Below are 115,343 nucleotides of genomic sequence, written 5' to 3'. Positions count from 1 at the left end.
CTGATCTTCAGGTGCCCGGCCAGTGCCTCAGCGGTCAATTCCTGGAGCAACGATGCATAGGCGTTGATCTGGGTCGGCTGCGCCGCGTTGAGTTGGGCAACGAGCTCAGGCATCGGCGTCGGCGCCGGGAACCATTTCACCTCTGCACCCGGATCGACGGTTATTGAAAACAAGAAGGGGCTGCCATGGACGATTTCGCCTGCCTCGATCACGGCGAGCAGGCGGCGCCCGGTCAACGTCGCCGGCGGCTCATCGCGAAGCTGATAGCGGAACGTCGCGCAGGCGATCTCGATGAACTCGTTCCAGCCCCAGGGGAAGACGCCGCGGACGCCCGACGAGCCGCCGGTGGCGATCACCAGATACTCGTCAAGATAGTAATAATCCTCGCACGTGCCGTTGAGCTTGGCGGCGATGTTGGCGTTGCAATCGGCAAGTGTGAGGCGCCGATCCGTGACGATCGCGTCCCAATTGGCCATCACGTCGGTCTTGGTCATCACCGGCAGGGTTTGCAGGCCGGCTTCGGTGAACGAATCTGGGCCGATGCCGCTGAGCCTATTCATGTGCCAGGGTGAATTCGCCTTGGCAAAAGCTAGCGTCTCGCGCAGCGCACGTTGGCGCTCGGCCGCGATCTGCTCCGCCGTCCAGGAGAGGCGCTCAAGATGCGCCGGCATCCGTTGTGCCACCGCGGCCAATTGCTCTCGTCTCCGTGGACTGTCGATGATCATCGTCTTGTGGTCCCTGGCATCCGTTCCGGCGGTGCAGAATAAAGCCTCGTGGGCCGCGTGTGGCAAACCCCACATGCGACCAGCAGCGTCATTGTTAGCGTCTTTTCATCGAATGAGGCGCGCGTGAATTCGAGTGCGATGTTCACGCCAAATAGGAGGACACCGTTATGTTGAAAGTCACGATCTTTGCTCTGGCGCTGCTGCTCTCCGGCGCGGCGCTGGCTTGCCCCTTCGGTTATGTGCCTTGCGGCGAGACCGGCCAGCTTTGTTGCCCTTCGCAATAGTGCTTGGGTCTGAATGACGCAAAGCGCTCTGAAAGGAGGCGCACCATGGAGATACTCCAATCGAAAAATCCTAAAGTCCGCATGGCCATGCTCGGGGCTTTTCTTCTGTTGCCGTTCCTTGCATTTGCAGTCTGGCATTGGGCGTCAAGACAATCCGGCACGGGTGACGAGCTGACGCGTATCGTCGAGGAATACGGATATTCCGCGGTGACGCCTCCGTCCCGCCTGTTCGGGCCAGGCACCATCACGATGGTGGAGAGGCGGTCCGACGGTACGTTAAAGCTGCACACCGCCTGCAACATAGACGGCGATACTCTTGCAGCGATGTGGAGCAAGTCCCCGACGATCAACCGAAGCCTAGTGTCCGCCGTCAAACAGACGTTTGAATCTTCGGCCAGCACCCTCGACCTCGCGGAGTCGGATACCACCGGAAAGCGCGTCAAGGGAACCGATGTTGCGCTCCGGAACATCAATATTGTCACGATATCCTACGAGGATCTCAGCAGGTTGCGCAGCGAGTACGTGAAGGGCGGCTGTGAACAAAACGTCCTTCACAATCTTCGCGCCGGAGCTGCGGTGTGCCAGCCGGAAGAAGTGCTCGAAGCCGACGTCGTCTACAAACAGAATGTTCAGGACGGCCTTGGAGGCGGCGGGAAGATCAAGGTTACCGGTGCGGGTACCGGCTCCATCAATGTCGACCAACAGACGTCGGAAACGAGCGAGATGCAGGGCAACGACCTCTTCCTAGGGGCTAGGCTAAGCGAGGGCTATTGCTTCCGACTGGACGGCCAAGGCCTCGCCGGCAATTTTTGACCAATCGGCCTCTCCCCGGTGGGAGAGGTCGACTGCGTTCACGCCCTTGTTCAGTGTCGGCGTTCGGCTCGCGGCGAAATCCCCTTCCTCAGGAGGCGAGAGGGATCCGATGGGGCGCGGCGCCTTTCCCCATCCTACCCTTGCTCCCCAAAACGCTTCGCATTATGTTCCGGCGGCGCGGACGACGCGCCATAGCAGGTCATCGATGCGAACTTTTGGCGGAGAGAAGGATTTTCGAGCTGGCTTGGCTTTGCCGGCCGCCTCTTTCCGCACGCGCATCATCCTCGCCAAACTCCTCCTTAGACGCCCCTGAGCACCTTCGCTCTCGCCACTTGAAGCGAGGCTGGCGTTCAGGGGATGGCAAGAGAAACCCGCGATAATTCAGGCGGCTTGCCAGTCATGCTAGACTGCAAGCCAAGGAGTTGAGGACGAGAGAAATGAGCTCCAATCAGGACAGAACCCCCGCAGGGCGTGTGGTCATTTTCGACACCACCTTGCGCGACGGCGAGCAGTGCCCCGGCGCCACCATGACCTTCGAGGAGAAGCTCGAAGTTGCCGAGCTGCTCGACGAGATGGGCGTCGACATCATCGAGGCAGGCTTCCCCATCGCCAGCCAGGGCGATTTCGAGAGCGTCCAGGAGATCGCGCGGCGGTCGAAGAATTCGGTGATCTGCGGGCTTGCCCGTGCGCAGATGAAGGACATCGACATTTGCGCCGACGCGATCAAGCCGGCGCGGCAAGGCCGCATTCACACCTTCATCGGCACCTCGCCGCTCCATCGCAAATATCAGATGAGCATCGACGAGGCCGAGGTGCTTTCCCGCGTGACCGCCTCGGTCACCCGCGCCCGCTCCTACACCGACAATGTGGAGTGGTCGGCGATGGACGCGACCCGCACCGAGGTCGATTTCCTCTGTGCCTGCGTCGAGGCCGCGATCAAGGCCGGCGCCACCACCGTCAATATTCCGGATACCGTCGGCTACGCCACGCCGGATGAGTTTGCCGCGCTGATGCGCACGATCATCGAGCGCGTGCCGAACTCAGACAAGGCGGTGTTCTCCACCCATTGCCACAACGATCTCGGGCTGGCCGTCGCCAATTCACTGGCAGGGGTAGGGGCGGGGGCCCGCCAGGTGGAATGCGCCGTGAATGGCCTCGGCGAGCGCGCCGGCAACGCTGCGCTCGAGGAGATCGTCATGGCGATCCGCACCCGCGGCGACGTCATGCCGTTCTGGACCGGCATCGACACCACCATGCTGACCCGCGCTTCGCGGCTCGTCTCCCGCGTCACCGCCTTCCCGGTCCAGTACAACAAGGCGATCGTCGGGCGGAACGCCTTTGCGCATGAGAGCGGCATCCATCAGGACGGCGTGTTGAAGCATGCTGAGACCTTCGAGATCATGACGCCGGAGAGCGTTGGCCTGAAGGAATCCTCTCTCGTCATGGGCAAGCATTCCGGCCGCCATGCCTTTAGGGAGAAGCTGAAGGAGTTCGGCTACGAGCTCGGCGACAATGCCTTCGAAGACGCCTTCGTGCGCTTCAAGGCGCTCGCCGACCGCAAGAAGCACGTCTATGACGAGGACATCGAGGCTCTGGTCGATCAGGAGATCGCCTCCGCCCATGACCGCATCAAGGTGGTGGCGTTGACCGTGATCGCCGGCACCGGCGGTCCGCAAAAGGCGACCATCACGCTCGACATCGACGGCAAGCAGCATACCTACGAATCGACCGGCGACGGGCCGGTGGACGCAACCTTCAAGGCGATCAAGGCGATCGTGCCGCACGAGGCGCGGCTGCCGCTCTATCAGGTCAGTGCGGTCACCGAAGGCACCGACGCGCAGGCCGAGGTGATTGTGCGGCTCGAGGACGGCGACAAGACCGTGACGGGCAGGGGGTCAGACACCGACACGATGGTTGCTTCGGCGCGGGCCTATGTCAGTGCGTTGAGCAAGCTGCTTGCCCGCGGCGCGCGGCGCAAGCCGGAGACCATGCTCGCCTCTTAGCCGCTCATCAGAGCCAGAATCAAGAAAGCGGTTGGCCTTGCGCCAACCGCCTTTGTCTTGTTCGCGAAGCGAAGGCTAGTTGCGGCCCTGACACTCCGGCTTTTCGGGGTGCTTCTGGCATTTCTTGTCGCCGCCGCCACCGCCACCTTGATCGCCTTGGGCCTGTCCGCCGCCCTGGCTACCGCCCTGGTTGAATTGTTTGATGCCTCCGGGGCCTCCCGGACCACCGGGTTCGCCAAAGTCCTTCTGCTTGCGCTGGCTACCGCCGCCTTGGTCGGAATTATCGCGGTTGCCCTGCTTGAACTGGTTGGGTGCGCCCTGATCGCCGAAGTTCTTGTTCTTGTTTTTGTTCTTGGTCTGGTTGTTGTCGTTGTTGCCGCCCTCGTCGCGCCGTATCGTCGTCCGCTCGGTCTGAGTCTTGGCATCGGTCGTAGCCTGGCTACCGCTATCCTGGTCGCGGATGACCTTCTGAATCGGCGGCGGGGTCGTGGGCGGCGGCGGCGTTCTGGCGTCGTTATTCGCGTTGCCGTTGCCGCCATTCTTCCTGTTCTTGTTGTTGTCGCTTTTGTCGCCTTTGTCATTGTCGTCGCGGTTGCCCTGCTTGAACTGATTGACACCACCCTGATTGTCAAAGTTCTTGTTGTCTTTGCCGCGATTATAGCGGTCGAAGTCCTTGGAAGCCTGCCCTTTGTCGTTGTTGCGGTCGCTATCGCGATCGTTGTTTTTGCCGCGGTCGCCGAAATCACGCCCGTCGAAGTCGTGCTTCTTCTTGAAGGCGTCGGGATCCTCCTTGGCGATCGACTTCACGCCCTTCGCGCTCGGTCCCCACCCCTTGGGAACATCGCCCTTGAAGGTATCCTTGAGCTTCGCCTTCGGCCTGAACTCGTTGGGATTGTCGGCGAATTTCTTCGGCCCCCGATTTGGCCTGTTGTCCTTGGAGAAGTGGGGCGCGTAGATCTTGATGCCCTTGTTAGGGCCGTTATTATCGAAGCGTCCGCCCTTCCAGTTGTTGACCCTGTAGACCTTCTGCCCATAGATCGGCCGCCTCGTGATCTTCACCACAAGGTCGCGCGGCATGCCGTAATTGTAGACGATGCCGCCGCGGTATTGCGGCCGGTAGACACGGGTCGCGCCGAAGAAGGCGACGCTCAGGCCGCCGATCGGCAGGGCATAATGAGAGATCGCCCGCGAGGTCAGGTAGCGCGGCTGAACGAACACCCAGGACTCGGCGATCGGCGGATCGTAGTTGACCGGGACGCCATAGGCATAGCCGGGCCGGCCGGGACCGATCGGCGCCCAGCCGACATAATCGTCGCTGTAGCGCCATTGCACCCAGGCCGGCGCCCAGGTGTCGCCGGGGACCCAGAACCATCCATAGTCGGGATCGTAGCCCCACCGGCCGTAGTGATAGACGGCCCAGGCAAACGGCTCATAGGAATCCCAGTACCAGCCATATTCGTCGGTGTAGGTCCAACGCCCGACCGTGTAAGGCCGCCAATTGTCCGAGACGGTCTCAGGCAGCCACACATAGCCGAAGCGCGGATGCCACACCCACTGCCCGTAAGGCGCGAGCTCGTCATAGAACGTATCGATGTCGATGCTCTCTTGCGCGACGGCCTGACCACCGACGCCGAGCCGGTCGGCTCCGGGCAGCGGCAGGCCCGGTGCGGCAAGCAATGCGGCCCAAACGAGCGCGGCGAGAAGCAATCTCGGCCAATGTCTGTTTTTCATGGTGGCCCTCCCGGTCCCGGGCTCGGCTCTCGGGACGCGACAATCATCTTGTCTCAATTGAGGTCGTATGGGTTGTTTGCGGCCAAAGACTGGCGGAGCGACATTTTTGTTAATTGACGGGAATTTGCCGGGGAAAACCCAAGAGTCTGAATGCTGGCGCTTGCCCTTCAGAGAAGCCCCTGACGCTTGTCTCCGTTGCGGGCCTCACCATGTTTGCGGGGGAGCCGTGACAAGGCACCCCGGGGGGACCGCTTCCATAGACAGAGCGCGCGGGCGCTGGTAAGGGGGCAATCCCAATTGGCCGCCGTGATCGCCGGCCCAAGGGGCGCATAGCTCAGGTGGTAGAGCAGCTGACTCTTAATCAGCGGGTCGTAGGTTCGAGTCCTACTGCGCCCACCAACAATCAACCGACGCGGCTCCTAGCGGGCAGCGCGAACCTGATCGAGTTGGGCGCGGACCGCACGCGCTGATGCCGCGAAATATTTCGGATCGAGAACGGCAAATCGGTCGAAGAACGCGCCCAACTGCTCCAGCATCGGCCGCTGCGGACCACGCGAGTGGATGGCGCAAATCTGCCGGAAGCAGCGAACGTCAAACTCTGTCCCGGCGCGGTCTTGCACGGCGGCTATCTGGTCGTCCGCGACCGTGATCAGCACCCACAAACGCCCCTGCCTGTCGAGATATTTCGGAAAGGCTGTCGGGAAATTCAGATCGTCGATGATGGGGTTGGGGGGTGCTTGCGACAAGAGACCCTTGCGCAGGTAGTAGGAATTAAAGCTGTTGAACCAATAGACGGGGCCACTTTTGCTTGTGCTTGCCACAAGCAAAAGATCGTTTGGCTCAATATGCGAGCTGACATAGTGAAAGCCCCCTCTGAGGTCGACGGGGCTCGGCTTGGGGTTGGCTGCATAAGAGTCCAAAAGCGATCTCATCGAGAAGAGGCCAATCATCACCGCCAAAGCGGCGGTCGTGAGCGTACCGATGCGTTGCGAACCGGGCCACATACGAACAGCCATCGCCTCTATCTGAAACGCGATTGCGGTGAGGCCTGCGCCGACTGCGATGGCGTAGGGGGCCATCAGGGGCAGCGTGTAGCGTGGCGAGGAAGAAGCGCGAGCGTAGCCGCAGAACGCGTAGAGAAGTGCCGGGACTGCGAAGGCTCCAAGCAAGAAGAGCAGGGCACGCGGTGAGCGAAAGGCGGCCCACACAACACCGATCCCGGCGAGGCCGGCGATGACATAGCCGACCACGCCCTCGAAGCCCGGGTAGACAAGGACGATGGTCTTGAGCAAATCCAGACGAGCGGCGGTGGGGATGTCTGATTGAAACCGCGCCTCAGAGCCAACAAGCCGAGCAAGCATCGGGAGGGCCGGAATGAAGGCGATGCCGATGATCGCGAATGCCAAGGCGTTCGACCAAATGAGCGGTCCGCTCGGTTCGCCGTCTTTCAACTTCAGCAGTAGGCAACCGATGGCGAAGAGTCCCAGTCCGACGACAAAGAACATTGCGACGAAATGCGTGTAAAGACTGAGGATTGCGGCGCCGACGAAGAGAGCCCACCAGCCGGGCCTGTTCGTTCTCAATGCGGCTGCGAGCGACCATCCGCTCAGCGTCGTCAGGAAGACGAGGAGACTATAAGCGCGGTATTCTTGGCTGTAGATCACGAGCACGGGCATCACGCATGCCGCGAGCCCTGCGAAAAAGGCTGCTCTCCGGCCAAGAAGCTCCCGGGCGAGCAGGAAGACCAGCGCAACGGTTGCCACGCCAAAAATTGCGGAGGGCAGCCGCAATTGCCATTCGTTGCCGTCGAGGCCTGACCAGACAAAGGCATGGCCAAGAAGAAAGGAGACCGGCATGTCCTGTGCTGCCAGGACCAAATAGAACTCGCTTAGCGGGGTGGCGGACTCTCGGTACTGTATGGTCTCGTCAAGCCAGAGGCTCCAGCGATCAAGGCCATACAGCCGTAACGCCGCGGCGAGAACGATGAGTAGTCCGGCACAAGCTCCTCGACGAAGGACTTGAGAGACATGCACCGCGACTATTCCGAAGCCTTGTAGAGGACCCGTAGCTTCAACATCAAGAATTAAAACAGCCAGGCAGATCAGCGGGCTGAAGATTAGAGTGCTTCTGCGCCAGCCAATTTCTCAAGTATTTGGCAGCCTAGCATGACTACTACCATGCCGCCTCTGGTTTGCAGATGATGGCCATATTGACCGGATCGATTGATCGGGTGACATACACCCTTCTGCCGTTCCGGATCGTCGTCTTGTTGTAGTAGGGCGCTATATTCACGATCTTGCATTGATCGCTCGCCCCGCGACTATTGTAGTGGCGCTTGGCGGCGAGCGCCGGGACCGAAAGACAAAGCACCAGAACCCCAGCGAGAAGATATTGAGCCATGGCGGATCTTCCTTTGGTTTCGCTGTAGTGGCGTCTTGAGGCTAAGCGAAAGCCCGCGCCGATGCAGCAAAATTGCGAGCCAAACCGCCGGCAACCCAAGTGTCCTGCGCATCGAGCCGTGCAACGTCTTTTGCCTTCGGCTGTGTCGAAAATACCACCATCCGGGCTCCCAAACCGCATATAGTCTTCATCAGGATTCTTAACGGGGGACTAGCCATGCGCGTCTTAATTATTTGCGCCATCGTCATCACCGGCGCGGTCGGACTTAGCGGATGCTTTCATCATGAGAAGGCCGTAACGCAGGAACCGCTGAAGCTTGGATAATTGAACCGGCGATCTGACGCGCGGCATTCAATTTTTTCCTGCATTATCTTCTCGGCAAATGCCAGCCTCGGTCGAGCTTCCTCGACCGAGGCTTTTATTCGGTCGAGCGAACGCACCCGGTCTCTGCGCGGGTCCGGCTCCGTCCTGAGGGCCGGCGGCCATGACCCGATGCTGACATGATGGCATCGTAATCCGGCGCGACTTTGAGGGCCTTGGGCGACGAGGACGGCCTACGCGTCACCGCCCCTCAGTGACCAATCGCGAGGAGAGCCGTGAGACGCGCGGCGTTGACGCTCATTCTGATGCTGCTCGCGCAAGAATGCAGCGCTCAGACCGACCTCTACCTGATAGCCCTCATGGGCCAGTCCAATATGGAGGGACGCGGAGAGCTGTCCGAGCTTCCGCCTGGCTTTCCCGCAAATCCCACCGAGATTTGGAACTTCACCAACGCCTATCAATGGGAGCCCGCCAAGGAGCCCATTGATTCACCCGAAGGCCAGGTGGACGCCATTTCGATCGGCAGGCGCGGCGGCGTAGGGCCGTCATTGGCGCTTGCCGACGCCTTCGTGTCCGCTCATCCCTCGACGTCGGTTGGGCTGATTCCTTGCGCGAGGGGAGCAACCACGATCAGCGAGTGGCTGAAGGTTCAAACCGACGACCCGCGAAGCACCTTGTACGGCTCGTGCATGAACCGCATGAAGACGGTCTCTCCCGCCAACGGCACCGTCAGGGCGGTGATATTCTGGCAGGGGGGCAGCGACGCGAAAAGTCAGGAGGACGCTCTTTCCTGGAAGGACCGCTTCACGGCCTTGGTGGCCGACCTCCGCGCAGATCTCGGCAACCCCGACCTCCCCATCATCATGGTGATGCTCGGCGACCCCGATATTAAGGTCGCGAAGAAATATCCGTATTGGCAAGCCGTCAGGGCGCAGCAGCAGGCGGTGAACATTCCGGGCGTCACCAAGATCGAGGCAAATGGATACGAGCGCAAGGCGGACGGTATCCATTTCACCACCAACGGCCAGCTCGGTCTAGGAGCCGCACTTGCGCGATTGCTACCGGCCCCGTGAGGCAGGAAGGCCGCGCATCAGCGCATCAGCCTTTCGCCGGGATCACCTGCTCGAGACGCGTCCGCGCTTCCGCGAACACCTCGGACCAAGGACGGCGCTCCTTATAGAGAAAGATCATGTCGGGATACCAGGGCGACGGACCTGATCGCGGCCAGACCGCTGACGATAGATTGTCGTCGCGGACATGCACGGTGGGCACCCCCATCATCCCCGCCACATCGATCGCGGTGTTGCTGATCGACACGACCGCGTCAAGGGCGGCAATCTGTGCGGCATAGCCATCGAGATCGGCCCACTGATCGACTTCAGGGTCATGGATCACGCGGCCGCCGGTGAGCTCCTGCAGAAGCTCGACATCACGCTTGATGTCGCCATACTGCAGCGTGACGAAAGTCGCCGGTGCCCAGGCGAGCAGCGGCGCCCAATCCTTGAGATCGGGCAGAACTTTGTCCGTATTTTTGCTGGTCCATGAGAAGCCAATCAGCGGCCCGCGCGCGTCCGCGCTGTAGCGCCGGCGGAGTGTGCTGACCCGTGCCGGGTCGCCGCGCAACGACACGAAGGAGCGTTTCATGTCCTCCGCGGTCTTGACGGTGTGCAAGGCGACCGTCTCGTAATAGGCGGCGACGTCTGCCTCGGCAAAGGCAGCGGCGTCGTCGACGCCGCGCGGGCGCACATCGACCCCGTCGAAGCTGCGCTGCAAGAGGGGCACCAGGCGCCGTTCGGCAAGGACGATGCAGCGGCGAGCCTGCCGTGCCACAGGAGCAATGAACCGCGCCAACCGCAGCTCCTCTCCAATACGATCCCGCGGCGTGTAAGCGCGGACCAGAACAGTCTTGCCGGCGAGATTGCTGCCGTCCCATTCAGGAATTTGGCTCGGCTGCTCCGACTCGGCGGCGCGAATGCGAAGCTTCCAAGCTCGCTCGTAAAGATCGAGCCGAAGCAACTTGTAGGAGGTTCTGTGCAACTTCTCGGCATTGCCTTCGGCCTCGACGGTCGCGGCGATTTCGAGAGCATATTTGACGAAGTCTTCGCGGGTGGTCTTCGACTTTCGCGGAGCGGCGCGCTCGCCGCGGCGCTTTTCTTTGCCCTTCCCGCGCCACCAATTCACAAGGCGGCCGAATGGACCCCAGCGCGTCAGTTCTTGCAGCGAATTCGACATGAGCTTGCGGCTAACGATTGGGGGATCGCTCAGAGCGGCGAACATGCCGAAATGAGACGTTTATGACAACGCCAATCGCCTAGAGGGCAGTCCCCGTCAATAAGCTCGACGGCAACTTTAGCGGCATCGTTGCCCAACGGCCACATACCACTCCGCAGGCGAGTAGTCGAGTTTGCGGCAGAAACGCTCCGACTAGGCCTTCGATCAACCGGCTGGGATCCGGCGTTGCTGGCGCACGGCTTCGGCCGGCACGCCTTTCGACCTCACCGGCACAAGCGGCTCGACGCCGGCTCGCACAATCATCCGTTCCCCGTTCGGCTTTTCCCAGAGATCGTGCCCGTGCCGGGTCTTCCCGAGCTTGAGCCAGCCGCATTGGGACGCCCGCCACACGACTGCCGGCTTGAATATTTCGACCGGGCCAAATGGTCTTCGCTTCATGCTCAATCTACCAGCAAGGCGCGAGCACCTTGTTTCGGGTTGCAAGGCTGCGATTGCTGGATTGAATCAGAGAGGCGTTAGCCAAGCGTTAACCGAAACAGCCTTGGCCGCATTTTGCGGGCACGCGTTCGGAACGCTGCAATCGCCAAACCGAGTCGCTGACAAGCCGGCGCCGTCTGTATCGGTTGTCTTTCTAAGTTCACGGCCAGGTCGTAAATATTGCGGTGATGGCAAGTTCCCCCAACTTCCATCATCACCATGCAGGGAATTCGAGGAAGCCCCGTCGCCCCCCGTACGGGCTTCTTCTTGACTGTCATAAAAACGTGATCCTACCGACACGTGAACGCTTTACGGTGTGGATCATGCACTACCACCTTGGCTGGCGCGAACGCCGGTCACGGCGTTTGCCCTAACCCAGCAAAGTCTCCACCTAGCAAACCCCGCCCGCGTGCGGGGTTCTTCTTGGCCGCCGCACAAGATTGCTTGTCGCAGAGATTGTCGGGAGGGCACGCTATGCGGTAAAAGGGTAGCGGTAGCCACGTAATCAGTGAGGCGTGTCGTGACTTTAGGCGTAGAGCTCATCAACAACCGTGACATTGTTATATCTAGTCCCGAATCGGGCTTCTCGGTGACCTATCGAAAGGATGGCGACGCCCCTATGCTTGTCGCCATCGACGGCATCGGTCGCGTTGTCGACCGGGCGAAGGTGATGTTCTGGGCGCAAGCCTGGAAGGCAGCTCACGAAAAGGCGCGCGCGGTCGGCTGGCTAAGCTCCTAGCAAGGCGTCGCCGGAATTCTGTCATCCCCGATTGATTGTGACATTGTAGCGTCGTACGACAATCTACGTACGGGCGCAGAACGCATCCATCGCTGCCCCAGGTCATGCGGGGTTTGGCCTGGGCAGCCTTCGAAATTGCAGACGTGGAGTGCGTCTGACCATGGGCAAGAACAAGACCAAGACGGCAATCTATCACCCGCCGAAATCGGGGATGCCGTATCTGGTCGTGACTGTCTCGCCTGAGGGCGTGACGGCTACCGCCGTGGCCTCAAAAGACGAAGCTAGGATCCTTGCCTCGAAGAAGGCGTTAAAGGTCGAGGTTCAAGACGCGACGAACGGGACGTCCTGAACCCCTCTCTGAACGAGATCATTGCGCTTTTGCAGCGAGCGAGCCCGGTTCTCAGAGTCCAACTCCACCACCATTGCTGTCGAGGCGGCTCAAATCCTCCGCATCCGTGACAGGATCTCCGTCGAGAAGCGCGCGAAGGCTCTCGCTGCACGAAGCCATTCCTCGCCAGGTCTCAGCCAGACTTGCGAAAATATCGCGCTCTTCGGGAGTTACGGCGCTCTTCGAGAGGACGGCACAGACGCGGGCAATTTCGTGGAATTTTTTGGGATCTCTCGTCATTCCTCACCTCCAAGTCAGGCGTGAGTCTTGACGCTCGCAGTCACCGATGCCTGTCCGTTCCCTCACCGGTGATCATCAATTGTGCGGCCTGAGCCTGGGGCCGGCAATAACCCTTAAGGATAAGTCGAGCGGAACGGCCTCCAGGCACCGCTACTGCTTGCTGTCCTTTTTCGATTCCGACGTACATTCGGGAAATTTCTCGAGGGCCGCTTTCGCGTATTGCTCGCTGGCATAAGGCCCTTTGCCCACCATGATGAGATCATTGGGCACTTTCTTGGCCTCGACCTTGCAGTCGCCCGAGTTGGGCTTCCGCACGACATAGTAGTTTTTTCCGAGCTTCTTGGTGCTTTGGATGTTCTCGCCGGCATTGGCCGAACGAGGCCAGGCGAGCACGGCAAGGAGCAAGGCGAGGGAGAGTGCGAGGCTTTGCATCGAAGGCATTCCCTTGTTTTCCGATGACGAACTTGCCGCGAGATCGCCGGCAGCACCACCCTGCGAATGGCCGCAGTTGACCATGGTTCGCCGGCCCTGTCGTGACCTTCTGGTAACGGTTTAAGCCTAATCTTTGCGCCCAGGTTTAGGGGTACCGCTTGACGAAATTCGGGCGGGCTGGAGGGTCTCAATGGTCAAGGCCTTTAAGATGGCCGTTGCGGGTGCGGTCGTGGCGTTGGCGGCGCTGTCGCTCGCGGCTCCGGCACAGGCGGGGAACGGCTCCGCCGTCGGCGCCGGCCTCGCCGGATTTGGCATCGGGGCTATTCTCGGTGGCGCTCTCGCGCCGCGCGAAGTTTATGTCGTTCCGCCTCCTCCTCCGCCGCCGGTCTATTACGGGCCCGTGGCTTACGGACCGCCGCCATGGACGCCCGGCTGGTATGACTACTGCGCGCGGCGTTATCCAGGCTTCAACCCGCAAACCGGATATTTCGTGGGTCCTGACGGGGCGCCGTATTTCTGCCGCTAGAGGCCAGGCTATTTGATCCAGCGACAATGAGAACGCTCGGCCTCCTGGCGGAGGCCGTGACCGGTTTCAGTCGAGAAGCCGCTTTATTTCACGGTGAAACTGTTTTCGCTTTTGCGCCATCTTCTCCACGGCGGCCGCGCGCAGGGCTCTCCATTCTGAGCTGTCATCGAGCAGCATGGTGATCTTTTCGGACAACGAGTCTTCCAGATTCGCGTCCATGATATTGGCGGACCATTTTTCCAAGCCGCAATCCTTCAAAAAGCCCTCTACCTTCGGGTGACTGACGATGCCGACACAAGGCGTTCCCGCGCCCACGGAAACGATCGTCGAGTGTCCTCTCATGCCCACGACCAGATCAGCTTGGCGATACAGATCGAAAAAGCCCGATGCGTTTCTCGTGCCTCGGAGGACGCCTGAAACCTCCAAGCGAAATCCGCTAAAATGGCGCGGGGGTGGTATCTTGCGCGAAGCCAGGATGAAGTCCTGAGCGATCGCCAAATCACTATGAATATGAGGGGCAAGGATAAAATTGACGTCGTGTTTCGCGCTTATTTCGTTGCAGACATTTGCTATTGCTTCCCACACCGCATCAGCGCCCTCCGGCTCGGGCTGCTGACGCTTTTTCAGCGCACCGAACATTCCGCCTGAGCGTCCGCCCGAATCTTTCATGAGCCTGCTGGCCAGCCTGTCTCCCGCGAGTTGCAACACGATGTTCCGGCGGCCGCTACGGATCTGCGGATGAAGCATTGGTTCTACAGGAACGAAAAGACCGGGATCAGGAACCTCCCAGACCGAATTCATCACAGCGCTGCCGAGGTCCTTCTCGAGCCGCTCTTTGCTGCCGTCGTTGCGCACAGAGAACAACCCGCCAAGATCTCGTATCTGCGCGATCAGCGCGGAGAGTGCGTGGGCGTTGCGCAGCGTCTCTCCGTAAAACAGATTATATCCAACGGCGTAGACGACGATCGGTATCTTGAGCTGTTGAAGCAAGCTGATCTCGAATGGCAAAGCGAGGCCGGAGGTGTCCTTCTTTTGGCCCATGATGAAGCCGCCGCCGCCAATCATCAAAAGGTCCGCGTTGTTGTTGAGCCATTCAACGTAATGCTGATCGAAGCTTAGCTTGTCGAAGTGCAGAAAGTCAGTGAGGCAATGATCAATGAAGTGAATCTCGGATCCGATGTCTGCGGGTAACGTGGATTGGAGTCCCTTGATGAGAGCTCCGTCGCCAATATTTGTCGTATGCGTAGCAATATGGACGATCGTTTTCACATGAGTACTCTTGAATACCTGGAGTCCTCTAGATTGAGCGTTTAGCGGTGAGGCATTTTGCCGCCCGTAATTCGCCTCATTGGTCAGCGGGGCGTCGTTCTTTTCTCCCACGATAGCGACGCAAGAGGGGAATCACCAGTCCGAGGAGCCTCGGTAGTATCTCCGATCAGCGCCGCAACGTGGGGTGGAATGGGGCCATGCGGAAGATACCGCGAAGGACGTTGCGGCGAGCCAAGCGATTGCTTCTGCCGGGGATCCACCAGGGATCCAGCAAGACCGGCTTCGACCGTTATCCGGAAATCTTCTCCGGTGCTGCCGCGGCGTTGCCAGAGGCGCGACGCATCCTGTCGTTCGGCTGCTCCACCGGCGAGGAATGCGTCACCTTGCATAAATACTTTCCGCAGGCCGAGATCGTCGGGGCCGACATCAACCCGCTGAATGTATGGAGGGCGCGGCGGCACGCGAGCGACAAAGTTCGCTTCGTTTATGCAAGAGACCGAGCACTGTCGTCGCGCGGCTTGTTCGACGTCATCTTTTGCCTCACCGTGCTGCGCGACTCCCGGCTGGACGATGACTCTTCGATCCGGGAGAGCTATCCGTTCGAGCGATTCGACGAGCGTGTTCGCTTCCTGCACTCGCTTCTGCGGTCAGCTGGGCTGTTGGTTTTCTATGGGAACATGTACCGCTTTCGCGATAGTTCGGTAGCGCATGACTACGAGGTGATCCCGCTCAAACACACGCCGGTTGGAGAGAACATCACTTTTGCGCGTGATGGCAGCAACGACGGCGCGCAATATCTTGATGTGCTGTTTCGCAAGAAGGCCGCTCACACTGGGTCTTCGGCAGATGTGGCCACGGCAACGCCTTAGCCCTTGGCGTCTTCGGGCCCCAACTCTTCCTGCTGATCCTTCTTTGTCCAATTCGACGCGTGAGTTCGATATTCGTCGAGGGAAATATGACGTTCATGGGTGCCCCCATGCGTCGTGAACGCGTCTGCCAGGAAACTCCCGGCGGGTGGTAGCATTTCGCGGGGCAGCCCAGCAGCCCGAAAAAATTCTTGGAACCAGTGCACCATGGGCGAAGAGTCGACTGCCTGGTTCACGACGCTCGTGCTCTTTGGCTCGCCGAACTGCCAAACATTCTTGGTCCGAATTGGGTAAAACAGATCCCTGTCGCTGACCTCGATCGGATAGGCCTTGATCAGGTCGCTCATCAACAGGGGGCCGACCACCGTCCGGTGAGAGTTAAGTAAATTGTGCTGATAACTTCGGCAGTAGGCGGAAGCCTCAGCCAACAGGGGATGCCCTGCGGGAAATCGCATGATGGCGCCGCACAGCTTGCCTCGTCGAGTCTCGCCGACCACGACAGGTTGTGATGGCAGTGCTGGCGATCTGCAAAGAACATCCGTGTCGATCCACCAGCCGCCGCGCTGGTGCAGCAATTCGTAGCGAAAGAAATCGCTGAACTGTGAATACTGGTCCGGGGCCAGCGCAAAGAATTTGTCGCGCTCCTCTATCGAGATGATGCCGTCTGCTGATTCCAGCCGTACGCCCGGCGGCACGTCGAGACGGTCATATGAGAACAACACCGTTTCGTGTCCCTGATCGGCGAAGCTTTGTAGGCTGCACCTCTCCCAAACATTGAGCGGTGGGCCTCCGTGGAAGCTATACACAGTTGGCATTTGCCTATCTCTCGCTGCCAGCACGCGGAAGTTTTTTAGGGAAGCACAAACATGGGCCAGAGGCCATCCCCAGAGCAGCGAGCCGCACGAAACCGGAGCCAGAGCCGGTAAGACTTTGACCCTAAAACGTTGACACGCGACGAGTTGCCGTTCCGCGTCGAAGTCCAGTACAGTCGCGCCGCCTTTCCGGAGGGTTCAGCGTGGAGAAGCGCTACTGTACGTGGCTGATCGACAGCGACCGCTGGCGCGCCTTCCGGCCGCGCCCCGGCGACATCGTGGTTGCGACCTATCCCAAGAGCGGAACGACCTGGATGCAGCGCATCCTGAGCCTGCTGATCTTCCGCTCCGAGGAGCCGCTTGCGCTCGATCGGACCTTTCCCTGGTGGGAGGTCAACCGGCGCCCCCTCGAGGCGCTGGTCGAGGATTTCGAGGCGCAGCATCATCGGCGGTCGGTCAAGACGCATGTGCCATTCGACGGCGTCCCGCGTTTCGAAAATGTGAAGTACATCCACGTGGCGCGCGACGGCCGCGATGTCTGCATGTCGTACCACAATCACTGCACCGGCTTCCGGCCCGAGGCCCTTGCCAGGATGGACGCCATCGGCCTGGCGGAGCCGAGCTTGCGGCGTCCCTATCCGCGGGTCGATCCAGACCCGGCGATCCATTTCCACCACTGGCTGACTGCGGGCGCGATTGCCGGCGAAAATGATGGAACGCCTTACCTCTCGTATTTCGCCTATGAGAAGACCTTCTGGGAGGCGCGAAAGCGCGAGAACCTGCTCTTTGTCCACTATGACGACCTTCAGGCTGATCTCGTCGGAGAGATGCGGCGGATCGCGGACTTCCTCGACATCGACGTTTCTGATGCCGAGCTGAGCGGGATGGCAGGCTCGGCAAGTTTTGAGTCGATGCGCAAGGACGCTGCCGTGCTGATTCCGGAGATGGCGAAGAATTTCGAAGGCGGCGCCTTGCGCCTGCTGAACAAGGGCCAGTCTGGACGCTGGCGCGGCCTCTATGACGAGGCCGACGTCGAATTGTTCGACAAGAAGCTCCGCGAAGCTGTCCCCGACGCCTATGCCGACTGGCTCCTCGCCGGCCGGATCGCGGGAGGCGGCGTCGATCCTTCGGAGATGTGAGCTACCGCTTGGGCGGTGCCAAGCCTTGCTTGACAGTGTGAGAGATGAACTGCGCCGAGCTTGGGTCGACGCCATTCAGCTCGGCAAGGTGGAGCGAGGTGCAGTCGCCGATCATCGCCAGGTCCATCAGCACCGCGAAAGGCGTGTCGCCTTCGCCGCGCACGGAATGGACCGGAACCTTACCGCTCAAATACTGCGCCAGCCGATCCATGCGTTGGCTGACCCTGGCATCCTCAAATCCGTGCCGCAGCAGCACGGCAGCGTCGCGCTTGAGCGTCAGGTCGTTGCGGCAGTCCCAGGCGACCGCCTCGTTGTGGCTCGCGTTGGGCTGCTCCGAGGCGGAAGCAGCCTGCCGCGCATTCTGATTGATCTGTGCCTTCCATCGTTCGGCTGCCGCAGCACCGATCGGTGTGTCTCCTTGGCACAACACGTGCCGCCCGACCAGCAGTGTAGCAAGGCGCTCGGCGGCGTTGCCTTCCCAGCGAAGCTCTTCTCTACGCCGGCTGAGTTGAGCGACGGCGCCGTCAAGCCAAAGCCTCGCCTCGGGCAAGAAGCCGACGCTCTCGATCATGGTCAGGAGCGAGGCGATCACCACGCCAAAGGTGACCCGAGCGGGCTGGATGTTCGGCGGGATTTGCACCAACGGAGCGCCATGGTCTTGCGCGAAATCGGCAAGCCATCCTCCGGTGGTTATGACGGCGAGCCGTGCGCCGCGCATCGCCGAAGCCGCGGCTGCGTGATTGACCTCGTCGGTGTTTCCCGATCCTGAAACCGCAAAGACGAGCGAGCCCTTTCCCACGCAGGCGGGAATTTCGTAGGCGCTCTCCACCAGCATCGGCACCGGGATCGTGGTCGCGCCGACGGCGCGCATGACATGACCCGCGGTTTTGCCGGTTCCCATTCCGAAGATGACGATGTTCTCGACATCCTGCCGTTGCGGAAGCCCGCGAAGGCCGCTTGCTGCGCCGGCGCCGAGGAGCAGATGCTCGGGGAGCGCGAACGCAAAGTCGAAGAGGGGCGATATGCCGGTCGGTGCGGCGCTCACCGCTATTCAACCGTCGGCAACGCCGAGAGGCGTCCGCCGTCCTGGAGAATGGTTTGGCCGGTCACATAGGTGTTGGCGCCGGAGCTCAGGAAACCGATCAGCGCGGCGATCTCCTCGCCCGAGGCGAGCCTGCCCAAGGGGACGCTCTTCTCGTAACGCTTGACCTTCTCAGGGTCGTCCGGCCAGCCGGGATTGGAGAACTTGCCCGGCGCCACGGCATTGATCAGCACCTTGGACAGGGCCAGCTCCAGCGCCAGCAGGCGGGGAAGCGCGGCAATAGCCGCCTTGGTCACGGAGTAGGAGAGGGCGGCCGTCGGCGACGCCGACACGCCGGCGGTGGAGGAGACGAGGACAATGCGGCCGCCTCCGGCCCGCTTCATGCAAGGCAGAAAAGCCTGAATGGTGAACACCACCGATGTGAGGTTGACGTCGAGGATCTTTTGCCAGTGGTCGTGATCGAGATCGCCCAATCGGGCCGATTTCGACCCTGGGCCCTTGCCCGACAGCGCGTGGGCCAGCACGAGCGACGGCGGATTTTGCCACAGCGACGCGGGTAGCGACGCCACGGTGGCTTCTAGACCGTCCGGCGTGGCGAGGTCCGTTGTGATCACTGTCAGCTCCGCGCCGCGCGCGGCGAGGTCGGCGCGGGCGCTTTCCAGCCTCTCAGCATCTCGATCGACGAGAACGAGATTGGTCCCAGGCTTGGCCCACCAGCGCGCCACGCACCGTCCGAGATGACCGCCGCCGCCGGTGATGATGATCGTCTTGACCGCCTCCATCGCTCGAGCCCGCCGCCTCACACTTGCTCGAAGTGCGAGACCGAGGCGAGTTGGCCGAGAAGATCGAGGCAGCCCGGAAACGACACGCTGATCTTCTCCCAGCCGGACATCGTCGTCGGTTCCTCCAGCGAGCTTGCCAGCGTCATCGCGGCGAAGATAACGCGATGGTCGGGCGGCAACACCAACGATTTTGCGCTCGAGATCTCCGACGGCTCGATCACAAAGCCATCCTCGCGAGCCTCGATCTGCACCCCGAATGGGCTGAGCGTGACGACGGTGGTAGCGATGCGGTCGGTGTCCTTGTCCTTGAGCTCTTGCGCATCGCGGATGACGGTCCGGCCCTCGGCCCTGGCCGCCAATGCGGCAAGCATGGGAAGCTCGTCGATCATGCTCTGCACCAATGAAGGGCCACTGACGTCGACGCCGCGAAGCTGGCGCCCGGACTCGACGATGATCCTGCCGATCGGCTCGTTGCCTCGCACTTCCGTTGGCTCGATCTCGATGTTTGCGCCCATGGCCTGCAGCGTGCGGACGAAGCCGATGCGCGTCTCGTTGATGCCGACGTCCTCGATGGTGAGGCGGCGGGGAAGGGGGCTCGCCACGACACAGGCGATCGGCAGCGACGCGGTCGAGATGTCGCCGGGAAGGGTAAGGTCGAATGTCGGCAGCCGGTCAGGCGGCGTCATGCGAACGGTGGTCTCCGTCTCCTCAACTGCGACTCCCAGGTGACGCAACAGGCGTTCGGTATGATCCCGTGCCTTGGCGCGGCGGTTGATGACCGTTTCGCCGCTGCTTTGCAGTCCGGCGAAGAGCATCGCCGACACCGGTTGCGCGCTGAAGACGTCGACCTGATGGTTGATGGGGCCGAGCTGCGCGCCGCTGATGAGGGTCGGCAGTCGGCCTTGCGAGACTTCGTAGACGATGTTGGCCCCCGCCTGGCGCAGCGGCTCGACGATCCACGACATCGGGCGCCGGCGCAGCAGCTCGTTGCCGTCGATGCGAAATTCGCCGCCCGGGGTGCCCGCAAGGAGCCCCATGAGGATGCGCGCAGTCGTCGCCGAGTTGCCTGGGCTCAACGTGGATTTCTTCTCGGACAGCTTGAGGCCCCGCAAGCCCCGTCCTCCGATCACGTAAGACGTGTCCGCTGCTTCCCAGATGTCGACCCCGAGCTGCCGGAGAATGCCGAGATTGCCTTCGATATCGTCGGAGTGGGGAACGTTGTGGAGCGTGCTGGTCCCGTCCGAGAGAGCGGCGGCGAAGGCGGCGCGTTGAGCGATGGCCTTGTCTCCCGGCGGACGCCAGACGATCTCGCGGGCGCTTGCCAGGCTGAGCCCGACCGTGACCGGCGTTTTTTCGCGCCGGCCGGCAGCCTCCGGACGGCTCGGCATGATCCGCATGTGGTACGACATGCGGTCGATGACTTCGGTGTCCGACAACAGCGTTTCGGTTTCCTCGTATTCGACCGGCGGGGTGGGCACCCGGTTCGGCATCGCCTCGGCAAAGGAGGCGTAGCGGAAGCGCTTCCGCTGTAATCCGAGATTCTCCTCGGCGACGAAGGGGCGCGGCGTTACGGTCGCGAGGCCGAGTTGGACCGCGGCCTGGACGATCTTCTCGCCTTGCGCGGTGCGCGTCATCACGATGGATTGCCGAGGCGGCTTCGCTCCGCTCTGGCTGCTGGCATAGATGTTGGGGTCGCCGTCGGAAATCGAGACGTCGGCAAGACCGGACCACCAGTCTCCGCAGACGAGGCAGCGGTGCGTCTTATGACGTTTGAACTCATCGACCACTTCGAAGAACGGCAACGACTTCCGCTCTCCGCCGCGCGTCTTGACGGTGAACTGGCCTGGATATTCGCCTTCCCGGTAGCGCATTTCGGCCACGTCTTGGAGCGGGATGCCGAGTTTTTCCGTGATCAGAAATTCGGTGCCGGCAAGCCTAGTGCTCGAGGCGCAGGCAATTTCCACCGCCAGCACGATCTTCTCGGCGACTTCCGGCAGCGGATCGAGATTTTGCATCTTGCGAACGGCCTGGATCTCGCAGGGGACCCCGACCACCGCGATGCGCGAGAAGCGTGGGTCGCGCAGCAATTGAAGATTGGGCGTGAGGCAGTAGCTCGTCTGTCCGCAGCGGATCACCTCGTCTTCACTGTCGGTGATCAAGGCTGCAGGCACCCACGGGCGAGCAGCGTCTCGCCCCACGACGATCACGGCATCGGCCAACCCCGAGCGCAAGGCGGTGAGCATCAGCGTGGTGCCCGCGCCGCCGGCGGCTGCGCCGGCGAGCACGCGCGGGTTGGTCGACGTCAACACGAGGCTGCGGCGGAAGATTCCGGTCCAGCGCTCCGCCGGTGTGCGGCTCCGGCCAAAGAGTCTCGCCTCGGACGCAGGCGTTGCGGTGTCCTTTCCCGGGCAGACATCCAGGCACAGCGAACACTCCGCGCATGGCATGGCTTCAGGGTCGAGCGCGGGAACCGGCATGCGGTCGTCGCTGATGCTCAGCAAGGCTGGCGGACAAACCGCGACGCAGGCGCCGCAACGCGCGCACATATCCTGATCGAGAATCTCGCTCTTAAGATCCAGAAACGGCATGTCGCTCGTTATTCCGTCATGACATCGGGGGTCGGAGGCCTGCGGTCGGCCCGACCTTTCGAACAAAACTTCATGCTACCCCCAGAATGCGAGCCCTCAACATTTGAGCATAACAGGCTCGCCGATGCGACCTTTTCTCTTAGCCCGCTCAGCCGCCTATGCCAGCATTTCAGCGGTCTAGCCACTCTTGGCCCGGACTTATACGATTGATACGCCGCCTTTCGTCAATGCGCTCGACCTTCGCGGCGCACGTTTGCTATTAGGCGGTCAATTCTGTCGAACTGACAGGCTTCCAGGGTGATCCGGGATGTTGTGGGGGTAGGCCTTGAATTCTCTCACTTTGGCCGATGTTTTCATTGGAATGGCACGAAGGTGGCCTGATCGCAGAGCCATCATCTCGCCGCACCTCAATCTGTCCTATGCAGATCTCGTGGCGCGGGCCGCGCGATCGGCTCGCGAGCTCCGTTCAAGCGGCGTCGTCGCCGAGACGAATGTCGGTATCTGCCTACGCGACAATGCAGAGACCCTGGTTCTGATGATCGCCGTCTGGATGGTGGGAGCGACGGCCGTTCCCATGGATTTCAGGACCAACGCGGCGGAAAGAACTCTGCTCGCCAAAGAATTCGACCTCGCAGCCATTGTCGAGGACCGGCAAGTCGCTGCTGCCGGTTATGTGCCTGTCTTCGCCGGACCTTCATGGGCTGAAACCGTTGCCAAGCACGACGGGAGCGCCATCTGGCCAAGCAGCGAACGGCCGGCGGCGCCTGCGTTCATTTCGCTGACCTCGGGGACCACCGGGCGCCCAAAAGGCATCGTCATCGAACATGAGCGGATGCTGCTGCGATCGACCTTCGACGCGGAGCGGCTTGAAGGGCCTTTGCTGAACCCGCTGCCTCTGTCGTTCTCCGCCTCTCGCACGCACGTGTTCTCGGCGCTGCTTCAGGGCTCGGGAGTTTATCTCTTTCCGCTGCTGTTCTCTGCCCAACAGCTGGCCGATGCCCTGTCGGCCGGCGAGGCGACCTCGCTTTGTTGCGTCCCGACCATCGTTCGCAACCTGTTTGACCTATTCGGCGAGCGAGCGACCCCAGTGTTCCCCAAGCTTGAGGCGCTCTACTGCTTCGGAGCTCCAATGGCTCCGGCCGAGAAGGTCAAGGCCAAGACGGCGCTAAGCGCCAATTTCGTGCAAGTTTACGGCGCCAGCATTTGCGGCCGCATCAGCGCGCTGTCAGGCTCCGATCTCGAGGCGCGGCCCGACAGCCTTGGCCGTGTGTTGCCGCATGTGCTGCTGCAAATCGTCGATGACGATGACCAGGTCCTTCCGGCCGGAGAAGCCGGCGCCATCCGCGTGCGTTCGCCCGGCCTAGCGAGCAGCATCTATGGAGAGAGCGCGGCAGGGGCGGGCGACAGCTTCAAAGGAGGCTGGGCCTATCCGGGCGACATCGGTTCGTTCGACGAGGACGGCTTCCTGCATCTCTTGGGGCGCAGCTCGGATCTCATCATCCGCGGTGGAGCCAATGTGCATCCGGCGGAAGTTGAGCTCGTCATCGCGGAATGCGACGGCGTCGAGGACGTCGCCGTTGTCGGCTTCCCCAAATTGCCCGAGGGCGAGGAGATCGCCGCCTTTGTAGTCTCGTCGAGCAATTTGACCGAGGCCGCGCTCGATGCTCACTGCCGTACGCGCCTCGCCCCCGACAAAAGGCCGCGCAAATTCGTCTTCGTTCCCGACTTGCCCCGCAACGCCAATGGGAAAATCCTGCGGGTGGAGTTGCGCAAACAGCTTGAGCAACTCGGTTGATCGGGGGCTCAACGAGCGGGCCGGCAACACTTTTCCGCAGCGAATCCAGGTTCATGAGCAACCTGAACGGGCGGTCTTGAACTATGGAAACTGTGGTGCGACACTTTTGTCTCACCGGGGGACCGCTTCATGATTACACGCGACAGTTTGGCATTGGGCACGGCCTACGAGGCGCCCGCCGGCGAGATCGAGAAATCGATCGCCGGGGCCTTCGCCGAAGTGTTCGAGCTAGACCTGGTCGGCGTCAACGACGAGTTCTTCGATATCGGGGGTGATTCGCTGCGCGGCGAGGTGCTGAGCGGCCTGATTTCCGAGCGCACCAAGCGCGATTTTCAGATTTCGGACCTCATCGAGCACACCACGCCAAGACAGATTGCGCGCTTTCTCGGCGGTCAGTCGAAGCCGGCGGGCCAAACCGGACGCCCCCCGATTTTTCTTGTTCACGGGCGCTTGGGCTACACCCTTCCCAAGCCCGAGTTCAGGCAGGCCTTTGCCGGGGGGCAAGAGCTATTCGTATTCGAGCTGCCTGGAATTCGAGGGGGAAGAGCCTTCGACCGGACCGAGGACATTGCCGCCGTCTATGTCGCGAAGCTTGTCGAGCACTATCCGCAAGGACCAATCCTGATTGCCTCATTTTGCGTCGGCGCCTTGATCGCGCTCGAAATGGCCGCGCAACTCGCCGCCAAGGGGAGGCCGGTTGCGCAGCTCGTCCTGCTCGACCCAAGCCTGCCGGAAAGCCGGCCGGTCAATGTCAAACGTGAGCTCAAGAAAAAGGCGAGAAAGAAGGGGCGGGAGCCCTCGAAGCTTTGGGTGAACGCGCAATTGCTGTTCCATCGGATCGGGGCGTTCGCGAACTCCATGATGCGCAAGAATTCGTCTGCCGACCTTGAGAGATTTCGCGAGAGGCTGCTGCTTAAGGAGCAGCGAGGCCGCGCAAAATCGCCTGCCGAGTCGATAGACGCGCGCGCCAGGCTTCAGCTTGCTCTGTTGCAAACCCGGCCGCAGGGCTTCGAAGGGCCGGTGGACCTTCTCGCCTCACCGGAGAGGGATCCGACCGAACCCTGGGTGAGGCTCATGCCGCACCTGCGCGTCCACAAGGTGTTGCAAAAACACAGCGATATCAGCACTGCCGTAGGTGCGCGTGTCATGCAGTCGATCTTTGACGCGGCACTTGCCGCGCCGCCACCGGCACGTCCAGAACGTGCGCCGTCGGTTGCTGCGAGCTCGGCCGGATAGGGGGCGAGAGCGCTTCTACCGACAGGCTCGCATCGAACACCCTGCATTGCCTGAATTTCCATGAAATACCGCGATTTACCGTGTTGCCAAGACGCAACAGAAGTGGCGCAAAAGCCCAGAAACAGCCAAGATCGTCTTGCCCAATACACGACGTTGACGGTTTGATGGCCGGACAGTGGCCAAAGATCTGGGGGATCACGTGGGGGAGCAGACCCAAATCGCGGGCAGGGCGGATCGGCATGCGGACTTCGTCCGGGCCGAGGAGACAATTCGCCGCGCCGATCTTGGACTTGCGGCAGCGTATGTGGCGCCCGGCAACGAGGTCGAGCGCAAGCTTTCAGCGATCTGGCAGGAGGCGTTCGGCATCGACGTCGTCGGGGTCCTCGACGACTTCTTTGAGCTTGGCGGCGATTCGCTGACCGCCACGACTCTCGCTGCGGAGATCGAGGCCACGTTCGGCCGGCGGTTTACCCCAGCCGACCTCATCAACCTTTCGACCATCGCCCAGCAAGTCGAATTGGTTGCCGATGCAAAGGATGCCGCCCCAGAGTTGCCTGCCTGCCTTGTCTTGGGCCGCGCCGGCGGTCCGAATTCGCCGGTCTTCATGGTGCATGGCGGCAAGGGCTTCGCGTTCTTTGGTCCGGCCTTCTTCGATATCGTCGGCGAGGGGCGATCGATTTACCTGTTCCAAGCCCCCGGTCTCGATGGCCGAACGCCGCTCGAAAGCTTCGACGACGTGGTGACGCTGGCGGATTTTGCCGGGGTCTATGTCGAAGCGATGCGCAAGATCCAGCCGGCCGGCCCCTACCACATCGTGGCCATGTGCTCCGGGTGCTTCATTGCTCTCGAAATGTGCGAGCAGCTTGAGAAGACCGGCGAAGCCGTCCGCCGCCTCATTCTGCTCGACCCGACCTCGGTTCCCCCGGTGATGAAGCCTGCGGCAATCCCGGCGCTCAAGGAAAAGAAGCAAGCGAAACAATCGTCAAAGCGAAAGCTTAGCGCGCGGATTCGCGACTGGTTGCGCCGCCCCGACGAGGCCGAAGAGGAAACCGAGCAACCGGCTCATTGGGCAATGCCGCCCAAGAAGACGGATGATTTGCGCCAACGCATCCAGCAGCGCGTCGAGCAGATGAAGGATGTCCCGCCGGAGCAACGCTCCTACACCGAGGAGCGTATGTACAAGATGTCCCAGCAATTCCGGGCCGCGCTCTACACGCATGTCCCGCGCCGCTACGAGGGAAGCGCGATCATGCTCGTGAGCGCGATGCGAGCGAAAGAGACCCTGGCAAAGAATGCATTCTGGCCGAATAATCTCGGAAGCGTGCAGTGCGAGGTTCTCGGGTCTAAACACAAGGACCTTTTTGAGGACTACCTGCCGGAGACCGCCAGGTTCGTAAGCAAGGCTCTAGCCTGACAGCGCTGCACGATCGCTGTCGCCGCCGCGCCCGCTCAAATTCAGCCTAAGTACCATGTCGCCCCCACCCGCTTGGCGGTATAAGGTCAGCCCGCAGCCCCCTTTTTGCGCGACGCGCATTACCCGAGCATCGAGCGGCTTCCGCGCTCGCCTTGGCCCACAGAGACGGCAGTCATGTCATGGCGCGATGGTTGAGATTCGAGCAAGACGGCAAGCTTGAGTTCGGGACGCTCGAGGACGGCATAATCGGGGTCTTTCAGGGCGACATGTTTGCCGGCCCAAGTGCCACGGGTCGGAGCGTTGCCCTTTCCGATGTGCGCCTGCGCACGCCGTCGAATCCGAGCAAGATGATCTGCCTGTGGAACAACTTCCACGAGCTTGCGGCGAAGCTCGGATCGGCGGCTCCCGATGAGCCACTCTATCTGCTCAAGGCCCCGAGCGCCTTTGTGGCGCATGGCGAAACCATTCACCGGCCCAAGTCTTATGACGGTAAGGTGGTTTACGAGGGCGAGCTCGGCATCGTCATCGGGCGGCGCTGCTCCTATGTCAGCGAGGCCGAGGCGCCGGACCACATTTTTGGATATACCTGCGTCAACGACGTGACCGCGGCCGACATCATCAACAAGAACCCGACCTTCGCTCAATGGACGCGGGCCAAGAGCTTTGACGGTTTCGGCGCCTTCGGGCCGGTGATTGCTACCGGCCTCGATGCTGCGGGCTTGCGTGTGAGGACCATCCTTGACGGTCAGGAACGCCAGAATTATCCGGTCAGCGACATGATCCTTCCACCGGCGAGGCTCGTGAGCCTGATCTCGCAGGACATGACGCTCCTGCCGGGCGACCTCATCGCCTGCGGCACATCGATCGGCGTGGGGACCATGAAGAACCCCACCAACACTGTCGAAGTGTCGATCGAAGGCGTTGGCACGCTCAGCAATGTCTTCACGCAAACTCCCGGAGCGTAGGCCGTGAAGCCGGTGATGTATCACTATGTTCGGCCGGCGGCCACGGGCCTTCCGCACTTTCCCTATCTGAGCCTCGCCGATTTCGAGCGTCAGCTCGACGAATTCGCCAGCCGTTATGGCTTTGTCGACCGCGACGCCTTTATCCAGTGGGCTCAGGGCGGCCCGGCCCCCGACGGCGTCCTCCTCACTTTCGACGATGGCTTGCGCGATCACGTCGAATACGTGCTGCCGGCACTTCAGGCGCGCGGGCTGTTCGGCCTTTTCTATGTGAGCTCCGGGCCTGCCATCACCGGCCGGATTCTTGACGTGCACAAGGTGCACCTTGCCTTGGGGAGGCTGGGGTCTGAGGGGGCAATGGCGTGGCTCAAGCGCAATGCGCCGGAATGCCTACAGCCCGACGGGAAGAGCAGCGCCGCCGCTTCGCCCTATGCGCATCAGACCTCCGACGAGACGACCAAATTCCTGAAGCAGCTCTTCAACTGGCGGCTCGCGGCCGAGCAGCGCGAAGGGGTCCTCGATGGGCTACTCGACCACGCCTTCGCCGGCTCGCCGCCACGCTGGCAGGATTTCTATCTCGATGAGAGGGGCCTGCGCGCTCTCAGCGACGCGGGCATGGGCGTTGGTCCACACAGCCACAGCCATGAGGTGTCGATCAGGCTGTCGCCGGAGCGCCAGCTCGAAGAGGTCAGGCTGTCCTGTGACTTTGTCGAGGAGAACGGTGGCAGCCGGCAGTGGGGCTATTGCTATCCCTTCGGTGCGCGATCGTCGTTCTCGCAGGAGACGGAGAGAGCCGTTGCCGAGGCCGGTTGCCCGTTTGCCTTCGCCTTCGAGGCGTGCGACATCGAAACGCCTCTGCAGGAGGCCGGGCGCTACGCGCTGCCGCGGCATAACTGCAATGCGTTCCCGCACGGCGCGGTTTCGTATGGAGCGTAGTGCCTGAGCCCCTGGCTCAGGCTGCGGGGGCGGTGTATTTCCAACCGCGCCATTGTCCCGGATCGCGCAGCACGAATGGCGTCACCCAATCGGCATAGGCTTGCACCGCCGCCGCGTAGTCGGGCTTGCCTGTGGCGTCATCCGGCACCTCGATCGGCGCGCCGAGGGCAACCTCGAACTTTCCGGGCGCTAAACGCAATGTCGAGACCGGCAGTACGCTTGCGCCGGTTGCGCGCCCCATGGCGAGGGGGCCAGTGGCAAGAATGATTCGGCCGCCGAGGAACGTCCCGGGTGCTGTGTGCCGCCCCTTGTTGCCGACCGTGATCGATATCGCGCCGTTTGATTTGAGGCTTTCGCGCAACCGCTGCAAGGCAGCTTGCGTCTCGTGTTCCTCGGCCATGAGCCGCTCTCCGAGATAGCGATCTTCGATGCCGCGTCGCACCGCATTGAGATAGCGGATGCCGAAGCGCGTGGTGGAGAAGCCATGGATCGGCCGGCTGAAATGGCTGACCGCCAGCCCAAGGCGCCTCCAGGCGATTTTGGCGATGAGGTCGTTGAAGCTGAAATTGCCCGCCCAGAAAATAATCCCGCGCCCCTTGTCCAAGGCCGTCCTGACCTGTTCGGCGCCTGGGATGTCGATCTCTGGCGTCCAGCCGTCAGGGCGCCAGGCGCGCAAATATTGGAAGCGTTCCTCGTAGCGATTGGCCCAGTTCTCGGCGGCAACGCGGCTCGCATATGGGGCGTCGGGGAGGACCGATGTTACGTCCGCCGTCTCCTTGCGGTTCCGCTCCGGATGCGTCGCCGCGTTGACCCGGCCGAAGAGCCGTGACAGCGGCCACCAGGCAGATTCCGGCAAGGTCCAGGCGAGCATCCCCTGCACCGCCAAGCGCGGCACCTCGTAGATGTCCCTTGCCGTCACAAGAGACCTTGCCCGCGGGGACGGCAGGGGGGCGCTTCCCTCGCGAGAGACGGCTGGCGCGATATTCTCTGTGCTCATAAGTGCCTGACCGTCCTTGCTTTTTGCCGAACCGCCCGCACCAAAGGCCAACGCTCGAACCCTTGCACTCTCGCACCGCAGCAATATAATGCCGCGGGCCTTAAGCGGCTTGAAGCTCTATAGCATTGCCCGCCCGCGACCAGCATACAAAAGGCGGGCGATCACAATCGACGGGAATGTTCGCGGCGGCTGCAGCACGCAAGCGAACGATCCGGGGGTGTCAAATGAAAGTCTGTGTCGTCGGCGCCGGCGCGATCGGCGGCCTCCTTGCGGTCAAGCTCGCCCTTTCCGGCGAGACCGTCTCGGTCATCGACCGCGGTCCACATCTTGCCGCGATCAGGAGCAAGGTGCTGCACCTGCATTGGCAGGACGGCACGATCTTAAAGGCCAACGTCAAGGCCTTCGATCGGGCGGCCGATGCAGGCCCGCAGGATCTCATTGTGCTTGGGGTGAAGGCCTATGACCTCGAGCGCGCCGTCGAGGGCATCGAGCATTTGCTGGGGCCCGACACTGTGGTGATGACGGTGCAGAACGGCATCCCCTGGTGGTACTTCCAGAAAGAGGGCGGCAGCTTCGATGGCAAGCGCCTGGAAACCCTCGATCCGAATGGCATCCTCTCCAGGAATATCCACCCTGACCGGATCATCGGCTGCGTCGCCTATCCTGCCGCTGGCTTGGCGGCGCCAGGGGTTATCGAGCATGTCGAGGGCGAACGCTTTCCGGTTGGCGAGCTCGACGGGCGCGAGACCGAACGCGCCAAGATGATCAGCGATGCCTTGATCAAGGCCGGACTGAAATCGCGCGTGCTCACCGACATTCGCGCCGAGATCTGGCTCAAGGCTTGGGGCAGCCTCACCTTCAATCCGATCAGTGCGCTCAGCCATGCGACCATGGCCGGCATTTGCCGTTTCCCTGACACGAGGAAGCTGGCGATAGCGATGATGACGGAGGCGCAGGAGATTGCCTCGAAGCTCGGGATCACCTTCCGCCACACGATCGAGCAGCGCGTCGAGGGCGCCGAAAAGGTTGGAGAGCACAAGACCTCGATGCTGCAGGACCTCGAAGCCGGCAAGCCTCTGGAGAATGAGGCGCTGGTCGGCGCGATCCTGGAAATGGGACGCTTGACCGATACGCCGACGCCGGTGATCGAGGCGGTTTACGCCTTGGTCAAGCTGCTCGACAACGTCACGCAGGCAACCGGTGCGCAAAAAGTGGGCGCCACTGCCACCATCGCGGCCTAGGAGAAACGCCACGCCACGATGGATTGACCTTCTGCCATAGGTGACCGGATGGGCGACATTGACTTAGTTATCTCAAGCGCGAGACCATCTTCGTGACCAAACGCCGGCTGCTCTATCTTCCGATCGAGACGAAAGCGCGCGAGCTGCTGGGCAAGACCTTTCTTGCGGCGAAGGCCGTGGAGCGTGGCTGGATCGTGATCATGGGGGCTCACCCAGACACACGCAAATTCATGCTCGAGCACCCGGCCGGCCTCTATGTCGAGACGAGCATCCCCGATGCCAAGGCTGAGCGGCTCGAGCGGATCCATGCTGCCGGCCACCGCATTGCCAATATGTGCGAGGAAAGCATCGTCTACGCCGATGGACGGGATTACTGCACGCGAAAGCTTGGGTTGAGCTCTCTGCGGTGGACCGACCTTCTGCTCGTTCCGGGAGAGCGGAATGCGGAGCATATCCACGCCTATCGTCCCGAAGGCGACAGCAAGGTGGTGATCACCGGAAATCCGCGCTTCGACACCCTGCTGCCCGGTGTGCGTTGCGTCTACCATCACGATGCCGAGGCGATCAAAGAGACATTCGGCAGGTTCGTTCTGGTGAACACCAATTTCGGCCGGCCCAATCCCCACCGGCCAGATGACGATCCCGTGGCCAAGCTGATCGCACGCGGGATGGTCCACGAAGGCAGCGAAGCCGACTTCATACGCCGGCATCTGAGCTTCAAGCGGCGGCAGATGCAGGGGCTGCAGGCCTTGCTGCGCGACCTTGCCGGCTCCGGTTCGGCCGAGAAGATCGTGGTCCGGCCACACCCGGTGGAAAATCACGACGTGTGGCGTGAGTGGGCCAAGCCGCTCGACATCGAAGTCCGCTACGAAGGGAGCGCCAACAACTGGATGATGGCGGCCGACGCCGTCGTCCACCCGGGCTGCACCACAGGCATGGAAGGGCTCCTGCTTGATCGCGCCGTGTTCTCCTACGTGCCGGAAGCTGACAGCGAGTTCATTGGCGAGCAGGATCGTGCCAGCGAGTGGGTGACCAACGCCGAGGAGCTGTCGAACGGTCTCGCCAGGGTACGCGGGCTTGGTCAGCAGGACGTGCGCAATGGCTTGACGCCCCAACGCGAGCGGCTGCGCAAATCGATCGTAAATGTGGAACTGCCTTATGCGGCCGACCGGATCCTCGACGAGCTTGAGCGGCTTGACATGCCCCCGGTGCGCCCGGCGCAGGTCGGTGTGGGGAGGGGGATTGTTGCGAAAGTCATTCAGGCTGGCCGCCGATGGCTCCCGCAACAGCCGGCGGCAAAGAGAGACGAGCGCAGCATCCAGAAATTCCCTGGTGTCGCCGAGGAAGAGATCAGCGGGCCGCTTGCTCAATGGGCCGACGCCTCTATCCTCACCCAAATGCCGCAAATCACTAGGCTTCATGATCGGCTTTGGGCGCTTCATTAGCCATGCACGGCAAGTGCAGCAGGCTTAGGATAGACCCGAGTACGCGCAGTCAAATCATGCTTCGGCCGACAACAGATGAACCCACTCGTCAAACGCGGGTCCCAAACTTGAACCGCTTGAGCATCGCCGGCCGAGACGTGGGGCCTGGCTGCCCGGCCCTGCTGATCGCTGAAGTCGCGCAAGCGCATGACGGCTCCCTCGGCATGGCGCACGCCTTCATCGATGCCGTCGCCGACGCTGGAGCGGACGCGGTCAAGTTCCAGACTCATATCGCCGCGGCCGAGTCGACCCTGGACGAGCCGTTCAGAGTCCGCTTCTCGCAACAGGATCCTACGCGTTACCACTACTGGACGCGGATGGAGTTCACTCCCGACCAATGGCGGGAACTCGCCGCGCATGCCGGGAAGCGAGGCTTGCTGTTCCTGAGCTCGCCCTTCTCGGTGGCCGCTGTCGATCTGCTGCGAGGCATCGGCATGCCGGCGTGGAAGATCGGTTCAGGTGAATTCGCCTCGGCCGATCTGTGGAAGGCGATGGCAGAGGCCGGGGTGCCAATTCTCTTCAGCACCGGCATGGCCAAGCGGGCCGAGATCGCGCATGCCGTGAGCTTGTTTCGCAGCCTGAATTTGCCTTACGCGCTCATGCAATGCACCAGCGCCTATCCCACGCCGCTCGATGCCGTCGGGCTGAATGTGCTCGATGAGCTTCGCCGGGAATTCGATTGTCCGGTCGGGCTTTCCGACCACAGCGGCAGCATGTTTCCAGGTCTCGCAGCGCTGGCGCGGGGCGCCAACCTGCTCGAGGTTCACGTCACCTTCGACCGCCGCATGTTCAGCCCCGACACGGCCGCTTCGCTCACCTTCGACGAGCTCAAGATAGTGTGCCAGATGCGCGACGCGCTGAGTACAATGGATGCCCATCCCGTGGACAAGGATGCTATGGCTGAGCAGCTCTTGGGAATGCGCGAGATCTTCGGTAAGAGTCTCGCGCCGGTTCGCCCGCTTGCTGCCGGGACGGTATTGAGGCCCGAGATGATGGTGAGCAAAAAACCCGGCGGCGGCATTCCGCTCGAAGCGGCCGGGCAGATATCCGGGCGCCGGCTGGCGCGCGACGTTGCCCCTGATCGCATCCTTCGCTGGACCGATCTCGTGGAGGAGTGATCGTGAGCCAACGGAAGGTCTGCGTCGTCGTCAACAGCCGGGCGAATTACGGCCGCATCAAGAGCTTCTTGCGCGCTGCGTCCGACCACCCGGACCTCAAGCTGCAGCTCGTGGTCGGGGCCTCCGCGCTGCTTTACCGATTTGGCAAGGCCATCGACATCATCCGCGACGACGGGTTTGAGCCTCAGGCGATCGTGCATTCCGTGGTCGACGGCGAGACTCCGGTCACCATGGCGAAGTCGGTGGGCTTGGGCACCATCGAGCTTGCCACGCATTTCGAGGCGCTCAAGCCTGACGTGGTGCTGACCGTCGCCGACCGGTTCGAAACCATCGCCACTGCCATCGCCGCGAGCTACATGAATATCCCGGTGGCTCACACGCAAGGCGGCGAGGTGACCGGCTCGATCGACGAGAATGTCCGCCATGCCATCACCAAGCTCTCCCATATTCATTTCCCGGCTACCGCGCGCGCACGAGAATTTCTCCTGCGCATGGGCGAGCGGGATGCCACCATCCATGTCACCGGCTGCCCGTCGATCGATGTTCTGGTGGAAAACGATCTCAAGCTGCCCAAGGACATTTTCGCGCGCAACAAGGGTGTCGGAGCGGATCTCGACGTCTCCAAGCCCTATGTCATGGTGCTGCAGCACCCCGTGACCACCGAATACGGCGAGGGCCTGGCGCAGATCGAGACCACGCTGAAAGCCGTGGATCGCCTCGGCCGCCAGGGCATGCAGGTGATTTGGCTATGGCCGAACGCCGATGCCGGCTCCGACGACGTGGCCAAGGGCTTGCGCGTCTTTCGCGAGAACAACGACCCAGACTATCTGCATCTCTATCGCAATTTCTCGCCCGAGGACTATGCGCGCCTGCTCAACAACGCGGTCTGCATGATCGGCAATTCGTCCTCTGGCTTGCGTGAAGCCGCCTATCTCGGGACGCCAAGCGTCAATATCGGCAGCCGGCAGCGGGGACGGGACCGCGGGCAAAATGCCATCGACGCACCACACGATGCCGACGCGATTTATCGCGCCATCGAGCGTCAGATCGCCCACGGCCGCTACCCTCGCTCCTTGATGTTCGGCGACGGAAACTCGGGCAAGCGCATCGCGGACATCCTCGCCACGGCATCTTTGCAGCTCGAGAAATCGCTGAGCTATCTCGATATGCCGGAGGAACGGCCGTCGGCCAGAGTGAAAAGGGTGAATCTCTAGCGGCCGCTCACGCTACGATATCGTCGATTGAACCGCAGTGAGCTCTTCATGCTTGCAATTATTCCGGCCCGGGCAGGCTCAAAAGGCGTTCCAGGCAAGAACAAGGCCCTAATCGCGGGCAGGCCTCTCGTCGACTACACCGTGACGGCGCTTGAGCGGGCGCGTTCGGTGAGCGGGATCATTCTCAGCACCGACGACGAGGATATCCTCGCCCTCTACCGCGACCGCCCGGGCGTGCTGGCCCTGGACAGACCGAAAAGACTTGCCGACGACGACACCGCGACTGCCGACGTCGTTGCCCATGCGCTTGAGGAATGGCAGGCGCTCGGCCGCGACATCCCCGACGCCCTATTCGTCGCCCAACCGATCACGCCGCTCCGCACCGCGGCCGATATCGATGCTGCTTACGAGCTGTTCAAGTCGAGCGGATGTGAGTCCTTGATCAGCGCCTGCCGCGCCGAAGGCATCCGCCATCCGAGCGGGATGTATCGCTTGAAAGAGGGTGAGCAGTGCGCCACGCCCTATCTCGCCCACCCGGAGCCCACCAGAAGGCAGGATTTTGAAACCGTCTACCAGCGCAACGGGGCCGTTTATCTCATCACCACCGAGTTCTTCTTCCGAACCGGAAAGCTGCGCAGCGACAACCCAACGATCTACGAAATGCCGTGGGAGCGATCGATCAACATTGATGTGCCGGGCGATCTTCTGATCGCCAAAGCGTTGATCGAGAGCGGCCTCGGCGGGAGCGACTCCGGATCATGAAGATCGTCGTGACCGAGCCCCTGCATCTCGCCGAGCGGGTGAAGCAAGCTCTGGCGGGGCTCGGCAGCGTCAGCTACGGGCCGTTCGACGATCGCGCGCTCGCCCGCGAACTCCTCGATTGCGACGTGCTCATGGTACGGCTTGGCCGGCATGTCGGGGGCGCGACACTCTTGGCTGCGCCAAAGCTCAGATTCATCCTCACGGCCACCACCGGCCTCGATCACATCGATCTCGATGCTGCACGCGCGGCCTCCGTGCGGGTCATTAGCCTGCGCGATTGCCCGGGAGCGATCGGAGACGTGTCGGCAACGGCGGAACATTGTTTTGGGCTGCTGCTCGCGCTCCTGCGCCACACGCCGGCCGCCGCAACCCATGTGCTGGAAGGTGGCTGGGATCGCGACCGGTTTTGGGGCACACAGCTCAAGGGCAAGTGCCTCGGCGTGATCGGCTACGGGCGCATCGGCGCCATGGTGGCCCGCTATGCTGCTTCCTTCGGCATGGACGTGATTGCCTGCGATCAGGTCCACGCGAAAATCGCTCCGCCGGCGATGCTCGTCGCCTTCGACGAGCTTCTGCGCAACGCCGACGTCGTGTCCGTGCACGTTACCGCCACGCTTGAGAACCGCAACCTCATCGATCGGGCGACAATAGCGCGGCTCAAGCGAGGTGCCATACTCATCAACACGGCCCGCGGCTCGCTGGTCGACGAAGCCGCGTTGGCCGAGGCGGTAAGGAGCGGTCAGCTCCTCGGCGTTGCGGTGGACGTCCTTGCCGGAGAGGAGCACGGCGAGGTTTCCAATAGTCCGCTGCTGGCGGCCGCGCGGGAAGGCTGCAACGTCCTCATCACGCCGCATATTGGCGGCGCCACGCTCGAATCCATCGCGCGGACGGAAACTGTTCTGATCGAACGCTTCTTGGATGTGCTCAAAGGCGAGGGGGCGGCGCCCGCAGAAATCTCCGCACGCCACCTATGAGCGGCACCGGGACAAGGCCTCGGCCCTTGGTTGCTTGTTTGTCCGATGGCGGACGGGCTATGATCTCAAGCACTTACCGATTTCTGCTGAAGTCTGCTCAAGGGGGACTTCTGCTGCTGTTATCTGAAGAATCGTGTCGAGGGCTCGCTGCGGCGCCGCCCAATCTCGGACGAGACCGGTAAATGCTACATACGACGCCCGCGGCCAATCTCGGCAAGGCCGTCCCTCCGACGGAGGACGCCTCGACGTCCCAAAATCGGGTCTCCGCGCCTAGCGGGAAGAAAAAGAAACTTGCCTTCGTGATCGCGCATCTCGGACCTGGCGGGGCGCAGCGCGTGGCCGTCAACGCCGCCAACGCGCTGGTCGCGCGCGGCTTCGATGTTCATGTCACGATTTTGGGCCATCGGCCCATCGTCTACTGGGTCGATCCCCGCATCGTCTTTCACGCAAGTTCGCCGGTAACGGCGGCCTTTCCCGCTTCCGATGCCGGCTCCTTGGATGACGAGCTCGAGCAGATCGCGCCGGTGAAGACGGGCAACGGCGAGCCCAACAAGCCAACCAGCCTGCTTGGAAGATACGTCAAACCCTATCTGCACCCGCGTGTGCTTGCCTTTGGCCTCAGGACGGCCGGCCCGGTGTTCTCTGTGATCTGGCAGGGCAGGCGCACCATGTGGCTCCGGCGCACGATCCGCAAGATCAAGCCGGACGCCGTTCTCTCCTTCCTCACCCAGACCAATATTCTCACCGTGCTCGCGACGCGCGGACTTGCAACGCACACCGCAATTTCCGAGCGCAACGACCCGCGCCTGCAGCGCCACCGTCCCCGCGTCGAATTCATGCGGCGGGTCGTCTATCCCTGGGCCGATGTGGTGACCGCGAACAGCAAGGGCGCGCTCGACGCCCTTCAAGCCTTCGTCCCCAAGGAGAAGCTCGCCTTTTTGCCCAATCCTCTCGCGCAACCGCCCTCCAGCGAAACCTTTGCCTTCACGGCTCCGACCGTCATCACGGTCGGGCGCCTGGTCGAGCAGAAAGGCATCGATGTCCTGCTTGCCGCTTGGGCGAAGGTCGCTGCCTCGTTGCCTGACTGGCGACTGGCGCTGGTCGGCGATGGACCTCTCGCTGACGAATTGAAGGAGCAGGCCCGCAAGCGCGGCATTGAGGGCAGCGTCGATTGGGTCGGCCATGTCTCAGATCCGTTCCCTCTTCTGCGGGGCGCCAAGCTCTTCGTGATGACCTCTCGCTTCGAAGGAACGCCGAATGCGTTGCTGGAGGCCATGGCTTGCGGACTTCCCGCCGTCGTCTCCGACGCCTCGCCCGGGCCTTGCGAGCTGATCGGGACCGACGAGAGCCGGGCCGGGCTGATCGTGCCGGTCGAGGACGCGAGCGCCACGGCCGACGCGATTCTGCGGCTTGCGCGCGACGAGACCTTGCATCGGCGTCTTGGCCTCGCGGCGCGCGAGCGGGCACGCGCGCACGACGCCGACCGCGCGATTGACGTCTGGCTCCGCCTCTTGCGCTGCGAGTGAGGCGGTGCGGATTGTCTTCGTCATTCCAAGCCTCGGTGCCGGAGGCGCCGAGCGCGTGGCGAGCCTGCTTGCCGATGACTGGAGCGCGAACGGGCATGAGGTCACTTTTGTGACCTTCGACGCGCCCGGCACCGAGCCGTTTTTTGCCCTGTCTCCGGATATCGCGCTCCGCGGGCTAGACGCGCCGGCAGAGCCTCGCGGGCTAATAGGCAAGCTGGGAACCAATATCGCCCGCATCTCGCGGCTCCGATCGGTGTTGCGCCAAATCGATTCCGACGCGGTTGTCGCCTTCATGACGGAAGCCAATGTGATCGCGCTATGGGCGAGCCAAGGACTTGGCGTTCCGGTCGTGGTCTCCGAGCGCAATCAGCCCGACCGGCCTGGACTCGGCAAAGCCCATAGGCTTGCCCGGCGTCTCGCCTACCGAAAAGCGCAAGCCATCGTCGTTCAGACCGACTCTATCGCGTCATGGGTGAAGGCACGCTTTCGCGTTCCCGTCCACGTCATTGCCAACCCGGTTCGCCTCGACGCCGGCGAAGCCCGCCGCGAGCGGGGCGATGTCCAATGGCTGGTCTCGCTCGGACGCCTCACTTACCAGAAGGGGTTCGACGTCCTGATCGAGAGCTTCGCCGCGCTTGCCGCCAAGCATCCGGGCTGGCGGCTCGCGATCTACGGGGAGGGGCCCGACCGGGCTCAATTGGAGAGCTTGCTGGCGATAAGTGGGTGCGAGGACAGGATAGTCCTGCCCGGCCTCGTCAAGGACAGCACCGAGGCGTTGGGCAGAGCGAGCCTCTTCGTCCTGCCGTCGCGCTTCGAGGGCTACCCCAACGCCCTGCTCGAGGCTCTCGCCAGCGGCTTGCCCGTCATCGCCACCGCCTGCCCCGGGGGCACCGTGGAGATCCTCGCCAATGGCGCCTACGGCATGCTCGTGCCTCCTGACGATGTTGCCGCCATGACCACGGCGCTCGACGCCATGCTGTCCACCCCCGACCTCCGCGACGCCTATGCCTGGAAAGCGCGGCGTGCGGTCGCGCGGCTCGATATCACGGCGGTGAGCAGACTCTGGCTCGACCTGTTGGCAAGCCTAAGGGGCCAATGAGCTTGGCAAAATGTGCTACGATAAGACTTTGGGGCTCCATGACGCACCGCATGGCACTTCACCAAGGTCGCCATTCCTTTGACACAGGTCTCCCGCAGGGTCTGGAGAAGCTCGCGTGGGGTCGAGCCCTGATTCACCCGAAAAATTTGGCAGCTTCCCTGTGCTAAAAGACGCAAGGCCGGTAAAGCCGATCCCCCTCCTGCCCCGGATGTGGCGACAGGGCCGCAACTATTTTTCGCTCGTTTGGTGGCTTCTCTACACGGCCTTCAAGGGGCGGACCTGGAAGCTCGCCGTTGCCGTCGGGCTCAGCCTTTTGGGTCTCGCGACTCAAGGCGCCGCGATCTACGCGGTCTATTGGTATGGACGGCAGATGGAAAAGGGCGGCGCCTTCTCAGTGCCTCTCGTGCACTACGATATCAACCTGAAAGAGCAGCCCGAATGGTTGTGGGTCATCGTGATCTTCTCGACGGGCTTCTTTATCCTGAGTGCAGCGCTCTTGTATTTGTCGCGCCGGCAGGTCCTGAACATCGTGCAGGAGCATTATTCGGCAAGTCTCGAGCAGCTTGCCTTGCTTACCAACCGCCTTCCGGATGCTCGGGTTAAGCTGGCGAGCTCTCTCTTTGTCGACTATGGCTTTGGAGGTGTCGCCACCGGAGCCCGGCGCGGCACCTTGATCGCAGTCAGTTCGGCGAATGCGATCACTGCCGTCGTCGGCGGCTTGGGTGCCGCCTTCTTCCTTATCCGCATCGACCTTCCGCTGACGCTCTTGATCATCGCGTCGGCGGGTGTGGCGGCTTTGCTTCTCTACCCGCTGACATTGCGCGGCGTGGCGAGCGCAAAGCGGCGGGAAAAAGCCCAAGAGGCGTTCAGGGTGGAGTACAAACAGCTCATCGAGAAGCGCTTGGTCAACGAGCCGGTGACGAGCTTCAAGGCAGCCGAAAGTCTGGCCGACGCCTATCTGATGCGGCGGAGGGTGCTGACCGAGTTCGTCTTCGCCATCGAAGTGGGCATCACCTTCATCTTGGGCATGGTTGTCTACTACATGGCAAGTCAGGCGCTCGCGGGGAGGGAACAATGGGCGATTTTCATCGCCTATATCGGCGCCCTGCGCATGACGCTCAACGGCGGCGCACAGGTCGTGCGCGCCCTTGCCAGCGTCAGCCGCTACTACCCTCAAATCGTGCGCTACGTCCTGCTCGTGAAAGACATGCAGAAGATCAACGCCACCGAATTCGCCAAGGTCCGGCACGGTGAGAAGATCATCCTCGGCACCCTCACCAATGGCCAGGACGTGATCGCCGAAGCTGGCGATTGCCTCGCGCTGCTCACGCTGGAAATCATACACGAGGTGGAATTCGCCTTTATCAACGCAAGGCTGCCGCATTCTACGGCGCCGCTCGCCATAATGTCTGTCGACCCCGACAAGGCTCCGAACAGCCCGGCAGCGATTGCGCTCTTGAGTTTCGACCGGCCTGCAGAAAAGGAGATAGAGCAGCTTCGGGCGTGGCGTGACGGTGACCTCAACGACAAGGTGACGCTGATTGTCCATCGGGACTCCGACAATGTAGGCATGTTTGGCGAGACTCGTATTTTGGTGCTCAACGAGGGCGAGATGCAGCGATATTTCCCGCTCGGAACCGAAGAAGCCGATGCCACCATGAAAGAATTCGCTGTCAAGGCCGCCGCCAAGCGGAGCAAGCGTGGTCTCATCGACACCGACGAAGATGAGGAAGAAGACTAAGCCCGGTAGGGTTCGCCTTCGGCCGGGCAGCGTCCTATTCGACGGCCTCTCCACGGGGAGACAGGGCCGACAAGTCACGGCTTCGCCGATTTCCTATGCGCTCCAGGAGACGCTTCCAATCGCGCCGCAGATCCTGCGCCATGTCTTGGTCGAGACCGATCTCAAGGGGAGCGAAGTGCTGATCGAGCCTCGTGCCGAGGCGCCCGCCAAATTCGCGCAACGACTTTGTGTTGAGGGAAGTAAAGCTTCTCAGAGCATAGGAGGTCTGAAAGAAAGGCCTGGACAGGATTTGTCCGGCCTTGCTGCGCGGAGAGGCGTTTTCGCGCACCGCCAAAAGCTCTGGGAGATTGGCGGGGATTTCCGTCCCTAAGAACCGGCAGAGATCGTCAACCAACGCTTCCGGCGCGCAAGACAACTCCTCGTAAAGGAAGGGGAACACGGATCTGCGGCCGTCCTCGATCAGGTCGAGCGAGCGGCACCAGGACAGATCCTCGCGCGAGAAGGTCGCAACATAGCGCTTCAACTTCACGCCCTGCTTCTTGGCCTTTTGTGCGTAGGCAGCCGAGAGCCACGATCCATGCTCGCGGAAACCGATGATGATTGGCGCGCCAGGTGCCACCGCAGCGATCGAGCCGAGCGTCTCGGTGAGCCGCTTCTTGTTGTCGCCAGGCTGCTTCTCGCTCGAGAGCGTTCCGCTCAAGGACTCATGCGAGACGATGAGGATCGGGGCGCGGGCGCCGGACTTGACGATTTCGGCGATATGCCTCGTTCTGAGGCAACTGACGCCGGCCAGGTTGGGAAAGAGATGCCGCTGGAACCAAGTCGATCCGGTCTTGTGAAGGCCGATATGGAAGAACACGTGCCGTTCCCCGCCATTTCGTAAACGCGGCCGCGATTTCGCCAGTGTGACGCCGTTCGAAACCCGGATCAAGGCGAGCGACGCAAAGAGAACTTGCCAAGGGAGACGAGCCTCGGTCTGGGGAGTGCAAGATCGCTCCGCTGATGCTCAAAGCATTGAAGTAATTATTGTTTCTGGAGTTCCACGCGTCCGGTACAGCCGATATTTACCCCTTGGCCCAATGCCATCCGAGCGGTATCAATATCGTCAGTTCGTCTCCCTGGTGGACGTCCCTAGGGTTGACCAATGCGGGGCAAATAGTTGGAAGGAGCAGGTCGATTTGACCGCCGTGAGCGGCCGCCGACCAGTCACGTCACCACATGAAGCAGGCACCAAAGAACTTTATTCTTCTGGTCGAGATGCTCGAGAGGGAATTGCCCGCCAGCGTATTGCTTGGAAGCGAGCTGACCAGCCGCGGTCACCACGTCTGGCTTATTGAGAAGGGCAGATTTCGCAAATCACCCGCCTCCTTCGCGCCGAGCATTATCCTGGAGAAGGGCGTAACGACGGGTTGCCTCCCCAAGTTTCGGTCAATTCGCGGCGCTGGGCACATCATCGCCGTCATGTGCCAAGAGGGCTTCACCTACCGCTCGGGCGACGACTACATCGACCGTCGCGTGTTCAGCGAAACGCTCAAGAACGTCGATTATCTGTTTCTCTGGGGCGAAAGAGAGAAGCAGGACCTCGAGGGTCTCCTCCCGCAAGTCCGCAGCTATCACGTAACCGGCAGCCCACGTTTCGATCTTCTTCATCCGCGGTTCGCCCAGTCCTGGGAAGCCAAGAAGCAGGAAATTCTGCGCGAGCACGGCGATTTCGTTTTCTTCACGTCGCGCTTCGGCTCGGCCAATCACTTCCGGAGAACTCTCGACGAGACGGTGGACAAGCGCATGGAGACCTACACGGGCGATGCCGTAAACAGCGCGCCCGAGCGTTTCCGCTACCTGCGGCAGCTCTTCGAGGCTTACATGAGCGCCATTGACCAGATGGCAGCTCGGTTTCCCAACCTGAAGTTCCTCGTGCGCCCACATCCGCTCGAAGAGCCCGAGACGTGGAGGGCTCACTTCAAGGATACGCCGAATGTTGCAGTTCAGAGCGGCGGTTCGGTCATTCCTTGGCTGATTGCAGCGCGATGTGTCGTTCACAGCGCCTGCACCACCGGCATCGAAGCCTATATTCTGAACCGCCCGGTCACCGAATATCATCCCGAAGAGATTCCGCGCAGCGAATTGGACCCCGTGCTTCCGGGCAAGGTCACCGGCTCCATCCACACCATCGATGAGCTGGCGCGATGGATCGAGGCGAATTTCGCCAAGGAAGCGCCGGTCAACCGCCGGGCGTCTTCCGACGATCTTATTGCCTTTCACCTGCAGAATGCGCGGGAGCCAAACGCCTATACCGAGATGGCTGCGGCCCTGGAAAGCTTCCGCACCCCTCCGCCCTGGGCTAAGTTGCTGAACAAGGTGTCGAGGGGACATGCCCCCAAGAAGATGCAGAAGCGCTACATCGAGCTCGACGAGGTAAACGGGCTCTTGCAGTCGCTGGTCAGCTGCAAGGTGAGGGACCGATTCGTCCCCGCGGTAGTCGACGAGGTCGGCATCAAGCTGCAGTGAATAGGGATCCGCGCCGGATCGTTGCCGCCAACAGCCCGACGGGAAGGACTTCGCATGTCGCCGGTCGCTAGCAAAGGTCCGGATTTTCTGGTGATCGGAGCCCAGCGGGCAGGCACTACCTGGCTCCATCGGGTCCTCCGCCAGCATCCCTCGCTTTGGCTCCCTCCCGTGAAAGAGCTCCATTATTTCGATCGGCTTGAAACCAAGCGCACGATCCTCGACCCCAAGGAGCGGCGCCGCGTCGGGGTGAAGCGCCTCTTGTCGCTCGATCCGTGGCTCATCGACTATTGGCTCCGCGCGCGCAGCGACGAGTGGTACGCGGGGCTGTTCCGCGACGCTCAGGCGAGGGGGCTGATCGCCGGCGAGATTACGCCAGCTTACGCCACGCTGAACGAGAAGGTTCTGCGGCGCGTGCAGGCCATGAATGACAAGGTCAAGCTCATCTTCGTCATGCGCGATCCTGTGGAGCGGGCCTGGTCGGCGGTAAACAATGCGGCAAAAAAGGGCGCCGCCGATGCTTCCACCGTGGAAGGCTCAGTGAAGCGCGCGCGAGAGTCGGGAGCCGTGGCGCGCTCGGCCTATGCCGATACTATCAGGCGGCTCGAGGCAGTGTTCCCCGCTCGTCAGATCCATTATTGTTTCTTCGATGACCTCCGCGACCAGCCAGAGGCGCTGACCTCCAGCTTGTTGTCATTTCTTGGCGTCGAGCCCGTTCCGGCGGCTCCGGTGTGCTTGCCGCAGGCGGTCAATGTGGCCGCTGGGTCGAAGCCAATTCCGCTCGAGTTCTCGCGCGAGATGGCAGGCGACTACCTGCCCATGGTCCGTGATCTCTGCCAGCGTTTCGATGGCCCTCCGCGGCGCTGGCGGGCACGTTATGAGAAGCTGCTGAATGGTAATGCCGAATAGTCCCATGAGCACCGCAGGCTCCGGCTTCGGGGGGAGGGGAACGTGGTGAAGGTCATCTTCATCGCGAGCCTGAGCCATAGCGGTTCGACGCTGCTCGATCTCATGCTCAATGCCCATCCCGACGTGGCGTCGGTCGGCGAGCTGAAGCAGCTCGGGCGCTTTGCGCGCCTCGAGAAGCCCAACCGGCAGCTTCGCTGCACCTGCGGCGCCGAAAGTCTCCTGTCCTGCGAGTTCTGGACCCGGGTCAGCGCCCACACCCTGGGCGCCACCGGCCGAACCATCGGCGAGCTCAATGTCGAGGATTACGACGAGGTGAAGAGCTTCGACCGAGACAATGCCGCTCTGTTCCAGGCCATCGCCTCCGTGTCCGGAAAGCGATATGTCGTCGATTCGTCGAAGCACGTCGCGCGGCTTTCGCTGCTCACCGAGAATCCTGCTCTCGATGTGTTTCCCATCTTTCTGCTTCGCGATCCCAAAGGGCAGATTTGCTCGTCGAAGAAGTCGTCGGCGAGCCTGGCCAAGCTCATCGGAAATTATGTCCGTACCAACCGCGAAATCCACGAGCTGGTGAAGGATCGCCCGCATTCGGTGGTGCGCTACGAGGAGCTTGTGCAGAGCCCTGAGCCGGTTCTCGATCAGCTGATGCGTCAGCTTGGCCTCTCCTTCGATCGGCAGCAGCTCGAATGGGCATCGCAGATACGCCATAATGTCGGCGGCAACGGCATGCGCCGCAGCCACTCGAGCGAGCTGAAGCTGGACGAAAAGTGGCGCGATCACCTTACCTTGCTGCAGAAGCTTGCCATCGACGCCGGCACGCTTCTCGGTCGATATCGTTACGCCAAATCCGTGCACCCAAAGACGATGCCAGGGGCCTCATGACCCTCCGGCCGATCCTGAGACCCTCGTCACGATGCAATTGATCCTAGTCGGGGGAGCGCAGCGTTCTGGAACCACACTCCTGCAAACGCTGCTGGTGAATGCGCTTCGGTCTCCGAACTTGCCGGAAGCGCACATCCTCTCCGACATCCTCGCCGCCCATAAGCGGGCCAAGGAGTTCGGCAACAAGACAGGTTATTTCTATGCGACCGACGACGATCTCCGCGCGTTCTTCCAGTCTTTTGCCGAACGTCACGTCGCGGACATCGCGGCAAAAGCGAAACCTTCCGCCGCCCTCGTCCTGAAGGACCCCAACTTCATTCAGGTGCTGGACGAAGCCGCTTCCTTGTTTCCCCGCTCGGTTCGCATTGTTTGCATGCGCGACCCTCGGGACATCGCCGCCTCCTTCGTGCAAATCGGGCAGAGGCAGCAGTCCGCGGCACCCAAGCCCGGCAAATATGAGAGGCGTGACATCAACTTCATCAGCAAGAAGATCCTTGCCTCCTATCAGCCCCTGCTGCACGCGGGCAGACCGAATGCCGTCATGGTGCGCTACGAGGCGATAGCCAGCGATCCCAAGGGAAGCCTCGAGGCCCTTGCTCGCGATACGGGACTTGACCTGGCGCTCGATCGCATCGAGCGGCCGGTGTGGCTCGACGCCCAAGCCCGTCACGAGGCGTCGTGGGTCACCGAGCTCGAGGGCGCTGAGGCATCGCCGGCGAGCATTGGCTCCTTCAATCGGGTGCTGACCGGCGAGGAGATCGCAATGGTTCAGCAGATCTGCGAGCCGATCATGAGCCAATTTGGCTACGCACCGGTCGAAACGCCTCGGCCCCGGGGGCGTGTGCTGCGCTTCTTTGGCTTGGGACAGTCGCGCCCGGGAAAGCTCTGAGGACGGATAACTTTACCGCCGCCGTTTGAATTTGCGCTAATACGCCAAGCATGCAGTTGCAAAACAACAACTCAGGCCGCCGGCTTCTCGTCGTTACCGAGTCGCTTGGGGTCGGCGGGACCGAGAGTCACCTCATTCGAACGCTTCCGCGACTGGCTGCGTCGGGCTGGAGCGTGGTCACCTTTTGCTTGACCGAGCGCGGCGAGCGGGCCGAGCAGGTCGAGGCCGCCGGCGTCGAGGTTGCCGCCTCTCCGCGACTGGCAAGGCGCAAGGGATCATTCTTGCGTTATCCGGCGCATGTGGCGCTCGCCACCAACAACCTCTACTGGCTGATGCGGCGCTGGCGCCCGCACATCGCTCACTTCTATCTTCCCGGTCCGTATTTGATCGGCGCCAATGTCGCTATCGCTGCGCGCATACCGATCAAAATCATGAGCCGGCGCAGTCTTTCCGACTATCAGCGCAACTGGCCACTGGTCGCGCGGCTGGAGCGGCGTCTGCATGCGAGGATGAATGCAGTGATCGGGAACTCGCGGGCCGTGGTCCGCCAGTTGATCGATGAGGGCATTCCCGAGGCCAAGGTAAGGCTGATCTATAACGGCATAGAGGTCTCGCCGGCGCTTCCCGATCGCAACGAGGCGCGACAGGCGCTCGGCCTCGATAACGACACCCTGGTCGGCGTGGTCATCGCCAATCTTATTCACTATAAGGGGCATCGCGAACTGGTCAGGGGATTATCGCATCTCGAGCAGGAGCTTCCTTCGAACTGGCGCATCTTGGTGGCCGGGCGGGATCACGGCATCCGGGCCGAGCTTGAGGGGCTCGCTGCCGCGCGCGGGATCAGCCACCGCATCCAGTTCCTCGGGGAATATTCCGACATTCCACGCCTGCTCGCAGCCGCGGATTTCGGGCTTTTGACCTCGCGCGAAGAGGGTTTCTCCAACGTCATTCTCGAGGGCATGGCGGCTGGACTGGCGATGATCGTCACCGACGTCGGCGGCAATGCCGAGGCGGTGTTGCACGGTGAAACCGGATTCGTCGTGCCGCCCCGAAACCCTAAAGCCATCGGCGATGCCGTCCTTGAACTGGCGCGCAATCCCGAGCAGAGGAAGCGCTTCGGGGCCGCCGCCCGCAAGCGCGTCGAAAGGGAGTTCTCCATCGATAAGTGCGTCAAGGCGCACGCCGATCTTTACGAGGAAATGCTGGACAAGATCGAGGCGAGGAAGATGGCTGCGGAATAGTGGCGCGCGCCTGGCCTCCGGCGGCAGGCAGGGCGGTTTTTTGCCTCGATTCATCTAAAGTTCAAGTGTCATAAACGATGTGAACAGGTACGAGGAGCGTCCAGTAAGCACTTGCGTTTCTTCGGGTCCTCTTCTCTGATAAACGAAACCGGCGCTGGCGATCTGAAGCTGAGATGGTTGGGCTCATGACCACTTTGAGAGAATGTGCCGATACGGCCGCGGCCGCACTGGCCGAGAAGCTGCGCGCTTCCAAGGGCAAGGTCGATGCCAAGGCGATCGCCGAAATCATCGAGACGGTCCTCAATGAGGCAACCAGCGAACGCGACAAAGGGGCGCAACGGCGTCTGGTCGATCTCCAGGCATCGATGCAGGAACGGCTCACCAGGCTGCTCGATGCCTCGCCCGCCGTGATCTACAGCTTCAAGGCTAGGGACGACTTCGCGCCGATCTTCGTGAGCGGCAATATCGACCGGCTTCTCGGCTACAGCGCCGATAAGTACCTGAAGAACGCGGATTTCTGGCGCGAGCGGGTGCACCCCGACGATATCGCCGCCATCGAAGCCGAGCAAACCAAGCTGTTCGAAAACGGCCAGCACACCACCGAATACCGCTTCCGGCAGAAGAACGGCGCCTACCGCTGGGTCAGCGACGAGCAGCATGTGATCCGCGACGAGAAGGGAGACCCGCTCGAGATCGTGGGCTCCTGGAGCGACATCACCGCGCGCAAGAAGGCGGAGGAGGCCGAGGACGCCTTGCAGGCCCGCCTCGCTCTGCTGCTCGAAACCGCGCCCGCGGTCATCTACAGCTTCAAGGCAAGCGGCGATTATGCGCCGACCTTCGTCAGCGAGAACATCAAGCGCCTGCTCGGCTACTGTCCCGACAAATATCTCAAGAACGCCGACTTCTGGCGGAAGCGCGTCCATCCGGACGATCTTGCGCACGTGGAAGCCGAGCAGGTCAAGGTGTTCGAGCAGGATCGCCATTCGGCCGAATACCGCTTCCGCAACATCGACGGAACCTACCGCTGGCTCAGCGACGAGCAGCATCTGATCCGCGACGAGAAGGGAGAGCCGCTCGAGATCGTGGGCTCGTGGAGCGACATCACCCAGCGCAAGGCGGCGGAACAGGCCGAAGATGCCCTGAAAGCGCGCATCTCGCTTTTGCTAGAAAGCGCGCCAGCCGTGGTCTACAGCTTCGCCGCGACCGGCGACTTTGCCCCCACCTTCATCAGCGAAAACGTCAAGCGCGTTCTGGGCTATTGCCCCGACGAGTACCTGAAGAATGCCGATTTCTGGCGCGCCCGCGTCCATCCTGAGGACCTTGCCGCCGTGGAGGCCGAGCAAGTCAAGCTGTTCGAGCACGGCAGCCACATCGCCGAATATCGCTTCCGCAAGAAGGACGGCACCTATTGCTGGGTGAGCGATGAGCAGCATCTGATCCGCGACCATCACGGCCAGCCGATGGAGGTGGTCGGTTCCTGGAGCGAGGTCACCGCGCGCAAGACGGCCGAGCAGGCCGCCCTGCAAGCGAGCGAGCAGCGCCTGACCGACGCCGTCGAATCGATCTCGGAAGGCTTCTCCCTTTTCGACACGCAAGACCGTCTCGTCCTCGGCAACTACAAATACAAGGAGCTGTTCGATCATGGCGAGGGTCCGCCCAAGCCCGGCATGACCTATGAGGAGATCCTGCGCACGGCGGTGGAGAGCGGTCTCATTCAAGATGCGAGAAGCCGCCCCAAGGCATGGATCGAGGAGCGTCTGGCGCAGCACCGCAATCCTGGCGAGCCGGTGTTGGAGCATCGCGCCAATGGAAGCTGGATTCAGGTCAGTGAGCGGCGCACCGAGAATGCCGGCAGGGTCGCCGTCTACAGCGATCTGACCGAGCTCAAAGAGAGCGAACAGCGCGCCGCCGCCGCCAACCAGCTCATCCTGCAAAGCTTGCGCTATGCGCGGCGCATCCAAGCCGCGATCCTGCCGCAGCTGCGCGAGCTCGCCACCGTGAGCGACGATCATTTCCTGATCTGGGAGCCGCGCGACATCGTCGGCGGCGACTTCTTCTGGTTTCAGCCGATCCGCGACGGCCACGCCGTCATCGTCGGCGATTGCACCGGACACGGCGTTCCCGGGGCGTTCATGACGCTCGTCGCCTGGGGCATGCTCGACCGCATGCTGCAATTGGCGCCGAGCGAGAATCCGAGCGAGGTTCTCGCCGGCTTGCACCGCGGCGTGCAAACACTGCTCGGCCAGGATCAGAAGACCGGCGAGACCGATGACGGGCTTGAAGCCGGGGTCTGCTTCATCAATCCCGATCGTCGGAAGATGGCCTTTGCCGGTGCGCGCTTCTCGTTGTGGCGGTCGAATGAGAGGGGCGTCACCGAGATCAAGGGAGATCGCAAGGGCGTGGGCTATCGCCGCTATCCGAAGGAGACGAGCTTTACCGACATTACGCTCCCCTATGGTGAGGGGGACTCCTTCTACATGACCACCGACGGGCTGATCGATCAGATCGGCGGCCCGCGCGGGCGGTCCTTCGGCAAGAGACGTTTCCAGACGCTGCTAAAGAAATATCAAGGACATCCGATGCAAATTCAGGCCGAGGCGGTGCGCACCGAGCTGGCCAGGTATCAGGGCCAGCAGATCAGGCGCGACGACCTAACCATACTGGGCTTTGTTCCGCTCGGACGTTAGGGGACGCAACGACATGGACGGACGCGACCTCTTCGACCTCCGCGCTACGCTGAAAAGGCAAGGCATTATCTTTGCATTTAGCGGCTACATGACGGAAACGGTGCTGAGCGGCGTCGGCGAGGCCATCAAGCAGAAGCTGACCATCGACGACGCCGACACCAAGACGCTGCGCAGCGTGTTCGCGGTGTTCGTCGAGCAGATGCAGAACATCATCCGCTATTCCGCCGAACTGGCCGCCCAGTCGTCGGCAGGCGACAGCCCGCTGCTGGAGATCCGGTACGGGATTGTGACCATCGGTCAGGAGGGCGGCGAGTACGTCGTCCAGGCGGGTAATCTCGTGGCGCAGAAGGATGTTGAGCGGCTACGCACGCGCTTGATCAAGATCAGGGATATGAATAAGGAGGAGCTTCGCGCCGTGCATAAGGAGCAGCTGCGAGCCGCGCCGGAGGAGGGCAGCAAGGGCGCCGGCCTCGGCATCATGGAAATCGCGCGCCGCGCATCGAAACCGATCGAGTTCGACTTTACCGATGTCGACGACGGCCACGCATTCTTCACCCTCAAGGCCAGGGTATGAGGACTGTGGAATGATGTGGAAATTCGAAATCCCCGCCACCGCCCGCACTCCAGCGGTGACATTCGACTTCGCCGAAAATCACTTGAAGCTCACGGGAGAGTCTTACCCAGAGGACGTGACCGAGTTTTACAAACCAATCTTCGAGGCCCTCGATACCTATCTGGGAAAGCTCGGCAAGGGCAGTTGCCGCTTCGACATTGAGCTCATCTACCTCAATTCGAGCAGCGCCAAGGCCGTCATGATGTTGATGGATAAGCTCGATGCCGCGGCGGCAAATGGGGCCTTGATCGAGGTTTTCTGGTATTACGACCGGGAAGACGACACCATGCAGGAGCTCGGCGAGGAATTCGGCGAGGATCTGGTCAACGCTAAATTTCATCTCGAGAAGATGGCTGAGTGATGTCAAGCGATGATCTCTTTGTCGCTGAAGAGGGAGTGATCGCGGCGGCTGAGCGCTTGCTTGCCGATGGAGTCTTCGACAGCCCGGACGAGCAGAAAAACTTCGAGCAGCTGCTCAAGAGCTACCAGAAGCTGTTCCGTACCGCGCGCAGGCTGATGCGCCTTGGCGATCACAACGAGCGGCAATTGAACGCCGCGGCCGAAGTCATCGCCCAAAAGAACAAGGAGCTTGAGTCGCTCTCTACCAAGCTGTCGAAATATCTCTCGCCGCAGATCTACAACTCGATCTTCACCGGCGCGCAAGGCGTCGAGATAGCTTCCAGCCGCAAGAAGCTGACCATCTTCTTCTCCGACGTGGTCAATTTCACCGAGACCACCGACAAGCTTGAGTCCGAGGATCTCACCAATCTGCTCAACAGGTACCTTACCGAGATGTCGGATATCGCGCTCAAACATGGCGCCACCATCGACAAATATATTGGCGACGCGATCATGGTGTTCTTCGGCGACCCCGAATCGAGAGGGTTGAAGGAGGATGCCCGCGCCTGCGTGCGCATGGCTATTGCCATGCTGGGGCGAATGCGCGAGCTGCGCTCGGAATGGCAGGAATTGGGAGCCGAGAAGCCATTTCGAGTGCGCATCGGCATCAACACGGGCTATTGCACCGTCGGCAATTTCGGCAGCAACGACCGCATGGACTATACCATTATCGGCAATGCCGTGAACCTGACCGCGCGGCTGCAATCCCATGCCGAGATCGACGGCGTTCTTCTGGGTCACGAGACCTATTCGCTGGTGAAGGATGAAGTGGCCGCGGAAGAGCAGACGCCGATCAAGGTGAAGGGCTTCGCTGAGCCGATCCGCTGCTACAAGGTGCTCGGCCTTTACGACCACCTCGCCGAGGAGGGAACCGTGATCCGCGAGGAACTGGAGGGGTTCAAATTCCACCTCAATCTGCAAAAGCGCGACAAGGGGGATGCGATCCGCATCCTTGAAGGCATCCTGTCGCGCCTCAAGGCTTGAATTGGCTCTAGGGTGAGGGGAAAGCGCGGGCCCAAAGGAGACTGGCCATGGCGCCCAGGCGCAAGCTGATCGGCTTCGACCCTGAGACCTGGCAGGCGCTCGAGCTCTTGTCCCGCGACAGAGGCAAGGATCTGCAGGAACTTGCCGATGAGGCGTTCGCCGATTTGTTGGCCAAGCACCACCGGCCGCGGACGTTGAAGGAGGCCCTCAAGCAAAGCACGCGCAGCGAGCCGGCCAACGAGAACAGGCCGCCAAAGCGGCGTGGCTCCTGACCTTTCCGTCGCGCGTCTGCCTCCAGCGCCAGGAAGGCCCCGTTGCCACTATTCGTTCGAATGCCGGTGGTAGACGTCCTCGAATCTGACGATGTCGTCCTCGTCGAGATATGGCCCCGACTGGACCTCGATGATAAACGCCGGGATCTTGCCTGGATTGGCAAGCCGATGCTTTTTCCCGATTGGAATGAAGGTGGATTGGTTCTCGCTTAACAGTTCCACTTCATCGCCCTTGGTGACTTCGAGCGTCCCGGTCACGATGACCCAGTGCTCCGAGCGGTGGAAGTGGCTCTGCAGCGACAGCTTCGCTCCCGGTTTCACCATGATGCACTTGACCTGGTATCGGCTGCCTTTGTTGATGCTCTGATACCATCCCCATGGCCGGTATACGCGGCTGTGATGCAGCGTGTGCGAGCGACCGTTGCCCTTCAGGTGCTCGACGATCGTCTTTACCGACTCGGCGTATTCCTTCGAGACAACGAGGACGGCGTCCTCCGTCGCCACCACGATCGTGTCGCTGACACCGACCAGAGCGACACAAGCATGGTCGCTATAGGCAAGACTGTTGCTCGTTTGCTCGAGAACGATCTCGCCTTCTCCGAGGGCGACGTTGCCGGTGCTGTCTTTCTCAAGTAAGCCCCACAGCGAGGACCATGAGCCCATATCGCTCCACGGCGTATTGAGAGGCACGCACTGCATGTTGCCCGCCTTCTCGGCCACGGCATAGTCGAGCGAGATGGCGGGCGCCTTCGCGTAGCTGCCGTTGAGGCGCAAGAAGCCCAAATCGTCCGTCGCCTCCTCGAGCGCGTCGCGGCAAGCTTTCAGAACCTCGGGTGCGAGACCTTCCAGGAGATCGATCAGCGTAGCGGCTTTGAACAGGAATATGCCTGCGTTCCAGAAGAAGTTGCCGGCGTCGATGAACTCTTCCGCAGCCTCCCGCGATGGCTTTTCCACAAAGCGCCGCACCCTCAGAACCTGAGAATTGCTTTTCTCGGTCTCGATATAGCCGTAACCGGTGTGCGGGCAGTCAGGCTCAATACCGAAGATGACGAAGGCGCCTTCCTCCGCGGCGCTCGCACCGACGGCGATCGCACGGGCAAATGCAGCCGCATCGGGAATCATGTGGTCGGAGGGGACGATTAGCACCAAGGCGTCTGGATCTGACCGCGAGGCCAGCAAGGCGGCAACACAGGCCGCCGGAGCCGTGTTCCTTCCGACTGGCTCTAGAACGATCCCAGCCGGCTTGATGTCCGCTTCCTCAAGCTGCTCGGCAACGAGGAAGCGATGATGTTGGTTCGACAAGATGATTGGAGCGGCGAAGAGATCGCCGGTAAGCCGCCTGCAGGTCTGCTGAAACAGCGTCTCTTGCCAAGCAATTTTGTGAAATTGCTTGGGCAACGCCTCCCGAGAAAGCGGCCAAAGCCTGGTGCCCGAGCCGCCACACAGGATGAAGGGCGAAACTTTGCGCAACTGATACTCCAAGCCTACGGTCTGCTCTCCAGGCGTGCTTAGCATAGAGATTCAACTTATTAGCGGCATCTAAAAAGCATGCTCGGTGGCGCGTAGGGGGTAGGCGCAAGGCCGCGTCAGCGCGAAGACTGCCCCCAAAAATTGGCCATTGTCCTGGCGATGGGTGAGCAAACAGGACTTACGGGAAATAGCCTGTTTGCGGGTCGAAGGGCGGCAGCAGCCGATCCTTGTCGGAAGTAATGATGGAGGCCTGATCGAAGCCCCAGTCGATGCCAAGGCGAGGGTCGTCGAAGCGAATTCCAGAATCGTGCTCCGGCGCGTAGTAGTTGGAGACTTTGTAGCTCAGCACCGTATCAGGCTCGAGGGCCAGAAAGCCGTGCGCGAAGCCTATCGGAACGAAGACTTGATTGCCTTCTTCGGCATTGAGCACAATGGAAAAATGCCGGCCAAAACTGGGTGAGCTGTGCCTGATGTCGACAACCACGTCGCGCGCGGCACCTTGCACCACGCTCACGAGCTTGACCTGGGCAAACGGCTCTTTCTGAAAATGGAGTCCGCGAAGTATCCCTGGCGACTTCGACACCGAGAGGTTGTCCTGGACGAAATCGACGTTGATGCCGGCATCGGCCAAGCGGCGCTTGCTGTAGGTCTCGCTGAAGAAACCGCGATTATCGCGAAAGCGCTTTGGCTTCAGCACCAGAACGCCGGCGAGCGGAGTAAGAGTGATATCCATGGCTGGGCTGACGGCTTTTCCCCTGACTCTTCTTCTCATAGTTTCTTGCCACGCGCTACGGGTGCCGGTGCCGCGGGCTGGAATGCCGTAAGTGACGATGACACCGCGATTTTTCGGCTGGCAGGTACGGTTGACATGCTTTGACGAGTTGCGCATGCTTCCGCAACTGGGCGTTGGTTACAGGAGGGCACGGGGGCATGAAGGTGATCGTGACCGGAGGGGCCGGCTTCATTGGCTCGGCCGTCTGTCGGCACCTGATACGTTCCACGGACTGGTCGGTCATCAACCTCGACAAGCTCACTTACGCCGCCAATCTCGCCTCGCTCGCGAGCATCGCCGCAAGCCCGCGCTACCGATTTGTACAAGCAGACATCGCCGATCGCGAGACCGTACGTGCTCTGTTCGAGCAAGTGCGGCCGGATGCGGTTCTGAACCTCGCAGCGGAATCCCATGTCGACCGCTCGATCGACTCGGCCGGTGACTTCATCCACACCAATATCGTCGGCACCTTTGTGCTTTTGGAAGAAGCGCGCCGCTTTTTCGACCGTCTTACCCCAAACCGGCGCAAGGCATTCCGCTTCCACCACATCTCCACCGATGAGGTCTTCGGCGAGCTCGGACCCGCCGGCAAGTTCGTAGAGAGCACTCCCTACGATCCATCCTCGCCTTACTCCGCGAGCAAGGCTGCTTCCGACCACCTGGTTCGCGCCTGGGGCCGGACCTACGGACTGCCGGTGCTGCTTACCAATTGCTCCAACAATTACGGGCCGTATCAATTCCCCGAGAAGCTCGTGCCGCTGATGATCCTGCGCGCGCTCAAGGGCGAGACGCTCCCCGTCTATGGCGCCGGCGACAACGTTCGCGACTGGCTGCACGTGGAGGACCACGCCGCCGCGCTTTTGACCGTGCTCAAGAACGCCGAGCCAGGCACGACCTACAACGTCGGCTGCTCTGCCGAGCGGCGCAATCTCGACATGGTCGAGGCCATCTGCGATCTTGTCGACGAGATTGCTGGGCCTTTAGCCTCAGGTCCGCGGCGAGGGCTCATCACCTTCGTTGCCGACCGGCTCGGTCACGACAAGCGTTACGCCATCGATGCGGACAAGCTCACCACACGGCTCGGCTGGAAGCCGGCTTACGATCTTGACTCCGGATTGCGCCAGACGGTCGAATGGTATCTCGGCAACGAGGCATGGTGGGGCCCCCTCGTAAAGCGGGGCGACGCGCTGAAACGCCTCGGTACCGCCAAGGTGGGGGTTCAGAGCGTATTGATCGATAGGGGTCAACTCATGGCGCCGAAGAGCGCCCGCGTCTAAGGAAGCGAGCCACGGAACGTGGTGGCGAAGCCAAGGGTTTCATGAACCCGACAGATCACCGTCTAGCCTCGGAAGACTTCGATCGGGAAGAACGCGCGTGAGCGTTCTCGTCACCGGCGGAGCCGGCTATATCGGCAGCCACGCGGTGCTCGAGCTGCTCGACGCCGGTGAAGAGGTGATCGTCCTCGATAATTTGTCGACAGGATTTCGCAGCGCGGTTCCCGCTGCGGCGCAGCTAGTGGTGGGAGATGTCGGTGATCAGGGTCTGGTCCGACAAATCCTCTCCGAGGCTGGAGTCGACGCGATATTGCATTTCGCCGGGTCCATCATAGTGCCCGAGTCGGTCAGCGATCCGCTCGGCTATTATCTGAACAACACCTGCAAATCCCGCAATCTCATCGCTTGCGCCGTCGAAGCCGGCCTCAAGCATTTCATTTTCTCGTCCACCGCGGCGGTTTACGGCATCGGTGGCGACGATCCCATCGACGAGGATGCGCCCATCGATCCGATCTCTCCCTATGGGAGCTCCAAGCTCATGACCGAGACCATGCTTCGCGATGCAGCGAAGGCCCACGACTTCACCTATTTGGCCTTGCGCTATTTCAACGTCGCCGGTGCCGATCCTCGCGGGCGTGCCGGTCAATCGACACGAGCCGCCACCCATCTCATCAAGGTTGCTGCGCAGGCGGCGCTCGGCGAAAGGCCTTGGGTGGAGGTGTTCGGCGATGACTACCCGACGCCTGATGGGACCGGCGTGCGCGACTACATCCATGTTACGGACCTCGCCCGTGCCCATCTCGCCGCTCTGCGCTATCTGCGCGCCGGCGGCGAAAGCACGGTGCTCAACTGCGGCTATGGCCGGGGCTTCTCCGTGTTGGAAGTGATCTCGTCAGTCAGGCGCGCCGCCAAATGGGACGTCCCGGTTCGTCGGGCGGCGAGGCGCCGGGGCGATCCAGCCACGTTGGTGGCGACGGCCGACCGCGTGCGCACCATTTTGGGCTGGCGACCGGAGCTCGACGATCTCGACACGATCGTGGCTCACGCGCTTCTTTGGGAGCGCCATCTGCAGTCTACTCGATGATTGGCCGCTTCCGTCTCAACTGGCCGCGCTGACCAAAGCTGGGCGTCGCCAAAGAGTAGGCACGGCGCATAAGACTTGTCCCAGCTGGAGACATGTCAACCACGCCACAGGTTGCAAATACCGGATGACCGCTTCAGTACCCAGCGCGCAGTTCACGACCATCAGCGCGCAAACCACGACCCCAATGAAAATGCTTGAGCTTCGATACGAGCCGGCAGTGACTATTGTGAGCAGCGACAACAGGGGGGACAGGAGTAGGAAGCGATACCAGTAGAAGGCCGAAACATGCCACTGTTTCACCAAACTCGATTGCAAGTGGTGTCCCGACAAGTCCTCGTCGTAGTGCTCATTAAAGTACTTGAGCAAATAGTCGGAGAGTTCCCGGTCGCCTTGCTCCTTAACAAGGCGCTTATTCATGATCTCCCTGTCCCAAAAATCTGTGTAAGTTTCCCAAGCAAGGTTTGCGACCCCCAAGGGGTCGCGAAGCGCGGCATTCCGTGCAATTTTCCCGGCCAATTTCTGGGCAAACAAATAATTCCCATTCTCGGCTTTTATTATGACTCCGACTAATCCATCTGGCCAAAATCTGTTCACAGACCGATTAGATCTCCGACTGAGCTCATATTTCACATTCGGCAAAATAAGGTTCGCGACTCTCTCATTCGGAAAATCGACTTGGGAAATAATTGGTGCCCAGGCCGCAACGAGAAAGAAGCCGCCGCCCGCGTTGTACGAGGGAGGAGACCCGGTCATGTACGAGAAGTACTGCTTGTAGGCCGCATGAAACCCAGCGGTCGCGCCGACGGCCAGGACTGCGTGCAAGAGGAACACGGGGAGAAATTTCTTCCCGGCACGCAGCTCCTGCCATAAGCGAGGGGCGCCCAGTAGCACCACTGCGGCGGTTGCTATCACAATCATCGGAATGAAGCTCGTGCGCAGACTGAGTGCGACCGCGCCGATCAGGGCAAGGAGTACGACGAGGTACCATCGCGGCTGCCGAATATAGACAAGGCCCACAAGGACAAAGAGGGCGAGAAAAAATAGGGCCACGGTCTCTGTCAGGATGAGCCGTTCCTGAGTAAGAGCCAAAGGCTCGAAGGCGTAGGTGATCGCGGTAACAGCGACGACCCACGGCGGCGCGTCGAAACCCACTCGCAGGCACATGCCGGCGAGGATGCAAGAGGCGCCTGAGACCAAAGACTGAGCTACGACAACGGCTCCCAAACTGCCGAATAACGCCAGAATTGGACGGATGAAAAATAATCCATAGGTGAATGATCTGTCGTCCGGCATTGAATCTGAGATTGCCGAAGAGAGATAAACTGCCGAATCCCCAAGATAGAATATTGGCAGCCGGTCGAAGAGTACGAATGCAGCTTTGATGGCAAAGATAAGTGCAACGAGTGAGGTCCAAAACAGGATATCGTGGTGGGGCGCGAGCCGACTAGATGCCGAGCCGAGACTGGGGCGGCGATACATTGACAAGTCCAACTTTATCTGCCCTCGATTGGCGCATCTGGGGGCCATGGCTGACGCCAGCCCAGGTGCACGCTAACCAAACCGCCTCTAAGATAGACGTGGGATCGAAACTCGGTAAAGACTGGGATTTGGCATGAGGCATTGGCATCGAATGATGCCGGACCACAATGGTCGTAGGGCGTTTGGAAGTCGCGTTCCGAATGGGACCTAAGTCTAATTCCCCTAGTCAGGTGGCGCGATTGAACGCCGCGTTGAGATTGCTTCGGAACCGTCTCTTTTTTTTTCGAACCTGGATCGCGGACCGTGAGACCCGAATCTTACTCTCGCTAAACTTGTTCGATCCCGAATTTTACCTTGCCAACAACGCTGACATTAGAGCGGCCGGAGTCGACCCTCTCACACACTACTTGCGGTGGGGCAAAAATGAGGGGCGGAAACCGTCAGAACGCGTCGATACGTCTGCGCTTTTCCAGTATCGACGCCAGGATCGCCGCTCGCGCGAGCGCATAAGAACCTTCGCTGCTCGGGTAGGCATTCCGCCGCAGCGTCTCGAAGAAGTTCTGGGAGAGCCGGCTCTCGGTCGGGCATTGCTGGAATCGGAAAGGAATCCCGATTTTTGGCGATGGTACGAGCGGGCGAAGGAGAGCGGCCTCTTCGATCCTGAATACTATCGAAGCGCGGTGCCGGCGGCAGACGGGATCGATCCTCTCGCCCATTACTGGATCTGGGGATACCGCAGGTGTCTGGACCCGTCTCCCCAATTCAGCAGCGCCGACTATTACATGGCCAATCCCGATGCCCGGCAAACGGGTCTCAACCCCATGCTGCATTGGATCGAATACGGACGCCCTGCCGGGCGCCCGATCTCACTTGCCGAGCGCGAAGAGAAACGCAACCTCACGCTGCCTTTCCCGATCGGTCCAGATCTCCCCGAGCAGATCGAGCTCGAGCGCTTGCGCGGTGAAGCGTATCTCGGCAGGTTCGGATTCACGTTGGAGAAGTCGTCGAGCCTCGAATTTGCCGAACAGGCGGTCGCCGATCTCACTTCGCGCATTCCTGAGCTGCCGCTCGCCCGAGAGTCTCCCGACGTTTCGATCATTATCCCGGTCTATGGTCAACCGCAGGTCTTATTGAACTGCCTTGATTCCCTTTGCGCCCAAACGAGTCGGTACACCGCCGAGATCATCGTCATGGATGACGCTTCGCCCGAGGAGACCGGCGTCGAGGCAGTCTCCTCGATTCCCTGGCTCCGCTATCTGAGGCGCGACAAGAACAAGGGATTTGTCGGCAGCTGCAATTTTGCCGCCTCCAAGGCCCGCGGGAAATATCTCCTGTTTCTCAACAACGACACGCGTGTCCTGCCAGGTTGGCTCGACGAGCTCATCGGATCGTTCGAACTGTTCCCGAAAGCGGGGCTCGTCGGCTCGAAGCTGATCAACGCCGATGGGTCCTTGCAGGATGCGGGGGGAATCGTGTGGCGGGACGGCACGGTCTGGAACTACGGCCGCGGGGAATCTCCCGAGCGTCCGGAATTTTGCTATGCGCGGCGGGTGGACTATTGCTCGGGCGCCTCGATTGCGGTCTTGGCGTCGGCGTGGGAACAAGTCGGCGGCTTCGACTTCTTCTACGCGCCGGCTTACTGCGAAGACCTCGATTTGGCCTTCAAGCTGCGGCGGGCGGGTTACGAGGTCTGGTTTCAACCGCTCTCCCTCGTTCTTCACTACGAGGGGCGGTCTCATGGGCGCGATGAGACGATTGGCATCAAGGCCTACCAAGTCAGAAACCTCAAGACCTTTTACCAGCGTTGGCGCGATGCGTTGGTAGAGCATGGGCTCCCCCATCCATTTCCGCATTCCGAAGCTGACCGAACCAGGCGCCAACGCGTGCTTGTCATGGACGCGACGACGCCGACGCCCGATCGCGACTCCGGCTCGGTGAACACGGTCGAGTTGATGCGCATATTCCTTCATATGGGATGGCACGTCGCGTTCGCACCGAGGAACTACGCCTTTGCCGGCGACTACACCAGGGCATTGCAGCGCACTGGCGTCGAGCCGATGATCGCGCCCTGCATCGCTCACTTGGGCGATGTCTTCCACAACAGGCCGCAGCTCTACGATGCCGTGATCGCCTTTCGCCTTGAGTCGCTCGATGATTGTTACGACAAGTTGCGCGTGGGTTACCCCAAGGCGCGCCTGATCTTCCACGACGTCGATCTTCACCATTTGCGGCTAAAACGCCGAGCGGAAATGCTGGGGGACCTGTCGTTGCGATTGGAAGCCGAAATGATCAAGGATCGGGAGCTGGAGCTTTTTGCCAAATGCGATTGCTCCGTGGTCGTCACCGAAGCCGAGAAGACGATGGTCCAGGAGCAGCTCCCGGTGGAGAATATTGTCGTCTATCCGTACACCATTGAAGTCCGCCGGTCGCAGCGGCCCTTCCAGCAGCGGCGGCATCTGTGCTTCATCGGCGGCTATGTCCACGACCCTAACGTCGACGCCGTCCTCTACTTTGTGCGCGAGATTTGGCCCCTCGTAAGATCGGAATTGCCGGAGGAAGCGAAGTTTCTGATCGTGGGGCCGGGCGCGCCTGAGAGTTTGCTGCGCCTCGCGGCGGAAGACATCGTCATCACCGGGCACGTCGCAGAGCTTGGCGAACTCATGGACGACTGCCGCCTGTCGGTCGTCCCGCTTCGTTATGGCGCCGGGATCAAGGGCAAGCTCGTTCGAAGCCTTGCCTACGGCCTTCCTTCAGTTGCTTCGTCGCTGGCCGTGGAAGGCATGCCGTTACAGCACGGCCGACACGTGCTGGTCGCCGACGAGCCTCAGACGTTTGCCAAGGCCATTCTGACGCTTTATCAGAATCGTCAGAAATGGCGCTCCGTTCAGGCGGCAGGCTACGATTTTGTAGAAGAGAACTATTCCTGGAAGGTCGGCCTTGAGACCTGCGAACGCATTCTTCAAGTGGCCGAGGAAACCTGGATCTCGCGCAGGGCTGCGGCGCGTCAAAAACGACTTGCTGAGATCTTGAAGGGTACCTCAGATCGGGATTCGAAAGACTAGGCCGTCACCGAACTCTGTGCGGCCACTCGGAGTGGGGGCAGTGGGTGGCAACGATCCACCGCGGTGGCGCTGTTACAGGCCGCAGGCTACGTCGTCTCCGTCACACCAAGAAAAATTCGGGAGCGAGTTTCATGCAGGAGCTTTCATTCAGCGGAAATACTGGAGAGTGGCATGAGATCGATGAGTGGATCGGCCGGCGAGCGCAGCTCGCCATCGAGCTTCCGTCACCTCTGAAACAAGTCGATGTAACGTTGAAGCTGTCGTCCGGCGACGCGAGCCTCTATCGGTATTTTCCTTTCATTTTCCAGATCTCTGCCGATGCGCCCCAGGCCGAGGTCGGCGAGATCAGGCAGGCGTTTGACGATGTCGAGGTAACGCTTGAGCGGATCCGGCCGGTCGGGTACCGCGTCGTCGTCATCGATTTTGAATCGGAGCTCTCTTGCGTTCCGGTGCAAGCCGGGATTGGCACTGACCAGCGGGATCTGGCTTTGTTGATCAAGTCGGTCATGGTGCGAGAGAGACCGGCTTCCGCGCAAGGGACAGAAAGCTGGCAGCGAAAAAACGCGAAGCTGGCATTGGATCGGCCTGATTCCAGCGCCCCAGTGTTTGTCATCGGGCCGGGCAGGTCAGGGAGCAGCGTGCTGACCTGGGCGATTGGCCAACATCCAAACATCGCATATATCGACGAGACCAACTGGCTGCCGCTGATGCTTTACGGGGCAGCGAGTGGGTTTCAAATGGCCAGCCGGGCTTCGATGAGCGCGGCGCGAAGGCTCGACATCAGCGAGGACCTGCTCCTCCAGTATATTGGCCAAGCCGTCGATCGACTTCATCGCCACGTCTTACGCGGACACGCGACCAGGGTCATGCTCACGCGCTTGGCCAATCCGACTGTCGTTTATGAGCAGGAGTTTCAGGCTGCGCGATCGAACTGGTGCCCCAAACGCCGCTGGGTCGATGGAGCGCCGGTAAACACGATGGCGACACGCATCATTGCACGCGCGTTTCCCGAATCGCAATTCATCCTTACGGTGCGCGATCCGCTGCAGGTGATCGCGTCATTCCAGCGATTCACCGCCAAAGGAGGGCCTGACTATTCCGTTCGAGACACCGCGATCTGGTGGCTGCGCGCGACTGAAGCTGGGATGAAGGCGCTGGCTGAGTTCGGTGACGGCCGGGTGTTGTTGCTTTTCTACGAGAAGTTTCTCGAGAACCCGATTGCTCTGATGCGCGCTTGCTTTCGGTTTCTCAATGAGCCGAACTTCGACGCGAGCGCACGGACATTCATGACCATCATCAACGCGACGGCCCCGCAGGGGGAGGTGGAGGAGGCGTCCTACAGCAATTGGATCGAGGATCCAGTCGTCAAACATTGCGTCGAGGTCTACGAGCAACTGAGGAATCAAGTGCCGAGCGACGAGATCTCCTGGGGCGCATTTGCCACCGGCGACCTTGCCGCCTGGGAACGCGACCTGCGGACGCGACTCATCGGCTGCTTCGCTGGAACTCCTGACACGGACTGACGGGGGAGATCCCTTGAAGGTTTCCTACCGAGGATTGGTCGTCACGGCCGTTTCGGGCCTCGCAGTCTGGGCAATCGCACGCGCCATGCGGCTCCTGCACTACACTCTAACTCTCGATCAGGCTTACTTTGTCGAGTCGTTTGATACGACGTTCCGTTATGGAGTGCCACGGTCTCGCATGCTTAAGTCAATCACCGAATATTTTAAGACGATCATTGACAAAGACGTAGCGACTGTCTGCCAGATGCCTCTGCCGGTCGATCACGGTCCAATGATGAACGTCTTCAGCTGGCACTCTCTTCCCATACTCTACTTAATAGCCCCATTGAAGTTATTCTTCGATGGAACGGTCATTGTCGCCACGCTCACTGCGCTCACTTTCGTCCTCATGATTGTCATTGTCTATGTCGCGGCACGACGTAGAAGCGTCCCGGTCCTTGCGGCGTTCAGTTTCGCCTTTCTGGTGACCGCACATCCCGTCTGGTCGCATGGCATGTTTTGGCAAATCTATCCTGACCGATTCTTTATGGTATTCGGCCTCTTATACGCGATTGCCCTCGTGTCCTATTTCGAAGAGGACCGGCGATCACCCGCTTGGCTGGCACTGCTCGTAGTGAGCGCCGTGCTCGCGACTTCTTGCACGGAGCGGGCCGGGATGATGATCAGCGCTTATACGTTCGGCTGCCTTTTGCTGTTTCGAGGACTCCATTACCGGCGGTTGGATCTCTTTCCGCTCGCGATCGCGGTGGCCACGGCAGCGTATGTCCTCGTTTATATGCGCTTCTTCCAGGACAACTATTTTTACGCCGGATTTTCCTACTTCTTCCTGCCACGCATCGTTGAAATCCTCCGCCACGGTCTCGACGAGGCGAGTACAAAATTCCTGCTAGTCAATGCGTTGGGGCTTGGGCTGCTTAGCTTATTCCAGTGGCGCCTAGCGCTTTTGGCTGCAGGCGCCATGCTGCCAAATATTCTTGGTTCCCTGGGGGGCGTAGAGAAAAGTGGCTGGTATAGCCACTATCACAGTCTGTACTTCACGTTCCTGGTCGCTGCCGCCCTCTTTGGCATGGTCCGACTTCATCAGCTTTTTCCCGATCGGCTGCGCACGATTTTGGCGAGCGTCGGAATGATCTTTTGCGGCGTGCTGCTACTGCTCATCAACTCGCGCGAACCAATACCATTGCTTGCCTTTTCGTTTTCCAATCTGAGGGACTACGCGCCGGTCAAAGTGGTGCGCCTGATAGCGGATACCAAGGACCGTCGAGATCTTAAGGCGCGTGAGGCAATGTTGCTCTCGGCAGCGGCGGCCGTGCCACCCGGCGCCACGGTCTCCGGGGTGGATCCCATGATGCCCGCTCTTTATGATGACAAGGCCTTCCGGCATATCTCAGTCTATCCGCTCGGTATCGGCGAAGCGGAATATGTGGTGGTGCCCTACAAAAAGCTCCCGGACGGGCGGCTCGAATTGTCGGGCGTGGTCAATTTCGGCGGCCCCGAGGCGCAGAAAAAAATCGCAGAATGCATGAGTGAGCGTCTCGCGAGCTCAGGATTTCGCCCAACGCTGCTGGTGCCCGCCGTTCCCGACGTCGATTGGGGAATGGCTGTGCTGCGGCGCCAATGACATCCGGCACTTCGCTTTGAGCGGTTCAAGAACGCCAGATGATACCGAGCCAAGTGACCGCGCCTCCGAGGTCCGAAAAGCGACGAATCAGAACTACGCTTATGTCGGGCGAGAACTCGACCTAGCTGCCGAAGCTGTAAACTGGAAGCGGTATTGGGGGTCCAAAGCCAAGCCTTATTTGGGTCCAAGAGTGCTTGAAGTGGGAGCTGGATTGGGCGCGAACATCGCCCATTTGTGTGGCGATAAACAGCGCTACTGGTTGGCACTGGAGCCTGACGAGAAGCAGGCGGAAAGGATCGATGCCTGCAAGACCAGAGGGGAGCTTCCCGGCGTGTGCCATTCTCGCGTGGGCACGCTATCCGACCTCGAAGCCGCTGAGACTTTCGACACTATCCTTTATGTCGACGTTCTCGAGCATATCCAAGACGACACGGCTGAAGTCGCTCTGGCTGCCCGGCATTTGAATGCGGGCGGATTTCTCGTTGTGCTTGCGCCAGCGCATCAAGCACTTTTCTCAGCACTCGACACCGCGCTTGGTCATTATCGGCGTTACAATCGGGCAAGTCTCTTGGCGCTTACCCCCCCGGAGCTAATCGTCGACAAATGCATCTATCTCGACAGCTTGGGCGTCTTGGCGAGCCTGGCCAATCGCTTTGCCCTTAAAGCGGAGGTCCCTACCGCCGCACAATACAAGCTTTGGGACCAGTTCATGATTAGGATATCCCGAGTGGTGGATCCATTCTTGGGCCATCGTGTGGGTAAATCGATACTGGCAATTTGGCAAAAAAAATGACGTCTCGTGCCTCGAGCAAAATTGGCGATGTCGAGCTGTCCGTGGTGGTGGCAATCTATGACGAGGAGGAGGTGCTGCGCCCATTTCTCGAGCGCCTGATTCCGGTACTGCGCAAGCTGACCCCGTCATATGAGATCATTTGCGTCAATGACGGCAGTGAAGATCGAAGCCTCGAAATACTGAGGGAGATGGCTGGCGGGAATCCCCATCTGAGAGTGATCGATTTTAGCCGCAACTTTGGCAAGGAGGCCGCGCTCTCCGCCGGTCTCGCGGAAGCCAGAGGCGACGCGACCGTCCTGATCGACGCAGACCTCCAGGATCCGCCCGAACTGATCGAGCGCTTCTTCGAGCTTTGGCGCCAGGGGTACGATGCCGTGTGCGGGGTGCGAACGCTCCGCCGCTTCGATACCGGCGGCAAGCGCATAACGGCCCGGGGCTTCTATCGGGCGTTCAACCTACTCAGCGACATAAAGTTGCCTGTCGACGGCGGTGACTATCGCCTTCTGTCGCGCAATGTCGTCAATGCGATCAATTCGTTGCCCGAACGGCGCCGGTTTATGAAGGGAATTTTCAGCTGGGTCGGCTTCAAGCAGGTGACGGTGCCATACGACCGCGACGCCCGGGTCGCCGGCAAGTCGGCCTGGAGCTACTGGAGACTCTGGAACTTCGCGCTCGACGGATTGACCAGTTTCACAACCTTGCCGCTCAGGCTGTGGACCTATGTGGGGCTTTCTGTTTTTGCTCTTTCGTCGCTCCTGACGGTTTTCTTCCTCACTCTGTACCTTACAGGGCGGGTCATCATTCCAGGCTTCTATTGGATCATCTTGTTGATCCTTTTTTTCGGTGCGTTGCAGATGGTCACCATGGGCATTATCGGCGAGTACATCGGCCGGATTCACGAAGAGTCGAAGATGAGACCGCTTTACCTCATTCGAGAGAAGATCGGTTTCGACAGAGCGGAAGCCGTGTCGACCACCCGGGAGGAGCCCCTGCCGCCGAAATAGGTGTCGGTCGACTAGGTCTGTCCGGTCACTCAAGAGCGAGAGCAGCTTGCCGATGGCCTGCTCTCGAATAGCAACTCTCAAGGGCAGTTCAGCGCTCGGTGTGCACTTCGCAGCCAGCGCAAGACCCCGATCACCTCGCGACCGGTGCGTTCAGAGTAAACTGTCTGCTCCGGTTCGCCTTCGTTGAAGTCCTTGATCCAACGCCGTGCGCGGTCGTCGTCGGCCTTTGGAAGATAAGCAATAGCGACATCCTTGCCCTCGCAAAAACGGCGATGGAGAAGCCCCACATCCTCATGTGAGATCAGCGTCGCCCTTCCGCGCGTGATCATCAGCGTTTGTTGCTGCAGTCCAATTTCGGGAAGCATGTAGACGCTTTCGCTGGCCCGCGGGATGGCGTCCTCGGCAAATCGATTGATTGCATCGGACATAAATCCTACGCCACCTGTCCTGCGGAGCTCGGCGAAGACCGCCGATTGTCCTGCCGCGTTCAGATAGAGAAGTACGCCGATCGATGCGATGGCGAATGCCCGGGGGAGGACAACGGAACCTGCGCCCACGATGACGGCAAGGGCCCCTGCCAGTCCGAGGTAAAAAACCGGGACCATTGGCGCAGTATGCTGCACCCAAACACGCGTGCCGAAGCATAGGCACATGATGAAGTTTGCAAGAACGAACCCCGCTGCGAGCCTGAGAAGGCGGTCTCCGCGACCAAGTATCTCGGTTATCAGCAACGTCACCAGAGGAAGCCCCAGCAGAATAAGCAATCGCCAATTTTCTCCCTGCCTCGGCAGAAACCGACCGAACATCATCGATTCATTGCCGACGTTCGATATGGCCCAATTGAGGAGATCGACTGCCCACCTGAGTCTGTCGGCTAGGCCTTCGGAGGGTCTGCCGATCTGTAACGAAGCGATCCGGTGGAGAAAGAATTTCGCTGCGGCGATGACGGACCCAAGTTCCCAGGCCGCGAGGCCGAAGCCGATAATGAAGGGAAGAAGACCGACGACGAGACCGATCAGCCAGAAGGCGGCGCGGCGGCTGCGGCTGAGTGGGAAGGCCGACGGCGCGATCAAGAAAATGAAGATCACGGCACCAAGAAAGAGATGGACGAAATAGCCGAAGCAGGCGATGCCGGTCAGCGCACCGGAAAGGATGAGCCGCCGCGCTGCCCGAGAAGTCTCGGTCGTACGCGCGGCCCAATTCACCGCGGCGGCGGAGAGGAAGACGAACGCGATGGGAAAAACCGTGACGTAGAACTGATTTCGAAAGCTGAACACGAACGCCGAATCCAGCGCCAGCGCCGCGGCGATGAGGCCGGCCAGCCAAGTCTCGAGCCGAAAGCTTATCAGCAGCACATAGAACGAGATCAGCGCGATGCCGGCGAAGACGCCATGCGTTGCGTGAATGCCGACGGCACCGGTCCCGAACAGGGCGTAGAAGGGCAGGCCAACATAAACTGGTAAGGTCCCGTGATAGACTTGGCTGAGAACTGGGAACCTGTCTGCAATCAAGTTTCCCGGGAGCGTCCAGCCGGTGAGTTTCTGAACATCGGGATTGAGAATGGGCACCACGTAGAAATCGGGGTTCGCTCCGTCCAAGTAGATGCCCGGCAAATCGATTTCAGTGACCACGCCAAAGGCTAGGATCAGGATTGCCGGGAGAACCCCAAGGAGGTAACGGCCGAACCTCGCAAGCGCGCTAACTTGCATCGGCTTGCAGGTTCCCTTGTCTTGGCCTGACATTGTTGCTTGACGACGCTATCCTCGTACTACAACCTTCGCGTTTGGTCCATGAGTTGTGCACGAAATGTCGAAAGCCGGGTTGAGTGTAGAGCGTAAGCAAATCGAGGATAGGAAAAGTAATGAAGGGGTACGTGATTTTGGGGGTAATCGCGACACTGCTGCTGCTCGGCTGTGATTCCTCCTCGACGAGATCATCCTCCACCGATGCTTCCACGTCCGCACCCGTATCGGAAGTGTCGGAAGGCGTGACCTTTAAGGTTGACCCCGAGACTTTGCGCGAGTGCGATCCGCCAGCGGTGGTAACGCTGACCTGGGATGCATCTGCCGCCGGCGCGTCGGCAGTGAAGATCTTCGTTGTTGGTGAGGACGGCAATCAAAATCTCTTTGCTTTTTTGGGAGCCCAAGGCACCGAGAAGACCGGGGCTTGGGCAAAGGCCAAGGAGGTGTTCATCTTGAAGGACGAGAACGAAAAGCAACAACTCGCAAAGTTTGTCGTCGGCTCCGAGAAATGCAAGTGAAGCCTGCCAATTGTCCGATCAGGGTCGTCGAGCCGATGATTTCAGCCGGCTCGTCGCCGTGAATCTGTTCTCGCCGCCGAGGAGACCGGGATTAGCGCCCAGCGTCGTTCCGGGAGACGCGGCAGAGAATTTGCAACCTTCCCTCGATCACTACTTAAGAAGTCCGGAACTCAATAACTTCAATTTGCTTAGGCTTCTCGCAGCGACCGCCGTTGCCTTTGGCCACTCTTTCGCGCTGTCATTGAACGGTGTCGACCTAGTAGAACCGACCACGAAGGTGCTGCCCTTCACCTATTGCGGCGATATTGCAGTCGACGTCTTTTTTCTCATCAGCGGCATCTTCGTAAGCCAAAGTCTCTTCTACGAGCGAAATGCGGCAAGTTTCGCCGTCAAGAGGTTCGCGCGCATTTGGCCAGGCTTGGTCGTCTGCCTCATCGTCTCTGTTGCTCTTGTCATCGCCGTGTCCCCGGGAATTCGCGCCGACTTATTGCGAGACCCCGCGACCTACACCTACATCCTCAACAACTCTGTTCTCAAAATGCAGTGGGGCATCCCTGGGGTGTTCGAAGGGAGACCGCAGGAAGCAATTAATGGGTCGCTATGGACTTTGCCGCTCGAAGCCAAAATGTATTGCGTGGTGCTGATCTTCGGAGTCTTGGGGATACTCTATTCGTCCTCCATGACCCTGCTGGCGGCAATCGTCATCGCGCTTGTGTTGCTCGTGTTTCCCGAAAAGGTGAGCGCCGACTTTAACGCACAAAATAAGGAGCCGAACGAGGTGTTCTGGTCCGGACTTCGACGGAATTGGAGCGGTATTGCGCTTCCTGTCTTGGTTATCGCGGTCGCAGCCCTCGGTTTCACGCTGGCGCCAGTTCCGTCGGCTGACGCTCCGCCAAAGCCGCTGGACGCCAAAATCGTTGGCTTTGGCCCCCTCCGTGTGGTCCACGGCCGGCCCTTCAATAAGCAGCCGAGCGGCGGATCGGCGATCTGGGTCAAGCTCGATCGGCCCGCACGTCAAGAATTCGTGCTCGTGCTCGCTGGCGAACGTCTGCCGACGCTCGTGAAGGACAATTCCCTGACTGCCGAGGTGCGTCCGGAACTCTACAGCACTCCTGGACCCCTCCAACTCTATGTCGAGATGATCCGTTACGGGCGGATATTGCGGTCGAACCCGGTTGTCGTGGAGGTCCAGTGAAAGCGGTCGGCCGGTTCCGATGAGGGACCCTCAAGGCAACTGCACTTCTACGGGGCAGAGCCGGTAACTCTCACCCCCGAGATTCGACGACACAGGCGCACACTCCCCCGCGCTCCGGGCGAGCGAGAGGCGAGCCATTGCCTTGGCGATATTGGCTTCCTTGGCTCCCGCCTCCAGCATCATCAACGGACCTTGGTGACCGCGAATAAGATCGCGTGCGCGGCGCGCCATGAGGTTGTCCTGATCAGGATTGACGAGCCCATTCATGCCGCCAACCCACCTGACGCTCCGATCGAAAAACGGGACAAGGTATGAGATGGGATAGGTGCCCATGATGACGACGAGCGTGTTGGGCTGAAGCGTCGGGGCCGAGATCTCAACGTATCGGTTCCTGATCGGAGCGTGACCCCACTCGAGCGGGATCGTGGTCGCGATGCAAAGTCCTGCGACTGCGGTGGCCACCACCGGCCACGCTTCACGTGTGAGAAGCGCGCCAAGCGCAAGCACGATGAAGATGCCGGAGAGCAGCTCGAGGGGAAGGAGGTACCGGTAGATCGAGAACAGCGGCAGCCAAAGCAAATAGCCGACGAGCGCAAAGATGATGAGGGCGCAAAGGCCACGAGAAAGTGGTCGCCTCATCGGATGGCCGGTCAGACGTGAGTTGAGCCAGGTCAAGGCCACGATAACGCCGAGGGCGATCGCGAGCGCCAACCTTATGTCGCGAAAGCCGAACTCGGCCACGAGGCTCGGGCGTGAATCGTGTGCCCATTCGAAGGGGTAAAACAGCCAGTCGAACCATGATTTCGGGAGAAAGCGCCGGTCCCACGGTGCCACCTTTTGCCAGTAGGGCGATTGGAACAGGGTGTTGAACATCGGCAGGAAGGGATTGCCGAAGAGCCGCCAGATCGTGAAATAATGCGGGCCTCCCGCCACGAGAAAACCGACGATCCCGCCGCCGGCAAAGCGCAGCAGGCCTCCCAACAGCATGGCGCGGGGCAGCACCAGAAGCGAGGCGGCGAGACCGAGTCCGAAAGCGCCCATCGTCAGTTTCAAGCCGACCGCCAAACCGGCGAGCATGCCGGAAATCGCAAGCGCCCGGAGTGCCAGTGTCGGGTTCGTTTGCGCGCTTTCGATCCCATAGATGGCGACAACAAGTGCCGCGAGGATCGGCGTGGCCGCCTGCAGGTCGCCCGTCACCGCGCCGATCAACGGCATCGAGCCGGCCCCGGTCGCGCCGATCAGCACGGCGAGTCCTGCGAGAACCGTACGGAGGGCCGGTGGCACGCCCTCCAAGAGATACCAGGCAAGAAGAGCGACGCAGAGAAGATTGAGCCCGTGCCCGGCCCCGAGCACAAAGGCAATCAGCCGGGGGCGGTCGTTGAACCACTCGATCAGCAAATAGAAGGGAAAATCGAGCGCCGGGTTGTAGTAACTTTGTGCCTGAGCCGGCGCGACATCGAAGAGATAGCGATGGTTGAGGGCGGCGAATGGGTTGTAGATATGATAGTTCTTGATGTCCCACATTTGGGGAATGCCCAGATGTACGCTGTAGAGACCTGCGGCGAGCGCGAACGCAAATAAGAGAGCCAAAACCACCCCATATCGAGGAAGACTTGGCCGCGTGTGTTGCATCGCTTCCGTGGCTTACCTCTCGCCGCGTGCATCGACGTTGAAGACGAAGTGCTTGGCACCCCCGTAGTTGACCGCGAGCGCGATGGCCGAAGCGATTGCCAACGAAAAGAGCGGCGCATTGAGAGGCGCGGGGAGCACCAAAATTCCGATCGCGAAGATCGCCGCGTTGCAGACGAGACCCAAGCCCTGGACCCCGAGATATGCGGCAAAGGATGCGATCAGCCCTTGCTTGCGTCCGCCCCCAAATGTCCAGTGCTGATTGAGGGCAAATGTCAGCATCACCGCCAGGCTAAAGGAAAATACCCGGGCAAGAAGCGGGTTCATGGCGAAGCCATGCACCAGTGCAAGGAGCACCGTGGCATCGGTGATGAAGCCCGCGGCGCCAACCACGCAATAGCGTAGAAAGCGGGTCAGCTCGGCGCGGGCAAGGCTGCTCGTTGCATCCTTGTCCTCTTTCATTGATGACCTTCGGCACTGGGAAGCGACAAATAGGCAAGCCGCTTCACCTCGCGGCGCGTCTTGGTGACCACATCGAGAATGATGCCGGTGAAGATGCTGACCACGGCGATGATCACCAGGCCGACGGCGAGGAACGCAGTCGGAAAACGCGGCACCAATCCCGTATCGAGATAGGTTTTTATGATCGGGACGCCCAACGCCACCCCGATAATAGCGCTGAAAAGGCCGATCAGACCAAAGAATTGAAGCGGCCGCTCGTCTTTCACCAGGCGCGAGATCAGCATGAGGATATGAAAGCCGTCTCGAAAGGTGCGCAGCTTGCTGACCGAGCCTGCCGGCCGCTCTTTATAGGGAACCGGCCGCTCTGCGCGCGGCACATCAAGCTCGAGCGCGTGGACGGCAAGCTCGGTCTCGATTTCGAAGCCACCGGACATCGCCGGAAAGGTCTTCACGAAGCGGCGCGACAACACCTTGTACCCGGAAAGAATGTCCGAGAAGGCCTGGCCAAAGATGAGACGGACCAAGCTCGTGAACGCCGCGTTGCCGAACCGGTGACCTCGGCGGTAAGCGAGCTCGTCGTTTGACAGCCGCGCCGCGTTGACGAAGTCGAGTTTGTCGTCGAGCATCAGCGTCACGAGCTCGGGTGCCGCAACCGCGTCATAGGTATCGTCCCCGTCGACCAGCACGTACACGTCCGCTTCGATGTCGGCAAACATGCGCCTGACGACGTGACCCTTGCCCTGGACCGGATGGTGGCGAACGATGGCGCCGGCGGCGCTTGCGCATTCCGCCGTCCGGTCGGTCGAATTGTTGTCGTAGACGTAGATGACGGCTTGGGGCAGGGCGTTTCGGAAGTCGTCCGTCACCTTTGCGATCGTCGTCTCCTCGTTGAAGCACGGTATGAGAACGGCTATGCGCACGATGCTCCCCGATGACGAAGGCGGGTGGCGATCCAAAAGTCGCCTATCGGGGCGCGCGTTTTGCAAGTTGCCGCGTGCTGTGAGACAGGCTGCGGAGAGGTTTGGTCAGCTTCCAAGAGGTGCTCGACTCCATCGCGGTCACGCGCTCCTCCAGGGTGCTTGATCGGTTCAGCGACCTTGCCAGTTCTTGCCTCGCCTCCCCAAGGGTCGACTCCCTCGCGCTTAGGCGCTCCTCCAGGAGCCTTGACCGATCGAGCGATTTTGCCAGCTCCAAGCTCGTCTCCTCGAGGCTCGACTCCCTCGCGCTTAGACGCTCCTCCAGGAGCCTTGACCGGTCGAGCGAGCTTGCCAGCCCTTCACGCGCCTCCTCGATTTCAGTCCGTAGCGCCTCGCTGGCCACTTGATAGGCCATTATCTCTTGGCGCAACGCCGAAACTTGTTTGTCCCGGTTCCGCTGGGTCAAAGCGTAGCTTTCGACATCGCGATAAAACTGCTCGTTCTCTTCGATCAAGCGTGCATTCAGAGTGTCAAATTTCGCCCTGGTGGCTTGATGGGCCTCTACCTCGGTCCGTAAAGCCGAGGCCTCACCTGCCTTCTCGGCCAACTTCCCTTCCACCGAGGCGATATGCTCCTTGTCGGCCGCGAGCTCACGATCTCTCCGGTCAACCGTTGCTCGCAAGGCGGCAATCTCGTCCGCAGGGCGCGCCATCATCGCGCCTCGCAACTCTTCGATTTCGGTTTGCAAGCCGCGAAAGGCCTCGCCGCGCGCCTGCAGCGCGCTTTCGAGTTGGGCTAGCTTCTCATCCTCTCGAGCCACGTTCTGCCGCAGAGTGTTCAGCTCCAATCGCTCGCTGACGCTCAAGCCCAGCCGCCCATAAACTTGTCTGAGCGCATCGCGGCTTGCCTCCGTCGCAAAGAACAAAGGCCCCAGCGACAACGGTATTTCATTCCCCACGGCGAGCACGCCAAGTCCGTGGCCGTGCCTGAACTCGAATGAGGGATAGCGAGCCCCCAGCTCATGCCACAATCTTGCAACCCCAAAGTCGCTCTTGTCCTCGTTGGTGTTGTGCAGGAGCACAACAGCCGACTTGGACAGTTTGGGCAGCCAGGAGTCGAAATCCTCCAAGACATCGTCATAGAAGCGGAGCCCATCGATATGCAGGACGTCAATCGACTGCTCCGAAAAGGAGTCGAGGCCGTCGGCAAAAGTCGAACGAATGAGCTTCGAAAATCCCGAGTAATGGTTGTCGTGATACTCCTTGAGCTGGGAAAAGATTTCCTCGCCGTAGAAGCCGGTATGCTCATCTCCCGTCCAGGTGTCGATCGCGCGGCATGTCGCACTGAGGCCGAGCTCCTGCACGGCTTGGCAGAAGGTCAAGTACGAGACGCCACGATAGGTCCCCAATTCGACGATCGTCCGCGGCCGAGCCTTATCGATCAGCCAAAAGGCGAAGGGCGCGTGTGGCAACCACTCGGAGGGCGCGATCCAACGCGGCATCCAGAACGATGCCGGCGACAAGCATTTTGCGGTATCGGCAAACGTCTCGGCCAAGCTTTCGGGGCGCCGGCTGTGCTCAATCTTTGAAACCCCGTACATCGCGGCAACTGGCCCCCCGTTGGCTCCGAGGCGATATCGAGCTTTGGTCCGTTAACTGAGGGACTAACGATAGTTAGCTGATTTTGGGTTGGCAAGCGGCAGAACGCCAGTGCCTGGAGTTGCCGCGGCGCCCAAGGCAGACCTGGAGACAGGAGCTTAACCTTGCTGAGGCTTATCGCCCTTGCTGAGGGCAGCGTCGATCTTCGCCGCAAGCTGTTCGATCGAGTCTTTCAGTTGTTTTGTATGCTCGGCGTGGTCTTGCAGGTGAAGGGCAAATAACATAGCGAGCATCTCCACCGGCAGGTTGCCGGTGTAGTCGGCGCCAGTGGGCTCGCCCTCGATATCGCTTTCGTCGAAGAGTTCCCCCTCGCGGTTGAAAAATTCCCGAGCGACCTTCCGATTCGACTCTCGGTAGATGTCGAGGATCTGCTTCGCCAGCTCACGTTTCAGCCTGAACGGCGGCCCGCCAACGCCACTTCGGTTTGCCCTCTCCAGAAGCGGAAGAACGTCGAAAGTACCAAGTCGATTAGCGAGGCGTTTGAATTCGATCAGGGCCGCTGGCAAGCTCGGATTGCTTCGTTCTGAAACTGGGTTTGTTTGGCCCAAATGTTGGATCTCCTGCCCAACGCAATTAAACAATGAAGCGATAAAATCACCAGTCTGAACCAAGTCTTCAAACAAAAATGTGCGCATCGAAGGCTTTCCGTATACGTTGTTCCAGCGCGAAAGCCACGCATGCCAATCGTATCCGGGATCATAGACATGCTGCTTGGCCAAGGGGTCCACTCGCTCCATATGGATAGCAGTCTGGCTATAGTTTGCCTCTAGGTATCTGTCTTGCCTCCGAAGGACCACGAGAAGACATTGCTTAGTGAAACCGCAATTTTCGAAATAGGCGCGGACCAAGACCGGGTCCGATATCGAAAAATATTCGGAGGATATGATCGCAGATTTGGTGGTTGGATCGTTCAGTGCCGTTTCGAGGTCACTGGTTGCCCATTCGAGCGGAGTTCCCGCCAGCATTTGGGAGATGTCTTTTCTCTGACGCTTTTGTGGATCGGTCACCGCTTCGACAGCGATCCGATGAGCGAATCGCGTGCCGCCGAAAGTAAAGATACCGATCTCCCGGAGAGCCTTCGCATTTGCAATTAGCCAATTCTGAACAGTCGTGGTGGCTGTCTTCGGCATCCCCGCGTGAAGGTAAATTCTAGTCACAGCTATCGCCTCCGATGGAGCGGGTCTTCTGCTTCTGAACGGAACGAAGCTTACCCCGTGTCGCTGTCGCTACTATGCGTGAGCCTTTGCAGAGGGACCGAGACTCTGCACCTCGTGACAGCGGCACTTATGAGGCCTACCCTTTTCCAGGCTCTCGATAAAAGTTGCGGAATTAGAGATTATTGAATTTTCTACACGCCTCGCTCACTTGGTCTTTGTGAGCTGCGAGACACGCGCCAATGCGCCCGCCTCCGCCCTCAACCCCAGGACAGAGCTTTGTAATATCATCAGCACAAACGCTAGCATTTTGGATGGGGGGTACCGGTTGCTTCTCCTGTTGTGCGGCTTGCTGGTCACAAGCCGCTAGGGCAAGACAACCCGCAGCAGTGAACAAAATGGATCGCATCTCATTTTCCTTTGAGGGTTCACAGTCCACGGAGGAGAAAACCATAAAAATGAGGGGATGTCGTTATTGCCATGGTTCCTACTCTCCAGACTGGCACGCCACCTTGGACACGGCATCGCCTTCAACCGCGCTCAGGCATATCGGCCATTCGTGGACGATTCGATTTTTCTTATTGACGAATTTTCGCGTCGTGACGCGGAGGTCTTAGGCCTCGCGACAATCGCCGCAAAGTCACCTGTGATGATGCCGTGCCTCTCCAAGGTATCCTCTAACAGTAGAATCAGACGCAGAATGCAAGCATGGTCCTGGTTATTCTCGTCGAAATTTGCAGCGATGCCAGACAAGAGGAGATGAGTAAGGCCGCCCCCGTACCCTCGAAAATCGAGAACATCAAAATATAGCTTGAGTACGTTCATGATCTCACTTGAACGGATCGACTCCGAGGGATCATTCTCCTCAAACCATGAAATGGGCGGCGGGTCGATTTGCTGCTTTGTAAGTATCGGATCGGTTTCGAGTCGCTGCCGGTAGCGCTCCGGCAGGATCGCGAGAATTGCGTTCATTGTTTCGAAAGCCGTCTCCGAAAGCTGCCAGCGGGAGGGGCCGATGTACTCGTCCAAAAACATCAACCCGTTGGGTTTGAGAGCCTGACGGCAATTGCAGAAAACAGACTCCAGAGCAAAAATGTGATGGAAAGAGGAAATTCCGAAAATGGCATCGTAGCCCGCTTCAGGGAGCTCATAAGAATTCAGGTCCAAGCTTCTATAAGTGATGCGGTCCGATAGCCCCTCGGCCTCGGCGGCGGCTTCAGCCGCGGCAATCGCGTCCCTGCTCAAGTCAATGCCAAGAACGTGCTGAGTGACATTGTTCTTGATCAACGAACGCTCAAACGCTCCAAAGCCGCATCCAACAGACAAAGCTGATTCGATTGGCTTTGGGATGTAATCGTGAATCCAATGGTCGAGAGACCCCTTCTTAGGATCGCCTGATATTCTCGTGCAGAGATGGGCTCGCGTAAGCGGGTGGTTCAGCCAATGGTTCCTCGAATGCACGCCGGTCCGCCGCTTGCCCCAGTGTTTGCTCACTTTTTCGGTGTCGTGCATTTTTGTTCAAAGTTCGCGTGGCAGGATAAGATAGGGCTATTGCCAGTCCCCAAAGGATAAACCAGCATACCCCCACAGCAACACTCTGTGTATCCTCCGGATAATTCCCGCCATATGGTTGCGTTTGAGTGTGGTGGAGGCAAACCGTCAATGACCCACGCTGCCACCTTCCTTGGTGAAGTCTGCCAAACCGCGACGCTTCTGTCCCCGGAGACGGTCGAGTCCCTTTGCGACGAGCTCGTCGCCCTGCGCGAGCGCGACGGACGTCTGTTCATTCTCGGCGTGGGCGGCAGTGCCGGCAACAGCAGCCATGCCGTCAATGACTTTCGCAAGCTGTGCGGCATCGAGGCCTACGCTCCGACCGACAATGTCTCGGAGCTCACGGCACGCACCAACGACGAAGGCTGGCAAACGGTGTTCGCCGAGTGGCTCAAAGTGAGCCGCGCCAATGCCAAGGATGCGATCCTGATCTTCTCCGTCGGCGGCGGCAATCTCGAAAAGAACGTGAGCCCGAATATCGTGGCAGCGATCCAGGAGGCCAAGCAGCGCGGCCTGAAAGTGTTCGGCATCGTCGGCCGCGACGGCGGCTATACCAAGAAGGCTGGCGACGTTGTCGTGGTGATTCCGACCGTCGAGGAGTCGAGGGTGACGCCTTTATCCGAGGCCTTCCAGGCCGTCGTTTGGCACTGCCTCGTATCGAATCCGAAGCTGCAGAAGCACGCGACCAAATGGTGACTAGGGCCGTCTTCCTCGACCGGGACGGCGTCATCAATGCCAACGTGGAGCGCGATGGAAAGGCCGTGGCTCCCACCCGGCTCGAAGATTTCCGGTTCCTGCCGGGAGTAGGGGAAGCCATCGGCGCCCTCAAGAAGGCCGGCTTCACGATCATCGTCATCACCAATCAGCCGGACCTTGCGACCGGTCGGACCTCACAGGCGACCGTCGATGCCATGCACGACAAGATCCGGGCGGAGCTCCAGATCGACGGCATCAAGATGTGCGCTCACCTCAACACCGACAATTGCCATTGCCGCAAGCCCAAGCCAGGCATGCTGCTCGACGCCGCAGCGGAGTGGGGGATCGATCTCTCGTCGAGCTATCTCGTCGGCGATCGCTGGCGCGACATGGAAGCTGGGCGTGCCGCCGGGTGCAAGACGCTATTCGTGGATCACGGTTACGAGCAAGAAGGGTCAATGCAGCCCGATAAAATAATCAGTTCGCTGATCGAAGCTGCCGCGGCTATACTTGAGGGGACGCAAACGGGAGATCGCACATGAGCACACCGAGCGTCGACCAACTCAGAATCAAGATTTTCGCCGATGGCGCCGACCTCAACGCCATGCGCCAGGCAGCCGGCAACCCACTCATCAAGGGTTTCACCACCAACCCCACGCTGATGCGCGCGGCCGGTGTGAACGACTACAAGTCTTTTGCCCATGATGTGCTGACCATCATCCCCGATCGCCCAATCTCCTTCGAAGTGTTCGCCGACGACTTCCTTTCGATGGAGGCGCAGGCGCGTGAGATCTCTTCATGGGGTGACAATGTCTATGTGAAGATCCCGGTGACCAATACCAAGGGCGATTTCTCCGGCCCATTGATCGCAATGCTGTCGCGGGCAGGGGTGAAACTCAATGTCACCGCCATGACGACGCTGGAGCAGGTCTCGCGTGTCGGCGAGGCGTTGGCGGAGAGCGTGCCGGCGGTGGTGTCGGTCTTTGCCGGCCGCATCGCCGATACCGGACGCGATCCGGTGCCGCATATGGCCGAGGCGCTTCGCCTGTTGAAGGGACGTCCGAAGGCCGAGCTGCTCTGGGCGAGCCCTCGGGAGGTGCTGAACATCTTCCAGGCAGATGCAATCGGCTGCCACATCATCACCGTCACCAACGACCATTTGAAGAAGCTCGCTCTGGTCGGCAAGGATCTCAAGGATTACTCGCTGGACACGGTGAAGATGTTCTACAACGACGCGGCATCGGCGGGCTATCAGATCGAGAGTCCGGGCAAACGCGCCGCCTCGTAGGGCGGTCGGGTCAAAGGGACGTCGGCGCGACCCTGCCGCGGAGCAGCGCGTCGGTTTTGCGCAAGCCGTCCGGCGACCCGATCTCGTAGAAGCGGGTCTTCACCTCATAGCCCGCGAGGTTGCCGGATTGCGCAAGCTCGGCATAGACGCTGGCGAGATCGAACGAAACGCCCGGGGACCGCGCTGACGGCACCTCGGAGCGGAGTATTCCGAGCCCCCAGTCGATATGGCGCATCTGCGGCAGGCGCTCCGCCTTGTCGTAGCACCTGATGCGCCCTTCATCGAACCAGACATTGCTCGTGTCCCATTTCCCATCGTTGCGGAACACGGTCATCAATGCAGGCTTGCCGCTCGCCCGGAATGCATCGACGATCGGCGCATAGGCCGTGTCGAGCCAGCTGTCGCCGTACATCACGAGGAACTCGCTTCCGAGCTCGGGAAGCGCGGCGCGGAGCGCTCCACCGGTGCCGAGCAACTCCGGACCGTCGACCTGGTAACTGACGTTGACGCCGAACCTGCCGCCGTCGCCGACGAACTCCGCGATCTGCTCCCAAAGATACCCGACGCAAAGCACCACGCGCGAAACGCGCTCGCGCTGCAAAAGGCGGAGCTGATGAGCGATGAACGGCTCGCCGGCGACCTCGATCATCGCCTTCGGCATCTGCTGTGTCAGTGGCCGCAGTCGCGTGGCCAAGCCGCCCGCCAGCAGCGCCAATGGCGGCATCTCGGTCATTGCACGATGATCTTGGTGCCTTCGAAATCGAAACGGATGCGCACCTCCTCGAGCCCCGTCTCGCGCATGACATGCCGCACACGCTTCTTGTCCTCGGTGTAGAACAACAGGAATCCTCCGCCACCGGCGCCGATCAGCTTGCCGCCCCGCGCGCCATTGCGCATGGCGAGGTCGTACCAGTGGTCAATCTCCGGATTTGTCATGTGGTTGGAGCGCTTCTTCTTGTGCTTCCAGTGCTCATCCATAAGCACGCCGAACATGTAGAGGTCGCCGCTTTCAAGCGCGTTGAGGCTGCGCAAGCCGAGATCCTTCACATAGTGCAGATTATCGATCACCGAGCTGTCCTTGGCTTTCGATTTGTCGTCCTGCTCCTTGAGGATGGTTCCGGCAGAACGGGTAACGCCGGTAAAGAACATCACCAATCCGTCTTCGAGATTGTCCAGCGTTTCGGGCGAAATCTGTGCAGGTGCGGCGGAGACGGTGTCGTCTTTGTTGAAATGGAAGCAGGTCACACCGCCGAATGAAGCGATAAATTGGTCCTGCTTGCCGGTCGGCTCGCCGAGAAGGTCGATTTCGATATGGCAAGCCTGCTCGGCCAGCGTTTGGGGGCTGACGAGGTTCTTCTGATAGGCATGGAGCGCCCGCAGCAACGCCGTGGTGAAGCTGCCGGAGGAGCCGAGCCCCGTGCCTGCGGGAATGTCCGCCATGCTCGTGATCTCGAGCCGCTTGCAACTGACGCCAAGCAACTTCATGGCTTCGCGGATGATCGGGTGCTGCAGCTCGTCGATGGAGGTGACCTGCTCGAGCTTGGAATATTTGACGATGAGATAGTCGACGAACGTCATATGGATGGTGATGTAGACGTAGCGGTCGATGGCTGCCGCGATCAGGAATCCTCCATGATCCCGGTAGTAGGACGGAAGGTCGGTCCCTCCGCCGCCAAGCGTGATGCGCAAGGGGCTACGGGCGATGATCATCTGCTGGCTCCTGCATATGCTTGTTCGACAATCGCAAGAACTGCACATGCGTCGCTGATGTCGGCAATCCGCGAAGGTCTGCCCTCGACGGCGGCGGTGAAGCTTTCAAACTCGCACTGCCACGACGTATCCGGAAACGGATACTCCCAGGTGACGGTCTCGGGCGGTCCCATTTGAGGAAGCATCTTGTGGAAGGTGAGCCGCTCGACGCCGTAACTCTCGCCGAGGCCTTCGCTGGTGAGTTTACCGTCGCGTCCCACGATCTCAAACGAGAACATGTTCTTCCACTCGGTCCAGGTGGCGTGCAGCCAGGCGACTTCGCTTTTGGTGCCGCGCAGGGCAAGAAAGCAATTGTCGTCGACGGCGACATCCCAAAAGAACGTCGGCGTTACGGCATAGTCGAGAGCGAGATCGCCCAAGAACCAGCGCGACAGATCGATCAGGTGGCTTCCCTGGTCGATCAGTTCACCGCCGCCGGAAATCTCGCGCTGACAGCGCCATTCTTGCTCGTAGCCCACGCGCCCGCCATGTCCGTAACGGCCGCGAACATAGTATAGCGGCCCCAGCGCGCCGGAACTGACGATGTCCTTCGCTGCGCTCAGGCCTGGGTGGAAACGGTGATTGAAGCCGACCTTTACCACGATCCCGCTCCGCTGCCCCGCATCGCGGACCCGCGCCGCCTCGGCGAAGTTCCGCCCGGCAGGCTTTTCGACGAGCACGTGCTTTCCGGCTTCCGCAGCCGCCGTGGAAATCTCGGCGAGGCTGTCGTGCGTCGTGGCGACGATGACCGCATCGATGTTTGCCGCGATCACTTTGCGCCAGTCCTCGACCGCATCGGCGCCGGTGCGTGACGCAAGCGATCTCGCCCGCTCGATGTCGGTGTCGCAGACGATGGCGACCTGGCCGCTTGCTGCTGTCGCGGCGCGCTTCTGTCCGATCAATCCACAACCGACGATCCCGAGTTTCATGGCTTAGTCATCGAAGCTGCGGCCGCGATCGGCGGGCACGATACGACGAAGCGTGTAAATGTCGGCGGACTCGAGTTCAGCGGCATGAATGTGCAGGGTCGGCCAAGGATCCCACACAGCGCTGATCAATCTTCCGGTGATGCCGGCGCTCTCGTCGGAGGCGAGATAGACGGTCAGATCGGCCCCGGCCGAGAGAGGCGTCCCACCTTCTCTGTGGAGCTTGCCCATGCGCTCGTGGAACGCGGCACCGACCTTCTCGGGGCCGGCTTCGAGCACTTGCCGCATCATTCGCGTGGCCAGCGCGCCCGGAGCGACCGTGTTCACGGTAATGCCGTGCTCCTTGAGCTCGAGCGCAAGCGACTCGCTGAAGCGCACGACGGCAGCCTTTGATGCTGCGTAGCTGGTCAGCCGGGGCAGGGGGTTCGTCGCTCCGCCGCCCGAGATGTTGACGATCCTGCCCGAGTCTTGGGCGATCATGATCGGGGTGACGGCGCGGCAGGCATAGACGACCCCCAACAGGTTTATGGAGATGGCATCGACCCATTCGTTCCAATCGACCTCGTGAGTCAGGCCCATTGGACCGTAAATGCCTGCATTGTTCACGAGGATATCGATGCGTCCGAAGAGGTCCAGCGCGCGCTTCACCAGGCTATCGACCTGCGATGCATCGGCCACGTCCGTGGTGCAAGCGGCAATCTGTTGACCGCTGCTCGCCTTGGCAGAGAGTTTCTCCGCAACGCTGTTGATGGCGTCGGCGCTGCGGGCGCAGATCAGCAAGGAGGCGCCTTCCTCCACGAAGCGTTCGGCTATTGCCGCGCCGAGTCCCTGGCTCGCACCCGTGACGATGGCGCATTTGCCGGTGAGCCGCATCTTAAGCTTTCCCCACGGTGATGTACGTGATTTGCGGAGCGTTCTCGAAAGCCGCCCCGAGGAAGCGATTAGGATCGCAGATCAACGGGCTGCGCATGGTATCGATGCAGACGCTCGGCGACAGCGACTTGAACTCGGGCCACTCGGTCGCCACGATGGCGGCATCGGCGCCGGACAGAGCCCCTTCGATGCTATCGGTGAGACGGATAACCTTTTCGAGCTCCTGAGGTAGGGTGCGGATCGCCGGATCGAAGGCGGTGACCTTGGCGCCAAGTTCGGCAAGCCCCCGGCACACCTCAATCGAGGATGAGCGGCGGAGCGTGTCCGTCCCGGGTTTGTAGGTGAGTCCAAGCACCGCCACGTTGCGACCCTTCAACGACCCGTAGCGCTCCGTCAAACGCCGAACCGGCCAACGCTGATGGGCCTTGTTGCTCGGCAAAATGCCGTCGATCAGCGGCACGTGTAGGCCCTCGCGCCGCGCGATACTCCGCAAGAACATCACATCGCGCGCCAACGTCCCGCCGGCAAAGGATGTGCCTGGTTTGATATAGGCTCTGGGACCAATCCGAGGCTCAAGCCGAAGCGCTTGCTCCACTTGGCCGGCGTCCGCCCCCACGCGCTCGCAAATCGAAGCCATCTCGTTGGCGAAGGTCACGCTCGTCGCGAGAAAAACATTCATGGCGTGCTTCACCATTTCCGCCGATTCGAGGCACATCCAGAGGATGGTTTGCGTGAAATTCTCAAGCACGGGGCGAAGGACCTGGATGACCCTCTCATCCTCGCATCCCACGACGATACGTTCGGCGTTCCTGAAGATCTCGATGGCCTTCCCAAGACGCAAATTCTCCGGCGAATAGGCAAAGTGGCATGTCTTGGAGGGCTCTTCCCGGCGAAAATCCTCCGACAACGCGCGCGTGCTGCCAACAGGGAGCTGCGATGAGATCAGCACGACCGCGCCGTCGCGGAGATGAGGCAACAGGCCGCGTGCGGCATCGATCACGCATTGCACGTCGGCGACGTCATTGTCGTCGACTGGAGTATCGAAGGCCACCCAGACGATGTCGCACTCCGCCACAGCCTTGGGGTCTGTCGCGAAGTCCAGCCGGAACGCGGCAATCCCTTCGGCGATCAGCTCGTCCAGTCCTGGCTCGAACAAGGGAGCCTTGCCCGCCCGGAGACCCGCAATAACCGCCCGGTCGTAGTCGAGGCCGGTCGTTAGGTAGCCGGCATGGGCGAGGCAGGCAGCGGTGACGCAGCCCAGATGCCATGTTCCAAAGACGCAAATCTTCATCGCTGCAGACTATGAGGCGTTACTCGAACCACTCTTCACAGGCCTTTCGATCCACACGAAATCGGCAAGCGTCAGCATTTATCGCCGGCTGACCAGAACCCATTGGTTCTTGCTGAGCCAATCCAAGGTCTCGATGACGCTCTCGCGGATGGAGTATTTCGGCTTCCAGCCGAGCGCCCGTATGCGGCTCGCATCGAGGAAGATAAAGGGATTGTCGCCAACCCAGCCACGATCGCCGCCGCTATAGGCGAGGGCGGGTTTGACGCCGAGATGACCCGTCATCCACCCGATCGAGTCGTTCACTTCACAATATTCGTCAGTACCAAGATTGAAGACATTGACCTTGTTCTCAGCCATGCGCAAGGCGCAACCCATGGCGTCGATGCAGTCCTGAACGTGCAAATAAGACTTCCGCTGGCGCCCGTTGCCAAGCACGTCCAGCCGTGACGGGTGATCGAGAAGCTGCGCGTAGAAGTCGAACACGTGACCGTGGGTGTAGCGCGGCCCAAGGATGGAGACGAAGCGGAAGATCCAGCCGCGCATGCCAAACCCCTCACAATAGGCTTCGATCAGCCCCTCGCCGGCGAGCTTGGAGGCTCCGTAGAGAGACGTCTGTACGGGGAAGGGCGCGTTCTCCGGGGTAGGAACGATATCGGCTTCGCCGTAGATCGAGCCGGTCGATGAGAACACGATCCGGCCGACCGCATTGGCGCGCATCGCTTCGAGCACATTGAACGTCGCGATGGTATTCTGCTCGAGATCCTTACGTGGGTGCTGAAGACCGAAGCGAACGTCGGCGTTGGCCGCCAGGTGAAACACGATGTCGGTCCCCCGCATGACGCGTGTCATCCCCTCCAGGTCCAAGACGTCGCCCTCGCACAGTCGAAAATTCGCGTGCGTCGATGCGCTTTGCAGAAAGGGCCTGAAGCCGGTGGAAAAATTGTCGTAGCCGACGACCGGATGGCCCTGCTCGAGCAAGCGATCGACGAGATTGCTGCCGATGAAGCCGGCAGCGCCGGTGACGAAGGCATGCATGCTACGAACGCGCGCGGTAAGGAGAGTGAATCAAGCCTGCTCGACCTCCTGGCGGACCGCTTTTCGCATGGATGGCCGCATCAGCCAGAATACCGCTCCTGGAAGCGAGCCGAGAAACACCACGATTCCGAACGCGACGGATAGGGCGATTGCTTCCGCGCTCGTCACTTGCCCCGTGTTGCCGATGGTCGCGATCGCCGCGGCTTCGCGCCCGCCCCAGCCTTGATAGAATACGGGAAGGGACGACACGAAGAAAATCAGCGGGGTGAACAGAAACACGTGGGGCACGGAGACTTGGATCTGCATGGCGTGCGCAAGGACGATGAAGATAACCGAGTAGCCTGCGAGAAGAAGCGCCGTGGCCAATAGGAGCTGGGCGGTGAGGAGAGGGCTACGCAGCATGTGACCGAGCGCGATTACCGCGCGCACCAGCCGATTCAGGAACTCGAATTTGGTGTTGAGGTGAAATCCGCCGAGGGCAATGAGAGCAGCGATGCCGGCGCAGCCCACGCCCCACAGAATCGCCTGGGCCTTCACCAAATCCGCAGGGGTGGGCACGACCAATTGGGCGGACAGGCATAGCACTCCGATGACGATCGCCGCCATGGCTCCACAAATCCGCTCGTACAAGACGGGGCGGATCGATTGCCCTGTGCCGAGGGCGAACCGAAGCTTGACCATGGCGGCCTTCGCTACGTCAGCGAGCGCGGAGATCGGCGCGGCGTCAGCTGCGAATTGCGAGACGAGCTGGATACGAAACAGCGGCCGGAAGCCGACCTGACGAAGCCCGTCGGCAAACGTGATGGCCATGAGCCGCCAAGCGCCGGTTGCCTGAAGAGCTATCATGACGACGGTGACGAGGGCGAGGGAGGCCGGTTCGATACGCTGCCACAAGGCGAGCAGCGTATCGAAACTATGCTCGCGCGAAACGATGACCAGGATCGCAGCGAGAAGGAGCAGGCGGCTGGCAAGGGCAATCCAATTGGAAGGAATCGACTTTGGCATCGGCTGGTCGGCAAACGGGCCAGATTCAAAAAACGGCAAGGACGCGCATCCTTGGAGGCCCAGCGGAGCATCTATCGATTGGGCTCCGAAAGCCTGCTCGGAATCGGAGCAAATCGGGCCTTGAGGATGGTCCATACCCAAGTGAGGCCATCTCGAGTGACGCTGACCTTCTTGCCCTCGCTGAACGACCGCGCCTCATAGTTCACCGGAATCTCCACCGGCACATAACCCTTGCGCACGAGCTTGATCACGAGCTCGATGTCGAAATCGAACCGGTTGCAGGTGAAGTCCAGTCCATAGAGAGCGTCGCGGCGGAAGACCTTGAACATGGTGAAAGGATCCGTCATCCGCGTATTGAGCACGCCATTGATCATCGACCTAAAGAACCAATGCGCGAAATTGAACATCACTGCCAGTCGCGGCGCATCGTGAAACGTTCTCATCTTCCAGCCGCCCTGGTGGCGCGAGCCGAGGATGAACATCGATTGCCAGGCTGTTAGCGGCGCGAGAAGTCCGTCGTAATCGTCGAGATCGTATTCGAGATCGGCATCCTGAATCATCACGATGTCGCCGGTGGCGACCGTCAAGCCCTCGCGCACGGCATTGCCCTTTCCGCGCGGGGCGGATTGCAGCAGCAGTTTGACTTCGGGATGCGTGGCGTAGCTCTTGGCGAGATCCCTGGTGACGTCGGTAGAGTTGCTTTCGACGATGATGATCTCTTTGCGCATGCCGGCGAGTTGCTTCGCGAGCAAGGCATCCATCAAGGCTCTAAACGTGGCCCCTTCGTTGAAAGCAGGAACAATGATCGATACGGTGTCGCTTGGCGCCATTGCCGCCGTTCTGGCCGTGACGACGTCCGTTCCACTCGGCGGGGGAACGGCTCGGCGGCAAAGGTTTCCAGGAGAGACCCGCCGCAACAGATCAAGTCCGCGACCCAAGCCCCCAGCCTCCGCAGGCGCGCCCACGCGCTGAAGCAACGTATCGAGGGAGTATCTGCGCCGCTCTGGTTCAAACCAGACGTGCTCGAAGCCCGTGGCCAGCAGAAGTAGATTCAAAGTTTCGCGGCTGAAGTACCAAAGGTTCGGCGACCGCCATTCGTGCCAATTGCGGCCCATCAGCCTTGCTTGGTAGCCGTCAACCAGGGGCATGCTAAGGAACAGGCATGCGCCGGGCGCAAGATGCTTCCGGATCTTCGAAAGTGCCGCCCGAGGGTTTGCGACACGCATCAGGGCATCGGACACGACGGCGGCCTGGTGCGCACTTCCCCAATCGGCGGATGCGAAGTTTTCCGGACCGGCGACGTCACCGAGACGAATTCCGGTGCGCCCAAGCAACGACACGAGCCCGTCATTGGGTTCGGCAAGCGCCAATACCGGTCCCTCGACTTTCGCAGAGGCAAGCGCCGCGAGCAGGCGAGCATGATGGGTTTCGTCTCGTTCGGCTTTCGCAATCGATGCGGAATCCGCAGAGGGCGCGGACCCCGGCCTCTCGGGGCGCGTTTCGCTGAAGGTTAGCGCACAGCCCGCGCAGCGGTGGATTCGATGCTGGTTTGTCGAGAAAATATAGGCCGCGTGCTCACTTCCGCACAGAGGACAAGCAAACTCAGCGGACCGCGCGGGCTGCCTGACAAGGCGAAGTGGTTTGCTCATCCGTGCCCCGGGAGCAAGAGGTCAGACGATTGAAATTCAGGATAGTTGGTTCACGGATGGTTGTCACGAATTCTCCGGCAGCCCGGTCCAAGACGGATAGAATGACACCAAGAGGCAGTCGGCAACCCTCTTTTGTCCAGAGGTAGAATATGAAGGCTGACACGCTGCCAAGAAGACGAGTCGAAGCTGTGCCTAGCGATCCTGTCCAGAAATCCGAAGTACAGACCGCAGACGATTTGCGCGCGCGGACATGCCCAGTTTGCCTGGCTACGAATTTTGCGCCGCATTTTACCACGCGCGGCATTCCAATTGAGAGCTGCGAGAGCTGCGGCCTTCTCTTGCAGAACCCCCAGCCAAGCGATTCCGATCTCGCTGAGATCTACGGGCCGCATTATTTCATCGGGTCCGACGAGGACGCCGAGCTGGCGGCGCAATTTGAGATCGTCAAACGTGCGACCGCCCGCCTCCAATTGGAGGAACTCGACGCATATCTTGGCAAGCGTGGGCGCGCCGCTCGCGGTTTACGCTTGTTGGAGATCGGATGCGGCCACGGAAACATGCTCATAGAAGCGCGGGCAAGCGGCTACGAGGTCAATGGCATCGAATTTTCGGCTGACGCGGCGGCCATCGCCAACCAGAAGCTTGGCATCGAAGCCGTTCGAGTCGGCTCGACATCCCTGGCTGGCTTTCCCGATCGGTCATTTGACGTGTGCATTCTCGCCGATGTCATTGAGCACATTCGCGACCCCCGTGCCTTTTTGCATGATGTGTGGCGCATGTTGGATCATCACTCGACGATCTTCATTGCCACGCCGAGCGTCGACAGCTGGTCGGCTAGGCTGCTCGGACGACACTGGATGGAGTTCAAGCGCGAGCACCTCTTCTATTTTGGCATGGCCACGATCGAGAGGCTGCTGACGGAGACGGGCTTCGCCGATGTGACGCTTGGCGGCGGCAAGAAGGTGCTGACCCCTGCCTACATTATCGGTCATTTCGATAAGTTTCCGGTGGCCGTGCTCAGCCCAGTACTTCGTATGGGACGATCTTTGGCCCCTAGCGTCTTGCTTCAAACGAAACTGAAAATCACCGCAAGCGGCATCGACGTCTATGCAACCAAGCCGTAACGCAAGGAAAGAGGATCGAGCCAAAGTCCCGTGCACGCTTGCCCACGATAGAGGATGCGCGAGGTCCGCATGAAAGAGTGGGTCTACGCAACTCTGTCTTTGGCAGTCATCCTCAATCTGCTCTTTTTCCCCGTGTTGTGGATGGACCAGACGCTGTTGCTGAGCGTCCGGGATGCACCGAGCATCATGCCTTCGGGCGCCTACGCCCGGAATCCAGCCGATAGGGCGACACCTCGGCCCTTTGGCCGGACCCCGGATGCCGGCGCGCCTGCATGGCTGGCAGAACCTTACAGCAAACTCCTCTCACAACAGTATTGGACGGAGCACGAGCTTCCGCTGTGGAATCCCTACACCGCCTACGGGGCGCCACTCGCCGCGGCGATGCAGCCACAGCCATTCTATCCCTTGTCTGTGTTGCTCTCGCTCAATCCCACGCCGTGGGCGTACAACCTTTTCCTCATTGGCCGCCTCCTCCTTGCGGGTTTGTTGACGTTCCTGTTCGCGCGGCTTTTCCTCGAGTTTCTTCCCGCGCTGTTCGCGGCCATCGCCTTCATGCTAACGGGATATTTGGCCCTCTTTCTTTCCATGCCTCATCTGAGCGTGGAGGTCCTGCTCCCAGGTCTCTTTTTGGTGTTTGAAGTCCTCCTGAGAAAGAATTCTTGGGGAGCGGTCGCGGGCGCCGCCGGGATGATTCTCGTCGCCACCCTGGGCGGAATGCCTGAATCGCTTTTCTTGGCGGTATCGTTCGCCTGCCTCTTCGTCTTGTTCAGGCTCGCCTCGGTACCGGAGTTCCGTACGACCCTGACTTCCCGGCTATGGAAGTTCGCCGCTGCCATAAGCTTGGGTTTTGCGCTTTCGGCATTTCTGCTGCTTCCATTCCTCGAGTTCATGGCCGCGGGCCATGACGCCCACCGTCCATCAAATGTGGGCGGCAGGATTGCCGGACTGCTGGCTTACCCCGACCTAGGGGCAGCGATTACCTACTTCCTTCCGCTGATCGCTGGACCGGTGTTCTCGGGACGACTGGGCGTTCGGGGCTATTGGGGACTTCTCGCCAGCATCTTTGCGGCAACCGCGATGATCGTCTGGCTGTTTCCCCGGCGGACAAAATCTCCAGCTCCGCTGCCGTCCCTGACCTTTTTCTTCTCACTGTCCTTGGTGCTGTTGATCCTGAAGCACTTCGGCCATCCGATCATCAATTGGATCGGAGCGCTGCCGATTTCAAATTTGGTCATCTACGTAAAGTACCAGGAACCGCTCATGGCATTTTGCGTCGCCATGCTCGCCGCCATCGGATTTTCTCACGTCACCGAACGGCACGCATATCGTCATCTGCTGGCTGCCGCCGGCATCGTGCTTGGGATCGTGTTGGCCTTGGCGGCGCTGCATATGCCCGAGCTTCGCGCGGTTAAGGACGTTGCGCCCTGGTACTACGTGTCAGCCCTATCCGGGGTCATCGTGTCTCTCGGCGCGATCATTTTGCTGTCGCTGCCAAGCAAGCGCTTTCCATACGCGGCCTTGGGTGTGGTGTCGCTGCTCGTCGCCGAGCTGTCCTTCAACTTCATCGTCCCCAGCTTCTATGCTTTCAACTCTCTTCCGCGTGCGAGCGAAACCCCTTACGCCGGCGCTCCCTATATCGATTTCCTCCGCGCCCAAAACCGAGACCATTACCGGATCTTCGCTCGCCAGAACGTGCTCTTTCCCAACTGGGCTGGAGCCTTCGAGCTCGCTGACGTACGGGGTCTCGATGCCATGTACTACCGCCGCTACATGGATTTCATTCGCAGCTTTCTCGGCACGCCTGGGGACGCACGCCTCCAGGGTGACTTGGCCAATCGCTTCACGGGGGCCGATCCAAAATTCTCCTATGCCTTCGACACTGAAACGGAGAGACGATTTCTTGCACTGTCTTCGGTGAAGTATTTGATCAGCGTGAGCGAGTATGGCTCGACCGCCAACGTTGCCGGCGAGATTTTCGCGCAGCATAGAAGCGAACACCTATGGGGATTGGGACCGGGCACGTTTGACGTGAATGGGCGGGCAGTCCAAGGCTTGTTTCATCACCCCCCCTCCAAGCGACTCTCCTATACGACGACGATCCGGGCGGACCGCCCGGTGCTGGAGGGAACTGCGGTCATACGGGAAGATGCCATCGACAAGAGTGACGGCGTCGGATTCCTCATCGAGGTTGAGAGCGATGATAGGATCGAACCTTTATTCTCGACCTTCCTGAATCCAAAGGAGGTCAGTGCCGCTCGCGCGGGGCATCCATTTAGCTTGGACCTCAGTCGCTTCGCGGGGAAGCCCGTCAAGTTGCTGTTCTCCACCGACCCAGGACCGAGCGGCAGCAATGGTTGGGACTGGGCTGGATGGGCAGGGCTTCGCTTCGCGCCTGCGAGCGGGGTTGAGAAGAGCGGGCCCTTTCGCGAGGTCTACGACAAGGAGGTTCGCATTTACGAAGTCTCCAAGGTCTTGCCGCGGGCCTCGCTCTTTCACAATGCCGAGATCCTGCCCGACGGTGACGTCCTGCAACGCCTGAAGCAACCGAGCTTCGATCCCTTTCACGCTGTCGCTCTTTCCCGCGAGGGTCTTTCCGACCGTGACTTGACGATACTTCAGTCAATCAAGCCCGATGCGGCAGGCGGAACCGCCAAGATTTCCCGCTATGAGTCCCAGCATGTGGCGGTCGAGGTGGATACCCCGTCGCCCGCCGTGCTGATGTTGAACGACAGCAACTACCCCGGCTGGCTGGCCTACGTTGACGGAAAACCGGCTCCGCTGCTGAAAGCGGACTATCTGTTCAGAGGCGTCATCGTGCCGGCGGGGAAAAGTACTGTCGAGTTCGCCTACGAGCCGGTCTCCTTCCGAGCTGGAGCCCTGATTTCGCTGGGTGCGCTATTGCTCTTGCTCCTCCCGTTCGTCATTCGCCGGGGAGTTCACTTGAACAGGGCTGGCGCAGCCCCAACTTGACCTAGCGGCTGATCCCCGGAATGTGAACGGTCGCGTAGCTGTATCCCTGCTTACGCGCGGCGAACGGGAAGAGACGCTCGAGTGCGTGCAGCATCGTGCCGTCGTTGGCAACAGGCTCTTCCGGATAATGATCCCAAGTGAGCGCAAGCTCGATGAGGGGAGCAAGGGCCCGAGTCCGCGCCCAGAACATGGAGCCGACGGGAAACTCGAAAAACGGGGGAAGCGGCCGCTCGAGACCGGCGCCGCGGGCGAGGTCGTCCGCGATCGCAAGATTGGCGCCCCAGTCGCACAGATGCGGCTCTTCCGGAAACAGAAGACCAAGCTGCTCATTCTCGGCGAAATGCGCCAAGGCGATATCCATCATCGGATAGCGCGGCCCAAGAAGATGCTGCCAAAGGAACTCACGCCAGGTCTCTCCCATGGCCGCGTCCACGCCGCTGCTCCGCTTGCCATGCAGGTGTCCGATCACGTCGTAATCCCGGACCATCTCCCTGCCGAAGACGGTGAGCAACGGTGCGATGTCGCGCCCCCTATTCGGCACGATGCGAATCTTCACAAGGCCCCGGTCGAACGAAGTGGTTCGCGCGCCCAACAGCGCGGCTTTGGCCACGTCATTCGTGCTCAAGAGAAGATCGCAGGACGCCTTGTTCAGCGCGATTCTGTCGAGAAAATCCTCGATCAGCTCGGGGTAATGAAAGTGGGCCTGTATCGCGACCCTCAGCGCGTTTTGCGGCCCTTGCTTCATCTTGTCGAGATCGGGCCCGATCGTTTCGTGAACCCACGGTCCTTGGGGGCAGCCTTTGCGAATAAAATCGGCCAAGGGATTGATGTCGGCCTCGAGGATCTCTGGGTGGTGATGCGCATAGATCTGCGGATTGAATCCGGCGCAAGGTCGCCGAAGGTCAAGATGATCGAGCTGGTGCGGCGCGGTCCGGGCTGCGGACCAGTAGGCGAGAAACCTCGAGATCTCATCTTCACGCGTGGTGGGAGAAGCGTTTGGCGGCGTGAAGATCTCCGGATCGAACAAGGGATCCTTAAGGATCGTCTCAAAATCGGCGCGGCGCTGGCGCATCCGCTCGACGGCCAAGCCGCCAATCTCGTCGATCTGACCAGCGTATCGTTCCATTTCGAAAGTTCGAAGCGCAAGCGAGCGTGTCGATTCACCAACGCGCGTGCGCAGCGCTTCGTCATTCGCCAGCTCCACGATTTGCCGCGCAGCGGCTTCCGCGTCCAGATAAGGCATCACCGTCGCGCCCGCCGTCGGGTCTTGCTTGAGAACCTCGGCCATCCCCGTGGCGCCCTCGAAGCATATCACCGGGAGGGCTCGAAATGCCGCATCGATCGTGACATTGGGCAGCGGGTCGAGGCGAGAGGGAAGATAAAAGACATCGGCCATGGCGTAAGCTGGCTCAAGGTCGCCTACCGGATCGAGGATCACCACATGGCCCTGCGAACCCGAACGGACGATCTGTTCCGCTAGATACACCGAGTAGTTCATGTCGGCTTGCGGATCATAGCCGTGTCCGATCCAGACGAAGCGAATTGGGCGACCCCGAGCGGCCATGCGGACTGCCGCTGTTGCAGTGCTGATGAAAAGGTCGATGCCCTTACGAAGGTGAACCGTCCCGACGCCAAGCACCACAAGCGCATTTTCGGCTCCCGTAGGGCGCATCGCCGATTTGATCGTCTGGAACTCCGCCTCCAATGTCGCCTTCGACGTCGCAGCGGGGAGAGAGCATCGCCCCTGGGGAATGATATGTATCTTGCGGTGCTCAAGGGCCTGGTGCTCCTTGCGGAATGACTCGGCGGTTATGCTCGCTGAAAACACGAGTTCGGTGGTCCAGCCAAGTGCTTCCCGGACGGTCCGAAGCGGTCTCGTATAGGTCGAGAATTCGTGGATCAGGTTGATGGTCGGGATAAAGGCCCGAGCCAGGGCGGGTATGATGTCCCTCGATTCGATACTGCAGATGAGCGCGTAGCGAATCGGCTGCCCGCGCAGCAGCGAGGCGATGGCGTATTTGAACTCGATTGGAGATCGATACCGTTCCTCAAGATAGATTGTGCGTGAGCTGATTTCCTCGAAATTCTCGATGAGGTCGCCAGGGCGCAGGAGCAGACTGATCACATTGTAGCGCGCGCTTAAAAGTTGTCCGATCGCGAGGGCAAGAATGGGAGCGCCGGTGCGACTAGCCTCATGGCTCACGAGGAGAATGGTTTCTTTGTCAGGCGCGAACCGGGCCGGATCTTCGACAAAATCGTTCGCGACGGGCGTGGCCCTCCGACCCTCATTCTGTCCGTGCAGCACGTAATGTTCGAGAAGGCATGTGCCGGCGGCGCCGACATCGGGATAACGCTCTGCATAGTAGGTCGGATCAAAGCGCGTTGAGGGGGGGATGCCTAGCTTCTCTCCCGCCGTGACGTAATGCACTACTGGGTCGAGGGCGGCGCACGCGGCGCGTTGTCGGTAGTAATCTGGGTCGAACAGTCCGCTGTTTCGTATGACGCCGGCAGTTCGCTCTACAGCCGATGAGGTCTCCGCCTGTGGGATTGGGCCTAAATGATCGGCCGCTTGAACGCGGTCGCGCTTTTCGATGAGGTTCCCGGCGATCACCTCGATCTTGAGCGCCTGAACTTGACTTCGCAACTCGGCTTCCTGAACCCTCAGCTCCAACTTACGCAATTCAGCCCGAGCCTCGTCCAGCTGCCGTCGCAGTCCGTCACGCGCCGCAACCAACTCGGCCGCGCCGGCACGAGCCTCACGGAGATCCTTGGTCAACGTCTTTAGCTGCAGCGCCTGCTGTTGGCTGAGCGCCTCACTCTCATTCGCCCTTTGCGTGAGTTGCTTCAACTCACTCCGCGCCGTCTCGGCCTGGCCCTGGTGGGCATCCCGCGCGACGAGCAACTCGGCCGCACCGGCGCGGACCGCGTCGAGTTCTACAGTCACCGTCGTCATCCTCGCCGCCTGCTCTTGGGCCAGCGCTTCCGATTCCCGCGCCCGTAGCTCAGAGGCCTCCGCCTCCGACCGGTCCTCGTCTGCCCTGGCACGCGCTGCCTCAAGTTCCTTGGTCAGCAGCTCCAACTGCGACGCGTGTTGTTGCGTGCGGGCTTCGGCCTGCTGCGCCTGCATCTCGAATTTATGGGCTTCCGACCGCGCCTCTCCAACCTGAGTTTGTAGGGCGTCCCGGCTCGCAAGCGCCTCGGCTCCAAGCGTTCGAGCCTCATCGAGCTGCGTGGCCAAGCTGTCGAGCGACGATTCGCTCCGTCGGGCGAGCGCGTCCGCTGTCTCGGCCTTCGACTGCAGGTTTCGGACCAGAGCTTGCAAGTCCTCGAGTTGATGTTCGAATACGCTCCTCTCCTTTAGCATCTCCGCTATGCGCGCCCGTTCGTCCGCAAGCTGGCGGATCAGCTCCGCTCGCTCGGCCTCGAGCCGCGCGATTTGATTGGTTGCATGCGCAGCGTTGGCGGCGGCAGCGGCGAGTTCCTTTGCAAGGCTAAGGCGGATCCCCTCCAAATTGCCGGCATGCGCGCTAACCTCGTCCAGCCGGCGTGCCAAATCCGACCGCGTCTCCGCCATGAGTTGGAGCGCATGGACAATCGCCGGATCGGCCTGGTTGGGGGCAGCGATCTCGCCTGAGGTTGATTCCGCTTCGCGCAAAGCTTCGGAGTGCCCCTTGGGTAACGCGTCGCTCGCGGCCGACTGGGCCTCAGGCGCCGGGACATCGCGTTGCTGGACCGCTGCCGATGTGGCTTGGGCCGATGCTCGCTCGATCGGAGATGCAGCTCCAAACAACCTTATCGCCTCGGAGAGGGTCCGGCGCATGCGGTCAAAGGCTGGGCGCAACGCCGCGTCGCTGCCCGACTTGGCCGCATCTGTCAGCCGGTCGTAAATCTCGACGACAATGGCGCTGATCTCCCGATGCTCCGCGAGGTCCCGTCGTGTCGCCGTCGCGTGACGAAGATCGGCACTCAAGAATCGCTCGATCTCAAAGATGATCTTCTGGTCCGGAGCGCCGAAGCCGACATTCGCAGTCTTGAGCCTCTTCGCAAGGGTGCGCCAATCCCTCAAGAGCTCGTCGTAGGCGATAAAAGTTCGGGGCCTCCTTCGGCTTGCTCGCTCGGCTTCCAAGCAGCTTTGTGCGTAAAGAAGCATCGACTTGCCCAGCGAAAACCCATCCCGTTCCTTCAGCGAAAGTGCGACTTCGAGAGGGTTGCGAAATGGCATGACAATGACGGCTTCAATCCGCCGCTTGTCGAGAAGCTCGATCCACAAGGGCAAGAGTCGCGCAAGGCGCGGATCTTTGATCACGAACACGCGGCTGTCGGCGAAATTCGCTTCGAGTTCGCGACTAATCTCTCCTTGAGCTTGTCTTGCCGCGTCGGTTTCGAGCCAATGAGGCGACAGTGGAAAGACATCATCCCAAGCGCTGTCCAGCGCCACCAAAAGTCGGTCATGGATGGCCGCGATCGATCTCGATTCCCAAAACCCTCTTTCATTGTTTCCGATCACGGGAGGCATCAAGTCGCTTGAAATATCGGCGCCCATCAGATTGATGACCCGCGTAACCGCTGAGGTGCCGGACCGATGCATGCCTGCAACGAGAATGCATTTCGAAAGCACAGCCGAAGCAAGAGCTGGATCTGGGACGCGAGTCCGTTTTCGGGGCTTTGTCTCTTTCGGGGCCTTGGCGGGCGCCTTATCCGTCTTGATTTGATCTTTCGACAGATAGTGTCTTTGCGCCGAATGCCGCGGCGGCTCTGCCGCCTTGGACTTGCCTTTGGCGCGGGAGTCCTTGCCAGTCTTGCCTCCAGCTCCGCGCAATCCACTCGAGCCGCGACGTTTCACAATCCTGGGGGCAGACATGGCTTGTGTTTGGAACTCTTATCGCGACGCGAAACGCTCAGAGGTTCGAAGAAAAGAGCCCCTGCCGCATGGCAGGCGCTCGTTAGCTTTGTCGCCCTTTGTGCACCAGCCTATCATGCTTTAGGCGCCATCGATGCGGCAAGAGCAAGCTCAACGAGGCACGTCACAGGACGGCCCGCAAATGCTTTGCCAAAGACTTGAAATGGACAGGTCAAGCGGGGTTTTTGCCGTCCAACCAAGATCCTTCGCCACTTTGCTGCAGTCGAGCACGACGTGGGGCACATCGAGGGCTCTCGGCGGGGCGTGCTCGATGGCGATTTGCCTGCCGATCATTTGTGCCACGCTGTCAACCAAGTCGCGCACGGTAACGCCGACACCGGATCCGACATTCCAAGTCGCGGCTTGATGCGTCGTGTCCAGACTCGCGGCGTAGATGGCCTCGGCGACGTCGCCGGCATCGACGAAATCCCTGACTTGCGTTCCGCCGCCGAACAGCTTGACCGGGACGCCATCGCGAGCGGCGCGCAATGCCGCCCCGATAATTCCCTGCGTCGTGCTTGTCTGCCAACGGCCGACAGCATTCGAAACCCGCAGAATGGCGAAGGGAGAGCCTTTGGTGCGCCCGACAAAGGCGAGCGCCTCTTCCGCCATGAGCTTGCCGACCCCATAAGATGAGATTGGCTTGGTTGGCGATGTCTCTGTCTTGGGCCCTGTCCCTTCGCGTCCATAGACCGTGCCGCCGGAAGAAAGAAAGACAATCTTTGCCTTCGGCGCGAGCTCGGCAACGCGAAGAAAGAGTAGAAACGCCGGCTCGACATTCTCCCGCACCTCCCGCCACGGCTCCTGGGCAAAAGTTGCAGGCACGGAACTCCACCTGAAATAGACGAGGGCACGGGTTTTGGCGATGACCTCGACGCCTGCGGACGAAGCGAAGCTGTGCGCCTCCATATAGCGGACCGAGGACGCGAACTGCGCGAAGAACCGGGGATCCGGTTTTTGGGAGACTGCAACAGCTTCCGCGCCACGACGCGCCAGGAGTTCACAGGTGTGTCTTCCCAGGAACCCGTTGGCACCGAGCAAGATAATCATGCCGCCCCGATCGTGGCCTCCTTTTGGTTCGTTTACGTGCGCCGGACGGCGAGCGATTGTCGCCAAGCTCCGGACGACGCCACTCCAAAGGATTCAATTCTATCGGAACAACCACCAGGCACCGATCAGCACGACTATCAGAACCGCCACAATTATAAGGATGGACACTACCAGATTACCCAGCGGATCGGACCCGCGGTCTCCAGTCATCAAGACTCCCCGCGATTAAAGAGATTTCACCCCTCTATGATCGTCAGTGTACCATCACAACCGACCGTCCGCGATATCGATATTCCTCGCCGCCGGTGGTCAAGCTACACTCGGACATGCTCAACACGACGCAAGAGGCGCCGCTCAGACCTCCTGCCAAGAGATGGCGTGTAACGGCTGCTACCGCGTCCCTTTGGCTCAGGCGCCAGGGCGAGAGACTTACGCTGCTTTGTCGAGCGCTGCGTCCCTCGGAGCAGGAGGCGCGCAAGGTCATCTGGGCCTCTTTGCGTCGCAGGTATGTGAAGCATCTCCTTACCGACGATGACGAGGCGCGCCGGTCCCACCAGATCGAGACGACGCTTTATCAAGAGTGGATACGCCGCTTCGATAGCCTCAGCCGCGACGATGAAAAAGCGATTGTGGAGCACATCGCCGAGGCGGAGATGCCGGTGCCGCTCGCGTTGTTCATGTTTGACGCAGGCACAGCAAAATTCGCAGCTGCGACCGTGAAACATCTCCGCCGGCAACTCTTCTCACGCTTCGACGCCGTATTGCTCTTCACGCGTCACTGCAATGCGGATGCCGTTGCCGCGGCACGAGCGGCGGTGAAGGATGATCCGCGCTTCACGGTCTCCGCCGCCGACTTGCCAATCGATAATCGCCTCGCGGAGCGGCGCTGTGTGCTGCTGGCAGAAGGCGGTGTGTTGCTTCGCGAGCATGCTCTTTACCTGTTTCTCGTTGCCGCAAAAGAGCGCTCGCCATGTCTCGTCTATGCTGACGAGGATCACCTCGACGCGCACGGTATACGCCGCAGGCCCCGCTTCAAGCCGAGTTTTTCTCCGGAGCTGTTGCGGCGTACGGGCTACACCGGCCCTTGCCTGTTCTTGCACGACATCGAGTTTGATGCGGCCCGCATCCTACGCGAGCGTGAAGCCTGGACTGTGAGCGGCTTGACCGAGGCTCTCGTGCAGGAGGCGGCAAGCGATGCGGTCATACACGTCCCATTCGTCCTTTACCATGACGCCAGAAGCCCGCGCTCCCCGCGCGCCCAGCCCGTCGAGCGTTGTTTGGCGGAGGAGAGGCTCCCATCCGTCAGCGTCATCATTCCCACCAAGGACAGGCTTGAGCTGCTGCAGCCCTGTCTTGCCAGCCTCGAGGCGAGGACCCGTTACCCGCGCGCCAAGCTCGAGATTGTGGTGATCGACAACGGCTCTACTGATCCTGCCACGCTTCGCTATTTGCGCGAGACGGCGGAACGCGGCGCAATTAATTTGCTGCGCGACGAGGCGCCATTCAACTACTCGCGTCTCAACAATCTCGCGGCGCGGCAGTCAACCGGCGAGGTTTTGGTTTTCCTCAACAACGATACCGTGGTCAACGACCCGAGCTGGCTCGAGTTGTTGGTCGCCCAGGCGATGCGGGACGACGCAGGCGCCGTCGGGGCTAAGCTGCTTTATCCAGACCAGACCGTTCAGTTTGCGGGCACGATCGTCGGCCTCCAGGGGGTCGCCGGGCATGCGCATGTCGGCTTGCAGGCCAATGACGGCGGATATTGCGGGCTCGCCGCCGTTACCCGCGAAGTGGGAGCCGTGACCGGCGCCTGCCTCGCCATACGCCGAACGATTTTTGATGAGGTCGGCGGCCTCGATACGTCGTTGGCGGTGGGCTGCAACGACGTCCTGTTCTGTTGTGACCTGCTTGCGCGCGGCTACCGCAACCTTTTTCTGGCGCAGCCGCTCTTTATCCATTGTGAGTCCAAATCTCGGGGAGGGGACGACACACGAGAAAAGATAGAACGAGCCATTGCCGAGGGATGCTACTTGCGGACGCGGCACAAACGGCTCCTCCAGAACGATCCGTATTACAGCCCTAACCTGAGCTACGAGCGCGCCTACGACATCGCTTTCCCGCCACGGCGCGACAAGCCATGGCGGAAATACGTCCGGCGGCGCGGCGATCTGCGCGTCCTCATGCTAAGCAATCTCGAGAGGGTCTTCGAAGACGAGCCGGCGGTGCTGGAACTGCAAGCCGGTCACCTCGCTCGACTTGGCCATGAGGTGTTCGTTGGCAGTTCGCGCGCGCGCCCCAGCGTGTCTCACCAAGGCTATCAGTTCGTGCGTCTCGGTCACCCTATCGAAGCGGCAGCTTACGCGGTTGCCAACGACATCGACTGCATCGTGGTGCATACCTCGCCCTTCTTTTCGGTCGTTCGCTGGATAGGGGACTGGCCGCGATGCATCCTCTGCGATTATGGCGAGCAGGAAGCGTCGCTGGTTGAAGATGCGGAGATCCGGCGTCGGCAGGAGGTTGAACGCCAATTCTGCTTGGCCGTTGCCGATCGCGTGTTTACCATTTCCGAAGGGCGGGGCGGACGAGCGCTAGGAGGGGAGGCGAATCTAGCCTCGGATGAGTCCCTCGCTGAGTTCGCGGCGATCGTCGAAGCAGCCTGCCGATCATGAGCCCCGTCGTGCCAAGACTCGCCGCCGGGGTGCCCGAAGGGGATTGTGAGGCCTTTTCCGCCGGCCCAAGACAAGTCCCAGAGCCCGTACGACGCGCATCTGATCGTCAAGGGTGATGTCCGCATAGAGCGGCAACCTGATAAGCCGCGGTGCGAGCTCTTCGGTATTCGCGAGCGAGCCGGACACCTTGCCAAAGCGGCGTCCGGCTGCGGCTTGATGGAGGGGGAAATAGTGGAAAGTGGCGCCGATCTCAAGTTCGGCAAGGCGGCTGAGCGCGCGGCTCTGCTGTTCCGCATCGTGCATCAGCACGTAATAGATATGTGCATTGTGCTCTGCCGCGTGCGGTATGATGGGGCGCCTTAAGCCGCCGGCCTCCTCCATATCCTCCAGCATCTCATGATAGCGGTCCCAGGCGGCCCGCCTGCGAGCGGTGATCGCCTCGGCCTCCTCGAGTTGCGCGAGCAGAAATGCGCTCAGCATCTCGCTCGGTCCATAGGACGAGCCGATATCGACCCATGAATATTTGTCCACTTGACGATTCATGAATTTTTGGCGGTCGGTCCCCTTGTCGCGGATGATCACGGCCCGGTCGACATGCGTCGGATCGTTGATGAGGAGCGCTCCGCCCTCTCCACACACCACATTCTTGCTCTCGTGAAAACTAAGCGCCGCAAAATCACCGAAGCTACCGAGCGGGCGGCCGTCACGGCGCGCGCAAAGCGCCTGCGCCGCGTCTTCGATCACGACAAGTCCGCGCGCCTTGGCGGTTTCCGCAATGCGACTCATATTGCAGCCGACGCCGCCGTAGTGCATTGGTACGATGGCCCGCGTATGCCCGTTGATGGCGTCTTCGATCGCGGCTTCGTCGATACTCAGCGTGTCTTCGCGAATATCGACGAAGACAGGGGTGGCGCCACGCAGCACGAAGGCGTTGGCGGTGCTTGGAAAGGTAAAACTCGGCATGATGATCTCGTCGCCGGGTCCGACCCCCGACAGCATCGCCGCCATTTCCAAAGCCGCGGTGCAGGAGGTGGTCAGCAGCGCGCGAGGAGCGCCGATTGCGGCCTCCAGCCACACCTCGCAAGCGCGCGTGAATTTGCCGCCTCCCGAAATGCGCCTGGTGCGCAGGACTTCGCCAAGATACTCAAGCTCGCGGCTCGCGCGCGGCGGGGAGTTGAACGGGATCCTTGTCATTGCACCCCTTTGCCGGCCCGTTCGGTCAAGACACTATCGCGGGCTGCCGATTGTAGGCATGAGCCATCGTGCTATACAAACACCAGCAATTACCTGTCCTGACTATCGATTTTTCGTTTCAACCAAAAGCTCATGAGATCGGGGGACGGATTTTCTGTGGTGACGAGGCGGTCTACGCAAGGTGTAGGGCTGGGGCACGATCAGCCCATTACGCCCAAATATTCGATTGTCGTTCCCGTTTACAATTCCGCTCGTTATCTCGAAGAGCTGCATGCGCGGCTTCGGTCCGTCATGGACCGCTTGAACGAGCCCTACGAAGTCCTGTTCGTCAACGACGCGAGCGTCGATGACTCGCTCTCCGTGCTGCACGGAATTCAGAACCGCGATGCCAGAGTGGTGGTCGTCGACCTGATGCGCAATTTTGGCCAGCATAATGCCGTCGTCTGTGGCCTTGGTCTGTCGGCCGGGGAGTTTGTCATCACGCTGGACGACGACCTGCAGCACCCTCCGGAGGAGATACCGAAGCTCATTGCCGCCATGGAGGGGGCAGAGGTCGATGTCGTCATTGGCCGATACATTACCAAGCGCCACTCGCCCGTTCGCAATGTCGCGAGCTGGGCGATGAAGCGGCTGTCCGGGCACACGCTGGGGGTGCCGCAGCACCTCAAATTGAACAGCTTTCGGCTGATGAAGCGAAGGGTCGCCGACGCGGTCGTCGACTTTGCCGGCCCGAAGCCGCGGGTCGGGCTGATTATCTTCCAAGTCACGCGGCGCATTGCCAATGTGGACGTCGAGCACCATGCGCGCCGGCATGAGCGTACGAGCTATCCGCTCCACAAGCTGATCTCCGCAGCCATCGACAACGTCGTCAACTATTCCGCGCTGCCGCTACGCTTGCTTGCTTATGGCGGATTTCTGACCTCGGCTACCGCCATCATCTTGGCCATGTTCTATCTGGTGAAATATTTGATCGGCGATATTCGGGTCATGGGATTCACGACGCTGGTGATCCTGCTTCTCTTCTTCATGGGACTCACCATGTGCGCCTTCGGCATCGTCGGCGAGTATCTCGTTCGCATCGTTTGGGCCGCCGAGAGGCGGCCGCCGTTTGTGGTCAGGCAGACGTTTCGCTCTGTCGAGCGCGAACCGGTGAAGCCATTCAAGAGTGCGCGCGATCCACGCTCGGTCGAGTTTTCCTGAAACCAGCCGGCAGCTAAGGCGACCCGCGTCTTTTTTCTTGCCTGGCGCGGCCTGCACCATTGCTCACGTACCTGCGCCATGCGATAGCGGCTTCTCTTGCAAGGGGTTAGACGATCGAAAGTTCGCCTTCAATGCGGATCCAGACGCGTTCCAAGAAACTGATGGTGCTTGGTGCGGGAGTGTTTCAGATTCCGGGAATTCGCAAAGCAGTTGAACTCGGCTATTACGTCATCAGTGTTGACGATCGACCGGAAAGTGTCGGGCATAAATACTCTCATCAATTTTTGAATTGCAGCACGGCTGATCGCGAAGAACTCGCTCGCCAGGCGCGGGCGCTGGCGGTTGATGGGATTTGTACGTTCAGTTCCGATATCGCAGTCCCGTCGGTCGGTTATGTTTGCGATCGGCTGGACTTGCCCGGCGTGTCCTTCAACGCCGCACAGATCATGTGCATGAAGCATCGCTTTCGCGAGGCGCAGCGCCTAGCGGGCATGGCCCACCCGCAGTTCGTGGCGGCGCAGTCGCTTGAGGGGTTGCTTGGCGTGGATCGTGTTCTCCGCTGTCCGATCGTCATTAAGCCCGTGGATTCCTCCGGATCGCGCGGCTTGCGAACGCTGGCGGGGGCTTCGGTTGATGCCGTTGCGGCGGCCTTCGCCGTCGCCAAGAGCTTTTCGACGGCGGGCATGGTATGCGTCGAGGAGTTCGTTAGCGGTCGGGAATGCAGCGGCGACGGCATCTTGATTGATGGCGAATTGTCGTTTGCAAGAATTACCGACAAGTATTTGAACGCATTCGCTGTAACTGGTCACAGCGTCCCTTCGACGCTGAGCGACCATGATCAGCAGCGTGTTCGCAGCGCGGTTGAGGATTGCTGCAAGGCTGTCGGCTACGATCGAGGACCTTTGGATTTTGACGTCAAGGTCGCGCCCGACCGCGTCGTAGTATTGGAGATGAGCCCCCGCACCGGCGGAAACGGCATCCCGGCGGTCATCACGCGCGCGACCGGCGTCGACGTCGAGGAAGCCACCATCCGTCTCGCTCTGGGAGAGGCGTGGCGCCCGCCCGAAACCGGGGGTGCAGGGCAGCATCGTCGGCGAGCCGGGTCATTAATTTTCGGCAGCCAGAGCGGCGGGACTCTCACGAAAGCGGGCAGCTTTGCGCAGGTGCGGCAGTCGGTGCCCGAACTCATCGAGCTGAATTTTGCGGTTCCCATAGGCAGTCCGGTCAGACCCTTCGAGCATAATGGGAACCTGATCGGCTATGCGGTGTTCGATTGTGAACCCCCGGCGACTTATGCGGACGTGGCTCAGCGCATTGCCGACGCTCTCGATATTCAGGTCGATGCCGGCCCTGTGTGATCGTCTCAGGTCTTTCAACTGCTGGGGCGTCTCATCTGCATAACAATTCGTGTTGCTGTGCGGAACGGTTGCGTGCCGTCGATCAATTCGACGCCGCACGCCAAGCCAAACCCGATCTTGGTGACGAACAACATCGGCGCGATCAACGCGGCCATGAGTGGCCAACGCTTTGGCTCTCGAGGCAATGCTTGGGCAGGCGCGGTTCTGCCGGTAGCCTGCTTACCGGGGGAAAGACCACGGCGGTACCGCAATGGGCTCGATCTCTCGGAGAACCCGGGCCGGACTGCCGGCCACGACCGCGTAGTCCGGGACATCCCTGGTAACGATGGCGCCGAGGCCGACGACGGCGAACCGGCCCACTCGCACGCCATTCACGACCTTGGCTCCCGGAGCGATATGAGTGCCCGACTCGATCTTGGCGCCACTGCAGAGAATCGAATTAGCACCAAGAAAGACGAAGTCTTCGACAGTGACATCATTTCCGACGTTGGCGCCGGCTCGAACGGTGCAGTGCGCCCCGATAGTGCTTTCCATTGCGACGTTCGCGAAAGGAACAAGGTAGGTGCCCGGGCCAATAACGGCATTGTCCGCGACCGCCGCCATTGGATCGATCAAGGTCGCCCAACGTGAGCTGGGGATGCCAAGGTCAATAATTCGCGTGCAGTTCTGCTGCATGTAGCCGACTTTGTGCAGTGGCGCGACGAAGAGGGTAGTGCTGCCGATACTCGGCCAGGCATCGAAGTTTCCAAGCACACTTCCGCCGAGGAGTGCCGTGCCGACGGGTGATCGATCGTTGAGATATCCGGCAAATGAATAACGGCGTCCCGAACGGATGAGGTTGAGAATCGTTTGCGTCGCCTGACCGCCGCCACCCTTGCCGCCGAAGACAGCAATCCTTAACGGCGTTTCCGACACGTTTCCGGCCACGATACTCTCGTGCTGCGAGGCGTCCATGTCGCTGAAGCTTAGCTCAAAACAGCGGTTCCTACGGGAACTTCTCCGAATTTTCTCCGCGGCTATGCTAGGTCTTCGCTACCGACCGGCCGCCAAGAGCACCTTGCATGACCAATGAGTCTCTGCCCCGCCAACAGATTGCAGTGGAGCCGGTTATCGGCGTGGCGATCGTCATGGCAATTTTTTGCTCCCTGTATTTCCACGGCTACGAGATTTTCCAATACACGCTGAGCATCGATGAGGAGCTGATGCTCAACAAACCTGACCTGCTCAACTACATCCGGAGGGCGCGGTGGGGAGCTTTTGTGGTGTCGTGGTTGAGAACGCCGCTGCCCGTCACGCACATGATGACAGGACTGGTGCTTTACGGCACTGCCTTCGTGCTGCTGATGCGACGACTCCAAGTCAAAAACTGGGAGTCTGTGATCGTCGCGGCAGGCATGTTTTTCGGATTTCCGGTCCTTCTCTACGCGTTCGCCTTCAGCAATCTTGCGACTATAGTCGGGTTGGGCGCGCTCGTGTCCGTGGGCGCACTCTGCGCTGCGAATGTGAGAACTGTACTGCGGTTCTTTCTCGCGACGGTGCTGGTCGCCTTCGTCATCGCTCTCTATCAGTCGCTCCTTTATTTCTTGCTTGTCGTCTTCCTTGCCGACCTCGCGAGGCAAATCTGGCTGGCAAAGGAGTTCGATTGGAATGCGCATTGGCGCCGCTTCGCCTGGTACGGGAGCATCATCTTGTGCGGGCTACTGTTGTACGGACTGATCGCGTTTGCTCTTCTCAAAGGCTTCGGCCAGCAGCTCGAATATCTGCCAAGTTATGTAAGATCCGATCTTCTCGCGGCCTATCCGGGCGCCATCCTGCAGAGGACGTTCGAGCAGGCGTGGAGATTTTACAGCGGCGCTGCCTCAACCTTCCTGCGGTTCAATCTGGCCTACCGGTTGCTCGCTGCACTCAGTCTCGCGATCCTCGTTTGGACGGTCGCGATCGAATGGAGAAGAACGAGGGGAGGGGCTTTGCTCTGGACTGGACTCCTCGTGGCGATAGTGGCGGCGCCCTTTGTTCAGCACCCAATCAACAACGGCGATATGCCGTACCGAACTCTTATCGCCCTGCCGGCGGCGGTCGCCGTTCTCGCCCTTTTTGCCACGGAAGCCGCTGGCCCGAGGCTTCGCCGCTGGATCATCCTGCCGATCATGGCGATCGTCATGATCCAATTCTCGGCCATCAATAACAAGCAGTACTACGCGGGGCATTGGTCTCTGGAACGTGACAAGGTGCTGGGGACACAGATCCTGTCGCGCATAGCGGAGCTGTTCCCCAACGAAAGCACCTTCACCATCGCGGTTGTGGGCCAAGGACCGACGAAGCGTGACACCTTGATTCCCGAGGTGCCGTCCTCGACTCTGGGAGCCTCGTTCTTTCGCTGGGACGGTGGTAGTCGCGGCCGTGTCGCCGCGTTCCTTAATTTCCTATCGAACGCAACGTTCAACCCCGCCACCGACAAGCAGATGGAAAAAGCTTTCGATGACACGAGCGCCATGCCGTCCTGGCCGGAGCGCGGCTCGATCGCTCGCTTCGACGGGGTGGTGTTGATCAAGCTCTCTGAGCCTACCCCACGACAGATCCAGATCTTATGCGGGAACCGCGAATCTGAGTTCTGCGCCAAGCATCGCCCGTGAGAGGCACCCAACCTCCGCACGACTATCTGCGGCAATCAGGACGTTTGAGCGGTATCGGGCCGATCGGGTTCGACCGAGACTTCGCCGCGCGTCGAGTACGACAAGCGGGCTTCCTGTCGGCACATCCTCACGCGGATATCCTCCAAAAGCCGTCGGTTCGTGGCGATGAGATCGGCAATCACGCCGCCGAGCAGGAGGAGAGCAGACAACCCGACAAGACTGGCCCCAAGCACCAGGGACTGGACATGTCCTCCGCCCCTTCCCAGCCAAAATAGAACGAGAAAGCGAATAATCGAAATCAGTCCCGGCACCAAGGCGATCAGGCTCAGAATTCCGAAAAAGCGTGCCGGCTTATAGGTGATGAAGATACGGAGAATGGTCAAAACCGAAAGCGCGACGTAGCGAGGCACGGACGAGATCAGACGCGATGGCCTCAAGGGGGGGTTCGTCTTGATCGGCACCCAGGTGATGGGAATTCGTTTGCGTCCGGCCTGAACGATCGTCTCGAGCGTATAGGTGTACGCACTGAAGACATTGAGCTGCATTGCCGCTTCGCGATGAATGGCACGAAAACCGCTGGGGGCATCCGGGATGTCTGTCTTGCTCGCCGCCCGCACCACCCAGCTGCCCAGACGTTGCAGGCGACGCTTGAACCACGAGAAGTTCTCGGTTTCGAGGATCGGACGCGCACCGATCACGATCTGCGCGCGGCCTTCCAGAATCGGGCGAACCAAGTCTGGAATGTATTCGGCGCGGTACTGGTTGTCCGCATCCGTGTTGACGATCGTGTCCGCCCCCAGCCTCAGACAGGTTTCGACGCCAACCATGAAGGCGACCGCAAGACCATAACGTCCGCCCAAACTGACGATGTGGTCCGCGCCGTGGGCCTTAGCCACCTCAACGGTGTCGTCGCTGCTCCCGTCATCGACGATGAGCCATTCTACGATGTCATAGCCCGGCACCTGCCGGGGAAGATCCGCGAGCGTGATCGGCAAAGTCTCTGCCTCATTGAGGCAGGGGATCTGGATGATGAGTTTCCTTGGTAAGCGAGGGGTGCCATGCTGACCGCGTCTTCGCGAATAGTGGCGCGCGTCCATGAATTTCCCCGCTACAACTGCGCGAAATGCACACCTCGATGATGTTCTGGCCGGAAGTATGCCAAAACTTCTGGCGGCTAGGCAATCTTGCAGCGATACATCGCAGCTTTTTATTGGGCAATCAGCCCGGCACGAGGGCCACCCGGGTAAGAATATAGCTGAGTTGGCGGCTTTCTATTCCCCAACGGCTGTCTCCGCGGCTGATGTTGTCGGATATCAGCCGCAAAACGAGTGGCTGACCTTCGCCGAGCGCACAGGTCGCTGGAACCTTGAAAGTCAGAGTCGTCACGCGGTCCGTGGGTACGACATTGCTGCCGAGCTCGCACCCTTCCAAGTAAGCCGTGATGGTGAGTGGCCGATCAAAAAGGTAAGGCACCATTGGTCGATAAACGGTGAGCCTGACCTCCGACGCCTTCACCGGCGCCAGCAGAAGCTCCGTATCCATCGAGGCCCAATGGTCGTCGAAGAGGCCGATCGCCGGGGCGTAAGTTTCGCCCGCGAATTCGATGTCGTGTTTGAGGCTTGCATCGGGATTCCGGAAGGGCTCCGTCCAGTCCAGCCTCGAACTGAAATCCACCTCATAGACTTGAAACCATTGCCCGATCAAAACGGCACGATGCTGGAAGCGCCTGAGATAGATATCGAACGCCTTGGCCGCGATTGCCGGCGGATCGATGGCAAGATAGGCCGCTGTCTGCTTCTCCAGCTCGGCGGCGGGCACGGTGTTGATATCGGTGACTGTGCGACCGGAATACAAGGCGAGCACCGGCGACGAGTACCAGCCCTTGCCGAATATTGGTGCGTTGCCGGGCGCGCTCTCGAGGGCTTCGACCGCCCGCGCGAATTCGCGCTCGAGTGCCGGCTTTTTCGAAGAGAATGCCTGCAATCCGCCATGCACGAAGAATGCGCAAGCCGCGAGGATCGACAGGGCTGAAAGCACGGCCGCCGATCTTCTTGCAAGGAAGGGAACGGCGTTGCCGGCATAGCAGGCGAACACCCAAAGAAGATTGATGAGGACGACGCCGTTGAAGATCCGCCGCGGCCACGCCTTCATCGAAGGTGTGACGAACAGCCACCACGTCATGTAAGCGACTGCGCACAGCAAAATGCTGAGCACCAGCCATTTCAGCTCCTTCCTCGGCGAGAACGCGTAGAGGCTGCAAACCAGGCAAGGGAACAAAAGCCAGACAGCAGCGAGGGCGGGATTGAGCTGAAGATAGTTCGACAAGACTACGAAGTGCTTTGCGCCCTTGGCCCAGACTCCCGGCGTGTCCTGGAAGTGCTCGACGACGCCGGCCTGCTCGCCGATTTCAACGAACTGGAATTGCCACCAATCGAGGTAAGTGGCGCTGTTGCCGAGCGCGAGCCAACGCCAGGCTTCGATCGCCGCCAACGGAACGGCGAAGCCGGCGGCGACAAAAAGAATCCTCTGCAGTGTATTGCGGCTGAGCCCCTCCGCCTGCAGCGAGTAGAGGCACAGGATCAGCCCGGTGCTGCCCACGCCGATCGCGAGCACCGTTTTTGTCGCGACGCTCAACCCGAAGCAGACGCCGCAAAGGAACAGATCTCGTGAGCTGGGGGGCGGGGATCCTGAAAACAGGATGAGGGTCCCAAGCAGCCACCAAAACAGGGCCACGAGCTCGCCGTAACCATTTCCGCCATAAATCATCATCCCGGGCGCGGCGAAGGTGGCCAACACGGCGAAGCTGGCCCAAGCCATGCCCATCGATCGCCCGAGGAACACGAAGAGCGCCACGGCAAAGAGGGCCAGGTAAACGATATTGGTGAGTTGCGCGGTGACAAGGTTTACGCCGAACAGGGCGAAGATTGCGGTGGCCGGCAGGACGTACGGAACGTTGGTCGCAACCTCGCTCGGAAAGTAGCGAAGGCCCTGGTAGTTTCGCGCGTAGCCGGCGCCATCCGCCATATTTTGAGCGACCTGTAGATTAATGCCGCCGTCGAACGAGACCGGGGTCGAGGCCCACGTCCAGGCGACCATGACCAGGAACGCGAGCATGCCGCCGGCAAGAACTACGGTCATGCCGCTTTGGAGAGCCTTCCGCCGATCGCCCGCTGTGCTCATGGTTCGTCCAGCGCCGAAATCTGAGATCGCTCACCTTCGACCGCTCCCATCCTCTTGCCCAGCGCCTTGACGAACAGCGCGGCGTATGCGGCAAGCCCAACGGTCCGGCTGATCGCCAAGGCGATTGCCGCCTGTTCGGGACTTGGGGTGCGGAGCGCAAGAATGATCGCGAGAAACAGGATCGCGGCGACGCTCTCCGCACGGAACACCTGGTTTGCGGCGGCCAAGGCGAAGAGACCGAACTGCAAGAGCGTCGACATGCTGTACGGCACCGCAGCGACCACGCACCAGGTTATGGCGGGCACCGCCGCTTGGTAGCCTTCTCCGAAAATCCGATCGACGAAGAAGTCACCCGCCACCGCAAACAGGATCGCACCGAGTCCAGTCACCGCCCCGACGATCAGGGACCAGCGCACCGTCTGACTGCGGAAGCGGCAAAGGTCTCCGCGTTCAACCGCGGCGCACTGTTCGGAGTAGACGACAAAGGCAACCGGGTTCGTGTAGATCCTCGCGGCTTCGCTGACCTTGGTCGAAAGCCGAAAAAGGCCGGCATTGGTGACGCCGCTGAGAGCACCGATAAGCGGGGTGGAGAACTCGAAGACCGCTTGCGGAAGCACAGTGATGGCGCTGGCCCTGGTGAGGGGCCAGAAATCCTCGTGCCATTCGGCAAACGAGATCGGGTCCGATCTTTTTACCGAGAGCGCACCCTGGCGGCGCGCCTGCCGGAAAGTAATGGCAAGGCCGCCGATCGCCGAGATCAGGCGCCAAATGACAAAAGCAATGGCGATGGCGATCATGCCGCCGCCCTTCGTCATTACCAGGGCGAGAATCGCAACCTTCACCATGGCGCCGAGCATGAGCCAACCGCCGACCGCTTCATGGTGGCCAAAGGCCCGTGGGATGGCCACGGCAAGAAGCGGCGGGCGCAGCGCGGTCAGCATCACGGTCAGCACCACGGCGGTAAAGATCGCGTGCTCGCCGGAAGGCACGACGAGCACTGCAGTGACAAGTCCACTCGCGAGTCCGAACGTGAGAAGGCCCAGCTCGAATAACACTGCAATATCGAGAATGCGCCGCAGGTCGTCGGCCCGTCGCATTTCGATCGCGCGCACCGCGTGCCTCATGAATGTCTGTGCGAAGTTCGGCGAGCCTAACCGCTCGACCATCGTGCCGACGGAAAGCGCAATCAGAAAGATGCCGAGATTTTCAGGTGACAGGATGCGAGCAACAAGCGCGAAGGAGACGAGGTCAAGCGCCGACGCAATCGCGTTGGCGATCGTTGAGACCGCTCCCTTGCGCGAGGCCGAACTAAAGTTTTCGCCAAGCCGCGCGATGAGAGTCATGGGGAAAGCGCAATCGGATTCATTGCTCGACCACCGGCGCGGTGTTCAAGCGTGGCCTCTCGCTGCGTCCGGTTGATCTGGCGAGGGCCGCCTTATAGATCGAGAGCTGGCGCTCGATCGCGGGGCCCGAGACATGCTCGCGGATCGCATGCGCCTGGGCCCGCCCGCCGGCAGTCCGCCACGCGTCGTCGGCCAGCAGCACATCGAGGCCGCGGGCAAAATCGCCATCGGTGACGTGATATCCGAAATTCGATGCATAACCATCCGGATTGCATGCACTGAGAATCGCGCAACCGTTAGCCGCGGCTTCGATGAAGGTCAGTGGCAGCCCCTCCCGGGCAGCGGTGTTGATCAGCACCCAGGCCTCGGAAAAGTGTGCAAAGAAACGAGGGTCTGCGGCCTGATCGATGAAATCGGTAAACTCTACATTCTTCAGGCCACCGGCGCGCCGCCGCATCTCGCCTGCATAATCCTCGTCGCTTCCTCCACCGATCACGACGAAGCGCACGTTCGGAAATCGCCCCGCCACATCGAGGAAGATCTCGGGCCGCTTGATCGGCACCAGCCGCCCGACGAACAAAACGAGCGGCGACGCCGATTTCTTGACGCCGGCAGGGGGGTCGAACGGCATCGGAGCATAATCGGGATCGGCGTTCAGTCCGTAGAGGCGTCGGACCTTTGCCTGGAGAAACCGGGCCGGTACCTGAACGGCGTCAGCCCCCCGAGTCGAGAGAGCTGCCGGGCGCATTCCGAAATAGGCAAAGGATGGAAGAAGCCGCAACGCGCTGTGGGTCGGAAAGCGGAAACTGATCCGCCAATCGGCCCAATCGCGCGGGTCGGCACATTCGACGACATGCGCGCGATCTGGCATGGCCCATTGCCCAAGATAGGCTCCGAGCGACGCCTGAATGTAGTGATACACATCAGCGTCCGCCGCCCGGGCTTCACGCATGAGCGCCCGCAGGTCGCGTCGATCATAGGTTCGGACCGAAATCCCCTCCATCACCGGTGGAGGATGGTGATCGCCGCGGGGAGCGATCACGCTGACCTCGACGCCGCGGGCGACGAGGTGCCGGCCGAGGGTGCGCGCGGCGACGCCGACCCCCCCGCATGCCCCGACGCCCAAAAACTCGGTGGTGACGATGCAGACTCGCATGGGGTCATTTCCGCCGATCAGGCAAAGACGCGGGCGCCAAACGGAGCTTGTGCCGAGCGAACATGGGCAATCACCGCCTTGGCGATGTGGGCGAGGTCCACATCGCCCTTGAACGCCTCGCCTATGGCGCCGGCGCCCGAGATCAATAGAAACCCGTCGTTCAGGTGGTGGCCGGTCCTCGCATCGGTATAGTCGCGCCTGATCTCGCCGGTTCGAGGCGAGGTCACGGCGCTGATCGACCGATCGACGTTCCATTCGATCATCAAGTCGGGAAGGCGGTCGAGGAACGGACCATCGAGAACGTCGCGCGTCTTCATCACCGCGCGAACGAGCCGGGTGCCGGTTTCAACGCAGACCAGCGAATTGAACGCCTCCGACAGATCCTCGCAGACTGCGTCATACTCGGCCTCGGCGATGATGCCGTTCGGCTCACGCCCGACGAGATTGATGCGCACCGCACCGGCGCGCTCATTCAACGGCAATGCGAAGGCCCGTTGCTTGCGGCGGTCACGCTTCAGCATCGTTTCGCGAAGGCTATGGCGAAGCCCGTAAAGCGGCCTCTGCACGCTATGCGGAATCCGATTCCACAGGGTGCGGAGAAACTTGTAGGTGCCTCCCGAGCTGTCAACCGGATTATCGATGCGCCGCAAGATCGTGTCGACGAGATGCGACCAGTGGTAGTTCGGCCCGATACCGCTGATCGAAACCACGATGACTGCGCACGCTTTGTCTATGTCGGCCGTAAGGCGGCCGACCACTTCATCCAACTCCATCAGCATCGTGGCCAATGGGTCTTCCGCGGCTGGCGCTTCGTTGTGGCGCGGGTGGGAGGGATCGTGCATGTGCCAGAACAGGTGGCTCATCTCGTGGCACTCGTCGAACCCGGCGTAGCAGAGGTCCCAGGCACGCGAACGCAGCAGCTCGCTCAACACTTCCACCTTGCGCCGCAGCGTCTCGCGTTTTGCCGCGAGCAGGCGTCCCGGATTGGCGTTGATGGAATGGCCCCAGTCGTTTGGGTTGACCGGGTCGTCGGGGTAGCGAGCGATCAGTTCACCGGCGAGTTCCGGCGGGTAGCTCGCGAGCTTGGTGTAATGGCCGGCATCGTGGACCAGCCAGTCCGTGATCACGACGCCGCTGGCGATCGGGGAGGGCGCCGCATGCACGGGATTGAGAGCGATCACCTTCGCGCCGTCTTGGCTCAGCGTCTCCCAGAAAGGCTTGCACACCGAGCGCGGCGCGGTCGTCACCCTGCTGCGGTACGTCCCAGGAATGATTTCGTCGTAGGAGCAATGACCGTGAACCGAGGGCTGCTGCCCGGTGTAGAAGGTATGCCAGTCTGCCTCGATCGAAACCGACCTGCAGTTCAGGCGCCCGACGATGCCCTGCTTGCGAAGTCGCGCGAGGTTGGGAAGGCGCCCGGTTGCGGTCCACTCGTCCAGAAGTTCCGCGTTCACGCAATCGAGTGAAATGACGAACGCCTTGCCACTGACCGTCATTAGGTCTCCTCGGAGCACCGAAGCCAAGTTACCTTCACACTGCGACGGTCTCGCCCGCCATCGACTGGCTCAGTCCGGCGAGCGCCGTCCCGCGCCATTTCTTGTGGCATGCGACGCCATGCAAAGCAGCGATCGTCGGTGCGAGATCGAAGACCGACACGCCGTCACGGCTGCTCCTGCCGTGCGCGATAGGCCGGTTCGTCAATACCAGCCCGTCGACTTGGTGATCCCCGGTTCGCGGCGGCCAAAAGCCCATCTCGATTCGTCCGAGCCGTTCGGACTGCACGGCGTCCATGCGCTTCGTCCGATTCCACGTGATGAACATGTCGGGCATGGACAAACTGTCTACGGCTTCGGGGACCAGGTCGCGACTAAATTGGACTTCGGTGACAAGTGGAATGTTGGAGTCCACATCGCGCAGGCCCAACAATGCCTCTCGTAGATCTTCCTTGAGAGCTTTAGCCTCTTTGCCGGGCTCGACCACTCCGTGCGGTTCGCGCCCACGGAGATTGATGCGGATTGTACCGGTCTCCTCATTGAGCGGCATGGCGAAAGCGCGGCGGCGGCGGCGTTTGGTTTCGAGGTAGAACTCGCGCAAGTAGGATTTTAGTGGAAGCAGCTTGTTCTCCAGCCATGGGGGCTGCGCGGCCCAGACATGACCGAGCGTGCTGTACAGATTGCGCTCACGGCTCCCGCCGTTCTCGAACCGAGCGATGATCTTGTCGACCATATGGGACCAGGTATTGGCGGGTCCGATGCCCCCGAGAAGGAGGACGATTGCGGCGGTGTCAGGCCCGGCGCGATTGAGAAAAACGCCGACCGCGGCATCGGCATCCGTCAGGGCCCTCCGCACCATCGCGTTGCCGGGATCATTTTTCTCAAAACACCGCCACAGCACGTGTCCGAGATTGTGTAGGTCATCGATCCCAATATGCACGTGGTCCCAATCTTCGCGATCGATTAGATTGGCGAAGGCTTTCGACTTGTTGGCGAGACTTGCCGATATGGAATTTCCCAGCCGGTCCGCATCGGCGTATTTATCGCTGCCGCAATCTTTTTCCGCGAAGGGGTCGTCGGGGAATTCACGATCTAGGCTCGCCGCGATTTCGGAGGGATAGGACGTGGCCTTGGCGCGGCGTCCGGCGACATGCGTCGCCCATTCATTGAGCTGAATTCCGTTCACCCCGGGCGTATGGATGGCATTGACGCTGTTGACGACGAGGACGCGCTTACCAGACCTGCCGAGGACCTCCCAATAGGTCGAACCGGGTTTCACCGGCCGTGGTTGGATCCTCATTCGATAGGTGCCCGGTATGGGCTGATCGAACGCCGTCGCCCCATGGTCTGCAACGGAAAGACCGGTATGGGCCGTGGCCCAGGCAGCAACCTGAAGCGGAATTTCGTAGTTTACCCTGGTGGCACCGGAGCGCGCCATGAGGCGTGCAAGATTGGGCATGATACCGTCGCGGACTCCCCGCAGAAGAATGCTCGAGTGGAGGGAATCGAGCTCGATCCAGATCGACTTCGCGGTCATATTGCCACCCCCTGTGCCCCCCGGCGCTTAATGTCGCAATTATGCGACTTTTGTTGCGACGCATCAATCGTTGGCCATCGCGCATGGGGGCGGCGGCTTCCAGTAAGTGCTATTCATTCCCACCGGTCGAAAGCAGCCAGGGCCCGCCCATTGCAAAATCTCTTTGAGGTTCATGGACTTGAAGCCGAACCTGCTCATTACGACGTCGACGCTACCCAACGGGCCGCACGACCCCGAGCCGCGGTTTATTGCCGACCTTGCAGCCGGGCTCGGCAGGCATTTCGAAGTCTGTGTGCTTGCCCCTCGCAATCCAGGCGCAAGGCCGATCGATGCATTCGCGGGGGTTGAGATCCGCCGGTATGCCTATGCCCCCGTGAGGTCGTGGGAGACATTGACCTATCCCGGCGCTTCCCTTGACCGGCTTCGCCAA

At 60.7% G+C, this 115,343-nt stretch carries 94 protein-coding genes and 1 tRNA gene (2 of these 95 only partly in view); 52 read left to right on the top strand and 43 right to left on the bottom strand.

The window, feature by feature from the left end; translation table 11 throughout:
* Positions 1-671, bottom strand: the 5' portion of a protein-coding gene (locus tag ACREC7_RS00755; protein WP_431553769.1) for a phenylacetate--CoA ligase family protein. The gene continues 661 nt to the left of window position 1, outside the view; 671 of the gene's 1,332 nt are visible here — the first part of the coding sequence; its start codon is at positions 669-671; its stop codon lies beyond the left edge, outside the window.
* A gap of 383 nt (positions 672-1,054) precedes the next feature.
* Between ACREC7_RS00755 and ACREC7_RS00750 the strand changes: the two genes are divergently transcribed.
* Positions 1,055-1,822 carry a hypothetical protein gene (locus tag ACREC7_RS00750; RefSeq protein ID WP_431553768.1) on the top strand — a complete coding sequence of 256 codons (768 nt, stop codon included), beginning with the start codon at positions 1,055-1,057 and terminating at the stop codon, positions 1,820-1,822.
* A 437-nt stretch (positions 1,823-2,259) separates the two neighbouring features.
* The gene (locus tag ACREC7_RS00745; RefSeq protein WP_431553767.1) at positions 2,260-3,825 is read left to right on the top strand and encodes a 2-isopropylmalate synthase; all 1,566 of its coding nucleotides are present in this window, start codon (positions 2,260-2,262) and stop codon (positions 3,823-3,825) included.
* A gap of 75 nt (positions 3,826-3,900) precedes the next feature.
* Here the strand turns inward: ACREC7_RS00745 and ACREC7_RS00740 are convergent, their stop codons facing one another.
* Positions 3,901-5,556 (bottom strand): DUF6600 domain-containing protein, encoded by a 1,656-nt coding sequence (locus ACREC7_RS00740; RefSeq protein ID WP_431553766.1) that lies wholly within the window; start codon positions 5,554-5,556, stop codon positions 3,901-3,903.
* Positions 5,557-5,879: 323 nt separating this feature from the next.
* Between ACREC7_RS00740 and ACREC7_RS00735 the strand changes: the two genes are divergently transcribed.
* Positions 5,880-5,955 (top strand) — tRNA-Lys (locus ACREC7_RS00735).
* A gap of 20 nt (positions 5,956-5,975) precedes the next feature.
* Here ACREC7_RS00735 and ACREC7_RS00730 read toward each other — a convergent pair.
* Together ACREC7_RS00730 and ACREC7_RS00725 are read right to left on the bottom strand one after the other, a co-directional pair.
* Positions 5,976-7,589, bottom strand: a complete 1,614-nt coding sequence (locus ACREC7_RS00730; RefSeq protein ID WP_431553765.1) for a glycosyltransferase family 39 protein — start codon at positions 7,587-7,589, stop codon at positions 5,976-5,978.
* Positions 7,590-7,728: 139 nt separating this feature from the next.
* Positions 7,729-7,956: a hypothetical protein gene (locus ACREC7_RS00725; protein WP_431553764.1), complete on the bottom strand. Its 228-nt coding sequence runs from the start codon at positions 7,954-7,956 to the stop codon at positions 7,729-7,731.
* A 596-nt stretch (positions 7,957-8,552) separates the two neighbouring features.
* Between ACREC7_RS00725 and ACREC7_RS00720 the strand changes: the two genes are divergently transcribed.
* The gene (locus tag ACREC7_RS00720; RefSeq protein WP_431553763.1) at positions 8,553-9,350 is read left to right on the top strand and encodes a sialate O-acetylesterase; all 798 of its coding nucleotides are present in this window, start codon (positions 8,553-8,555) and stop codon (positions 9,348-9,350) included.
* A gap of 25 nt (positions 9,351-9,375) precedes the next feature.
* On the opposite strand, the gene ACREC7_RS00715 is transcribed toward ACREC7_RS00720, so the two are convergent.
* A complete protein-coding gene (locus ACREC7_RS00715) occupies positions 9,376-10,509 on the bottom strand; it encodes a hypothetical protein (RefSeq protein WP_431553762.1) in 1,134 nt (377 codons plus the stop codon).
* A 997-nt stretch (positions 10,510-11,506) separates the two neighbouring features.
* On the opposite strand from ACREC7_RS00715, the gene ACREC7_RS00710 reads away from it, so the two are divergent.
* Both ACREC7_RS00710 and ACREC7_RS00705 read left to right on the top strand, forming a co-directional pair.
* A complete protein-coding gene (locus ACREC7_RS00710; RefSeq protein WP_431553761.1) occupies positions 11,507-11,725 on the top strand; it encodes a hypothetical protein in 219 nt (72 codons plus the stop codon).
* 148 nt (positions 11,726-11,873) lie between these two features.
* Positions 11,874-12,074 carry a hypothetical protein gene (locus ACREC7_RS00705; RefSeq protein WP_431553760.1) on the top strand — a complete coding sequence of 67 codons (201 nt, stop codon included), beginning with the start codon at positions 11,874-11,876 and terminating at the stop codon, positions 12,072-12,074.
* A gap of 51 nt (positions 12,075-12,125) precedes the next feature.
* Here the strand turns inward: ACREC7_RS00705 and ACREC7_RS00700 are convergent, their stop codons facing one another.
* Positions 12,126-12,353, bottom strand: coding sequence for a hypothetical protein (locus ACREC7_RS00700; RefSeq protein ID WP_431553759.1), 228 nt, complete (start codon positions 12,351-12,353; stop codon positions 12,126-12,128).
* 150 nt (positions 12,354-12,503) lie between these two features.
* A complete protein-coding gene (locus tag ACREC7_RS00695) occupies positions 12,504-12,785 on the bottom strand; it encodes a hypothetical protein (protein ID WP_431553758.1) in 282 nt (93 codons plus the stop codon).
* Between the two features lie 190 nt (positions 12,786-12,975).
* Here ACREC7_RS00695 and ACREC7_RS00690 point away from each other — a divergent pair, with 190 nt between their 5' ends.
* The gene (locus ACREC7_RS00690; protein ID WP_431553757.1) at positions 12,976-13,311 is read left to right on the top strand and encodes a BA14K family protein; all 336 of its coding nucleotides are present in this window, start codon (positions 12,976-12,978) and stop codon (positions 13,309-13,311) included.
* A gap of 66 nt (positions 13,312-13,377) precedes the next feature.
* On the opposite strand, the gene ACREC7_RS00685 is transcribed toward ACREC7_RS00690, so the two are convergent.
* The gene (locus ACREC7_RS00685; RefSeq protein ID WP_431553756.1) at positions 13,378-14,580 is read right to left on the bottom strand and encodes a polysaccharide pyruvyl transferase family protein; all 1,203 of its coding nucleotides are present in this window, start codon (positions 14,578-14,580) and stop codon (positions 13,378-13,380) included.
* 197 nt (positions 14,581-14,777) lie between these two features.
* On the opposite strand from ACREC7_RS00685, the gene ACREC7_RS00680 reads away from it, so the two are divergent.
* Complete coding sequence (locus tag ACREC7_RS00680) at positions 14,778-15,449, top strand: class I SAM-dependent methyltransferase (protein WP_431553755.1); 672 nt, start codon at positions 14,778-14,780, stop codon at positions 15,447-15,449.
* Here ACREC7_RS00680 and ACREC7_RS00675 read toward each other — a convergent pair.
* Positions 15,446-16,261 carry a capsular polysaccharide synthesis protein gene (locus ACREC7_RS00675; RefSeq protein ID WP_431553754.1) on the bottom strand — a complete coding sequence of 272 codons (816 nt, stop codon included), beginning with the start codon at positions 16,259-16,261 and terminating at the stop codon, positions 15,446-15,448. The two genes, ACREC7_RS00680 and ACREC7_RS00675, sit on opposite strands and share 4 nt — an antisense overlap.
* A gap of 200 nt (positions 16,262-16,461) precedes the next feature.
* Here ACREC7_RS00675 and ACREC7_RS00670 point away from each other — a divergent pair, with 200 nt between their 5' ends.
* Positions 16,462-17,397, top strand: coding sequence for a sulfotransferase domain-containing protein (locus ACREC7_RS00670; protein ID WP_431553753.1), 936 nt, complete (start codon positions 16,462-16,464; stop codon positions 17,395-17,397).
* 1 nt (position 17,398) lies between these two features.
* Here ACREC7_RS00670 and ACREC7_RS00665 read toward each other — a convergent pair whose 3' ends face one another.
* The 3 genes from ACREC7_RS00665 to aroA are packed head-to-tail and all read right to left on the bottom strand — an operon-like array spanning position 17,399 to position 21,809.
* A complete protein-coding gene (locus ACREC7_RS00665) occupies positions 17,399-18,442 on the bottom strand; it encodes an SIS domain-containing protein (RefSeq protein WP_431553752.1) in 1,044 nt (347 codons plus the stop codon).
* A gap of 2 nt (positions 18,443-18,444) precedes the next feature.
* Positions 18,445-19,221: an SDR family NAD(P)-dependent oxidoreductase gene (locus ACREC7_RS00660; RefSeq protein ID WP_431553751.1), complete on the bottom strand. Its 777-nt coding sequence runs from the start codon at positions 19,219-19,221 to the stop codon at positions 18,445-18,447.
* 17 nt (positions 19,222-19,238) lie between these two features.
* Positions 19,239-21,809, bottom strand: coding sequence for a 3-phosphoshikimate 1-carboxyvinyltransferase (gene aroA / locus ACREC7_RS00655; protein WP_431553750.1), 2,571 nt, complete (start codon positions 21,807-21,809; stop codon positions 19,239-19,241).
* A gap of 361 nt (positions 21,810-22,170) precedes the next feature.
* On the opposite strand from aroA, the gene ACREC7_RS00650 reads away from it, so the two are divergent.
* The 5 genes from ACREC7_RS00650 (at position 22,171) to ACREC7_RS00630 (ending at position 28,152) form a co-directional block, all read left to right on the top strand.
* Positions 22,171-23,604, top strand: coding sequence for a class I adenylate-forming enzyme family protein (locus ACREC7_RS00650; RefSeq protein ID WP_431553749.1), 1,434 nt, complete (start codon positions 22,171-22,173; stop codon positions 23,602-23,604).
* A 129-nt stretch (positions 23,605-23,733) separates the two neighbouring features.
* A complete protein-coding gene (locus ACREC7_RS00645; RefSeq protein ID WP_431553748.1) occupies positions 23,734-24,840 on the top strand; it encodes an alpha/beta fold hydrolase in 1,107 nt (368 codons plus the stop codon).
* 199 nt (positions 24,841-25,039) lie between these two features.
* Positions 25,040-26,254 carry an alpha/beta fold hydrolase gene (locus tag ACREC7_RS00640; RefSeq protein ID WP_431553747.1) on the top strand — a complete coding sequence of 405 codons (1,215 nt, stop codon included), beginning with the start codon at positions 25,040-25,042 and terminating at the stop codon, positions 26,252-26,254.
* A gap of 179 nt (positions 26,255-26,433) precedes the next feature.
* Positions 26,434-27,219 carry a fumarylacetoacetate hydrolase family protein gene (locus tag ACREC7_RS00635; RefSeq protein ID WP_431553746.1) on the top strand — a complete coding sequence of 262 codons (786 nt, stop codon included), beginning with the start codon at positions 26,434-26,436 and terminating at the stop codon, positions 27,217-27,219.
* A 3-nt stretch (positions 27,220-27,222) separates the two neighbouring features.
* Complete coding sequence (locus tag ACREC7_RS00630) at positions 27,223-28,152, top strand: polysaccharide deacetylase family protein (protein ID WP_431553745.1); 930 nt, start codon at positions 27,223-27,225, stop codon at positions 28,150-28,152.
* A gap of 16 nt (positions 28,153-28,168) precedes the next feature.
* On the opposite strand, the gene ACREC7_RS00625 is transcribed toward ACREC7_RS00630, so the two are convergent.
* Positions 28,169-29,071: a hypothetical protein gene (locus ACREC7_RS00625; RefSeq protein WP_431553744.1), complete on the bottom strand. Its 903-nt coding sequence runs from the start codon at positions 29,069-29,071 to the stop codon at positions 28,169-28,171.
* Positions 29,072-29,373: 302 nt separating this feature from the next.
* Between ACREC7_RS00625 and ACREC7_RS00620 the strand changes: the two genes are divergently transcribed.
* From ACREC7_RS00620 to ACREC7_RS00580, 9 genes are all read left to right on the top strand, one after another.
* Positions 29,374-30,390 (top strand): ketopantoate reductase family protein, encoded by a 1,017-nt coding sequence (locus ACREC7_RS00620; protein WP_431553743.1) that lies wholly within the window; start codon positions 29,374-29,376, stop codon positions 30,388-30,390.
* Between the two features lie 92 nt (positions 30,391-30,482).
* Positions 30,483-31,835 (top strand): surface carbohydrate biosynthesis protein, encoded by a 1,353-nt coding sequence (locus ACREC7_RS00615; RefSeq protein ID WP_431553742.1) that lies wholly within the window; start codon positions 30,483-30,485, stop codon positions 31,833-31,835.
* Positions 31,836-31,942: 107 nt separating this feature from the next.
* The gene (locus tag ACREC7_RS00610) at positions 31,943-32,992 is read left to right on the top strand and encodes an N-acetylneuraminate synthase family protein (RefSeq protein ID WP_431553741.1); all 1,050 of its coding nucleotides are present in this window, start codon (positions 31,943-31,945) and stop codon (positions 32,990-32,992) included.
* A 2-nt stretch (positions 32,993-32,994) separates the two neighbouring features.
* Positions 32,995-34,206, top strand: coding sequence for a UDP-N-acetylglucosamine 2-epimerase (gene neuC / locus ACREC7_RS00605; RefSeq protein WP_431553740.1), 1,212 nt, complete (start codon positions 32,995-32,997; stop codon positions 34,204-34,206).
* A gap of 48 nt (positions 34,207-34,254) precedes the next feature.
* Positions 34,255-34,968, top strand: a complete 714-nt coding sequence (locus ACREC7_RS00600; protein ID WP_431553739.1) for a cytidylyltransferase domain-containing protein — start codon at positions 34,255-34,257, stop codon at positions 34,966-34,968.
* The gene (locus tag ACREC7_RS00595; RefSeq protein WP_431553738.1) at positions 34,965-35,942 is read left to right on the top strand and encodes an NAD(P)-dependent oxidoreductase; all 978 of its coding nucleotides are present in this window, start codon (positions 34,965-34,967) and stop codon (positions 35,940-35,942) included. The genes ACREC7_RS00600 and ACREC7_RS00595 overlap by 4 nt, the downstream gene beginning before the upstream one ends.
* 182 nt (positions 35,943-36,124) lie before the next feature.
* Positions 36,125-37,468: a glycosyltransferase gene (locus ACREC7_RS00590; protein WP_431553737.1), complete on the top strand. Its 1,344-nt coding sequence runs from the start codon at positions 36,125-36,127 to the stop codon at positions 37,466-37,468.
* Between the two features lie 4 nt (positions 37,469-37,472).
* The gene (locus ACREC7_RS00585; RefSeq protein WP_431553736.1) at positions 37,473-38,567 is read left to right on the top strand and encodes a glycosyltransferase family 4 protein; all 1,095 of its coding nucleotides are present in this window, start codon (positions 37,473-37,475) and stop codon (positions 38,565-38,567) included.
* 160 nt (positions 38,568-38,727) lie between these two features.
* Complete coding sequence (locus ACREC7_RS00580; RefSeq protein ID WP_431553735.1) at positions 38,728-40,308, top strand: hypothetical protein; 1,581 nt, start codon at positions 38,728-38,730, stop codon at positions 40,306-40,308.
* Between the two features lie 34 nt (positions 40,309-40,342).
* Here the strand turns inward: ACREC7_RS00580 and ACREC7_RS00575 are convergent, their stop codons facing one another.
* Positions 40,343-41,167 carry a hypothetical protein gene (locus ACREC7_RS00575; RefSeq protein ID WP_431553734.1) on the bottom strand — a complete coding sequence of 275 codons (825 nt, stop codon included), beginning with the start codon at positions 41,165-41,167 and terminating at the stop codon, positions 40,343-40,345.
* 359 nt (positions 41,168-41,526) lie between these two features.
* On the opposite strand from ACREC7_RS00575, the gene ACREC7_RS00570 reads away from it, so the two are divergent.
* The 10 genes from ACREC7_RS00570 to ACREC7_RS00525 all read left to right on the top strand — a co-directional run bounded on the left by ACREC7_RS00570 (position 41,527) and on the right by ACREC7_RS00525 (position 51,686).
* A complete protein-coding gene (locus ACREC7_RS00570) occupies positions 41,527-42,816 on the top strand; it encodes a surface carbohydrate biosynthesis protein (RefSeq protein ID WP_431553733.1) in 1,290 nt (429 codons plus the stop codon).
* A 54-nt stretch (positions 42,817-42,870) separates the two neighbouring features.
* Positions 42,871-43,722, top strand: coding sequence for a sulfotransferase family protein (locus ACREC7_RS00565; RefSeq protein WP_431553732.1), 852 nt, complete (start codon positions 42,871-42,873; stop codon positions 43,720-43,722).
* A gap of 42 nt (positions 43,723-43,764) precedes the next feature.
* A complete protein-coding gene (locus tag ACREC7_RS00560; RefSeq protein WP_431553731.1) occupies positions 43,765-44,601 on the top strand; it encodes a sulfotransferase in 837 nt (278 codons plus the stop codon).
* 31 nt (positions 44,602-44,632) lie between these two features.
* Positions 44,633-45,490: a sulfotransferase family protein gene (locus tag ACREC7_RS00555; RefSeq protein ID WP_431553730.1), complete on the top strand. Its 858-nt coding sequence runs from the start codon at positions 44,633-44,635 to the stop codon at positions 45,488-45,490.
* 50 nt (positions 45,491-45,540) lie between these two features.
* Positions 45,541-46,731, top strand: coding sequence for a glycosyltransferase (locus ACREC7_RS00550; protein WP_431553729.1), 1,191 nt, complete (start codon positions 45,541-45,543; stop codon positions 46,729-46,731).
* 185 nt (positions 46,732-46,916) lie between these two features.
* Positions 46,917-49,418 (top strand): PAS domain-containing protein, encoded by a 2,502-nt coding sequence (locus ACREC7_RS00545; RefSeq protein ID WP_431553728.1) that lies wholly within the window; start codon positions 46,917-46,919, stop codon positions 49,416-49,418.
* Between the two features lie 13 nt (positions 49,419-49,431).
* Positions 49,432-49,992 (top strand): SiaB family protein kinase, encoded by a 561-nt coding sequence (locus ACREC7_RS00540; protein WP_431553727.1) that lies wholly within the window; start codon positions 49,432-49,434, stop codon positions 49,990-49,992.
* A 10-nt stretch (positions 49,993-50,002) separates the two neighbouring features.
* Positions 50,003-50,392 carry a DUF1987 domain-containing protein gene (locus tag ACREC7_RS00535; RefSeq protein ID WP_431553726.1) on the top strand — a complete coding sequence of 130 codons (390 nt, stop codon included), beginning with the start codon at positions 50,003-50,005 and terminating at the stop codon, positions 50,390-50,392.
* Entirely contained in the window at positions 50,392-51,414 is a 1,023-nt protein-coding gene (locus ACREC7_RS00530; protein WP_431553774.1) for an adenylate/guanylate cyclase domain-containing protein, read from the top strand. Before ACREC7_RS00535 ends, ACREC7_RS00530 begins: the two co-directional genes overlap by 1 nt.
* 47 nt (positions 51,415-51,461) lie before the next feature.
* Positions 51,462-51,686, top strand: a complete 225-nt coding sequence (locus ACREC7_RS00525; protein WP_431553725.1) for a ribbon-helix-helix domain-containing protein — start codon at positions 51,462-51,464, stop codon at positions 51,684-51,686.
* A 48-nt stretch (positions 51,687-51,734) separates the two neighbouring features.
* Here the strand turns inward: ACREC7_RS00525 and ACREC7_RS00520 are convergent, their stop codons facing one another.
* Positions 51,735-53,156, bottom strand: a complete 1,422-nt coding sequence (locus ACREC7_RS00520; protein WP_431553724.1) for a mannose-1-phosphate guanylyltransferase/mannose-6-phosphate isomerase — start codon at positions 53,154-53,156, stop codon at positions 51,735-51,737.
* 178 nt (positions 53,157-53,334) lie between these two features.
* A complete protein-coding gene (gene rfbC, locus ACREC7_RS00515) occupies positions 53,335-54,045 on the bottom strand; it encodes a dTDP-4-dehydrorhamnose 3,5-epimerase (RefSeq protein WP_431553723.1) in 711 nt (236 codons plus the stop codon).
* A gap of 41 nt (positions 54,046-54,086) precedes the next feature.
* On the opposite strand from rfbC, the gene rfbB reads away from it, so the two are divergent.
* Both rfbB and galE read left to right on the top strand, forming a co-directional pair.
* A complete protein-coding gene (gene rfbB / locus ACREC7_RS00510; RefSeq protein ID WP_431553722.1) occupies positions 54,087-55,205 on the top strand; it encodes a dTDP-glucose 4,6-dehydratase in 1,119 nt (372 codons plus the stop codon).
* A gap of 97 nt (positions 55,206-55,302) precedes the next feature.
* Positions 55,303-56,286, top strand: coding sequence for a UDP-glucose 4-epimerase GalE (gene galE / locus ACREC7_RS00505; RefSeq protein ID WP_431553721.1), 984 nt, complete (start codon positions 55,303-55,305; stop codon positions 56,284-56,286).
* A gap of 15 nt (positions 56,287-56,301) precedes the next feature.
* On the opposite strand, the gene ACREC7_RS00500 is transcribed toward galE, so the two are convergent.
* Positions 56,302-57,771, bottom strand: coding sequence for a hypothetical protein (locus ACREC7_RS00500; protein ID WP_431553720.1), 1,470 nt, complete (start codon positions 57,769-57,771; stop codon positions 56,302-56,304).
* 581 nt (positions 57,772-58,352) lie between these two features.
* Here ACREC7_RS00500 and ACREC7_RS00495 point away from each other — a divergent pair.
* From ACREC7_RS00495 to ACREC7_RS00475, 5 genes are all read left to right on the top strand, one after another.
* Positions 58,353-60,827, top strand: coding sequence for a glycosyltransferase (locus ACREC7_RS00495; protein WP_431553719.1), 2,475 nt, complete (start codon positions 58,353-58,355; stop codon positions 60,825-60,827).
* Positions 60,828-61,078: 251 nt separating this feature from the next.
* Positions 61,079-62,350 (top strand): sulfotransferase family protein, encoded by a 1,272-nt coding sequence (locus ACREC7_RS00490; RefSeq protein WP_431553718.1) that lies wholly within the window; start codon positions 61,079-61,081, stop codon positions 62,348-62,350.
* Between the two features lie 13 nt (positions 62,351-62,363).
* A complete protein-coding gene (locus ACREC7_RS00485) occupies positions 62,364-63,971 on the top strand; it encodes a hypothetical protein (RefSeq protein ID WP_431553717.1) in 1,608 nt (535 codons plus the stop codon).
* The gene (locus tag ACREC7_RS00480) at positions 63,877-64,764 is read left to right on the top strand and encodes a class I SAM-dependent methyltransferase (RefSeq protein WP_431553716.1); all 888 of its coding nucleotides are present in this window, start codon (positions 63,877-63,879) and stop codon (positions 64,762-64,764) included. The genes ACREC7_RS00485 and ACREC7_RS00480 overlap by 95 nt, the downstream gene beginning before the upstream one ends.
* Complete coding sequence (locus ACREC7_RS00475; protein WP_431553715.1) at positions 64,761-65,768, top strand: glycosyltransferase family 2 protein; 1,008 nt, start codon at positions 64,761-64,763, stop codon at positions 65,766-65,768. The genes ACREC7_RS00480 and ACREC7_RS00475 overlap by 4 nt, the downstream gene beginning before the upstream one ends.
* A 77-nt stretch (positions 65,769-65,845) precedes the next feature.
* Here ACREC7_RS00475 and ACREC7_RS00470 read toward each other — a convergent pair whose 3' ends face one another.
* Positions 65,846-67,510 carry a hypothetical protein gene (locus ACREC7_RS00470; RefSeq protein WP_431553714.1) on the bottom strand — a complete coding sequence of 555 codons (1,665 nt, stop codon included), beginning with the start codon at positions 67,508-67,510 and terminating at the stop codon, positions 65,846-65,848.
* A 119-nt stretch (positions 67,511-67,629) separates the two neighbouring features.
* On the opposite strand from ACREC7_RS00470, the gene ACREC7_RS00465 reads away from it, so the two are divergent.
* Positions 67,630-68,028 carry a hypothetical protein gene (locus tag ACREC7_RS00465; protein ID WP_431553713.1) on the top strand — a complete coding sequence of 133 codons (399 nt, stop codon included), beginning with the start codon at positions 67,630-67,632 and terminating at the stop codon, positions 68,026-68,028.
* Between the two features lie 10 nt (positions 68,029-68,038).
* Positions 68,039-69,223, top strand: a complete 1,185-nt coding sequence (locus tag ACREC7_RS00460; RefSeq protein ID WP_431553712.1) for an acyltransferase family protein — start codon at positions 68,039-68,041, stop codon at positions 69,221-69,223.
* 30 nt (positions 69,224-69,253) lie between these two features.
* Here ACREC7_RS00460 and ACREC7_RS00455 read toward each other — a convergent pair whose 3' ends face one another.
* The 6 genes from ACREC7_RS00455 to ACREC7_RS00430 form a co-directional block, all read right to left on the bottom strand.
* Positions 69,254-70,813: a hypothetical protein gene (locus ACREC7_RS00455; RefSeq protein ID WP_431553711.1), complete on the bottom strand. Its 1,560-nt coding sequence runs from the start codon at positions 70,811-70,813 to the stop codon at positions 69,254-69,256.
* A 54-nt stretch (positions 70,814-70,867) separates the two neighbouring features.
* Entirely contained in the window at positions 70,868-71,314 is a 447-nt protein-coding gene (locus ACREC7_RS00450) for a GtrA family protein (RefSeq protein WP_431553710.1), read from the bottom strand.
* Positions 71,311-72,234 (bottom strand): glycosyltransferase family 2 protein, encoded by a 924-nt coding sequence (locus ACREC7_RS00445; RefSeq protein WP_431553709.1) that lies wholly within the window; start codon positions 72,232-72,234, stop codon positions 71,311-71,313. Before ACREC7_RS00445 ends, ACREC7_RS00450 begins: the two co-directional genes overlap by 4 nt.
* Positions 72,235-72,277: 43 nt before the next feature.
* A complete protein-coding gene (locus ACREC7_RS00440) occupies positions 72,278-73,732 on the bottom strand; it encodes a class I SAM-dependent methyltransferase (protein WP_431553708.1) in 1,455 nt (484 codons plus the stop codon).
* A 255-nt stretch (positions 73,733-73,987) separates the two neighbouring features.
* Complete coding sequence (locus ACREC7_RS00435) at positions 73,988-75,019, bottom strand: hypothetical protein (protein WP_431553707.1); 1,032 nt, start codon at positions 75,017-75,019, stop codon at positions 73,988-73,990.
* A gap of 564 nt (positions 75,020-75,583) precedes the next feature.
* Positions 75,584-76,555: a class I SAM-dependent methyltransferase gene (locus ACREC7_RS00430; protein ID WP_431553706.1), complete on the bottom strand. Its 972-nt coding sequence runs from the start codon at positions 76,553-76,555 to the stop codon at positions 75,584-75,586.
* A gap of 150 nt (positions 76,556-76,705) precedes the next feature.
* Between ACREC7_RS00430 and ACREC7_RS00425 the strand changes: the two genes are divergently transcribed.
* From ACREC7_RS00425 to ACREC7_RS00415, 3 genes are read left to right on the top strand one after another with little or no spacing between them, the layout of a single operon-like run.
* Positions 76,706-77,290 (top strand): SIS domain-containing protein, encoded by a 585-nt coding sequence (locus ACREC7_RS00425; protein WP_431553705.1) that lies wholly within the window; start codon positions 76,706-76,708, stop codon positions 77,288-77,290.
* A complete protein-coding gene (locus ACREC7_RS00420) occupies positions 77,284-77,832 on the top strand; it encodes a D-glycero-alpha-D-manno-heptose-1,7-bisphosphate 7-phosphatase (RefSeq protein WP_431553704.1) in 549 nt (182 codons plus the stop codon). The genes ACREC7_RS00425 and ACREC7_RS00420 overlap by 7 nt, the downstream gene beginning before the upstream one ends.
* Positions 77,829-78,578: a transaldolase gene (locus ACREC7_RS00415; protein ID WP_431553703.1), complete on the top strand. Its 750-nt coding sequence runs from the start codon at positions 77,829-77,831 to the stop codon at positions 78,576-78,578. Before ACREC7_RS00420 ends, ACREC7_RS00415 begins: the two co-directional genes overlap by 4 nt.
* 10 nt (positions 78,579-78,588) lie before the next feature.
* On the opposite strand, the gene ACREC7_RS00410 is transcribed toward ACREC7_RS00415, so the two are convergent.
* The 8 genes from ACREC7_RS00410 to ACREC7_RS00375 form a co-directional block, all read right to left on the bottom strand.
* Positions 78,589-79,311, bottom strand: a complete 723-nt coding sequence (locus ACREC7_RS00410) for a nucleotidyltransferase family protein (RefSeq protein WP_431553702.1) — start codon at positions 79,309-79,311, stop codon at positions 78,589-78,591.
* Positions 79,308-80,288 (bottom strand): hypothetical protein, encoded by a 981-nt coding sequence (locus ACREC7_RS00405; RefSeq protein ID WP_431553701.1) that lies wholly within the window; start codon positions 80,286-80,288, stop codon positions 79,308-79,310. Before ACREC7_RS00405 ends, ACREC7_RS00410 begins: the two co-directional genes overlap by 4 nt.
* Complete coding sequence (locus ACREC7_RS00400) at positions 80,285-81,256, bottom strand: Gfo/Idh/MocA family protein (protein ID WP_431553700.1); 972 nt, start codon at positions 81,254-81,256, stop codon at positions 80,285-80,287. Before ACREC7_RS00400 ends, ACREC7_RS00405 begins: the two co-directional genes overlap by 4 nt.
* Before the next feature lie 3 nt (positions 81,257-81,259).
* Positions 81,260-82,126, bottom strand: coding sequence for an SDR family NAD(P)-dependent oxidoreductase (locus tag ACREC7_RS00395; protein ID WP_431553699.1), 867 nt, complete (start codon positions 82,124-82,126; stop codon positions 81,260-81,262).
* A 1-nt stretch (position 82,127) separates the two neighbouring features.
* Entirely contained in the window at positions 82,128-83,417 is a 1,290-nt protein-coding gene (locus ACREC7_RS00390) for a UDP-glucose dehydrogenase family protein (RefSeq protein ID WP_431553698.1), read from the bottom strand.
* A gap of 78 nt (positions 83,418-83,495) precedes the next feature.
* Entirely contained in the window at positions 83,496-84,452 is a 957-nt protein-coding gene (locus tag ACREC7_RS00385; protein WP_431553697.1) for an NAD-dependent epimerase/dehydratase family protein, read from the bottom strand.
* A gap of 30 nt (positions 84,453-84,482) precedes the next feature.
* Positions 84,483-85,496: a lysylphosphatidylglycerol synthase transmembrane domain-containing protein gene (locus ACREC7_RS00380; RefSeq protein WP_431553696.1), complete on the bottom strand. Its 1,014-nt coding sequence runs from the start codon at positions 85,494-85,496 to the stop codon at positions 84,483-84,485.
* Positions 85,497-85,528: 32 nt separating this feature from the next.
* Positions 85,529-86,827 carry a glycosyltransferase gene (locus ACREC7_RS00375; protein WP_431553695.1) on the bottom strand — a complete coding sequence of 433 codons (1,299 nt, stop codon included), beginning with the start codon at positions 86,825-86,827 and terminating at the stop codon, positions 85,529-85,531.
* Positions 86,828-87,255: 428 nt separating this feature from the next.
* Between ACREC7_RS00375 and ACREC7_RS00370 the strand changes: the two genes are divergently transcribed.
* Complete coding sequence (locus ACREC7_RS00370) at positions 87,256-88,230, top strand: class I SAM-dependent methyltransferase (RefSeq protein WP_431553694.1); 975 nt, start codon at positions 87,256-87,258, stop codon at positions 88,228-88,230.
* Between the two features lie 69 nt (positions 88,231-88,299).
* Positions 88,300-91,200, top strand: a complete 2,901-nt coding sequence (locus ACREC7_RS00365) for a YfhO family protein (protein ID WP_431553693.1) — start codon at positions 88,300-88,302, stop codon at positions 91,198-91,200.
* Between the two features lies 1 nt (position 91,201).
* On the opposite strand, the gene ACREC7_RS00360 is transcribed toward ACREC7_RS00365, so the two are convergent.
* On the bottom strand, positions 91,202-95,743 hold the full coding sequence (locus tag ACREC7_RS00360; protein WP_431553692.1) for a rhamnan synthesis F family protein: 4,542 nt from the start codon (positions 95,741-95,743) through the stop codon (positions 91,202-91,204).
* Between the two features lie 468 nt (positions 95,744-96,211).
* Positions 96,212-97,216, bottom strand: a complete 1,005-nt coding sequence (locus ACREC7_RS00355; protein WP_431553691.1) for an NAD-dependent epimerase/dehydratase family protein — start codon at positions 97,214-97,216, stop codon at positions 96,212-96,214.
* Between the two features lie 443 nt (positions 97,217-97,659).
* Here ACREC7_RS00355 and ACREC7_RS00350 point away from each other — a divergent pair, with 443 nt between their 5' ends.
* Positions 97,660-99,819, top strand: coding sequence for a glycosyltransferase family 2 protein (locus tag ACREC7_RS00350; protein ID WP_431553690.1), 2,160 nt, complete (start codon positions 97,660-97,662; stop codon positions 99,817-99,819).
* Here ACREC7_RS00350 and rffA read toward each other — a convergent pair.
* Complete coding sequence (gene rffA, locus ACREC7_RS00345; RefSeq protein WP_431553689.1) at positions 99,814-101,013, bottom strand: dTDP-4-amino-4,6-dideoxygalactose transaminase; 1,200 nt, start codon at positions 101,011-101,013, stop codon at positions 99,814-99,816. The two genes, ACREC7_RS00350 and rffA, sit on opposite strands and share 6 nt — an antisense overlap.
* Before the next feature lie 159 nt (positions 101,014-101,172).
* Between rffA and ACREC7_RS00340 the strand changes: the two genes are divergently transcribed.
* Positions 101,173-102,213, top strand: coding sequence for a glycosyltransferase family 2 protein (locus ACREC7_RS00340; protein WP_431553688.1), 1,041 nt, complete (start codon positions 101,173-101,175; stop codon positions 102,211-102,213).
* A 131-nt stretch (positions 102,214-102,344) separates the two neighbouring features.
* Complete coding sequence (locus ACREC7_RS00335; protein ID WP_431553687.1) at positions 102,345-103,571, top strand: ATP-grasp domain-containing protein; 1,227 nt, start codon at positions 102,345-102,347, stop codon at positions 103,569-103,571.
* A 14-nt stretch (positions 103,572-103,585) separates the two neighbouring features.
* On the opposite strand, the gene ACREC7_RS00330 is transcribed toward ACREC7_RS00335, so the two are convergent.
* Positions 103,586-103,726, bottom strand: coding sequence for a hypothetical protein (locus ACREC7_RS00330; RefSeq protein WP_431553686.1), 141 nt, complete (start codon positions 103,724-103,726; stop codon positions 103,586-103,588).
* A 64-nt stretch (positions 103,727-103,790) separates the two neighbouring features.
* Complete coding sequence (locus ACREC7_RS00325; RefSeq protein WP_431553685.1) at positions 103,791-104,525, bottom strand: hypothetical protein; 735 nt, start codon at positions 104,523-104,525, stop codon at positions 103,791-103,793.
* Positions 104,526-104,632: 107 nt separating this feature from the next.
* Between ACREC7_RS00325 and ACREC7_RS00320 the strand changes: the two genes are divergently transcribed.
* The gene (locus ACREC7_RS00320; protein ID WP_431553684.1) at positions 104,633-106,204 is read left to right on the top strand and encodes a glucosyltransferase domain-containing protein; all 1,572 of its coding nucleotides are present in this window, start codon (positions 104,633-104,635) and stop codon (positions 106,202-106,204) included.
* 35 nt (positions 106,205-106,239) lie between these two features.
* Here the strand turns inward: ACREC7_RS00320 and ACREC7_RS00315 are convergent, their stop codons facing one another.
* The 6 genes from ACREC7_RS00315 to ACREC7_RS00290 form a co-directional block, all read right to left on the bottom strand.
* A complete protein-coding gene (locus tag ACREC7_RS00315; RefSeq protein ID WP_431553683.1) occupies positions 106,240-107,301 on the bottom strand; it encodes a glycosyltransferase family 2 protein in 1,062 nt (353 codons plus the stop codon).
* A gap of 121 nt (positions 107,302-107,422) precedes the next feature.
* Positions 107,423-109,342 (bottom strand): ArnT family glycosyltransferase, encoded by a 1,920-nt coding sequence (locus ACREC7_RS00310; protein WP_431553682.1) that lies wholly within the window; start codon positions 109,340-109,342, stop codon positions 107,423-107,425.
* A gap of 38 nt (positions 109,343-109,380) precedes the next feature.
* Positions 109,381-110,727, bottom strand: coding sequence for a lipopolysaccharide biosynthesis protein (locus ACREC7_RS00305; protein WP_431553681.1), 1,347 nt, complete (start codon positions 110,725-110,727; stop codon positions 109,381-109,383).
* Between the two features lie 19 nt (positions 110,728-110,746).
* Positions 110,747-111,883: a glycosyltransferase family 4 protein gene (locus tag ACREC7_RS00300; RefSeq protein WP_431553680.1), complete on the bottom strand. Its 1,137-nt coding sequence runs from the start codon at positions 111,881-111,883 to the stop codon at positions 110,747-110,749.
* Between the two features lie 17 nt (positions 111,884-111,900).
* Positions 111,901-113,379 (bottom strand): alkaline phosphatase family protein, encoded by a 1,479-nt coding sequence (locus tag ACREC7_RS00295; protein WP_431553679.1) that lies wholly within the window; start codon positions 113,377-113,379, stop codon positions 111,901-111,903.
* 34 nt (positions 113,380-113,413) lie between these two features.
* Entirely contained in the window at positions 113,414-114,913 is a 1,500-nt protein-coding gene (locus ACREC7_RS00290) for an alkaline phosphatase family protein (RefSeq protein WP_431553678.1), read from the bottom strand.
* A gap of 172 nt (positions 114,914-115,085) precedes the next feature.
* Between ACREC7_RS00290 and ACREC7_RS00285 the strand changes: the two genes are divergently transcribed.
* Positions 115,086-115,343 carry the 5' end (the start) of a glycosyltransferase gene (locus tag ACREC7_RS00285; protein WP_431553677.1) on the top strand. 990 nt of this gene lie beyond the right edge of the window, so only the first 258 of its 1,248 coding nucleotides appear in the window; it begins with the start codon at positions 115,086-115,088; its stop codon lies off the right edge, out of view.

The organism is Methyloceanibacter sp., assembly GCF_050728395.1.
Lineage (GTDB): Bacteria > Pseudomonadota > Alphaproteobacteria > Rhizobiales > Methyloligellaceae > Methyloceanibacter.
This window is presented reverse-complemented; position numbering and strand designations above follow the sequence as displayed.

Coding starts and splice junctions, on each gene's coding strand:
- ACREC7_RS00750 (WP_431553768.1), top strand. CDS start 1,055: ATGGAGATACTCCAATCGAAAAATCCTAAAGTCCGCATGGCCATGCTC.
- ACREC7_RS00745 (WP_431553767.1), top strand. CDS start 2,260: ATGAGCTCCAATCAGGACAGAACCCCCGCAGGGCGTGTGGTCATTTTC.
- ACREC7_RS00740 (WP_431553766.1), bottom strand. CDS start 5,556: ATGAAAAACAGACATTGGCCGAGATTGCTTCTCGCCGCGCTCGTTTGG.
- ACREC7_RS00725 (WP_431553764.1), bottom strand. CDS start 7,956: ATGGCTCAATATCTTCTCGCTGGGGTTCTGGTGCTTTGTCTTTCGGTC.
- ACREC7_RS00715 (WP_431553762.1), bottom strand. CDS start 10,509: ATGTCGAATTCGCTGCAAGAACTGACGCGCTGGGGTCCATTCGGCCGC.
- ACREC7_RS00700 (WP_431553759.1), bottom strand. CDS start 12,353: ATGACGAGAGATCCCAAAAAATTCCACGAAATTGCCCGCGTCTGTGCC.
- ACREC7_RS00695 (WP_431553758.1), bottom strand. CDS start 12,785: ATGCAAAGCCTCGCACTCTCCCTCGCCTTGCTCCTTGCCGTGCTCGCC.
- ACREC7_RS00690 (WP_431553757.1), top strand. CDS start 12,976: ATGGTCAAGGCCTTTAAGATGGCCGTTGCGGGTGCGGTCGTGGCGTTG.
- ACREC7_RS00680 (WP_431553755.1), top strand. CDS start 14,778: ATGCGGAAGATACCGCGAAGGACGTTGCGGCGAGCCAAGCGATTGCTT.
- ACREC7_RS00675 (WP_431553754.1), bottom strand. CDS start 16,261: ATGCCAACTGTGTATAGCTTCCACGGAGGCCCACCGCTCAATGTTTGG.
- ACREC7_RS00660 (WP_431553751.1), bottom strand. CDS start 19,221: ATGGAGGCGGTCAAGACGATCATCATCACCGGCGGCGGCGGTCATCTC.
- aroA (WP_431553750.1), bottom strand. CDS start 21,809: ATGCCGTTTCTGGATCTTAAGAGCGAGATTCTCGATCAGGATATGTGC.
- ACREC7_RS00650 (WP_431553749.1), top strand. CDS start 22,171: ATGGCACGAAGGTGGCCTGATCGCAGAGCCATCATCTCGCCGCACCTC.
- ACREC7_RS00645 (WP_431553748.1), top strand. CDS start 23,734: ATGATTACACGCGACAGTTTGGCATTGGGCACGGCCTACGAGGCGCCC.
- ACREC7_RS00635 (WP_431553746.1), top strand. CDS start 26,434: ATGGCGCGATGGTTGAGATTCGAGCAAGACGGCAAGCTTGAGTTCGGG.
- ACREC7_RS00620 (WP_431553743.1), top strand. CDS start 29,374: ATGAAAGTCTGTGTCGTCGGCGCCGGCGCGATCGGCGGCCTCCTTGCG.
- ACREC7_RS00600 (WP_431553739.1), top strand. CDS start 34,255: ATGCTTGCAATTATTCCGGCCCGGGCAGGCTCAAAAGGCGTTCCAGGC.
- ACREC7_RS00595 (WP_431553738.1), top strand. CDS start 34,965: ATGAAGATCGTCGTGACCGAGCCCCTGCATCTCGCCGAGCGGGTGAAG.
- ACREC7_RS00590 (WP_431553737.1), top strand. CDS start 36,125: ATGCTACATACGACGCCCGCGGCCAATCTCGGCAAGGCCGTCCCTCCG.
- ACREC7_RS00570 (WP_431553733.1), top strand. CDS start 41,527: ATGAAGCAGGCACCAAAGAACTTTATTCTTCTGGTCGAGATGCTCGAG.
- ACREC7_RS00565 (WP_431553732.1), top strand. CDS start 42,871: ATGTCGCCGGTCGCTAGCAAAGGTCCGGATTTTCTGGTGATCGGAGCC.
- ACREC7_RS00555 (WP_431553730.1), top strand. CDS start 44,633: ATGCAATTGATCCTAGTCGGGGGAGCGCAGCGTTCTGGAACCACACTC.
- ACREC7_RS00550 (WP_431553729.1), top strand. CDS start 45,541: ATGCAGTTGCAAAACAACAACTCAGGCCGCCGGCTTCTCGTCGTTACC.
- ACREC7_RS00545 (WP_431553728.1), top strand. CDS start 46,917: ATGACCACTTTGAGAGAATGTGCCGATACGGCCGCGGCCGCACTGGCC.
- ACREC7_RS00540 (WP_431553727.1), top strand. CDS start 49,432: ATGGACGGACGCGACCTCTTCGACCTCCGCGCTACGCTGAAAAGGCAA.
- ACREC7_RS00535 (WP_431553726.1), top strand. CDS start 50,003: ATGATGTGGAAATTCGAAATCCCCGCCACCGCCCGCACTCCAGCGGTG.
- ACREC7_RS00530 (WP_431553774.1), top strand. CDS start 50,392: ATGTCAAGCGATGATCTCTTTGTCGCTGAAGAGGGAGTGATCGCGGCG.
- ACREC7_RS00525 (WP_431553725.1), top strand. CDS start 51,462: ATGGCGCCCAGGCGCAAGCTGATCGGCTTCGACCCTGAGACCTGGCAG.
- rfbC (WP_431553723.1), bottom strand. CDS start 54,045: ATGCGCAACTCGTCAAAGCATGTCAACCGTACCTGCCAGCCGAAAAAT.
- rfbB (WP_431553722.1), top strand. CDS start 54,087: ATGAAGGTGATCGTGACCGGAGGGGCCGGCTTCATTGGCTCGGCCGTC.
- ACREC7_RS00475 (WP_431553715.1), top strand. CDS start 64,761: ATGACGTCTCGTGCCTCGAGCAAAATTGGCGATGTCGAGCTGTCCGTG.
- ACREC7_RS00470 (WP_431553714.1), bottom strand. CDS start 67,510: ATGTCAGGCCAAGACAAGGGAACCTGCAAGCCGATGCAAGTTAGCGCG.
- ACREC7_RS00465 (WP_431553713.1), top strand. CDS start 67,630: ATGAAGGGGTACGTGATTTTGGGGGTAATCGCGACACTGCTGCTGCTC.
- ACREC7_RS00450 (WP_431553710.1), bottom strand. CDS start 71,314: ATGAAAGAGGACAAGGATGCAACGAGCAGCCTTGCCCGCGCCGAGCTG.
- ACREC7_RS00440 (WP_431553708.1), bottom strand. CDS start 73,732: ATGCCGCGTTGGATCGCGCCCTCCGAGTGGTTGCCACACGCGCCCTTC.
- ACREC7_RS00435 (WP_431553707.1), bottom strand. CDS start 75,019: ATGCCGAAGACAGCCACCACGACTGTTCAGAATTGGCTAATTGCAAAT.
- ACREC7_RS00430 (WP_431553706.1), bottom strand. CDS start 76,555: ATGCACGACACCGAAAAAGTGAGCAAACACTGGGGCAAGCGGCGGACC.
- ACREC7_RS00425 (WP_431553705.1), top strand. CDS start 76,706: ATGACCCACGCTGCCACCTTCCTTGGTGAAGTCTGCCAAACCGCGACG.
- ACREC7_RS00420 (WP_431553704.1), top strand. CDS start 77,284: ATGGTGACTAGGGCCGTCTTCCTCGACCGGGACGGCGTCATCAATGCC.
- ACREC7_RS00415 (WP_431553703.1), top strand. CDS start 77,829: ATGAGCACACCGAGCGTCGACCAACTCAGAATCAAGATTTTCGCCGAT.
- ACREC7_RS00410 (WP_431553702.1), bottom strand. CDS start 79,311: ATGACCGAGATGCCGCCATTGGCGCTGCTGGCGGGCGGCTTGGCCACG.
- ACREC7_RS00405 (WP_431553701.1), bottom strand. CDS start 80,288: ATGATCATCGCCCGTAGCCCCTTGCGCATCACGCTTGGCGGCGGAGGG.
- ACREC7_RS00400 (WP_431553700.1), bottom strand. CDS start 81,256: ATGAAACTCGGGATCGTCGGTTGTGGATTGATCGGACAGAAGCGCGCC.
- ACREC7_RS00395 (WP_431553699.1), bottom strand. CDS start 82,126: ATGCGGCTCACCGGCAAATGCGCCATCGTCACGGGTGCGAGCCAGGGA.
- ACREC7_RS00390 (WP_431553698.1), bottom strand. CDS start 83,417: ATGAAGATTTGCGTCTTTGGAACATGGCATCTGGGCTGCGTCACCGCT.
- ACREC7_RS00385 (WP_431553697.1), bottom strand. CDS start 84,452: ATGCATGCCTTCGTCACCGGCGCTGCCGGCTTCATCGGCAGCAATCTC.
- ACREC7_RS00370 (WP_431553694.1), top strand. CDS start 87,256: ATGAAGGCTGACACGCTGCCAAGAAGACGAGTCGAAGCTGTGCCTAGC.
- ACREC7_RS00365 (WP_431553693.1), top strand. CDS start 88,300: ATGAAAGAGTGGGTCTACGCAACTCTGTCTTTGGCAGTCATCCTCAAT.
- ACREC7_RS00360 (WP_431553692.1), bottom strand. CDS start 95,743: ATGGGCGCCGATATTTCAAGCGACTTGATGCCTCCCGTGATCGGAAAC.
- rffA (WP_431553689.1), bottom strand. CDS start 101,013: ATGACAAGGATCCCGTTCAACTCCCCGCCGCGCGCGAGCCGCGAGCTT.
- ACREC7_RS00335 (WP_431553687.1), top strand. CDS start 102,345: ATGCGGATCCAGACGCGTTCCAAGAAACTGATGGTGCTTGGTGCGGGA.
- ACREC7_RS00330 (WP_431553686.1), bottom strand. CDS start 103,726: ATGGCCGCGTTGATCGCGCCGATGTTGTTCGTCACCAAGATCGGGTTT.
- ACREC7_RS00325 (WP_431553685.1), bottom strand. CDS start 104,525: ATGGACGCCTCGCAGCACGAGAGTATCGTGGCCGGAAACGTGTCGGAA.
- ACREC7_RS00320 (WP_431553684.1), top strand. CDS start 104,633: ATGACCAATGAGTCTCTGCCCCGCCAACAGATTGCAGTGGAGCCGGTT.
- ACREC7_RS00315 (WP_431553683.1), bottom strand. CDS start 107,301: ATGGACGCGCGCCACTATTCGCGAAGACGCGGTCAGCATGGCACCCCT.
- ACREC7_RS00310 (WP_431553682.1), bottom strand. CDS start 109,342: ATGACCGTAGTTCTTGCCGGCGGCATGCTCGCGTTCCTGGTCATGGTC.
- ACREC7_RS00305 (WP_431553681.1), bottom strand. CDS start 110,727: ATGACTCTCATCGCGCGGCTTGGCGAAAACTTTAGTTCGGCCTCGCGC.
- ACREC7_RS00300 (WP_431553680.1), bottom strand. CDS start 111,883: ATGCGAGTCTGCATCGTCACCACCGAGTTTTTGGGCGTCGGGGCATGC.
- ACREC7_RS00295 (WP_431553679.1), bottom strand. CDS start 113,379: ATGACGGTCAGTGGCAAGGCGTTCGTCATTTCACTCGATTGCGTGAAC.
- ACREC7_RS00290 (WP_431553678.1), bottom strand. CDS start 114,913: ATGACCGCGAAGTCGATCTGGATCGAGCTCGATTCCCTCCACTCGAGC.